This is a genomic window from Mycolicibacter arupensis, assembly GCF_002086515.1.
Taxonomy (GTDB): Bacteria; Actinomycetota; Actinomycetes; order Mycobacteriales; family Mycobacteriaceae; genus Mycobacterium; species Mycobacterium arupense.
Genome location: NZ_MVHH01000007.1, coordinates 1 through 113868, shown reverse-complemented (window position 1 = coordinate 113868; position 113868 = coordinate 1). Strand labels below are relative to the sequence as shown.

Below are 113868 nucleotides of genomic sequence, written 5' to 3'. Positions count from 1 at the left end.
CTGTGGGCGCCGGAGATCTGGGGCTACGACGCCCTGACCGGCCTGTCCTATCTGGCGGCCCGCACCACCTCTATCGGGTTGGGAACGTTCGTCGTGCAGCTGGGCTCGCGCACACCGGCCATGCTGGCCGGATCGGCCCTGAGTCTGCAGCAGCTGTCGGGCGGCCGCTTCACCTTGGGGATCGGTGTCTCGGGCCCCCGCGTCATGGAGGGCTGGCACGGCGTGAAGTTCGAGCACCCGGTGCAGCGAACGCGGGAGACCATCGACATCGTGCGGATGGTTGCCCGCGGTGAGCGACTGCAGTATTCGGGCACGCAATACCGCCTGCCGCTGCCGGACAGTCGCGGCGCCGCGCTGGTTCCGGCGCTGCTCCCGGCAGAGCTGCCCATCTACGTCGCCGCCATGGGTCCGGCCAACCTGCGCCTGACCGGCGAACTTGCCGATGGCTGGCTCGGCAATGCCTTCATCCCCGAGCTGTCCGACGTCTTCATCCAGCCACTGGCCGAGGGCGCCGCACGCGCAGGCCGCGACCTGATGGCGCTGGACCTGGTGGCACCGGTCGCACTGGAAGTCACCGAGGATCAGGCCCGCACCGACGGGCTCATTCGCGAGCACGCCGCCGGCTACGCCTTCACCATCGGCGCGATGGGCGCCGGCAAGGAGAACTTCTATAACCAGGCCTTCGGCCGCCTCGGTTTCAGCGAACAGATCGACGAGGTGGCTCGCCTATGGCAGCGCGGCGATAAGGAGGCCGCCCGCGCCGCGGTCCCACTGGAGCTGGGCGGGCTCACCAACATCATCGGCGATCGCGAGCGGATCGCCCAGCGGGTCCGCGCGTATCGCGATGCCGGCGTCGGCACCCTGCTTGCGAAGGTGTCGGGCTCCGTCGAAGAGCGCGTCGCCGCACTGGAAGTCCTGGTGGCCGCCGCACGCAGCTGAGGCCCTCAGTCCAGCCAGGGCAGACTGGGCGGTATGGGCAAGCTCATCTATGGCTTTACCGTATCGACCGACGGCTACATCGCCGACGCACAAGGCAGCATCGACTGGAGCGAACCGAGCGACGAACTGCACCAGTACTGGAACGATTTCGAGCGGCAGACCGCGCTGTCGTTCTACGGGCGGCGGCTCTACGAACTGATGTCGGCATATTGGCCGACTGCCGACGAGGACCCGGACGCTGCACCCATGATCGTGGACTTCGCCCGCATCTGGCGGGCCATGCCCAAGGTGGTGTTCTCACAGACCCTGGAGTCGGTCGGCTGGAACTCCCGACTGGAGCGCGGCGACCCCGTCGAGGTGGTGAGACGACTGAAGGCCGAAACCGAAGGGAATCTGGAGGTGGCCGGAGCGACCTTGGCTGCACCGATCGTGCGGGCCGGCCTGGTGGACGAATACCGGCTCGTGATCGCGCCCACCGTGGTGGGAGGTGGCACCCCGTTCTGGCCGACGCTTCCGTCGTGGATCTCACTGCGACTGGTGGAGAACCGCACCTTCCCCGGCGGCACGGTCTTGCTGCGTTACGCGGCCGAGCAAAACTGATCGGAGCGGCCGGCGCCCTCAGATGCAGAGAAACTGCCTGTTGAGCATGCAGTTCACCGGCGGTGAATACGTCCCGGACAGCACTCCCCGAAAGCCACCCGTGGCCGTGCCACCCGGCGCGATGATGCGGTTCCAATTCACCGGGGCGAGAACGTAGTGCGTGCCCGATCGGCCGACGCTGCTGCTCCACGCGTGCGAGATGGATTCATTTGCCGGAAGGTCGAATTCGAGCCGCCAATCGGTCATCGGCACCGCGCTCCAGTTGGTGATGGTGAAGCGGGCGATGAAGCCGGTCTGCCATGTCGAGGTCACCGACAACGTCGCGGTGGCCGCGGCAGCGTGGACCACCGCGGTGGTGGCGAATCCGAGGATGAGGACCATCGCCGCCGCCACGGCGACGTGAAGCGCTGTGCACCAGCGTTTCACGCGACGGTAGAAGGTGGCCATAGCTGCCAACCCTAAAACCCCGCGATCTCAATCGGCTCACGCTGCGGGCCCGCCTGCAGGACTTTTGTCCAACTGAAACCGTCATGTGACGTGTCGAGGGGGCAGTGGCCGGTTCACCCCGAGGTCCCCACCACGGGCCCACCAGCGCTACCGTTGCCCCAAGGCGTAGCCGCCTTTCGTGACAAGGAGCACCGACATGCTGAAGTACGAGGTCCATGGAACCGGTGAACCCTTGGTGCTGGTCCACGGCATCACCCACCGTAGGCAGGCGTGGTACCCGGTGCTGGACCACCTGACCGACCATCGCACGGTGGTCCTGTTCGACCTGCCCGGGCACGGCGAGTCCCACGACTTCGTGGTCCGTGACGGCGACGTACAGGGAACCCTGCGCGACGAGCTGGTCGGGCTCTTGGACCAGTTGGGACTGGATCGGCCGCACATTGCCGGCAACTCGCTGGGCGGTCGCATCGCGATGGAGGCCGCCGCCGACAGCTTGGTCTCCAGCGCCACGGTGCTCTCGCCCGCCGCCTACTGGCACAACGCGATCGACTTCGCCTACATCCGCATGATCTTCGGCTTGCTGACCACCGGTGCCCGCCTCATGGCACCCGCCGTGCCGAAGCTGGCCCGCTCACCCCGGGGGCGACGGCTGATGGGCGGGGTCGTGTCAGCGCACCCCGAGCGGATCCCCGCCGAGGAGTTCGTGGGCGACCTCAACGGGATGCGCCGGGCCATTCCGGCCATGAAGAAGATCTTTCCGGCCGCTGAGGTGTTCGACCGTGAGATCCCGGCCGACATCCCGGTGACCGTCGCCTGGGCTGCCCGCGACCGCATCCTGTTGCCCTACCAAGCACGGATCGCCAAGCGTCGACTCCCCCAGGCCCGCCACCTGCGGCTGCACGGGTGCGGCCACGTACCGATGGCCGACGATCCTGAGCTGGTCGCCCGCGTCCTGCTGGAGGGCAGTGCACCCCGTGAGCGCCCCGTGACCCGGCCCGCCTGAGTGCTTCAATAGGCCGTGGCCAACCGCATTCAAGCCCTGCTCGGGGTCGCCTATCCCGTTATCCAGGCCCCCATGACCTACATCGCTCGCGCCGAGCTCGCCGCTGCGGTCTCGGAGGCAGGCGGACTCGGCGTGATCGAAACGCTCACTCCGGAGGGGCGGGCCGATCTGCGGCGGGTGCGCCAACTGACCGACAAGCCGGTCGCGGCGAACCTGATGATCCAGGGGTGGAAGAAGGACCCTTCGATCGTCGACACGCTCGCCGAAGCCGGTGTGCGCCACGTCTTCACCTCCGCGGGGGATCCGGCGCTGTTCACCGCCGCGCTGCACGACGCCGGTATGACGGTGGTGCATGTCGTCGGCTCACTCAAGGGTGCTCACAAGGCCGCCGACGCCGGCGTCGACGCGCTGGTGGTCGAGGGTGTGGAAGGTGGCGGCTTCAAGTCCCTGCTCGGGGCCTCCACCATGGTGTTATTGCCCCTGGTCGCCGAGAACGTCGACCTGCCGATCATCGCGGCGGGCGGCATCTGCGACGCGCGTTCGGCCGCGGCATCCCTGGTCCTGGGTGCCGAGGGTGTGCAGATGGGCACCCGCATGTTGGCCAGTCGTGAATCCGCGGTCCACGCCAATTTCAAGGACGCGATCGTGGCCGCCGGCGACTCCGGCACGGTGCTGCTCGATGTTCCGGGCAACCCCACCATGCGGGTTCTGCGGACCGGGTTGGCCGCCCGCGTCGCGGCACACGAACCGGACTCGCGGCTGCTGGGAAAGATCACCGAGCTCTACTTCGGCGGCGACATGGAGGCCAGCGTCGCCAACACCGGCCAGGTGTCCTCCCGGATCGTGGACCTCTTGCCGGTCGCCGAGATCATTCGCAGCACGTGGGAGCAGATCGAGACCGTGCTGGACGAGGCACGCTCGCGGGCCGGAGGTTGGTGAACCTCTCCCGTCGAAGGACCCCGACAGGACATGATCATGCAATGAGCCACCAGCCCGACGCGGAGCCGGACGCGCGACGACGGCGACTGTCGCCCGTGCACGTGTTCGCCGCCCTGGGGGTGATCGCTGTGCCGGCCTTCGGCTGGTTCGGTCAGCATTGGTCCGGCGCAACGACTGTGGTGGTGTATTGGTTCGAGAACGTGGCGATGTGCCTCTACGTGATCGCCCGCATCGCCATCCACCAACGCCTGAACCCCAAGTACGGCCATTTCCGCTACCAGGGGTCCGGGGCCGGCGACGCCCGCAATGCGACGTTCTTGAGCGGTTTCGCCCTCATCAGCCTGGTGTTCTGCGCGGCCCACGGCGTCTTTCTTGCCGCCATTCTGGCGCTGCTCACCTACAACCGTGCGCCCGAACTCGCGCTGATCGACCTCAACTGGCGCAGTGTCGGCTGGGGCTGCCTGGGGGTGTTCGCCTTCCTGACGCTCGAGTTCCTCACTGATCTGAGCACCCTGCGGCAATGGTCCTTCCGGGAAATCGAAGTCACCGCAAACGTCGGGCTGGGCCGAGTCATGGTCGTGCACATGACGTTGCTGCTCGGATTCGTCGGTATCGCCGCCACCGATGCGCCCAGCGCACTGTTCACGGTGTTCGTCGTGCTCAAGACCATGGCCGCACTGAGCACCGTCATCCCGCAGTGGGAACCGGAGCGACCACCGCGCATGTTGACCAACCTGATGAACCGCATGCCCAACGTCCACCCCGGCGAGAGCTTCGAGGACTTCTGGGCCAAGGACAAGGCGAACGAGCGACAGCGGCAGCGCCGCAACGAGCAGCCCTGGCAGACCGCCTCGTCCTAGTGATTCAGGGCCGGATGAGGTGAGGCCGGGTCGGTAGTGGCCGCGTGACCGGCAGCGCCGAATACCGCGACGGCCACCGCACCGCCCACCGCCGTGCAGAATCCCAGGGCCACCAGCCAGCCCAGCCCGGGAGCGGTGCTGTCTCCCAGCAGTGCCACGCCCACGATCCCGGGCAGCACCGTCTCCCCCACAACAAGTGCGGCAACGGCGCCGTTGACCGAACCCAGCTGCAGCGCGACCGTGAATAAGTAGAAGCCACCGAACCCGGTCAGCACGATCGCCCAGGATGCCGGATCCCGCAGGAGAATCTCGACCCGAAGCGGGTCGACCCCGCCGACCACCCGGACCGCGATCGCCAGGAGACCGTAGAGAACCCCGGAGACCAAGCCGGCCGCGACAGCAGCCCGCGCCCCCAGTAGGCGAATGAGCACGATCCCGATCGCGAAGGCCGCCATCGCGGCCACCAGCAGTGCCAGGTGCAGCCCGCGGGCCGCGTCTCCCGGTCCGGCGCGCCCGGCGGTCAGCCCCAGCACACACAGGGACACGACCACCGTGGCGATGGCCGCCCAGTCGCGGCGGTGCAGCCGAATGCCGAGCACCCAGATGCCCAGCACGGCGGTGACGACCAGGTTGGCGCTGATGATGGTCTGCGACAGAAACAGCGGGATGAGCCGGGCGGAGACGACGCTTCCGGCGAAGCCGATGACATCCAGAACCATTCCGGCGATGAACGCCGTGGTCAGCATTGCGTTCGCGGTCGAGCGCAGGGTCGGTCGGCCGTCAGCGTTGGCCGGCTGCGGGCCGACCTGGTCGGCGGCGGCAGAACTGCGCGCGCCGTAGGCCTGCAGGACCGAGGCCACCCCATAGCCGAAGCAGGCCAACAGCGCTGCAGCCACCCCGATCAGCACGGCACCGACCTCACTGCGCCGCGACGACGTGCTGCCGGCCCGAAATCCTCCGGGCGACCTCGCCGTATTTCACGAATCGCTCGGGGTCGCCCAGCGCGTTGTAGAGAACCAGGCGCGTCGCCACTCCCTGGTACTTGTCCATCAGCTTGTCCGCCAACTCGTCCCACGTCGATTCGGTGGCGAAGTGGGCGAGATGCTCATCGGTGATCTGCGCGGCCATCCCGGCCATATCGCCGGCCTTCTGCCGCTCCCGGATGCGGGCGGTGGTGCCCTCGAAACCCGCCTCGTCCCAGATGAAGGCGTAGTTCGGCGTACTGCCGTAGAAGCTCAAGCTGGCCCGGACGAACTCCCGCTCCTTGTGTCGCTCCGCGTCGCTGTCCCCGACGATCGTCATCGCGGGCACGATCACGGCGATCTCCGAGGCTGCACGCCCGGCCTTCTCGGCTCCTTCGGCCACCTTCGGAACCACGTGGCGGGAGAGGTAGCCGGGCTCACCGAGCGGATGCACATGCACGCCGTCGGCCACTTCTCCGGCCATCCGCAGCATCCACGGATTCACCGCCGCGACATCGACTTTGGGATCAGGGGCGTCGATCGGTCCGGCGCTCCACTGCGGGGTGATGAAATCCAGCGTGTAGAAGTCCCCGTGGTAGTCCAGCTTTCCGGTCCGGAAAGCGGTGAAGCAGGTCTTCACCGCAAGCACGTAGTCGCGCAACCGTGGGCCGGGGTGATCGAATTCGGCCCCGTAGCGGCGCACCACATGAGTGCGAACCTGGGTGCCGAGTCCGAGCCGGAATCTGCCACCGGTGGCCTCTTGCAGTTCCCATGCCGTGGCCGCGGTGACGAACGGGCTCCGCGGAAAGGCAACCGCGACCCCGGTCGACAGGTCCAGACCGGGCGCCGCCTGAGATGCAATGGCGGCGTTGAGATACGCGGTGCGCCCGGCCTCGGTGAAGAGCAGTCCGGAAAAGCCCGCCGCCGCAGTGCTGCGAGCCAGTTCCCCGACCCTTCCCAGCTGCTGCGGAATGGTCATCACGTCAACCTGCACCGGGCGAGCCTACGCGGTTCGCGCGCCGCTGACCGGGCTATCCAGGCCTTGTCGTGGGCGGCAACACCGCGGCCGGTGACCTGTAACGTGACGGGCGTGAAGCCCACCCGGTTGAGTTCTTTCGTCGTCCTTGCGGCCAGTGCCGCGGCCCTCGCCCTGCCCCTTGCCGGAGCAGGACCGGCCGCAGCCGCCGACTCCTGCCCCACCGCCGCCGCGGTCGGCGGCACGCCGGAGTGGACGCTGACCGGAGAGACCGGCAGCGTGGCGGTCACCGGATCCACCGAGACGGCCGCGCCCCGGGTGGAGGTCTCGGCCCCGTTCACGTTGACGTCGACTCAGGTGCACACCCTGCAGGCCGGCAGCGGCCCCGTGGTTCCGGCGACGGCCAAGGTCTCCGTCTGCTACCTGGGTGTCAACGGACGTGACGGGTCGGTGTTCGACAGCAGCTATCGCACCGGCGCCCCGGTGGACTTCCCGCTTGACGGGGTCATACCGGGATTCCAGAAGGCGATCGCCGGCCAGACCGTCGGATCCACCGTCGCCGTGGCGATGACGTCCGCGGACGGCTATCCCGACGGCCAGCCCAGTGCGGGAATTCGGCAGGGCGACACCCTGATCTTCGCGATCAAGATCCTGGGCGCCTCAGGCTGATCCCCGGTGCCAGCCTCATCCGGTACCGTGCGCACATGACCGATCGCAACCGTAGCTTCCTGCTCCGCGAACGTCCCGCCGGCCGCATTGGCCCGGACACCTTCGAGCTCAGCGAGCAGGCGGTCCCGCAGATCGGCGACGGCGAAGCCTTGGTGCGCGTGGACTGGATCTCGCTGGACCCGACCAACCGGATGTGGATCAACGAGACCCCGTCCTACCTGCCGCCCGTGGGCATCGGCGAGGTGATGCGAGCGGCGGGCCTCGGCGTGGTCGTCGAGTCGAATAACCCGAACTATCCGGTCGGCCAGACCGTGCAGGGCCTGACCGGCTGGCAGGAGTATGTCGTCGTCTCCGACTCGATGCCGCTGTTCCCGGTCGATGTCGCCGACGGCGTCTCACCGAGTGCCTATCTGGGCGCCCTGGGCATGACCGGGCTCACCGCCTGGGTCGGGATCCGCGACATCGGCAAGCCCCAGCCGGGCGAGACGGTGGTCGTCTCGGCCGCCGCCGGCGCGGTCGGCTCGGTCGCCGGCCAGCTCGCCAAGGCCAGCGGCGCACGGGTCGTCGGGATCGCGGGCGGTCCACAGAAGTGCGCGCTGTTGACCGATCGGCTCGGATTCGACGCCGCGGTGGACTACCGCGCCGAAGACTGGGCCCGCCAACTGGCCGCTGCCACCCCCAACGGCATCGACGTGGACTTCGAGAACGTCGGCGGCGACATCATGGATGCGATCTTTGCGCGCGTGAACGTCGGTGCACGTATTGCGCTGTGCGGCCTGATCTCGGGCTACAACGAGACCAACCCGCCGCCGGGCCCGCGCGCGTTCGGAAACCTGCTGATTCAGCGCGCCACCCTGAAGGGCTTCATCGTGCTCGACCACTTCCTTCAGGCCGCCGAAGCCAATAGGGAGATCTCCGAGCTGATCTCCGCCGGCAAGCTCACCCCGCTGGAGACGGTCGTGGAGGGCTTCGAGCAGCTCCCGACCGCCATCAACATGCTGTTTGACGGCAAGAACGTCGGCAAGCTCGTGGTCAAGGTCGCCGGCTAGCGCCGCCGGAGCCACCGCGCGGCGGCGGGCTGTAGCGTGACCCTGGTGAATTCGCGTATTCCTCGGTTCGTCGCTCTCACCGCAGGTGTCGCCGCGTTGGCCGCGCCCCTGGCCGGCTGTGGCGGTTCGGACAGCACCGCGTCATCGAAGACGTCGTCGGTCACCGACCTGTTCCTGCCACCGGCCGGCGATTCGGTCACCGCCTGCCCCACCGCACCACCGGCGGACGGTGTTTCGGCCGAATGGACGCTCAAGGGTGCCACCGGCAGTGTCGCGGTGACCGGCTCCACCAGCTCCGCCGCACCGAGCGTCGTCGTCACCGAGCCGTTCACGGTGACCAAGACCGAAGTGCACACCCTGCACGCCGGAGACGGCCGCGTCGTCGGAGACCACGCAACGGTCTCGGTCTGCTACATGGGTGTCAACGGGCGCGACGGCTCGGTGTTCGACAGCAGCTACGAGCGCGGCCAGCCCGTCGACTTCGGGCTGGACCGGGTGGTTCCGGGATTCCAGAAGGCCATCGCGGGCCAGAAGATCGGCTCCACGGTGGCGGTGGCGATGATCCCCGCAGACGGCTATCCCCAAGGCCAGCCGGCCGCCGGCATTCTGCCGGGCGACACGCTCGTCTTCGCGATCAAGATCCTCAACGCCTCGCGCTGATCTGGGGCCGTCGTGGAATCGACCCGGGTGGATCGGTGGCTGTGGGCGGTGCGGATCACCAAGACCCGGCCGGATGCCGCAGCCGCGTGTCGCGGCGGCCATGTGCGGGTCAACAATCGTCCGGCCAAGCCGGCGACCACCGTCGCACCCGGTGACCTGGTCAGTGCCCTGGTCGGCGATCGCACCCGAGTGGTCGAGGTGCTGCGAGTCATTCAGAAGCGGGTGGGTGCTGCCGACGCCATCACCTGCTATCTGGACCGAACCCCGCCGGCCCCACCGCAGGCGGCCGCCCCGATCGCGACCCGGGATCGCGGCGCCGGCCGGCCCACCAAACGGGATCGACGGGCGCTGGAGAAATGGCGGGCCCAACGGGGCTAGGTGTCATTGCGGGTGCGCGGCCAGATACTCCGCCACCGGAATCCGGGACGACGACACATACCCGATCGGCAGCAGCAGGTCACCGGCGGTGGTGCGGTAGTAGGTGTCCCAGCGGTAGTAGCTCGGGAACCCCGCCGGGTCGCCGCCCATGACCGCGGCGTAGTCGTTGACCGCCCGCACGTAGTAGTCCGAATGGTTGTAACCCCAGATCGCCTTGTCGCGATTGGTCGCAAACCCGTTGGCGGCCAAGAGCCGCCCGGCCGCCATGATCGCATCGCGCGGCGAGTGGATGTCGCCTCCGTTGCCGTAGGCCGCGAATGTCGACGGCAGGAACTGCATAGGGCCTTGGGCGGCGTCATCGCTGACCCCGTTGATGCGGCCGAAGCCGGTCTCCACGAAGTTGATCGCCGCCAGATAGTTCCAGGGAACTCCGGAGGCGGCCTCGGCCGCGAGGTAACTGGCCATCAACTCGTTGCCTGGAACCGGGGGCACCACCCGCCAGGGCGGCAGGGTGTCTTTCGGATCGGTGAGTGCCATCAGTGCGCGGCGCGCGTCGATGTTGCGGTCATAGACCGCGAGCAGCGCCGCTGGGATCCGCGGGCGCACGATGGCGTCCCACTCGGGGTGGGCGCCCAGCGTCCGGTAGGCGACCTGCTGGCGGCGCGCCGCGGCGGCCAGCACCTGCTCGGGCGACGAGGTGTTCCGTAACGCCTGGTCGGCAGCCACCAGATCGGCAGCAAGTGCCGCTGGATCCATGCCGGGCGCCGCGCCCGCCGGTGGCGCCGGCATCAGCGCCAGCGTGCAGGCGAACACCACAACGAGGGAGGCCAGCACGCCCCACAGTCGAACAGCCATGCCGTTCATCTTCGCCCCTGTTCCGCCCCGAATGGCGCAGGGCCGGCAACCGGTGCGTCCAGATGGGCTAGAACGTGTTCCGCTTTGCGGCCTTATGCGGTCAATCTGCCCTGGTCACTTCTGTAATGGGAAGACTAGTGGCTGTTAGATTGATGGCCGTTCAATTCGCCTCGCCTAAGGAGTGTCCATGACCACCACCAGCGTGACGACCGACGTCGTCGTGGTCGGGTACGGCGCGGCCGGTACCTGCGCAGCCATCACCGCACGCGAACTGGGCGCGGAGGTCATCGCCGTCGATCGCGCCAATGGTGGCGGCGCCACGGCGATCTCCGGGGGCATCATCTACGCCGGCGGCGGCACATCGGTCCAGAAGGATGCCGGCGTCCACGACACCCCCGAGCAGATGCTGGACTACCTGCGCCTGGAGGTCGGCGACGCCGTCGCGCCCGACACACTGCAACGCTTCGTCGACGGCAGCCCCGAGATGATCGACTGGCTCGCCGCCCGCGGGGTGCCGTTCAACTCGGGCCTGTGCCCCTACAAGACGTCGTTTCCCAACAACCGCTACTACCTGTATCACTCGGGAAGTGAGAACGCCGGGGCATTCCGCGCGCACACCCCGCCGGTGCAGCGTGGCCATCGCGCGTACGGCAAGGGCACATCCGGCAAGAAGATCTACGCGCCACTGGCCGAGTCGGCCCGCAGGCTCGGTGTGGACTTCCGTCCGCACACCACCGTTACCGAGTTGCTGCAGGACCCGTCCGGGCGGGTGATCGGCGTGCGGGCCACCACCATGGGCCAGGCACCGGCCCGCGTCCAGCGTCGTTACGCCCTACTGTCGGCCCTCTCGTCGAAACCGGGTGTCTACTACCCGCCGCTGCGCGCCGCGATGGACCGGCGCCTGGCAAGACTTCAGCGCCGTCACGGCCGGGTCATCGACATCGTCGCGCGACGCGGCGTGATCATCTGCGCGGGCGGCTTCATCGCCAACACGCAATGGCGCCAGCGCTACGCCCCGGAGTTCAACGGTGGGCTGCCGCTGGGCACGAGCGGCGACGACGGCAGCGGCATCGCGCTGGCGCAGAGTGTCGGGGCGGTGGCTGACCGGATGGACAACGTGTCGGTGTGGAAGTTCATCACGCCGCCGAGTGCGTTCATCTCCGCGATCATCGTCGATGCCGCGGGACAGCGAGTGATCGATGAGTCGCGCTACGGTGCCGCCGTCGGTCATGCCATGGTGAAGAACCACGGTGGGCAGGGCTGGATTGTGGCCGACGCCCGGTTGATGTCCGAGGCTCGCGGTCAGCTGCTGACTCAGACCCTCTGGTTCCAGCGCGCACAGGGCGCTGCGCTGATGTTCGGCGGCGCCGTGCGGCGTGCCACGCTGACCGAGGCGGCCCGGGCCGCCGGCATCGACCCCGAGGGCCTGGCGGCCACCGTCGCCGCGCACAACGAGGCGATCGACTCGGGTGCGCCGGATCCGGCGGGTAAACCCGCGGACTTCTGCCGGCGGATCGATCAAGGACCGTTCACCCTGATGGATATCTCGGTGCGGCCCAACGTCTTACGGCCCACCCCGATGCTCACTCTGGGGGGTGTTCGGGTGGCCGAGGACACCGGCGCGGTGCTCGACGCCGACGGCGAACCGATTCCCGGTCTCTACAGCGCGGGACGCACCGCCATCGGTGTCGCCTCGAGCTCCTACGTCAGCGGACTGTCGATCGCCGACTGCGTGTTCGCGGGACGCCGCGCCGGGGCCAATGCGGCGGCGGCCACACCCTAGGGGCCCTAGGGGCCCTAGGGGTCCTAGGGGTCGCCCGAAGATTCCAGCAGGCGCCGAAAGCGTGCCGCCGGGAACGTCGCCGCGCCGGCGGCGGTGACCCGCTGCGCCAGCGCTACATCCGATGTCACCACCGTGATGTCCGGCGGCCGGCCGTGTGCGCCCACCAGCCGGACGATCTCGTCATCGGCGGAGTTGGCACCACCGCGAGGAGCCCACGCGATGGTCACGACGTCCGATGCAATGGGCGGCGACGGCGACTTCTCGAACACGACGGTGACCTCGCCGGACTGCGTCGCCGCCCAGTTTTCGAGACATCGGGTCAGCCGGACCATCGCGGCGTGGCGATCCTTCCACCAGCCATCCGGGCGCACACCGATCACGTTCATCGCGTCGACGATCCACCGCACGACTCCGACGGTACGGTGCAGCCATGAGCCCGCGCTATGACGATGCGGAGCGCGGCGATGAGAAGGAGTGGCGCCATGCCCCTGGTCACCTATGAGTGTCACGAGCACGTCGCGACCATCACCCTGAACCGTCCCGAGGCCCGCAACGCCATCAACGGGGCGATGCGCGGCGACCTCAACGCCGCCTGGGACCGCTTCCGCGCCGAGGAGGACGCCTGGGTCGGGATTCTCACCGCCACCGGGGATGTGTTCTGCGCCGGAGCCGATCTCAAGGACTCCGCGGGCGCGGTCGGCACGTTTCCGGGAACCTTCTGGGAGAAGCCGACCATCAACTCCTTCGAGTCGGGCATGGAGCTGTTCAAGCCGACCATCGCCGCCGTACACGGCCCATGTGTGGGCTACGGCCTGACCGGATTGTTGTTCTGCGACTTCGTGATCGCCAGCACCGATGCGGTGTTCCGCTTCCCGGAGGTATCGCTGGGAGTGCCCACCATCGTCGGCGCGATCCGGCTGCCCCAGCGGGTGGGCTGGGCCAACGCGATGGAACTGCTGCTGACCGGCGAAGCGATCAGCGCGCAGCGCGCCAAGGAGATCGGCCTGGTGTGGCAGCTGGTGGAGCCCGACGAACTGCAGGAAACAGCGCTGGCCTGGGCGCACCGGCTCACCAAAGCCGCTCCCCTGGCTCAGCGGGCCACCAAAGAGGTGGCCTGGCGCGGGGCCGACATCAGCTGGATCGACGCCGTCCGGTTCGGTGAAACCATGCGCAAGGTGGCCGCGGCCACCGAGGATGTCACCGAGGGGCTGCAGGCGTGGCGGGAGCAGCGGCCACCGCGTTGGCGGGGCCGCTGACCTCCCGAATCACCCGCTGATAGCTCAGGCGCCGGTCAGCGCCGCCAAGGCCGCGTCGTAGTCCGGCTCCTGGCCGATCTCGGGCACCAGCTCGGTGTAGGCGACGTTGCCGTCGGCACCGATCACCACGACGGCCCGTCCCAGCAACCCGGCCAGCGGACCATCGGTCATGGTGATCCCGTAGTCGCCGCCGAAGCTGTCCCGGAACGCCGAGGCGCTGGTGACGTTCTCGATGCCCTCGGCGCCGCAGAAGCGCTTCAGGGCGAACGGCAGGTCGTTGGAGACGCACAGCACCGCACCCGCGGCGGCAGCGCGCTCGTTGAAGGTGCGCACGCTGGTCGCACAGACCGGAGTGTCGACCGACGGGAAGATGTTCAGCAGGACCGGCTTACCGGCAAAGCTGCCACTGTCGACCACGCTCAGGTCGGTTCCGGTCAGGGTGAAAGCCGGGGCCGCCGAGCCGACGGCCGGCAACTCACCGGAGGTGTTGATCTGGTTTCCACGTAACGTGATCTGCGCCATGGCAACAGTGTGCCAAGCGCCTCCGTCGGCGTCGACGCCGGGCCGTGTTCGTCGAGAGTTCAGCGCCCGGCGAGCGCCGGTTCGGCGGCGTCGGCCTGTGGCGCCAGGATCGGCGGCACGGTGGCTGCCGCGGCCACACAGAAGTAGGCGACCGTGAAGCACAGCGTCACGTACCACAGCGATCCGACCGGGTCACCGTCGGCGGTCACTCCATCCTGGGCATCGAGGTAGGCCGGCAACGCGATCAACCACAGCACCGTCATCACCGACAGGTAGGCCGCGGCGTACCGAACCATCAGGGGGTTGTCGTAACGGCCTGCGGTGAACAGATTCAGGCGCAACCGCCGCCACTGGGCGATCAGAACCGGAATGGCCACGGCGGTGATGGCGAAAAGCTCTACGGCGTAGGCGATTCCCAGAAGCCTGCCATCGGTGGCGGCGCCCAGGAGCGTGGCCGGCAGCGGCAGGATGAATGTTCCGAGCGCGGCCAGGATCCCGATGACGAGGGTGCGCCAGGTCAGCTGCAGACCGCCGAAACGTCGGCCCGCGTCGACCTGCCGGCCGACGAACAGTTGCACACACAGCGCCAGCGAGGCCGGCCACAGCGCGGCGAACACCACCACGCTGCCCACGGGCACCGAGGTGAACATGGGCTGGTTCAGCGGATTGTCCACCGACCATTCCCACCAGCGCAGCTGCGGGCCGAGGTGGTCGAAGATCTCATAGAAGGCGTGGTGGACGAAGCCGACGCAGACGGCTCCCACGATCGCGCCGTAGCGGCGAAAGACCCCCAGGATGCGAACGATCTCAAAGGAGATCGTGGCCATCATCGGGTAGATGGCCACGATGTACAGCGGCAGCCGGCCCCACAGGAACTCCACGCTGAACAGGTTGTGGGCGAACATCGTGTCGACGTGGTCGGCGATGCCGAACGCTCCGGGGAAGTACAGGGGCGGTTCGATGATCAGCAGGTAGGCGATCGCGCCGAACCACAGCGCCAGATTGGTGGCGTCACCGCGGCGGTAGCGCCTGATCGCGTAGACCAGCGCCAACACCGCCCCGATCACCACGGTGATCTCCAGGACAGGAAGCGTCCAGTTCTCCAGCTGCAGCGGGCTGCGGAATTCCAGCAGGCCACCGGTGTCTCCGCAGGTGAATCCCAGTGACGCGGCCAGCCGCTCGAACGTCGGGGTGCACAGGTCGGGCATCAGGCGCTCTTCTCTTCCGCGGTGTACCACTTGGTGACGTCGTAGCCGTCGTCATAGCGGGCGAACCACTGGTTGGCCAGGGCCGGGATCTTCTCGTGAGCCGGCTTGTGGTTGGGCAGCTGACTGCGGACGATACCGCTTACCGCGGTGAGCATTTCACGCTTTGGCAGATGACTGAACGCGTCGGCCACCGGTCCCTGATCAGCGGGCCAGCCGAACGGGACGCGGCGCCGCCACGCCTGCTTGGCCCGATAGGTGCTGAACAGCGACAGCGCGTCGACCTTGCGGTCTTCCAACGGGACGTGCCGGTTGAACCCTTCGCACGCCACCTTCATCACACTCATCACGTGCTTGAAGATCGACGGCGCCATCCGCATCCGGTACCACGGGTCGTTGATGACGTGGTCGTAGATGAACAGCGCGGAGCTGCGGTGCTCGACTTCCTCGACGAAGTGCCACAGGAAAAGAGAGGCCACCCGATCATCGCCGGGCGCGAACAGGGTGTCGTCGTGGTCGAGCATCAGCTTGAAGACCGGGGTGAAGGTCGCCTCAAGATCGGCGGTGTAGGCCAACCGGTAATCCAGTGATTTCTCGGCAGACATCGTGTCGAACATGGCATTGCATGCATCGACGGTCTCTTTGAGCCCCGGATAGGCCCGGATCAGCGCCTTCGCGTGGCCCCTGTGGGCCATCGAGTGCTGGCCCTCCTGGCGCACGAAGGCGTCGGCCTCTTCGGCGACCGCCGGGTCGGTGATCAATGGCATCGCCTCGGCGATCATGCCGCCGATCATCTTCTCGAAGCCGATCGCCAGCAGCGAGACCGCATTGGCCATCGACGAGAACGCCGGATTGGCTTCGTTCCAGAGGAACGGCACGGGGTACTCGGCGAACGCGAACCGCAGTTTGCGCACGATCAGGTCAGTCATCACTACCTCGACTTCAAACATACAATTGGACGCCTTCGCGTATGATTGTTCTATGCATCACCGTTGTCAAGCAGGCCATTGATGGCCCGACGGCGCGGCTGGGGCGGCAATCCGCCGCACACCGACGAGGAGGCGAGCCGCCGGATCATCGACGTCGCCGTCGAATTGGTGGCGGAGACGGGATCGGCCGTGTCGCTGGCCGACGTCGCCGGCTCCCTGGGAGTGATCCGGCAGACCGTGTACCGCTACTTCCCCACCGCCGACGCTCTGATGAGGGCCGTGGCCATCGCCTCGGTAGACGACTTCCTCGACCGCCTGACCGAGCATGTGCGCGGCATCCACGATCCCGCCGATGCGCTCGCCGAAGGGGCGGTCTACACCCTGGACGCGGTTGCCCGCTCTCCGCACCTGGGCGTCATGCTCTCGACATCCTCCACGCATAACCGCGAGATGGCCTCCGAACAGGCCCAAGCCTTCGGAATGCGAATGATCGAACGCTTCGACGTCGACTGGCGTGAGCACGGCTACGACGAGGCGGCGCTGCGCGAACTCGTGGAGTTCGCCCTGCGGGTCATGCTGTCGTTCATCGTGGCACCCGACGATCCCGCCCGCTCCCCCGACGAGCTGCGCCGATACCTCCGGCGCTGGCTCGGCGAAGCGGTGGCCGCCCAGGTGCGGCACCCTATCGGCTGACCCGATCCCCGCCACCCGCCGTGCCGAGTCGGGAATATCTGGATACCCTACGGGGTATAGTATTCACGAAGTGATCCAAGTGGGACGATATCGGGAGGTGATCGGCGTGCGCGCGTGGGTGAACCGAGCATGGGTGCCTGTCGTGGTGACAGTGGCGGCACTCATGGGCACGCTGGCGGTGGTCAACCTGCGCGGAGCCTTCGGCGCCGACGAGATCTTTCGCTGGGACGGCAGCGGGTCACGCGTGATCGAATCGATCAACGAAAAGCAGCTCCGCTACGAGGTTTTCGGGCCGGCGTCCGCCAGCGGAGCCGTGAGCTATCTCAACCGCGAGGCCCAGCCCGAGCAGGCGAGCTTCGCCGGCCTGCCCTGGACCCTGGAGATGAGCACCACGAGCCCGTCCGTCATCGGCAACGTCGTCGCGCAGGGCGACGGCGACCAGATCGGCTGCCGCATCACCGTCAACGGCGCCATCAAGGATGAGCAGTTCGCCACCGGGCACCACGCCCAGGTCTTCTGTCTGGTCAAGGGCGCATGAGCGGCCAGGGCACCCTGCGCCCCGGGTACATGAGGGCGATTCGCCGGCTGGCCTGGCCGCTGGTGATCTTCTGGCTGCTGCTGACCGTCGGACTCAACGTGCTGGTTCCGCCGATCGAATCGGTGGCACGCGAGAACGCCGTGACGATGTCTCCACAGGACGCCCCGTCGATGATCGCGGCCAAGCACATCGGCGCCACCTTCTCCGAATTCGACTCCGACGCAATGGTGATGCTGGTGCTGGAAGGCCAGCACGAGCTGGGCCCGGAAGCGCACCGCTACTACGACACCGTGATCGCCAAACTGGCTGCCGATCACGAACACGTCCAGCACATCGCGGACCTGTGGGGCGACCCGATCACCGCTGCCGGGGTGCAGAGCACCGATGGCCGTGCCGCGTACGCGCAGATCAACACCGCCGGCGATCAGGGCAGCACCTTGGGCAACGAGTCCGTCGACGCGGTTCGCCAGATCGTCGCCTCGGTGCCCCCGCCGGCCGGGGTCAAGGCCTACGTCACCGGTCAGGCAGCGCTGACCACCGACATGAACGAGGCCGCCGACAAGAGCATGCTCAAGATGATGGGTGTGACCGGTCTGGTCATCATCATCATGCTCGCGATCGTCTACCGCTCTGCCGCCACCGTCGCGCTCGCCCTGGTGATGGTGGGGTTCGAGATGGGCACCGCCCGCGGCCTGGTCGCCCTGCTGGGCCACTATGGCCTACTGGGCTTTTCGACGTTCGTGGTCGCCATGCTGTCGTCTCTGGCGATCGCCGCCGGCACCGACTACGCCATCTTTCTGATCGGCCGCTACCACGAAGCCCGCAACGCCGGAGAGGACCCCGAGACCGCGTGGTACTCCATGTTCCGCGGAACCTGGCACGTCATCTTGGGTTCCGGGCTGACCATCGCGGGTGCCTCCCTGTGTCTGCACTTCGCCCGGTTGTCCTACTTCAAAGCGCTCGGCATTCCGTCCGCGTTGGGCCTGCTGGTGGTGATCGCCGGTGCGCTCACCGTGGCCCCGGCCATCGTCGCGATCGCGACCCGGCACGGCCTGCTGGACCCGAAACGCGCCGAAGGACGCGGCTGGCGGCGCATCGGCACCGCCAATGTTCGCTGGCCCGGTGCGGTCTTCGTGGCGGCGCTGCTGGTGACGCTGGTCGGGATGCTGGCCGTGCCCAGCATGAAGATCAGCTTCAACGACCGCCACTACATCCCGGCCGACCTGCCGGCGAACGTGGGGTACGACGCGGCCGAACGCCACTTCAGCGCCGCCCGGATGAACCCCGACGTCCTGATGATCGAGACGGATCACGACCTGCGCAACCCGGCCGACATGATCATCTTGGACCGCGTCGCCAAGAACATGTTCCGCACTCGTGGAGTGGAGCGCGTGCAGAGCATCACGCGACCCCTCGGGAGCCCGATCGACCACACCTCGATTCCCTTCCAGATCAGCATGCAGGCCGTCCCGATTCAGGAGAACCTGCAGTTCATGACCGATCGCCTGGCCGACATGGTCACGATGAGCGACGATCTGGGCGCCACGGTGGACTCCATGGTGCGGTTGCGCGACCTTGTCACCCGGATGAACGGCACCACCGAGAAGATGGGCGCCGACATGGCCACGGTGACCGCGACCGTCGACGAGATCCGCGATCACATAGCGGATTTCGATGACGTGGTGCGGCCTATCCGCAACTACTTCTACTGGGAGCAGCACTGTCTGAACATCCCGGCGTGCGACGCGATCCGGTCGGTCTTCGATGCCTACGACGGCATGGACAGGTTCAGCGAGAGTATGCGGCCCCTGCTGGCCGACATGGCCGAGATGAACACCGTGATCCCCCAGATGGTCGACCAGTTCGACCCGATGATCGCGGTCGCGAAATCCATGCAGTCCAGCCTGCTCTCGATGCATTCGAGCTTCTCCGGGCTGGTGACGCAGATGGCAAGGATGACCGACACCGCCAGCGCGATGGGACAGGCTTTCGACGCCTCCAAGTCCGACGACTACTTCTATCTGCCTCCAGAGGCGTTCGACAATCCGGACTTCCAGAAGGGACTCAAGCTGTTCTTGTCCCCCGACGGCAAGGCGGCGCGCTTCATCGTCACCTACGACGCCGACCCGGCCACGCCGGAGGGCATCGCGTTCGTCGAGCCGATGCTGGCCGCCGCCCATGACGCGGTCAAGGGGACGCCGTTGACCGACGCGAAGTTCTACCTCACCGGAACCGCCGCGGTTTACAAGGACATTCAGGTGGGATCCACCTACGACATCCTGATCGTCGGGGTGGCCGCGGTGACACTGATCTTCATCGTGATGCTGCTGATCACCCGGGCGCTGGTCGCCTCCGCGGTGATCGTCGGCACGGTGCTGCTGTCGCTGGGCGCGGCGTTCGGGCTGACCGTGCTGGTCTGGCAACACATCCTGGGGCTCCAATTGAACTGGATCGCACCGGTGTTCGGCGTGATCATCCTCTTGGCGGTCGGTTCTGACTACAACCTGCTGCTGGTCTCGCGATTCCAAGAGGAGATCGGCGCCGGGTTCAAGACCGGGATCATCCGCTCGATCGGCGGCACCGGCTCGGTGGTGACCGCCGCGGGCCTGGTGTTCGCCTTCACGATGATGTCGATGGCGGCCAGCGACCTGTATTCGATCGGCCAGGCCGGCAGCACCATCGGGCTCGGCCTGCTGTTCGACACGTTGATCGTGCGCTCGTTCCTGACCCCGTCGATCGCCGCGCTGTTGGGCCGGTGGTTCTGGTGGCCCCAAAACATCCGGCGCGTGCGGCCGGCGCCGGTGGCACTGCGACAGTCGCAGCCCGATCAGTGCGCGCCGAGCGCACCCGCCAGGTAGTGCTGCCGGCATGCCGTGCGGGCGAGTTTGCCGCTGGTGGTCCGCGGAATGGCCCCGGCGCGCACAAATCGCACCTCGGCGACCGTGACCCCGTGCACCTGCTGCACCCGCGCGCAGATGGCGTCGATCGCCGGAGCCGGGTCTGTGCGTCCGGTGCCGGTCGCACGCTCGGCGACGATCACCAGCTGGTCGACGCCGTCGGCTGACACCGCGAACGCCGCCACGTAACCGTCGCGCACCAGGGGCGAGGCGTGCGCCACCGTGGCCTCGATATCTTGCGGGTAGTGGCCACGTCCGGCGAAGACCATCAGGTCAGCGATGCGGCCGGCCACATAGAGTTCACCGTCCAGGTAGAAGCCCAGGTCACCCGTGCGCAGCCAGGCACCGTCGGCGAGGGCAGACCCGACGTGACTGCCCCGCTGCAGCGGCGAGCGCAGGCGGGCGTCGAACGCACGCAGGGTCTCTTCGGGCTGACCCCAGTAGCCCGCCGTGACGTTGTCGCCCTGCAACCAGATCTCGCCGACGGCCCCGTCGGGCAATTCCGCTCCCACCTCGGCGTCGACGATCACCGCCGACAGGCTGCGAGCCACCTGGCCGCACGAGACGTGCGCCACCGCACCGGGGGCGTCGGCGGGCACCGGGCACGCCCGGCCGGCGCCGAGCTGTTCACGATCCAGGTACCGCACGCTCGCCGTGGCGTCGGGGGCGATGGTGGCTACGAACAGGGTGGCCTCGGCGATCCCGTAGGACGGCTTGATGGCGGTGGGCGGTAGGCCGTACGGCGAGAATGCCTGGTTGAAGGCGGTGATCGCCGCCATGCTCACCGGCTCCGACCCGATGATCATCACGACATTCGCAAGGTCGATGTCGGCGTCCGGCGCCGGCAGGCCCCGCGCCGCGGTCAGCTCGTAGGCGAAATTCGGTGCCGCGGTCACCACCCGGCCGCGTCGAGAGGCGTCCGAGAGCGCGTTGATCCAGCGTTGCGGCCTGCGAATGAACGCCGTCGGCGACATAAGAGTGGAGTGCCCGCCGTAGACGGCGGGAAAGCCGATCATCGACAGGCCCATGTCGTGATAGAGCGGCAACCAACTGAGCCCGTGGGTGTTTCGGTCCAGCATGTCGATCGACAGGATCATCTGCAGCAGGTTGGTGGCGACCGACCGGTGCGTCACCTGCACACCGACGGGTGGGCGCGTGGTTCCCGAGGTGTATTGCAGGTGTGACACGTCATCGACATCGATGGCGACCGGGACAAAGGCCTCGCCGGCCGAGTCGGGTATCTCGTCGATGACGAGCACGTGGGGCTTCCGCTCAAGTGACGCCTTGTCCAGAAATTCGTCGACGACGCGCCGTGCCGCAACGGTCGTCAAGACCACGGCGGGAGCCGAGTCGCGCAGCGCGGTGTCGAGGCGTTGGGCGTGGCCGGGTAGCTCGGGAGCAAAGAGCGGTACGGCGACGGTGGCACATTTGACGGCGGCGTAGAACCCGGTGATGTAGTCCAGACCCTGCGGCGCGAGGATCGCCACCCGGTCACCGGGAACCGCCAGGGCCTGCAGCCGGGCCCCGATCGCGCGCAGGCGCCGCCCGAGCTGCGCCCAAGTCAGCTCGATCGCTTGGCCCTCTTCGGGGCCGGCATAGTCGAGGTAGCGAAAGGCCACGGCGTCACCGACGGCCGCGATATTGCGGTCGATCAGCGAGATCAACGTGTCATCGGGTGGCAGAACGATCTCGCCGTTCTCGTCCAGGCACTCCTCGATCTGGACCAGCCCGGTGGCGGGGGCGGTGCCCTGCGACTGCGTCATGTCCCGCAGTCTAAGTCCCAAAGCGCTCTGGCGACGCCTACAGGCGTGTCAAAGGAGCTCTACCGCAAGGGAGTTGGTCTCACGAACATCACATCGCCGGGTCGCGCAGTGCCAGGCTGATGAACAGATACCCCATGCAGATCAGCAGGTTGAGCGCCGCGAGCATCAGACCCGCCACCACAAGCGCGTTGATCAGACGCCGCCGATTGCGCCGCGCCCTGGCCAGGCGTTGCTGCTGCTGGATCTGCGTGGCGGCTACCGCAAACGCGTAGTCGACCGACTCCGTCGACGCCGGGGGCGCCCCGACCGCCAGCTGGCGCAGCCGCGCGGGCGGGATGTGGACGCCCACCCCGGCGAATCGCCGACTCATCCGAACCGCCGCCCAGCGGCCGACCACCCCGGGCTGCTGCGGCGGCTCCCAGTGCTCTTTCCTCCGGTCGGACCGGGACGTCATAACGCCTGAGCTTAGCCATCTGTGGCGGCGAATCCGAGAGCTTCGCGGCTGTTCGACGCCTTGAGTTGCCGCGCGCTCCAAGATGTGCGGCAAAACCGAACAATCGGTTCGTGTGCGACGGCACAATACGAGCAGGAAGCACGCGGAACCGCATGAACCCGGTGAAAGGGAGCGAATTTCCATGACGACCATCGAGACGAACCCGACGGCGAGCACACCGGTCGAACGCGATATCGACGCGGACGTCGCGGCCACGCAGCGCTACTTCGACAGCCCCAGGTTCGAAGGCATCACCCGGCTCTACAGTGCGCGCCAGGTCGTGGAGCAGCGCGGCACCATCGCTTCGGACTACATCGTGGCGCGCGAGGCCGCGAGTGCGTTCTATCTGCGACTGCGTGAACTGTTCGCGGCAAAGAAGAGCATCACCACGTTCGGTCCGTACTCGCCGGGCCAGGCGGTGGTGATGAAGCGCGTCGGCATCGAAGGCATCTATCTGGGCGGCTGGGCCACCTCGGCGAAGGGCTCCATCACCGAGGACCCCGGCCCTGACCTGGCAAGCTACCCGCTGAGCCAGGTGCCCGATGAGGCGGCCGGGCTGGTGCGCGCCCTGCTGACCGCCGACCGCAACCAGCAGTACCTGCGCCTGCAGATGACCGAGGCGCAGCGCGCCGCCACCCCCGCCGTCGACTACCGGCCGTTCATCATCGCCGACGCCGACACCGGCCACGGCGGTGATCCGCACGTGCGCAATCTGATCCGCCGATTCGTGGAGGCCGGTGTCCCCGGTTACCACATCGAGGACCAGCGCCCCGGCACCAAAAAGTGTGGTCACCAGGGCGGCAAGGTGCTGGTGCCCTCCGACGAACAGATCAAGCGCCTCAACACCGCCCGATTCCAGTTGGACCTGATGGGTGTTCCCGGCATCATCGTCGCGCGCACCGACGCCGAGGCCGCCAACCTGGTGGAGAGCCGCGGCGACGAACGTGACCAGCCGTTCATCCTGGGCACCACCAACCTGAAGATCCCCTCCTACAAGGCGTGTTTCCTGGCGATGACGCGCCTGTTCCACCGCTCGGGCATCACCGAGATCAATGGTCATCTGCTCTATGCCCTCCCCGAGGGCGAGTACGCCGAGGCCGAGGCCTGGCTGGAACGCAACGGCATCACGGCGTTGATCACCAAGGCGGCGCAGGACTGGAGCGCCGACGGTCGGCGGTCCGTGGATCGCATCTTCGACGAGATCGAGTCGACGTTCGTCGAGACCTGGCAGAACGACGCGAGGCTGATGACCTTCGCCGACGCCGTCGCCAAGATGCTCGAGTTCGCCGAACGGGAGGGCGAGCCGAAGGACATGAGCTCAGAGCAGTGGCGCGAATTCGCCGCCCGGGCACCGCTCTACACCGCCCGGGCCAAGGCCGCGGAGCTCAACGCCGATCCCGGCTGGGACTGCGAACGGGCCAAGACCCCCGAAGGCTACTTCCAAGTGCGCGGAGGCATTCCGTACGCGATCGCCAAGTCCTTGGCGGCCGCACCGTTCGCCGACATCTTGTGGATGGAGACCAAGACCGCCGACCTGGCTGAGGCACGCGAGTTCGCCGAGGCGATCCACGCCCAGTACCCCGACCAGATGCTGGCCTACAACCTGTCCCCCTCGTTCAACTGGGACACCACCGGCATGACCGATGAGCAGATGCGGACCTTCCCCGCCGAACTCGGCAAGATGGGCTTCGTCTTCAACTTCATCACCTACGGCGGCCACCAAGTCGACGGGGTGGCCTCTGAGGAGTTCGCCGCCACCCTGCTGCAGGACGGCATGCTGGCGCTGGCCCGCCTGCAGCGCAAGATGCGCTTGGTCGAATCGCCCTACCGCACGCCGCAGACGCTGGTCGGCGGGCCGCGCAGCGACGCCGCGCTGGCCGCGTCGTCCGGGCGCACCGCCACCACCAAGGCCATGGGTGCAGGCTCCACCCAGCATCAGCATCTGGTTCAGACCGAAGTGCCCAAGAAGCTGCTGGAGGATTGGCTGGCGTTGTGGGCCGCGCACTACGACTTGGGCGAGACGCTGCGTGCGCAACTACGGCCCACCCGGCCCGGATCCGACGTGCTGGAACTGGGCATCTACGGCAATAACGACGAGAAGCTCGCCAATGTGATCGTCGACCCGATCAAGGACCGGCACGGCCGCAGTATCTTGACGGTCCGCGACCAGAACACCTTTGCCGAGAAGCTGCGGCAGAAGCGCCTGATCACGCTGTGCCATGTGTGGTTGATCCACCGGTTCAAGGCCGCCGCGGTGCACTACGTGACGCCCACGCAGGACAACCTGTACCTGACCGAGAAGATGAAGGAGAACGGCATCTTCTCCAACGTCAACCAGGAGGTCGGCGAGATCATCGTCGCGGATGTCAATCAGCCGCGTATCGACGAACTGCTGGCCTCCGATGGAGTGGCGCTGGGCAAGCTGATCGACAAGCGGGACTGACGGCCGCGGACGGCCGTCAGTTTCGGAGGGTGGTGCGGAACCGGTCCCGGTAGGCCTTCGGCGACACGCCTAGATGTTCGGTGAATACCCGACGCAGTGTTTCGGGGCTGCCGAAACCTGCTCGGTGCGCGGACTCGGTGACGCTGTGGCCGGCGTCGAGCGCGGCACGGGCGGCATCGATGCGCACCATTTCGACATAGCGGGCCGGGGTGGTCCCGAGCTCGGACTGAAACAGCCGTGTCAGTTGCCGGCTGCTCAAGGCTGCTCGTCTTGCGAGGGCGTTCACACTGTGGTCGTCGGCCGGGTCGGCCGCGATCGCATCGGTGACCTTGCGCAGCGCAGACTGCGGGGGCGGGTCCGCCTCGACCAGCGTGGAGAACTGTGACTGTCCGCCTGCGCGTTTCAGATAGACCACCAACCAGCGGGCAACCTCACGCACCACGGTGCCGCCATAGTCCATCTCGACCAGGGCCAGCGCAAGGTCGATACCGGCGGAGACACCTGCCGAGGTGTAAACGTCACCATCGCGGACGAAGATCGCGTCCGGTTCCACGGTGACGTCAGGAAACGCCCGGGCGAACAAGCGGGCCTCATGCCAGTGGGTGGTGGCACGCCGGCCGCCGAGAACGCCGGCCTGCGCAAGGATGAATGACCCCGTGCAGATGGACGCCAGTCGCCGGGTACGGCTCGCCGCCGACCTGACCGCCTCGACGAGTGCCGGGTCCACTGGCCGACGGGGCAGGTTGTCACTGCCGGCGACCACGATCGTGTCAGCCGAACCGATATCGGCCAGACTCGCGGTGACACCCAAGCGCGCACCGATCGAGGTGGTCACGTCGCGACCGTCCACCGAGGCGATCGTGATGGCGTAGTCGGCGCCGAAGCGGTTCGCCTCGATGAACACTTCGGCGGCACCTGCGACATCGAGCAAGGTGACGTCGTCAAAGACGACGATCACCACCAGCCGTGCCCGGGCACCGGCGTCAGTCACGCAGCCATTATGTCGCTTTCCGTGGGATAGACGGCGCGAACGCCTACGGTCGGACCGCCTGGTCGCGCACAGAATTGCAGCACCACCACGCAAGGAGATGTGCTCATGACCCAGTCGATCGAGACGATCGCCGACATCACCATCCCGGACTCCGCGCTGGCCCGAGAGATCACCGAGTTCATCCGCGAGGCCGAAGACGACCTGCTCTTCGACCACTCCCGCCGGGTGTTCCTCTTCGGCGCGCTGCAGGGGCGCCGCCGTGGGCTGCGGCCCGACCTGGAATTGCTCTATGCGGCGGCAATGTTCCACGATCTGGGCCTCACCGAGGGCTACCGGTCCTCCGCACTTCGCTTCGAGGTGGACGGCGCCAATGCTGCGCGGGAGTTCCTGGTGCAACGCGGCGTCGGTGAGGCCGCGGCGACCAAAGTCTGGCTCGCCATCGCCCTGCACACCACACCGGGCGTGCCCGAGTTCCTCGATCCGGAAGTCGCTTTGGTCACCGCCGGGGTCGAGACCGATGTGGTCGGAATAGGCCTCGATGACCTTGCCGCCGAGGATGTTGCGGCCGTCACCGGCGCGCACCGACGTCCGGACTTCAAACGGCGGATCATGTCGGCCTTCAATGACGGGATGAAGCATCGGCCGCAGAGCACGTTCGGCACGATGAACGCCGACATCCTCGCGCACTTCGACCCCGACTTCGTGCCCGCCAACTTCGCCGAGCTCATCCTCGACAATCCCTGGCCGGAGTAGGTCCCGGAGAAAGCGGGACTAGCCCCGGATCCCCGCAATGGTGTCGGCCAGCGTCTCCCGGGGGGTGCGGAACACGATCCCGAGGTCTTTCTCCGCGGGTGTGTCGTCGGACTCGGGCATCTGGGTGTAGTACTGCATGCCCGCCTCGGTGAACGGAGTCGAGATCGGCAGCGCCCGCTCGACCTGATCCAAGAGGCGGCCCGCCCAGCGCAGGGCAATGTCGGGCACCGGCAGCGCAACCATGGGAGAACCCGACAGTTCCTGCAGCAGGCTGGCCAACTCTGCCGGCGGTACCCGCTGTCCGCCGGCCATGTAGCGGCGGGGGCCGCGGCCCGGCTCCAGCAGAGCCAGATGCATGGCCGCAAGGTCGCGGACGTCGATGACCAGCCAGCCACTGTCCTGTCCGGGGATGACGTGCATCTGCAAGGCCGCCCGCACTCCCTCGCCGGCCTCCCCCAGCCGGTCTCCAACGGGAGGTCCCAGCACCATTCCCGGATAGGTGATGTTGACGGGGGCACCGGCGTCTTGCAGGCCTCGCGCGTAGAGATCCTCACGGGCCTTCGACCGGCCATAGCCGTCAGCGCCTCCGGCCACCGGCAGGTCGGCCCGCAATGTCGTCAGCCCCGGGGCGAACAGCGCGGTGAAGCTGGAGACGTGAATGATCGGATCCAGCCCGAGTTCAACAGCTCCGCCGAGCACGTTGTGTGCGCCGGCCGAGTTCGTGGCCAGCATCTGTGCCGTCTGGCGTGGATCGGTGGCCACCACCGCGGCAGCGTGCACCACCGCATCGCAGCCGCGCAGAGCCTCGCGCACCGAGTCCGCGTCGGTGATGTCACCGACGACATAGTCGGACACGTCGACGCCCAGTCGCTCCACGCTGCTGTGCAGGCCCGCCGGGTTGCGCACCAGGAAGCGTGGCCGGTGCCCGGCGTCGGCGATCGCTTTGGCGGTCCAGCCGCCGACGAATCCGGTGCCACCGGTGATCAGTACGCGCATCGTGTCCATGGGCCAATACTGCTGGGGTCAGTCCGATTTCGTCCGGCTTTGCTCAGGTCCGTTTCGGAAGCTGTCCCGCGATCAGGGGCGCGATCTTGTCGGCCATGTAGGCGTGACCGGCGTCGGTGGGATGCACGCCATCCGGACCGATCAGCTGCGGCAGGCCGACGAACCACTGCTCGGCCAGCGGATCGACGAATTCCGCACCCACCGCCCGCGCCTCGGCACTGAGCAGATCGCGGATCCGCCAGATGTTGCCCGGCACTTCGGCGGTGGGCCACGGAGGCCCGATGACCAGCATCCGCGCCCCCGGTGCGGTCCGGTGGGCCAGGCTCAGCGTGTCGGCGATCAGGCGGCCCAACTGACCCGGCTCGACGTCCTGATCGTTACGTGACCCGAAGAACACCACCAGAGCGTCGTCGGGTTGCACCGCGCGATAGGTCAGATCCCCGAAAAGGCCGCCATGGTTGCCGCGCACGCCGTAACCGGCGCCACCTTCGGCCGCCACGTCGGCACTGACGTAGACCCCGCGGCCGGCCAGGTTCTGCCACGCCCGCTCGGTCCAGTTCGCCGCACCACGGCCGGTGTCCTCATACCCGGAGGTGTAGGAGTCGCCGATCACCGCGATCCGATTCGGCGAGGAGCTCAGCGGCACCGTCTCGTAATGACGTGTCGGCTCGTGTTCGCGTGACAGATAGGCGGTACCGGCGACCACCGCGACGACCCCGGCCATCATCGCGACGGCGAATGTCATCACCCGACTCACGACACACCCTCCCCCAATCAGCTTCAGCGCAGAGTAGCCGGAGCCGCGACCGCCGGCTCGTCGAGGCGGGCCTCACCTGTGTCCGGCGAGTTCTCCACCGGTTCAACGGCTAACGGGTCTTCGTCCGGTGTGACGTCTGCGGATTCGGGCCGGGCGCCGATCATCCTGCGCATCCAGTGCCGACCCGGTTCTTCAACGCTGTGGAACAGCAGGGCCGACAGCAACGTCGCCGCGACCAACACGCCGCACACCATCCATTTGGCTCCGGTCGCCCCGTCGGCGAGCACGATCTCGAATTGCTGCGCGGCCCAATTCCAGGACGTGTGCACCAGTTCGTGGACCATGTACAGGCAGAACGAGATCTGCCCGCCGTAGACCATGACCCGCGTGGACAGCAGTGCGGGCAGGCTGCCGATGCCGATCGCCAAGGCCATCACCAACGGGACGAACAGCACATCGACCAGGCCACCACTGTCGTACAGGCCCGAGATCGGGTGAGCATCGAAGTAGTACAGGACACCCACCATCACGGCGATGAGCAATGCAGAGCAGTAGCCCGCGGCGCGGCGAGCCGATTCCCCCGGGTTCACCTTGCGCACCGCCGCGCAGGCCAGCGCACCGGCGGTGAACTGCATGACGATGCGCGGCAGCCAACTCCACGGGGTGTAGAACTGGCCGGTCGCCAGCAGCAACAGCAACGGCGGCAGCGAGGCGATGATCGCCAGAGCGGCCAGCCCGCGCGCCGAGGTCACCCGCATCATCCGGTACACCGCCAGTACCAGAACGCCGAACAGCAGATAGGCCAGCCACTCGGCGCTGATAGACCAGGCCGGCCCGTCCCAGCTCGACCCGTCAAAGAACGGCTCGAACCACAGCTGCACCAGCAGGACCTGCCGCACATAACTGATCGCGGTGATACTGCTCAGGTCCTCGGTCGGGACGTGCCCCACATGCAGGGTGAAGATCACCCACAGCAATGCCAGGTGCATGGTGACCAGATAGATCGGCCAGACCCGGGCAAGCCGGAGCCACAGGAAGTGCACGGTGGCCCGGGCGGAGAACGCCTCGCCCATGCGTTCCAGATAGTTCCAGGTCAGCACGAAACCGCTGAGAATGAAGAACAGGTCCACACCCTGGGCTCCTCGGTCCAGCACCGGGGCGAGGGCGTCACTGAGCGTCGGCGACGCCAGGTGCAGTAGGGGCCGGAAGTGGAACAGCACCACCCAGACCGCGGCGATGATGCGAAGCCCGGTCAGGGCCTTGATCTCTCCGCTGCGCACAACACTCTTTCGCCGGTGGGCTCCGCATGTCCTGGCTGCCTCGGGTGCGGGCCCGCCGAGACGGCCTGGCGTCGGCCAGCCGCAACCCGGTGGCCGACAGCCATCGCAGACTAACAGCGGGACCATCCGGGGTGAAGTAATCGGCCGGGCACGTCGGCGACGATGTGGGCGGGGCCGTTGTGAATACTGTAGCGATGCCAGACGAGTATCAGGTGGGACGCGGAATCGCCGACATCACCGGTGAGCCGGCCGAATGCGGAATGCTGGGCTACGGCGTGGCCTCCCAGCAAACCGATGGCGTACACAATCGGTTGCGGGCGCGGGCGTTCGTCTTCGTCCATGACGGACCGGCCACCGCCGCCTCCCGGCTGTTGCTGGTGGTCGCCGAGGTGCCACTGCTGGTGGAGAGCGTGCACCACGAAGTCCTCGGCCGCCTCGCCGCGTCCTACGGCGACCTGTACACGTTCCGCAACGTGATGCTCACGGCGACACACACCCACAGCGGCCCCGGGGGCTACTGCGACCACCGGCTTTACAACTCCAACACCAACGGGTTCCGGCAGCAGACCTTCGACGCCATCGTCGACGGGATCTGCGAAGCCGTCGCGGCGGCGCATGCCGACCTGGCGCCCGCCAGCTTGAGCCTGGCCGTGGGCCGGCTGCATGACGCCAGCTGCAACCGTTCGCCGTCGTCGTTCGCCCGCAACCCCGAGGCCGACCGCGCACACTTCCCCGACAAGATCGATCCGCAGACCACGTTGCTGCGTATCGAACGCGACGGCAACCTGGTCGGGGCGGTGAACTGGTTCGCCACGCACGGCACCTCCATGACCAACCGCAACACGTTGATCAGCGGCGACAACAAGGGCTTCGCGGCCTATCAATTCGAGCGCCTCGACCACGGTGTCGACTATCTGGCCTCCACGCCACAGGAGTTCATCGCGGCCTTCGCGCAGACCAACTCCGGGGATATGTCGCCCAATACCGGCCAGCGGCCGGGCAGCGGACCCACCGACGACGAGTTCGAGAACACCCGGATCATCGGTGGCCGTCAGGCCGCTGCCGCCACCGAACTGACCCTGGGCCACGGCACCGACGTCAGCGGGGGCCTGGACGCCCGCACCACCTACGTCGACCTGACCGATTTCGAGGTCCGGCCGGAATTCACCGGTGATGGCCGGACTCATCGCACCGGCCCCGCGATCGCCGGTGCTTCCTGCGTGGCCGGCACCGACGAAGGGGCGGGGCCGTTGTACCCCCTGCTCAAGCAAGGCCGTAATCGCATCTTCGACGGCCTGGTCGCCAACACGGTCTACCGCCTCTCCCCACGCCTGCGTGACGCGCACGCCCCCAAGGGTGCGGTGGGTCCGGGTACCCGGCTGAACAAGGCACTGTCGATGCTCATGCCCGAGGGCGGCCCGGTTCAGCTGCTGCGTATCGGGCAGCTGTATCTGATCGGCATTCCCGCCGAGGTGACGATCGTGGCGGGACTGCGATTGCGTCGCACGGTGGCCGACATCGTGGGCGCGGAGCTGCGTGACGTGCTGGTTGCGGGCTACAGCAACGGCTATCTGCACTACGTCACCACGCCGGAGGAGTACGACGAGCAGCGCTATGAGGGTGGCAGCACCCTGTTCGGCCGCTGGGAACTGCCCGCCCTGCAACAGGTGGTGTCCGAGTTGGCCACCGCGATGCGGGACCAACGTCCGGTATCGGAGGGGCAGCGTCCCGCCGAGCCGACTCGCCGGCGGCGGTCGCGGCGCCGGGCGAAGCCGGATGCGCTGAGCGCCGGCCGGCGGTTCGGCGACGTCCTGCAGGCCCCGCTGCCCGAGTACCGCGCGGGATCCACGGTGTCGGCGGAGTTCGTCGGCGCCTACCCGAACAACGATCTGCACCGCGGCGGCACCTACGTGCGGGTGGAGCGGGAGACCGGTGAGGGCTGGCAGACCGTGGCCGACGACAGCGACTGGTCCACGATGTTCCGGTGGCGGCGCGCCGGCCGGCGTGGGTCCACCGTGGCGGTCAGCTGGACCGTTCCCGACGACACCGCAGCGGGCCGATACCGGCTTCGCTATGACGGCGACGCCCGCGACCGCGAGGGGCGGATCAGTGCATTCACCGGGGCGACGGAGCCCTTCGATATCTCACCAAAGCGTTAATCGGTCGCCCAAGACGCCTTAACTTCGCCGCATAACGTCGGTAAACATCGAGGTCGGCTCATCTGCCGACCACGATCGACAGGGAAGGCGGGGGCTGACATGGCAATCGACATCACCACTCGGGGCACAGCTCGGATCAATCCCATCGTGGAGTTCGGCGGCGCGCAGGTCAGGGCGCAGTACCGTCAGCTCGCGACGGTGATCACCGTTCGGGGACGGATCGACGCCACGAATGTGGACCAGATCAGTGAGCACGCCCGGCGCTTCGTCCTGGCGAAGGAACCGCTGGTGCTCGACCTGAGCGGGGTCACCACGTTCGCGGCCGCCGGGATGTGGCTGCTGTGTGTGCTCGACGGTGACTGCCGTGCCGCGGGGGTGGAGTGGACGCTGATCGAAAGCACATCCGTCCACGAGCTGCTCGGCGACTTCGACGAGGACGCCATGTTCCCCACCTCGCTCTCGGTGGACCAGGCACTGCACGCTCTTGCCGACGGACACGACCAGCGCCGCCAGATGCTGTTGCCGCTGATCAAGAAGTCGGCCTGAGATAGATCGAAGCCTCGCCACCGCGCTGCGCTGGTGGCCGCCGGCCGGCGTGCTGGCGACATTGGCACTGGGCTGGGCGGTGGGCCGCGGCTCGACACCCATCGACACGTGGTTCAGTAACGCCACCTTCACCCTCGTCGGCGAGCAGCCCCGGTGGCTGTTGGCTTTTACCAGCGGCTGGCTGGTGTTGGGGGTGACGGTGGCGTGCCTGGTGGCGGCGTTGGCGCGGCGTCGATGGTTGTTGGCGGCAGCGGTGCTGGCCTGCCCCTTCGCGGTCACGATCATCACGATGGCGCTCAAGCACCTTTTCGACCGGCGCAACGGCCCGTACCTCGAATACCCGAGCGGCCACACCGCGCTGCTGGTCGCGGTGCTGGGCATGATGGTGGTGGTGGCAGCCCGGCTCTGGGCGCTGGCGGCCGCTGCGGTGGTGAGCCTGCTCGGCATGCTCGGACTGGTGGCCTGCGGTTACCACTTCTTCACCGACACCATCGGTGCGGCGATGCTCGCCACCGCAGTGGTGTGCGGAACGGCTCGGTTAACGTCTGCGCTGTGATCGTTTTGCTGCCCCCGTCGGAAACCAAACGCCCCGGCGGCGACGGCCCGCCACTGCGCCTGGAGGCGCTGACATCTCCACAGCTCACCGGCCTGCGTGCCGCGCTGGTGGACGAGTTGGTCTCCTTGGCCGCCGATCGAGAGGCCAGCCGTGCCGCGCTGGGCCTGTCGGCAGCTCAGGACAGCGAGATCGACCGCAACGCGGAGCTGCGCACCGCGCCCACCGCGCCGGCGATCCAGCGTTACACGGGCGTGCTGTATGAGGCACTCGACGTCGAATCGCTGCGTGGCGCTTCGGCGGCGCGCGCGGGCGCCCGCCTTGCGGTGGGTTCGGCCCTGTTCGGGCTGCTGCGGGCCACCGATCCGGTGCCCGCCTACCGTCTCTCGGCGTCCTCCAAACTTCCCGGGCAACCGGGCTTGGCGCGGCGCTGGCGGCCGGTACTGGAACCGGTGCTGGCCGAGATCGCCGAAGCCGAACTGGTGGTGGACCTGAGGTCGGGGTCCTATGCCGCCCTGGCTCCCATCCCCTGCGCTGTCAGCGTCGACGTGGTCGCCGAGCACCCCGACGGCCGGCGAGTGTCGGTGAGCCACTTCAACAAGGCGCACAAGGGACGGCTGGCTCGGGTATTGGCCAGCACCCGAGCCGAACCCGCCGACGCCGCGGCGGTGGCCGCCATTGCGCGGCGGTCCGGCATGCGGGTCGAGCGCGACGACCGGCGGCTGACGATCGTGGTCGCCGCCTGACACGCCACAATGGGCAGATGCGGAGTCTGCGAGTGGTGACGGTGGTGACGGTGGTGGCGGCGCTGCTCGTGGGCGCTTCGGGTGCTGCGGCTGCCGCACCGGGCTTCGAGGTACCGGCCGTTTCGGAGGCGGCTCGCGCGGCGGGATTCGTCGATGTGCGCAGCGTGGTGCCGGATGCGTTCATCGACTTGCGCTATGCCACCGCGAACAACTTTGTGGGCCAACAGCTCTACCCCGCCAATGCCCGCTGTCTGGTGCATGAGTCGCTGGCCCCGGGGCTGGCCGGCGCGGCGGCCGCGCTACGCAGCCGCGGCCGGCTCCTGGTGTTCTGGGACTGCTACCGGCCGCATGCCGTGCAGGTCCGGATGTTCGAGGTGGTACCGAATCCGACGTGGGTAGCGCGGCCCGGCTCCTTGGCCCGCAGTCATGAGACCGGCCGATCGGTCGACGTGACCACCGCCGACGCGCAGGGGCGCCTCTCGGAGATGGGCACCGGTTTCGATGACTTCACGCCCAGTGCAGCGGCATTCGCCGAAGGCATCAGCGCCCGCGCGGCGGCCGAACGTGCCGCGCTCCGCGAGGCGATGAACGCCGCGGGGCTGGCCACCTACTCCGGGGAGTGGTGGCACTTCAACGGTCCCGGCGCCGACGTGGGACGGCCCATTCTTGAGGTCCCGGTCAACTAGGCGGCTGCGGAGCGGCCAGGTGCCGCTCCACCGATTCGACCTTGGCGGTCATCGCGTCGGTGGCGCCCTCGCGCCAGTCGGCTTTGATGACCGTGCTGACCCGCGGTGACCGCGCCGCGACCGCTTCCACCGCCCGCTGCACCACGGCCATGGCCTCGGCCCAGGTCTCGGCCTCGATCACGGTGAACATCGCATCGGTGCGGTTGGGCAGGCCCGACTCCCGAACCACGCGAACCGCCTCGGCCACGATCTCCCCGACGCCCTCCCCCACACCCAGCGGCGTCACCGAGAACGCGACCAAGACCGACATGTGGCTCACCCCTCCCGACCGGTATCTCGGCGAGCCTACCTAGCATCGGGGGCGTGCGAGTTCTGGTTCAGCGCGTCTCGTCGGCCCACGTCAGCGTCGACGGTCAGATCGTCGGCGCGATCGAGCCGGAGGGCCAGGGCCTGCTGGCTCTGGTCGGCGTCACCCACACCGACGATTCCGCTACGGCACAACGGATGGCCGAAAAGCTTTGGCAGCTGCGCATTCTCGATGACCAACTCTCGGCGGCAGACGTCGGCGCGCCGATTCTGGTGGTCAGCCAGTTCACGCTGTACGCCGACACCGCAAAGGGACGGCGGCCGTCGTGGAATGCCGCCGCACCGGGGCCGGTGGCCGAACCGCTGGTCGACGAATTCGCCGAGGCGCTGCGACGTTTGGGCGCGACGGTGGCAACAGGTCGGTTCGGGGCCCACATGCAGGTGGAACTGGTCAACGACGGACCGGTGACGGTGCTGCTCGAGTTGTGAGCCGAAACGGCAGTGCGCCGATCGCCCTGGACGCTACCGTGACGGCATGAACACAGCAGCCAAAGTCCGTTGTGGTGTGTACGCCGCGATCGCCGTCGCTGCGTTGGTCGCCACGTGGAGCCAGAATCTGGCCTACGACGGGGCCGACTTTCTGTCGCAGTTCCTGCCGGACACCGCGGTGACACCGGCGTCGCGCTCGATCACCGTCGACATTCTGCTGCTGTTCCTAGCCGCAGCGATCCTGATGGTGACCGAGGCCCGCAAGCACAACGTGCGCTTCGTGTGGGCCTACATCGTGGGCGGTTTCCTTGTGGCGATCAGTGTGACGTTCCCGCTGTTTCTGATAGCCCGGGAACGCCGGCTGGCCGCCGAGGGTGCCGAGGGGCCGCGACTGGGCGCCCTCGACATCGTGCTGCTGGGCGTTGTCACGGTGGTGCTGGCGGGATTCACTGTGTGGGTCGACACGCGGTAGCCGCTGGGCAACGGCAACGACTTTGGCCTCCGGCTTTGACTATGCGGCAGGGGCATTGGAATGCCCGGCTGTATCAGGCATTTCAAGTCGGTATCTGGAATCGGCGGGAGTACTCGATTTTGCTGCGGTTTCGACCTAGGCGCCCGGTCAGTGCAGTTCGCATGTACTACGCCGAATCGACACCCAAGACATTCGACATCACCATCGGCACCGGTGGTGACATGGAAGATCCCCTAGGGCAAGTGGTGCGCACCATCCAAACAATGTGGAACGCCATCGGCACCCTATTCGGCAGCAACGACCTGTTCTAGTGGGGCAGGGTGTCTGGGCAGAGTTCGTGTTGGGCTCCTTCGATCATCGTGCCGTCGACAATGCTCTGCGTAAACCCATTGAAGCCGTTTAGCGGGCCACCATTCCAGTGGATGTTGTCGCAGATCATGTGCCCGAGCCCGATCGCGTGAGACGGTGCGGATATGCCAAACCGGTAGTTCCAGCCGTGGGCAAACAGGTAGTCCATGTAGGACTGCTCGTCGGCGTGTGCCGCAGCGGCTGTTCCCAGCAATAACCCCAGCGCTGCGATACCGGTACCAACAGTTTGCGCGATGCGCGCCATCACGTTCCTTCCGTCCTATCAACCAATGAGGAGGGCTTGATGCAACCGCACATCAACATCCACGGTCAGCTGAACCTTCCCGAAATTCCCGAGCCGGGCCCAAATGCACACCCGCTCGACAAAGCCGTGGGCCATTGCCGATCCCCTGGATTGCTCAGTATCGCCCGAGGGCACCATTTATGACCTGCGGTTCGTCAACATACCGGTGATCGCACGACATCTGGCGCGCGCCGGTCTCGGTCCCGTCGCTGGTCAGGCCGTCATCCGGCCGGTTGATGCTCCGGGCGGCTACCGGCAATGGATCGACATCGATGCCCCCGACCCCACGCCTGTCGACGTGGACAACACACCCCTGTCTGACCTGGACCCCGATGACCCGCGGGTCCGGGCACTGCTCGCCGAACGCTTCGGCGGAGCCGACTTCGCACCACCGCCGCCACCCGGGTCCGACCGTCCGTCGTGCTCGAGTTCATCAATGACCTCGCGGCCTCTGAGATAGCGGCCACGCTGCCGTCCGCGGCCCCAGTTATCCACAGTTGCCGACCCTGCTAACAGGTTCGGACCAGCCGCCTTTTCTGTCGGTGGATCGCACTAGTGTTCGATATATGGGTAGGGAGGCGATCACGGATCGGGACACCATTTTGGGGTGCCTAGATGCGATCGAGACCGCCTATGACCAGCTCGAAAAATGCTCACTGGATGCCCTGAGCGCCGAGGAGTTGGTGACGGTGCTGGCCCGCAGGGAGGCGCTGGCGTGGCGGGCGCCGGTGGTCGATCACCGGATCCTGGCCCGGCTGGTCACCGAGGGAGATCCCGGCGCTTTGGGAGCGTGCTCGCTGACCAAGGCGTTGGCCGAGCGGCTGCGGATCAGCACCGCGAGCGCGCGGCGTCGGTTAGCGGAGGCCGCTGAGCTGGGTCCACGCGCCGCGGTCACCGGAGAACCCTTGGAGCCGGTGTTGCCGGAACTGGCCGCCGCACAGGCTGCGGGCCAGATCGGGCCGGAACATGTGGCGATCGCCCGCAAGGCCCTCGCGAAGATCCCGACCGCGGTCAGCGCCGCCTATCGCCAGCGGGCGGCCCGTGACCTCGCGGTGCTGGCGAGCCAATTCGGGCCCGAGACCTTCCAACGCCTGGCCGAGCATCTGGTGGCCGTCCTGGATCCGGATGGGGACTTCACCGACCGGGAACGCCTGGCCCGGCGCGGGCTGCGACTCGGCCGGCAAGGCATCGATGGGATGAGTTCGCTGTCGGGGCACATCACCCCGGAGCTGCGAGCCACCCTGGAACCGATCCTGGCCAAGCTCGCCGCCCCCGGCATGTGCAATGCCGCAGACGAGCAGCCCTGTGTCAGCGGCACGCCCTCCCAGGAGCAGATTCAGCGTGATGATCGCCGGCCCGATCAGCGCACCCACGACGCCCTGCTGGCCGCTTGCCGTGCAGTGCTCGCCTGCGGGGATCTCGGCCAACTCAACGGGCTTCCGGTGACGGTCATCGTCTCGACCACCCTGGCCGAGCTGCACGCTGCGGCCGGCCACGCGCCGGTAACCGGCTCCGACACCACCGGTAAGGCCCACACCGCCGGAGGATCGCTGTTGCCGATGACCGATCTGTTGCGGATGGCCGAGCACGCCTATCACTACTTGAGTGTGTTCGACGGCCGGGGCCGAGCGCTCTGGCTCGGGCGTAGCAAGCGGCTCGCCTCAGCAGATCAGCGAATCGTGCTGCACGCCAGGGACCGCGGCTGTACCAGACCTGGCTGCACCGTATCGGGGTATTTGTCCCAGGCACATCATCTCGAACAGGACTGGGCCTGCAACGGCCAGACCGACGTTGACTCCTTGGCGTTGGCGTGTGCACCCGATAACCGGATGGCCACCGAACAAGGCTGGACCACCGCACTCGGAGACGACGGCCGGGTCGCATGGACGCCCCCACCGAAACTTGAACGCGGCCAACCCCGAACCAATCCGTTTCACTTCATCGAAGCCGTCATCGACTACCACACCCGACCCGCCGCAGTACCCGACGGCGACGACGGGCGGCCCGAGGAACAACCCCCGCCCCTGGACTGTTGGCCCGAGGCTGGTTAACCGCCCGGCGCTAACGAGGTCTCGGCGGCACAGACGGCCCGTTCGCCGCGACCGGCGGCAGGTAGACCCCCATCAGCGTGCGGTGCCACCAGGCGCGGTCGCGCCGGCGCTCGGCCCAGGTGGTGAACCGATAGTCGTAGAGCAGTATCCGCACGAACTGCGGTGGACTGTCGGGAAACGGGTTGTGGCCCAAGAGACGTAGCGTGTCCCGGTCATTGCACAGCAATCTCTGCACGAGTGCGTCACGCCACGGGAGCATGAACCGGGGCGACACTGCGGCGAACCACATCATCCAGTCCAGCCGCAAATGATAAGGCGCCCACTGACGCGGACGCCGGCCTACCGCACCGGGTTTGCCCTTGAACTCGTATTCCCGCCACAACGTTCGCTCTGTGAGCTCGGCATCCGCCGTGCCCTCGATCACCAGTTCCCGCCGGGAACGGCCCACGGTTCCGAACGCCCCATAGCTGCTGACCAGGTGAAGCGGATTGAAACTGATGTTCATGCGTTGACTGCGCGAGGCCAAGTTGCGCACCGGCCAGTAGCTCAGGATCACGACCACTGCGGCGAACGCGATCCCCAAGACGGTGAACCATGTCGGGGGTGGCGGCAACTCCGAAGGCACCAGATCCGAAATCGTTCCGGTCAGCCAGGTTTGATCCAACGCACCGGCCGCCAACACGATGGTGATCCAGTTCAGCCAGGCGAAGTTGCCCGAGGCCACCAGCCACAACTGGGTGACGATGATGACCGCGGCGGCCACCCCGGCGACGGGCTGCGGCGCGAACAACCCGAAGGGCACCACCAGCTGAGCCACGTGGTTTCCCGCCGCTTCTACCCTGTGCAGCGGCCGGGGCAGGTGATGGAAGAACCAGCTCAACGGCCCCGGCATGGGCTGGGTTTCGTGGTGGTAATACAGGCAAGTCAGGTCACGCCAGCAGGAATCGCCGCGCAGCTTGATCAGCCCGGCACCGAACTCGATCCGGAACAGCAGCCAGCGCGACAGCCACATGACCAGCACCGGCGGGGCAACGTGGCCATTGCCCAAGAACACGGCCAGCAGACCGGCTTCCAGCAGGATCGATTCCCAGCCGAACCCGTACCAGATCTGACCGATATTGACGATCGACAGGTAGAGCACCCACAACAGCAGCCAGGTCACCATCACCGCCCACAGCGGCACCAGCTCGCCGGCGCCCGCCACCAGCGCCGCGGCCAGCCCTGCCCCCAGCCAGCACACGAACGCGAAGAATCGATCCGAATAGTGCAGATGAAAGACGCTGGGTGTCAAGCGAAATGGGCGCCGCCTTACATACGACGGCGCCGGCAACATGCCCTGCTCGCCGATCAGTGCGCGGAACTGCCGCGCCGAGGCGACGAACGCGATGAGGTAGCTGGCCGCGATGCCACGCTCGAGCATCAGGCGGCCCAGCCAGTACCCCGAACCGCTGAACCACGCCCACTGTGTGTTCACACCTGCAACTCCTCGGTGTGATGTTCATACCACCGGCAGCCGCAGGAATCAGCCGGTTGACAGCGCCCGATACAGCAGATGCATCGCCACCGTCGTCGAGCGTTCCCGCACATCCGCGCGCTCGCCCGGCAGGCGCGTGGTCCGGGTGACCATCGGCCCGTCAGCCAGCGCCACGCAGAAACACACCGTGCCCACCGGCTTCTCCGGGGTTCCACCGCCGGGTCCGGCAATACCGGTGATGGCGACCGCGGTGTCGGCCCCGAAACGGCTCAGTGCCCCTCGCGCCATCGCTTCGGCGACCGGTTCGGACACCGCGCCGTGTTCGGCGATCAAGCCCGCATCGACCCCGAGCAACTCCACCTTTGCCTCGTTGGAGTAGGACACCACCCCGCCGGCAAGGTAGCGCGAGGCGCCCGGTGGGTCGGCCAAACGCCCCGCCAGCAGGCCCGCTGTGCACGATTCGGCGGTCGCGATCTGCCGGCCGGTCAGCAAGTCAGCCAACAGATCGTCGATTCGGGAACCGTCCTCGGAGAAGATCGCCCGTGCATGCCGCTCCCGTAGCACAGCCAGCAACTGGTCGTAGGCGGCCGCGGCGTCGGGTTCGTACCGCGTGACGATCTCCAGCTCGCCGCGCCGCAGGCAGGTGGTGATCTCCAGCCGGTGGAAGTCATCGATCGCCGCCTGCGCCTGGCGCAACGTGTCGGCCAGACCCGATTCGGGCAGCCCGAACATGCGGACCATCTGCTGTTGGTAATGCGTGCGGCCTGCCAACGCCTCCTGCACCGCGGTGGTCTTGATCGCCTTATGCCACATCGGTTGCAGCTCACGCGGTGGTCCAGGCAGCACGACGACGGTGGGTGTGCCCGGGACCACCACGCCGGGTGCGGTGCCCACCGGGTCCAGAATCGTCGCGCCGGCCGGAACCATCGCCTGCTTACGATTGGCCGCCAACACCGTCTCGAGATCCGGAGCGTCGGGACCGGCGTAGCGCGACAACATCGGCTTGATGATGTCGGCGATCCGGGCTTCCAGCTCGGTGTCGAGAACGATCTCGCGGCCGCAGAACCGGGCTACGGTGTCGACCGTCAGATCGTCGGCTGTGGGCCCCAGGCCGCCGCTGGTGATGATCAGATCCACACCCTCGGCGGCCAGGAACCGCAGCTGGCTCTCGATATCTCCCGGTCGGTCACCGCAGATCGTGATGTGCGCCAACTCAACTCCCAATTCCAGGAGCCGGTCGGCCAACCACGGTCCATTACGGTCGGCCACACGTCCGGTGAGTACCTCGGTACCGGTGACGACGATTCCTGCGCGTGCGCTCACCGGTCCGAGATTACGCAGTCAGCGTCAGGGCAAGCCCGGAATCAGCATGACCTCCATCGGCGAGACCGGTGCGACCGGAACCGACGGCAGGTAGCTCGGCGCAAACGCCGTCGTGGCCGCGGGAACCGGTGCCGGTCCACCGAAGTTCGGCATCGGGAACGGCAGCACCGAGCTCAGGCTCGCCGGAAGGTTCCCCAGTCCGGGCAGACCGGTTGCGGCGGCCTGCTGCTGAGGCAGCGCAGCCGGTGACGGCGGAACGTTGAAGGTGGCGGTGGCCAGCGGCGCCTGTCCGGGTGCCGCGGGCGGGGCGAACGAGGTGCCGCCGAGCGCCGAGGTGGTGGTCTGCAGCAGCTGCTGCGGGAGGTTCGCCGTCGAGGCCACCATCTGCTCGACCACTCCGGACAGGCCCGGGTTGATCGGCACGGTGTCGGCGTTGGCGGTTGCGCTGGACGCCAGCGCTCCCAGGAACAGTCCGGCGGCGGCACCGGCTGCGACGGTCAGGTACGTACGGATTCGTGACATGGCTTCTCCCCAATCCCGATAACAAGGTCGGGACTGAAGTTATCCGTGTGAAAACTGATGCCCGTGTGACACGAGGGGCGTTTATGCAACCGTTGCGAACCGGAGCCGCGGCAGTTACCGAGCCGGTCTCAGCGCGACAACCAGCCCTGAGTCTTCGGAAGTTCGGTGGTGTATGTCAGCAGAATCGAGTCCTCGTAGTGCGCTCCGCCATTGAGGGTGCTGCTGTCCCGCCAGATCGCGTGGATCTGGTAAATCCCGCGGCTGTAGATATCGACGCGTTCGCGCTGGGTACGCCGCCAGCCGTGCTGCTCTGCCGTCTCCGACAGGGTTTCCCGCACATCGGTCGCGGTGTTCTCACTGGTCTCAGTGCTCAATGCGCCGACCTTTCCATTCATAGTCCAACCACGCTATCAGCTGCCCACCGCGTCACCGTGTCGCGCGGCGCGTGGTCAACTGCGACACGTGCGCGCCGGCCGTACCATCGACGGCGATGGCCGCCGTACCGAGCGATCTGATCGCCGATGTCGCCAACGCCGAGCCGGGCGCCCGGGTCGGTGCCTTTTTCGACCTGGACGGCACGCTGGTGGCGGGCTTCACGGCCACCGCGCATGCCGGCGACCGGATCCGCCGGCGTCAGGCCAGAGCCGGCGAGGTGCTCGGTGTCGTCGAGGCGGCCGTGCGGTACCGACTGGGACGCATGCAGTTCGAACGGCTCCTGGTGCGAGCCGCCGGATATCTGCGTGGCGAGTCCCTCCGGGAACTCGACCAGGTGGGCGCACGTCTTTTCGCTGACCACATCACCGGGCGGATCTATCCGCACATGCACGAGATCGTGCGCGCGCATCAGCGGCGTGGGCACACCGTGGTGCTCAGTTCCTCGGCGCTGACCATCCACGCCGTTCCGGTCGCCCGGTTTCTGGGCATCGAGCAGGTGCTGTGCAACCGGTTCGACGTCGACGCGTCGGGGCTCCTGACCGGCGACATCGTCAAGCCCGTGGTGTGGGGACCGCAGAAGGCGACCACGGTGCAGCAGTTCTGCGCCGACAACGACGTCGACCTCACCGAGAGCTTCTTCTACGCCGACGGCGACGAGGATGCCGCGCTGATGTCGCTGGTGGGCCGGCCTCGACCGGTGAATCCGCGTCCCCGGTTGGCGGCCTTGGCCGCCACCCACGGGTGGCCGGTGCTGCGCATCGCCGCACCCGGCAGAACCGGCGGCCGATCGCTGCGCCGCGCCGCGGGTTTCGGGGCCGCACTGCTGCGCGCGGTCTCCACCCGCTGAGACGCCCGATGCTCCTAGACACGATTGCCGGTAGTGTTAGGTTCTACCAGCCCACCTTGGCCTGACTGGCCTCGTGACGCCGCATCTGGTACTTAATTAGAACACGTTTCACTTCAATCAACCGGCCCCGTTTAAGGAGTAGGTCATGCACACTCCCCTCTGCGACGAACTCGGCATCGAGTTCCCGATCTTCGCTTTTACCCACTGTCGCGACGTGGTCGTCGCGGTGAGTAAGGCCGGTGGATTCGGGGTGCTGGGCGCGGTGGGCTTCACGCCGGAGCAGCTCGAGATCGAGCTGAAGTGGATCGACGAGAACATCGGGGACCACCCGTACGGCGTCGACATCGTGATCCCCAACAAGTACGAGGGCATGGACTCCGGGCAGTCCGCCGAAGAGCTGGCCGACTCGCTGCGCAAGCTGGTGCCTCAGCAGCACCTCGACTTCGGCAAGAAGTTGCTGGCCGACCACGGTGTGCCCGTCGAGAACGCCGACGAGGACAGCCTGCAGCTCCTCGGCTGGACCGAGGCGACCGCCACCCCCCAGGTCGAGGTGGCGTTGCAGCACCCGAAGGTGACGATGATCGCCAACGCGCTGGGCACTCCCCCGGCGGACATGATCAAGCACATCCACGAATCCGGCCGTAAGGTTGCCGCGCTGTGCGGCTCTGCCCGTCAGGCCCAGAAGCACGCCGCGGCCGGTGTCGACATCATCATCGCCCAGGGCGGCGAGGCCGGCGGCCACTGCGGCGACGTCGGCTCGATCGTGCTGTGGCCCGAGGTCGTCAAGGCGGTGGCACCGGTTCCCGTGCTGGCCGCGGGCGGTATCGGCAGCGGTCAGCAGATCGCGGCGGCGCTGGCACTGGGCGCGCAGGGTGCGTGGACCGGTTCACAGTGGCTGATGGTCGAGGAGTCGTCGAACACCGAAGCCCAGCACGCCGCCTACATCAAGGCCGGCAGCCGCGACACCGTTCGCAGCCGCTCCTTCACCGGCAAGCCGGCGCGGATGCTGCGTAATGAGTGGACCGAGGCGTGGGAAGCGCCGGAGAACCCCAAGCCGCTGGGTATGCCGCTGCAGTACATGGTCTCCGGCATGGCCGTGCGCGCCACGAACAAGTACCCGAACGAGACCGTGGACGTCGCATTCAACCCGGTCGGCCAGGTCGTCGGGCAGTTCACCAAGGTGGAGAAGACCGCCACCGTCATGCAGCGGTGGGTTCAGGAGTACCTCGAGGCGACCAGCACCCTCGAAGCGCTCAACGAGGCCTCGGGCGTCTAGATCGACCACCGCTGGGGACCAGCGGTAACCAGAGCAGCTGCAACGGGCTCACCCTCGCGATCAATCGCGAAGGTGAGCCCGTTGGCGTCAGCAGCGCAGTGCGACTGGAGCGCTCACCCGGGCTTCTCGTCGTGCCCGCCGAACTGCTTACGCATCGCCGAGAGCACCTTCGCGCCGAACGCGAACAGCTGACGCGAGTCGAATCGCGAATACAGTGCCGTGGTGAGCACCGGCGCCGGCACGCCCTCGTCGATCGCGGCGATCACGGTCCAGCGCCCTTCCCCGGAATCGGACACCCGGCCGGCGAATTCCTCCAGATCCGGCGACTTCTGCAAGGCGCCGGCAGTCAGGTCCAGCAGCCAGGAGCCGATCACACTGCCCCGCCGCCAGACCTCGGCGACCTGAGCGACGTCGATGTCATACCGATAGAACTCGGGGTTGGCCAAGGGCGCGGTTTCCGCGTCGCCCTGCTGGTTGTGCGTGCCGATGTCGGCGTGGTGCAGGATGTTCAGGCCCTCCGCGATCGAGGCCATCATCCCGTACTCGATGCCGTTGTGAACCATCTTCACGAAGTGCCCGGCTCCCGTCGGGCCGCAATAGAGGTAACCGTTCTCGGCCTGGGAGATCTCACCCGCGCGGCCTGGCGTGCGCGGCGCCGCATCCACGCCCGGAGCCACCGTGGCGAAGATCGGCTCGGCCTGATCGAACGCAGGGCGATCCCCACCGATCATGAGACAGTACCCGCGCTCGCGCCCCCACACGCCGCCGCTTGTGCCACAGTCAAGCAAGCGAATGCCCTTGTCTGACAATATTTTTGCGTGCTTTATGTCGTCGCGGTAATAGGAGTTACCGCCGTCGATCACGATGTCTCCGGCCGCCAGCACGCCGGCGAGCTCTTCAATGACGCCGGTGGTGATATCACCGGCGGGCACCATCACCCACACCACACGGGGGCCGGACAGCTCGGCCGCGAGCTCGGTCAGGGAGGCCACCCCGGTGGTGTTGGGCTCGGCGGCAAGCGCCGCGACCGCCTCGGTGTTGTGGTCATAGACCACACATTCATGGCCGCCGTCGACAAGCCTGCGAACGAGATTGGCGCCCATCCGGCCCAGACCGATCATGCCCAGTCGCATAGCCCGCCGCTCCTCACCGTGGCCGTCGCCATCCGCTCGAAGCTAGCGCAGCTGCCTGGGCAACCGCTGATCCACCGAGAGGCCGGACGCCCTCACCACGGTTCGGTCAGCCGACCTGGGCGATTCCCGGCGGGAAGTAGGGGCCGATGCCACCGGTGTAGATACCGGGCTGCCAGCCGCGCGCTCCCAGGCACAGCAGCGGCAGTCCGTCGGTCGATTGTGCGGCCGACTGCGGGTTGGGGCACGGCGAGCCGATCTCCTGAACGCCGTACAGCGGGTAGGAGATCTGCCAGAACCCGGTGTCCTTGGCCGGAAACTGGTTGGCGATGAAGTGACAGGCCAGCGCCTGGCCGTTGGGGCCGTGCCCGTAGATGAAGCGCTCCCAGCTGAAGCAGGCATCGCCCTGCCGCTGGCCATCGACCATGCCCGGCACGTCACCTGGGTAGGCCGCGGCGTCCGGCGCGGCGCCGACAGCAACGGCACCCGCGACTCCCGCGATGAAAGCAGCTGCAGCTAGTTCACGAATCATTCTTCGCCCTCAGTCTGTCGTTCCAGGCCACCCATCGGCGACGCGTCAGAGCCTAACGGGTGGCCGCGGCGTGCTCTCGCGAATCCATCGAAACCCCCTCGTTGGCCGGGAACGCTAGAGTGCCGCGGATGAGCGCAACACAGGCGAAGCTCGACCCCTCGCACGGCCAGCTGCTGGTCAAGACCGGCGTGGCGGGCCGCGCATCGAAGATGGGCCACCGGCTCACGATCGTGATGGACCGCTGGGAGGCAGCAGTCACCTGGGACGGCACGCGACCGAAGGCCGTGGAGCTGACCGTCGAGGTGGACTCGCTGCGGGTATTGCAGGGCGAAGGCGGCATGACCCCGTTGACGGCCCCCGAGAAGACGCTGATCCGGGCCAACGCGCTCAAATGCCTCGACAGCTCCAAGCATCCGCTGATCCGATTCACCGCCACCGACATCGCGCCGACCGACGACGGGTATCGGCTGACCGGCGAGTTGGAGATCCACGGACGCACCAAACAGCACGTGATCACGGTCGCAGCCGCCGAGGACGGCGGCTCGTGGCAGGTCAGCGCCGACACCCAGGTGCGCCACAGTGATTTCGGCGTGCGGCGCTATTCGATGTTGATGGGAGCGATGCAGGTCGCCGATGAGGTCACGGTGTCCTTCACCGGAACCGCCGACACGGCGGGCAGTGCCTGACTCAGCGGACCGGCGGGCCGAAGATGTGGTCCCGGATGCGTTCCAGCTGGGAAGGAAATTCCGCCGGCACGGCAAGCGACAGTTCCGGGTCATCCGCCGGCGCATCCCACAGCGACCCGACCTCGGCGGGCGCATTTTCGGGCAGGTCAGTCGGGGGTGCCGCTGGGACAGGGGGCGGAGCCGGGGCCGGGGCGGCCGCTGACGGCGCCGCGGGCACGGCGACGCGCGCCACCGTCGCGCGCTGGGGCGGCGGATCCGGGACTTCCCTGCCCGGGCCCAGCTGGAGGCTCAGTGCAGCGGCGACCGAGGCCACCAAGGTCACCACTCCACCCGCCAGTAACAGCAGCGCCGCGACATAGGACAGCGGCCGGGCACGCAGCAGCCCGATAGCTCCCGCCGGCATACCCCCCGCAGCAGCATCAAGGGACGCTGCGGTCAGTTCGGCATGAGGTGCCAGCGTCAGTGCCGCGCCCCGAGCCAGCGCCTGTAACGCGCCGCCCTGAACAAACACCGGCATCGACAGCGTGGATTCCAGACGGCGTCCCAGGCGATCCATGCCCCGCACCGACCCGGCCACCATCAGGGCGTCCGGTCGCCGGTCTCCCGCCCGCACGGCATCACGAAGCCAGCCGGCCACATCGTCGATCCCGCTGATCGGACAGGCGGTGACGAGCGGACTGGCGCCTCCAGAGGGGTCGGGCAACACCAGGGTGGCCACGTCGGCCTCGACGATGCAGACAGCGGGCTGCGCTCCTCGTGGACCGATTCCGCAGGCCAGCGCTTCGGCGGCCTGGCCGTAGCGCACCGGGACCACGTGTTCGACACCTGCATCTGCCAGCGCCTCCAGCAACAGGGCCACGCCGACTGCGGCGTCATCGCTCCAGGTCACCGCCAGCCCATGCAGCCGCTCACCGCGGGCGGCCAGCGTGGCGCAGATCTGGGCAGCCACCGCGCCGGCCTGCTCGGCCAAGGCGGCCGCATCGGAGCCGGCATCTGCGTCGGCGACACGCACCTCTTCACCGTCACGTGTCGGGCAGCCAGGGCTCCCGAGATCGGCGATCACCCAGCCGATGGTCGACGGCGTGATCGCCAGGCCTAGTACGGTGTCCAAAATCGCGTGCCCCAATCGTCCTGGCCTGCGATTTCACCACCTCAGACCCGGTACTTGGCCGCACCCGTGAACGGGACGGCACAGCACTGGAACCGCGGAGGGGGACCGCGCAAGGACAGTGTGGTTCTGTCGGGTTACCGGTCGCGAGCCTACGCGCGTCATCATGCATGTCCTAACCGGGTCTCGGGCAAAAATCGGGTATGCTATGGGACGAGTCGGATCCGGACGGCCGCTGGAGTTATTGAACGCGGCCGTTGCTGCGTGTTAGGGCCGATGCCGAAAGTGGTGGCGCAAGTGGCGTCGCGATCGAGAGATTGAACGTTCCACAGCACGACGACAAGGGGCAGGAATGACAGACGTGACCAAGGGATTGCGCTGGGCACGCCGACTTTTGGTCGGCGCCGTGGCTGCTGCAGCGCTGCCGGGCCTGATCGGTCTGACAGGTGGCGAGGCGACCGCATCGGCGTTCTCCCGGCCGGGTCTGCCGGTCGAGTACCTGCAGGTGCCTTCGGCGGGTATGGGCCGTGACATCAAAGTCCAGTTCCAGAGCGGTGGCTCGGGTTCCCCGGGCCTGTATCTGCTCGACGGCATGCGGGCCCAGGACGACTACAACGGCTGGGACATCAACACCCCGGCCTTCGAGTGGTACTACCAGTCGGGCATTTCGGTGATCATGCCGGTCGGTGGCCAGTCCAGCTTCTACAGCGACTGGTACAAGCCGGCCTGCGGCAAGGCGGGCTGCTCCACCTACAAGTGGGAGACCTTCCTGACCAGCGAGCTGCCGGCCTACCTGGCCTCGGAGTACGGCGTGAGCCAGAGCCGCAACGCCGCGGTCGGCCTGTCGATGGCCGGCGCCTCGGCGCTGACGCTGGCAATCTACCACCCCAACCAGTTCACCTACGCCGGCTCGCTGTCCGGCTACATCAACCCGTCCGACGGCAAGAGCTGGATCGGTCTGGCGATGGGTGACGCGGGCGGCTACAAGAAGGAAGACATGTGGGGTCCCGACAGTGACCCGGCGTGGCTGCGCAACGACCCGACGGTCAACGTCGACAAGCTGGTTGCCAACAACACCCGCCTGTGGGTCTACTGCGGTAATGGTCGCCCCAACGAGCTGGGCGGCGACAACATCCCCGCAACGTTCCTTGAGGGCAACTTCATGATCGGCCAGAACAAGAAGTTCCAGGAGCTCTACACCGCGGCCGGCGGCAACAACGCGATCTTCAACTTCCCCGACTACGGCACCCACAGCTGGGAGTACTGGGGACAGCAGCTGCAGGCCATGAAGCCGGACCTGCAGAGCCACCTCGGTGCCACACCCGGGGGCAGCTGATCGCCTGATCGGCCGATTTCGTTCTCCAAACTGGGCCCTACCCGATTGCGGGTGGGGCCCAGTACTTTTCCAGCAGGGGGTTACCCTGCTGCCGCCAACGTGATTGGATTGCCGTCATGCAGGGTTCTGCGACAGTGCATATGCCGGTTCCGGCCGAGCGGATCTGGGATCTGGTGGCCGACGTCCGCAATATCGGAAAATTCTCACCGGAGACCTTTGAGGCCGAATGGCTCGACGGCGCCGACGGTCCCGCGGTGGGCGCTCGGTTTCGCGGCCATGTTCGGCGCAATGGGATCGGTCCGGTGTACTGGACGACGTGTCGGGTCACCGAGTGCGAACCGAATCGGGTGTTCGGCTTCGACGTGCTCGCCGGTGATCGTGCGGTCAATCACTGGCGCTACGAGCTCAGTCCCACCGCCGACGGCACGGACGTCACCGAGTCGTTCCGGCTGACCGAGTCCTTCCTGACCAAGGTGTATTACTGGGTGTTCGGCGGTTTTCTGCGGCAACGCAACAACATTCGCGACATGCGCCGCACCCTGGAACGAATCCGGGACGTCGCGCTGGAGACACCGCAGTAGAGACACCGCGGTAGCGGGCTGTTCGGTCAGCTCAGACTGTCGGGGTCGGCCAGCGGCACCAGCAGGAACGACGGGGTGGGCCCACCCTGGTGCACGTGATACAGGCCGCCCGCCAACGCCTCGCGCGCCGGCGCGTTTGGCACCAGGTGCGGAAAGTCGTAGGTGGTCAACGTCAGTCGCAGACGGTGCCCCGGCTCGAACAACGCCGCGGTGGGAAAGACCTCGATGTCATAGCTGGTCAGCTCGCCGGGCACCACCGGCCGTACCGCGGCTCGAGTGCTGATGTGATGCGGGCGCAGCACGGTGCCGTCCGGCAGATACCAGGTGCGGTCGGGGTCCAACTCGCGGTGCGAACCGAGCAGCGCACCCATGGTCAGCGGGCGGTTGACCCCGTCGGGCGCCACATCGTCGAGGTGTGCGACCCACAGCGTCTCGGTGGTGTCGGCCGTCGCCTGCACGCGCAGCATGATCGGGCCGGCGAGCAGGGTGGGTGAGTCGAACGGCTCGGTGGTGTAGGTCAGCGCGCCGCGTTGCGCCCGGCGGTTGTCTTGGTCATGACGGGTGCGACCGCCGGCAGCCGTCGTCGCATAGCTGTTCAGTCCCAACGACCACTGCTCCAGGCTGCGGCCCGAGACCGGGCCGCGGGAGCGGTAGGGCAACGCCGCCAAGCTCGGCCCTTCGGGCGGGTCGGCGCTGAGCAAGCCTGCCTGGGCCAGGTACAGCCGAGTCGGTGTCGCTTCGGGTATCGGGTACTCGCGGGTGTGGTACCAGCGTCGGTCGCCGATCGGCTGGAACGCAAAGGGCGGGCCCGAGATGGCTGCGGCCTCATCGTCTTTCAGCCAGTAGTCGAACCACCGTAGTTGCAGATCCTGCATCTGCAAGCCGTCGAAGTCCGACACGTGATACCAGGGGCCCATCAGCAGCTTGACCCGGTCGGTCAGGGTTTGCCCGGGTTGCATCGGTGCGCTCGGCGGCCGGCCGGTGTAGGCGTTCTGCAGCGCGGCGTAATTGAGCGGCTCGCCCCGCTGGAAGGCGTCGTGCCAGCCGCCGACCAGGAACACTGCGACGTTGTTGGCGGCGACTTGGGGCAAGATCTGGTCGGGGCACATGCTGTCCCACAGCGGACCGGCATAGGCGGCGTCACCACCGGCCTGCACCTCGGCGATCAGTGGTCCGAAGTAGTTGCGCTGGTCTTTGCCACGCTGACGAACCGCCGCGAGCCCACCGGCCCGGGGCCTCGGGTGCCGGCCGGGGGTGACGAATTCCAGCGTCGGGCTGACCACGTTGAGCAGCGCGTAGACCGCGCTGTAGCCGCGCACTGCCAGCATGTGCGGGGCGCCACCCATCGTGGCGACGTCACGATAGAAGTCGTTGGTGGCCATCACCGGGAAGATCGCCTTCAGCGGTGAATCGGGACCCACCGCGGCCGCGGTGAACAGCTGGTTGATCGCCAGGTAGGAGATTCCGAACAATCCGACGCGGCCATTGGAATTCGGCAGGGCCGACGCCCAGGTGACCAGCTCAGCCCCGTCTCGTGCCTGAACCGGGCCCATCATCTCGAAGGATCCGCCGGATGTCCCGGTACCGCGGACGTCGACCATCACCTCGATATAGCCGCGCCGGATCAGCCGAGGTGTGGGCCCCCCACCGAGCTGTGCCGCCGGCGGCGGCGCCAGCTTGCCGTAGGGCGTCATCGACAGCAGGACGGGGAACGGCCCGGCGGCCGGCTCCCCCGTCTCGGGATCCGTCGGGTAATGGATGTTGGCCCGCAGCACCACACCGTCGCTCATCTCCACTGCGACGTTGCGGTGGACCCCGACGCCGTAGCGTGCCGGCCCGGCCGTCCACTCCGGGCTCAGCGGCGACTCACTCAGCTTGCGATTTCGCGGGCCGCTGATCCGGCGCGCGGCGAATCCGGCGGCCCCGACCCCCGCAGCGGCGGCCGCGGCGGCCAGCGCCCATCCGATCCGGCGCGGCCGTCCTGTACGGCTCAAGCGCGGCTGGGCAGGGTCAGCGAGCAGGCCTGTCCGATGTCCAGGGTGCGCAGCACGCGTCCCATCCCGACCCAGAGCGCACACGACAACGCCAGGTCCGCGAGCAGCTCATCGGTGAAGTGCGGTGCGCACCGCGACCAGAAGTCCTCGTCGTCGCGCAGGCCGGTGTGATCGGTGGCGAATCGGTGGGCGAACTCGGCGGCGAGACGTTCCTGCGGGCTGTATCCGGGCCACGTCCGCCACTCCGCCGCGTGCTCGTAGAGGTCCTCGTCGACCCCGGCCGCCGGGCCGTCGGCGTCGCGGGTGTTGACGCAGACGGTGCATTCGTTGTCGAAGGCGATCACCATGCGGGCCAGCTCTCGGGTGCGCATCGGCAGGCGGCCCGCGTTGTACACCGCGGCGCTGAAGCCGCCGATACCTGCTGCCAGGTCGGGCGATTTGACCATCCAGCCCATGACATCGTCCGCGGCAAAGCTCCCGATTCGGCTCATGGTTAGGGATACTAGCGGCGATCGCCAGGCCGGCGGAGCCGGTCGACGCGGATCGCCGCCATCAGGCACCGCGGCGATCGCTAGGCCGGCGGAGCCGGTCGACGCGGATCGCCGGTCAGCGGTGGGCAGTGCTGGCGAACTCCGCGGACTCCCCCGCATCATCGGGATCGATCAGTGCCCGCCGGGCGATCCGCTCCAACGCGGCCCCGACCTCGGCGCGATCCGGGCGGCCCTCGAAGCCGGGCGATCGCGCCAGTTTGTCCACCACCCAGTCCTGCACGAGCGAGGACACGAATCCGACCTGACGCAGGCCCGCGCGGGTGAGCCCCAGATGATCACCGTCGCGCAGCGCATACCCCTGTTCCACCAGACGATCGACGGTGGGCTCGAGGATTTCGTAGGGCACCCGCAGGCGCGTACCGATGTCGCTGAGCCGTGCGGTGCGAAACACCTGCGTGTAGCGGTAGATGCGCAGGACCGTCCACAGCCCGGCCACGTCGAGCTGGCAGTCGGGCCGCATCGCGATGGAGCGCAGCCGCATTCCGGGCTCGTTGTGCAGAAGTCGGCCGACAGCCTTCTCCAACAGTTCGTCCGAGGACGCCGTGGTGGGCATGCCGAACCCATCGCCGAGGTCGACGGCGTTGTCGTGCAACTCCTTGAGCGGGACCTCGCGCAGAAACAGCGCCAGCACGAAGCCGAGCAGCGCGACCGGCGCAGCGCACAGGAAAACCTGCCCGAGCGCATCGGCATAGGCCGCCACGATCGGATGCGCCTGCTGGGGCGACAACCGGCGCACGGCCTCGGGCGAGTCGGCCGCCCCGGCGGCCAGTCCGGCGCTGCTCAGGGCCGGACCCAGCCGGTGGCCCAGGAAGTTCACGAACAGCGACCCGAACACGGCGGCGCCGAACGAGCTGCCGATGGTGCGGAAGAACGTGACCCCGGATGTGGCGACACCGAGGTCGGCGAAACTGGAGGTGTTCTGCACGACCAAGACCAGGACTTGCATCGACAGTCCGATCCCGGCGCCCAAGATCACCAGGTAGACCGACTGAATCAGCGCCGGCGTGGCCGCGTCCATCTGCGACATCAACGCGAAGGCGATCGTCATCAACGCCGTGCCGACCACCGGGAAGATCTTGTAGCGGCCGGTGCGTCCGACCAGGGCACCGCTGCCGGTGGAGGTCAGCAGCATGCCCACCACCATCGGCAGCGTTCGCAGGCCCGACGTGATGGCCGAGACTCCGTCGACGTACTGCATGAAGGTGGGCAGGAAGGTGAGCGCACCCAGCATCGCGAAACCCACGACGAAAGCCAGGACGCAGCACACGGCGAACACCGGGTCGGCGAACAACCGGGTGGGCAGGATGGGCGCCGCGGCCCGGCTCTCCACCCAGACGAACACCGCGAGTGCTGCTGCTGAGCCGACGAAGAGACCGATGATGACCGGTGACCCCCATGCGTAGCGCGTGCCACCCCAGCTGGTGGCGAGCGTCAATCCGGTGGCGCCCGTGCCGATCAATACGATCCCGGCGTAGTCGATGACAGGTTTGGCGTGCCCCGCCAGGGCGGGGATGGCCGCCCCGGCAACGATCAACACGACCACCGAAATCGGCAGATTGATCCAGAATGCCCACCGCCAGGTGAGGTAGTCGGTCACGTACCCACCCAGCAGGGGTCCGATCACCGTGGTGACGCCGAAGACCGCGCCGAGCATGCCCTGGTAGCGGCCTCGGTCGCGCAGCGGGATGACTTGGCCGATGAGTGCGGCGGCGGTGACGGTGACGGCGCCACCGCCGAGGCCCTGCAATGCCCTGGCCCCGACCAGCATTCCCATGGACGTGGCCATACCGCACAGCACCGAACCGGCGACGAAGCAGAGCACCGCGGTTTGGAAGACCCGCTTGCGGCCGAACAGATCACCGAGTTTGCCGGCCAGAATGGTGGCGATGGTCGACATCAGCAGGTAGCTGGTCACCACCCACGACTGACGGCCCGCGTTGCCCAGATCCGACACGATCGTAGGCAGGGCCGTCGCAACGATGGTCTGGTCCAGGGCGGCCATCAGCAGGCCGAACACGATGGCCAGGAAGATCAGGTTACGGCGGTGCGGACTGACCGGCGCGGGTCGCACATCGTCGGCGACCGGCGTCGATTCGGTCATACGCGCCTTTCCTTGGGCGGTCGCCGCTGCGTCAGCGGGGCGGCGCCCCTGCCTAGCCGATTAGGAGGGCGGCCGGGCCACGCACTGCGCTGAGTACAGCGCGTCGCCGAGCTTGTCCATCAGCTCCAGTTGCGTTTCCAGGTGATCGATGTGGGACTCCTCATCGACCAGGATGGTCTCCAAGATCTTGGCGGTGGTGCTGTCCTGCTTCTCCCGGCACATGACGATGCCGGGCCGGAGCCGGTTGAGCACGTCGATCTCCAGCGCCAGGTCGCTCTCGAACTGTTCGCGCAGGGTCTGCCCGATACGCAGAGAGCCGATCCGCTGGTAGTTCGGCAGGCCACCGAGCATGAGGATCCGGTCGGTGACCGCCTCGGCGTGGCGCATCTCCTCCATGGACTCTTCACGGGTGTGTCCGGCCAGCTCGGTGAAACCCCAGTTGTCCTGCATTTTCGCGTGAAGGAAGTACTGGTTGATCGCGGTGAGTTCGCTGGTGAGCTGGTCGTTGAGCAGCTTGAGAACCTCGGGGTCGCCTTGCATGATCTCTCCTCTGGTGTGAAGAACCTCGCATGCCGGCCGCGACGGACGGAGCGGTGATGATCGCCGTAACGCGCCGAATCTCAATCTAGTGCAGGCCAGCGGCCGCAGGGGGATGTTTACCCGGGTCTCGGCGCGTCGAATCGCCGCACCGCCTTCGGGCCTCCGGGCGATGTCCTGATCGCCGTCCGCTGCCGGACCCGTGGAAGGTGCGCTTTACTTAGGTTAGACTCTACTAACATGAGACTCGCTTCGCCCGGCAATCGCGTCGGCAATTCGGGCAGCGGTTTCTCGCATCGCAATGATCCGCATTCCCTGGTGCTGGCGCTGGACTACCGCGTCGACGATGTCGGCCGGACCTGGTCGCTGATCGAGCACGACCATGCCCCCCTCCTGGGCCTGGGCGCACGCCATGCCGTGCTGTACACCTCGGAGTCAGAGCCAGACCGGGTCTTGATCACGATCGGGCTGCGCCACCGGGCCTCGGTCAAGGAGTTGCTGCGCTCCCCCGCGGTTTTCGAATGGTTCGACCGCTCGGGCGTCAACGACCTGCCGGCGGTCTTCGCCGGTGAGGTTCGCGAAAAGATCAACCTGGTCCAGCCCGGCTCCGAGATGGACGGTTCGGCGGTGGTCGTCGGCGCGGTTGCCACCGTGGCCGACCCCGCGGACCTGATGTCCAAGGTGCATGCCGGGCTCGACCGGTTCGCCGCCGCCGGGGTACGCAAAGTGTGGGTCTACCAGGCAGTCGACGACGGGCATGAGGTGATGACGCTGCTGGAATTCGACAACGCCGTGAGTGCGCGGCGGTTCAGCGACAACCCGGACTCCGCCGCGGAGTGGATGGCCGCCAACGGCAACGGTGGCTACCCACGCCCGTTCGTCGGGAAGTTCGCCGCCGCAATCGATCTGATGGCGCCCGCGGGCGACGGTCGGTAGGGGCGGGCCATGTACGTATGCCTGTGTGTCGGAGCCACCAATCAGATGGTGTCCGATGCTGTTGCCGCTGGGGCCTGCACCTCGAAAGAGGTGGCCGCGATGTGCGGAGCGGGCGGCGACTGCGGCCGGTGCCGCTGCACCGTGCGCGGCATCATCGAGGCCACCCTGGCCGCCGGCGCAACGACCCGTGACCAGGCACTGGACCGCCTGGCGTTCGAGATCAGTCCCGTCGGATCACACTGACGCGTCGCCGCGGCGTCCGGTGAACTCGGCCAACGCCTCCGCGTTGGCCTGGGCGCCCAGCAGTTCGGCGAAGAAGGCGTTCTCCCGCTCAACGGCGGCCCGGGTCTCAGCCCGAGTCGGCTCAACCATTGCGCTCTTGACCGCCATCAGGCTCGAAATCGGCCGGGAAGCAAGGACTTCCGCATGGCGCCGGGCTTCGCTGTCCAGCTCCTCAGGTTCGCAGACCGCGAAGACCAAGCCCATCCGCAGCGCCTCCTGGGCGTTGATCCACTCCGAGGACATCAACAGCCAGGCGGCGTTCTGCCGTCCCATCAACTGCGGCAGCAGGTAGGACGACGCGGCCTCGGGTGCCACTCCCAGGCTGGTGAAGGGGCATTTCAGCCGGGCCGTCGAGGACATGAACGCCAGGTCCGCGTAGCCCAGGATCGTGGTGCCGATTCCCAGGCCCAGCCCATTGACCGCGCAGATCAGCGGCTTGGGGAACTGGCCCAGCGCGGTGATCAGCCCCCGGAAGCCATGCTTGCCCGGCACGAAGTCGGGGTCGGTGACCATGGCCTGCATCTCGGCGAGATCGGTGCCGGCGCTGAACGCGCGCCCCGCGCCGGTGAGCAGCACCACCGCGACCTCCGGGTCCGCCGCGGCGGCCAACAGCGCCTCGGCAAGGGCGTCGTAGAGGGCTTCGTTGAACGCGTTGAGTGCCTCGGGCCGGTTGAGCGTGCAGGTCCGGACCCGGTTCTGGTCTTCGATCGTCAAGATCACCCATGCAGCCTAAACGGCGGACATCCGCGCGCGGCCGTCACGCCGCTCACGGCAGCGTGACCTGGTGGCCGGCGGCGATCACGCCGCCGATGATCCCTGCCAGGCGGCGGTAGGAGTCCTCTCGCCCACTGGAGGTGCGAAACACCAGCCCGATCCGACGGCCGGGCTGCGGCGGAGCGAAGTGGGCCAGCGCCAGGCCGTTGCGCTCGGCCTCGACCGACACCGCGGTCTGCGGGATCAACGTCACCCCCAGCCCGCCGTTGACGCACTGGACCGCGGTGGCCAGCGATGCCGCACGCGTGGTGGCCAACTCCGCGCGCACCCCCGCGTTGCGGCAGATCTCCAGGGTCTGATCCCGCAGACAGTGCCCCTCGTCGAGCAGCAGCAGCGGCAAGTCCGCGAGCGCCGTCGGTGGCACCCGACGTTTGCCGGCCAGCGCATGGCCCGGCGGCAGGGCCAGCACGAATTCTTCTTCGTACAAGGGTATTTCGGTCATCCCAGCAGCTTCGGAGGGCAGCGCCATCACCGCAGCGTCCACGGCACCCTCACGCAGGCCGGTCAGCAGACGTTCGGTCTGGTCTTCGATGACCCGCAGGCGCAGCTCTGGCAATTGGCCAGCCAGGCCGGCCAGCACCGCAGGCAGCACGTACGGCGCCACGGTCGGGATGAACCCCAGCCGCATGGCGCCATGCAGCGGGTCGACCACCCCCGCCGCCGCGGCCGAGAACTGCGCCGTCGAATCCAGCACGGCATGCGCGTAGGGAAGCAGCTGCTGCCCCTCGGCCGTCAGGAAGACCCGCCGCGTCGAGCGCTCGATAAGTTGGACGCCCAGTCCGGCCTCCAATGACGACAAAGCCTGCGACAGTGTTGACTGACTCAGGCCCAGGCCGGCCGCGGCCAGGCTGAAGTGGTGCTTCTCGGCCACGGCGGCGAAGGCCCGCAGGCCCGCGAGCGTGGGCTGATAGCTTGAATCGGTCATGCCGATAAGTATAGTGCCAAGTATCACCTTTTATTTTTAATTGCGATAGGGCACGATAGAGCGTGCGGGCGTCGAATGCGCCCCGAAACAGATCTCACATCACAAGGAGTGTCATGGCACTGTTGACTATCGGCGACCAGTTCCCGGCCTACAAGGTGACCGCCCTGATCGGGGGCGACCTGTCGAACGTGAACGGGCCCGATGAGCTCTTCACCACCATCACCAGCGACGACTACGCCGGCAAGTGGCGCGTCGTGTTCTTCTGGCCGAAGGACTTCACCTTCATCTGCCCCACCGAGATCGCGGCGTTCGGCAAGCTGAACGACGAGTTCGCCGACCGGGACGCCCAGGTTCTCGGTGTCTCGACCGACAACGAGTTCGTGCACTACAACTGGCGCGTCACGCACGAGGACCTCAAGACCCTGCCGTTCCCGATGCTGTCGGACCTCAACCGCGACCTGGTGCGAGAGACGGGCGTGCTCAACGCCGACGGTGTTGCCGACCGGGCCACCTTCATCATCGACCCCAACAACGAGATTCAGTTCGTCTCGGTGACCGCGGGTTCGGTGGGCCGCAACGTCGACGAGGTGCTGCGGGTGCTCGACGCACTGCAGTCCGACGAGCTGTGCGCCTGCAACTGGAAGAAGGGCGAGGCGACCCTGAACGTGGGCGAGCTGCTCAAAGAGTCGCTCTAGATCGCGACAGGATGAATCGCGCTCGGGCGATACCGAGCGCCAGGATGAGGAGGAGCAGCGCCAATGAGTATTGAGAACCTCAAGAACGCGATCCCGGAGTACGCCAAGGACCTCAAGCTCAACCTGGGTTCGATCGCCCGCACCACGGTCCTCAACGACGAGCAGCTCTGGGGCAGTCTGCTGGCCAGCGCCGCCGCCACGCGCAACGCGACGGTATTGGCCGAGATCGGATCCGAGGCCGCCGACAACCTGTCTGCGGAGGCCTACCAGGCCGCCCTCGGTGCCGCGTCGATCATGGGAATGAACAACGTGTTCTACCGTGGCCGGCACTTCCTGGACGGCAGCTACGACGACCTGCGGCCCGGATTGCGGATGAACATCATCGGCAACCCGGGGGTCGACAAGGCGAACTTCGAGTTGTGGAGTTTCGCGGTGTCGGCGATCAACGGTTGTCAGGCGTGCGTCGCCTCCCACGAGCAGGTGGTGCGAGAGGCGGGCATCGGCCGCGAAGCGGTGTTGGAAGCCCTCAAGGTGGCCTCGATCGTGGCCGGTGTGGCGCAGGCGGTCTTCGCCGCCTCCGCCGACCCCACCGCGAAGTAGGCGATCCAGTCTCTATCGGCGCGCGCCGGGTGCTCCCCGGCGCGCGCCGTAGAGTCTCTCCGAAGGAGTCAGCGATGGCGGAGAACAGGCGGCGGTTTCCCAGGGTTGGCGACCTGGCGCCCTTGATCCGATTCCGCAGGCCACGACTGAACAGCACGGCGCGGCGCCTGGAGGCCGCGCTGACCGTCGAAGACTTGCGACGTCTCGCCAAGCGGCGCACCCCCAAGGCCGCCTTCGACTACACCGATGGCGCCGCCGAGGATGAGATCTCCCTGGGGCGGGCGCGACAGGCCTTCCGCGACATCGAGTTCCACCCCGCGATCCTGCGGGATGTCACCCACGTCGACACCAGCCGCGATGTTCTCGGCGCCCCGACCGCGTTGCCGTTTGCGATCGCTCCGACCGGCTTCACCCGGCTGATGCACACCGCAGGCGAGCTAGCCGGTGCCCGAGCCGCGCAGGCAGCCGGCATCCCTTTCTCGCTGTCCACCTTGGGCACCGCATCCATCGAAGACGTGGCCGCCGCGGCCCCCCGAGCGCGCCGGTGGTTTCAGCTGTACATGTGGCGTGACCGCGAACGGTCGATGGCGTTGCTGCGACGTGCCGCCGAGGCCGGATACGACACCCTGCTGGTCACCGTCGACTGTCCGGTCGCGGGAGCCCGGCGGCGCGACATCCGCAACGGCATGGCTATCCCGCCTGCGCTGACCTTGCGCACCGTCGCCGACACCGCCGTCCACCCCGCCTGGTGGTTCGACCTGCTGACCACCGAACCCTTGGCGTTCGCGTCACTGGACCGGTGGTCCGGCACGGTTGCCGAGTACATGGACACGATGTTCGACCCGAGCCTGACCTTCGACGATCTGGCCTGGGTCAAGGCCCAGTGGCCGGGCCGGTTCGTGGTCAAGGGCATCCAGACCCTCGCCGACGCCCGCGCCGTGGTCGATCTCGGTGTCGACGGCATCGTGTTGTCCAATCACGGCGGCCGCCAGCTCGACCGGGCTCCGGTGCCGTTTCAGCTGCTGCCCTCGGTGGCCCGCGAGGTCGGGGCCGACACCGAGATCCTGGTGGACACCGGGATCATGTCCGGCGCCGACATCGTCGCAGCGCTCGCGCTGGGTGCCCGATCCACGTTGATCGGCCGGGCGTATCTCTATGGACTGATGGCAGGCGGACAGGCCGGCGTGGACCGCGTCATCGACATCCTGGCCGAACAGATCCGGCGGACCATGCGACTGCTCGGCGTCAGGGAACTGGCAGAACTCTCACCCGAACATGTGACGCAGCTGCAGCGCTAGTATCGGGCAGCCAGCACACAGATCGGGTTTGCACCGCCGCAGATGCGGGTATTCCGGGCGCGTGGCGAGTGACAAGGAACTGGTACGCCGGTTGCTCCGCCGTGCGGGCACCACCTACGCCCAGGAGGCTGGTATCCGGCTGCGCAACCAGCCGATGCCGCTGTTTCAGCTGCTGATGTTGTGCCTGCTCGCCAGCAAGCCCATCGACTCCGCCATCGCGGCCCGCGCGGCACGTGAGCTGTACAAGAGCGGGCTGCGCACCCCCCACAAGATCATCGAGGCCGATCGACAGACCCTGATCGATGCGTTGGGCCGGGCGCACTACCGTCGTTATGACGAGAGTGCCTCGAGTCAGCTGATCGAGTTGGCCAAAACGGCCCAGACGAACTACGGGGGCGATCTCCGGCTGCTGGCCGAACGCAGCGGGCGCGACATCTCGGCCGCCACCGAGGCGCTGAAGGTCTTCACCGGCATCGGCGATGTGGGTGCGAGCATCTTTCTCCGCGAAGTCCAAGACGTCTGGCCGTGGGCCCGCTCCACGTTCGACGATCGCGCCCTGGATGCCGCACGCGAACTCGGTTTACCCGGCGACGCCGGCGAGCTCGGCGCCTTGTCGCAGGGCCGCAACGCCCAACTCGCGGCGGCATTGGTGCGCTACTCCGCCGACGCCGGGATTCGGGAGCGGATGGCCGAATGAGGGCGCCCGCCTAGAGCAGCGTCGCGGTGCCGTCGTCATGCACGTCGACCGCGGCTCCGGCGATGTCTTCCTGCACGGTCGATTCGGCAACTCCGGGATCCCGGATCACCGCCATGGTTCGCGCCCCGTCGGGCGTACGAACGGCCAAGAACGCCTGTTGCGGCTGGCCGTCGCGGTCGAACGGCGTCGTCCAGGACTCCACCACACCGGTTCCCGCCCACCTCCCCGACGACACCGTGGTGGGTTCGGCGTCCACCGCGGATTGGACGTCTTCCCAACGGAATCCGGCGGCCGGTGGCTCGGTGCCGTACACGCCGAAGCTGTGTTTGGTCAGGTATCCCCCATTGGCGGTGATCAGACCGCGGTGGCCCGGATTGGCCACCAGCAGCTCTGCCAGGGTGGCGATCGAATGCGTCACGTAGTTGTTCCACGGTCCCCCGGCGAAGGTGAGTCCGCCGGTCACGGTCAGCGCACGGCCGGGGTCGTCGACGGGCAACCCCAGTTCCGCGGCCGCGACCTGCACCGCGGACGGGAAACATGAGTACAGGTCGACGTGGTCGATGTCGCCGATCGCGGTCCCGGCCAGTTCCAGCGCACGGGCTCCGGCGATCCGGATCGCGGGCGATCGGTGCAGTTCGGCCCGGTTGGCGACGGCGTAGGTGTCATGGGCATCGGCGCCGGCCAGCGGGAAAACCCAGTTCTGGGAAGGGACCCGCAGATCGGTGGCGGTCTGCACCGAGGTCAGCACCAGCGCGGCCGCCTGATCGACCATGTTGTTGGAGTTCATCAGCTTGGTGTAGGGCCAGCTGATCATCCGGTTCTTCGGTCCCGGTTGCCAGATCTCTTCGGCGGGGACGGCTTGGCGGATCCAGGCGTGTGGGTTACCGACGGCCACGGCATTGAAGCGCGACCACAGCCGGCCGATGCGGCGACGATGGTCGTCCGCCTTCTCGCCCGCGGCGATACGCAGTGCCTGCTCGAACAGGGGGTAAACATATGCGGGCCGATCCAGCCCGATGCGCTCCTCGGCCGGACCGACCATCGGCACGTCCTCGCCGTCGCACTCAGCGACGGGCACCGTGTCGTCCTGTTGGGTCCAGACCAGTCTGCCGCCGGCGCGACGCAGCCTGGTTCGGGTTCGCCAGGTTTCGCCGCCGGTCACCAGCACCACTCCGGCGCGGCCGTCGCGGATGTCCAGGCAGGCCTGGTTGACCAAGGACTGCGGCACGTTGCCGCCTACCGGGCTGTAGCGGGTGGTGCGGGGCTGGGCGCCGATCCGCTGGGCCAGCAGAGCGCCCGGATCGCGATAACGCGCGGAGAGCAGGTTCACCACCCGGATGGAGTCGACCGCACGCAACACCCGGTCGTGGGCGGCATTACGCGCCGCCGTCGCCATCAGATCAACCGGTTCGACCGAGTCGGTGTCGTCGCGGTGGTTGACCTGGCCGTAGCCGATCAGTACCGGGGTACGGGGGTCGACAGACATGGGCGTAAGACTAATCGGCGCTGAAGAGCACCCCGTCGGCGATCAGGCGGTCGGTCTGGGCGTCCTCGAGTCCGAGCACCGTGCGACAGATGTCCCGGGTGTCCTGGCCCGGCAGCGGCGCGGGCCGCTGCGGTGCGACCGGAATGTTGCGGAACGGGGCCGGGCCGGTCTCTGCCGGCAGCGGGTGTTCGATCAGCGGGTGCGTCATGGCCGCGAACACGCCGCGGTGGGCCAGCTGGGGATCATCGGCGACGTCAGGGGGCCGGTTCATCGGCGCGGCTGCGACGCCACCGCCCTGCAGCAGTTCCGCAACCCGGAGGGGGGCACGGTCGATGGTGTGGCGCCCCAACTCGGCCGCCAACTCGCCTCGGTGGGCCACCCGTTCCGCGCCGGTTGCGAAGCGCGGATCCGACGCCAACCCTTCATCGCCGAAAGCCGCAGCAACCGAATGCATCTCAGTGTCGGTGCGGATCGAGATGACACACCATTCGTCCTCACCTGAGCACGCACAGACCAGATCCACGGCGGTGTCCGGTTGGACGGAAGGGCCCGCCGCGCGGCCGACGTAGCTGGTGTCGAGCTGGTTGATGGCGGTCTCGGCCTGCGACACGTGAACATGACTGCCGACGGCGGTGCGCCTGCTCGCGATCAGAGCGGCCAATGCGCCGAGCGCAGCAACGCGCGCAACCACGTGATCGGGGAAGACGGTAGTGGCGTCGTAGAACGGGTGCCGCCCGGACTCGGCGGTGTTCTCCGGAGCGGTCCACAGTGCGGTGACCCCGGTGGTGGCGCGCACCAGGGGGCCGTATCCCATGCGGTCGCTCCACGGCCCGGACTCCCCGAAGGCGCTGCTCTCGGCCAGCACGATACGCGGATTGATCTCGCGCAGGGCATCGTAGGAAAAGCCCAGGGCGGTAAGGGTTCCCGGTTTGAAGTTGGCGAGCACCGCGTCTGCCGCGCCCACCAGGCCGGCGAAGACGTCCTTGCCTGCCGGGCTGCGCAGATCCAAGCCGAAGCCGGAGTTGTTGCGGTGCGTCCAGGCAAAGGACTCGCTCATCGCCTCGCCGGGGCGGGCCTGCCGCAGCCCGTCCGGGTAGGCCGCGCTCTCCACCTTGATGATCTGGGCGCCCAGATCGCCGAAAAGCCGACTGGCCTCGCCGCCGGCCACGATGACGCCGAGATCGACAATCCGCAGTCCTTCGAACGGCCGGTCGCCGACAGCGCCCTCGCATGCCGACTCGGTCCACGCATCGGCCAGCCATCCGGTATCGGCGCCGCTGACCGTCGGAGCCGGGGTGCGGAAGCCGGCGCGCTGGTCGTCGACCACGTAGTAGCCGGTGGGAATCACCGCGGACAGGCCGGGCGCCAGCTCTGCCCGAGTGACCCCCTGCGCTGCCACAAAGTGTTCCTCGGTCAGTACCTGCGCCGGATCGCCCACCGCGGCGATCGGCACCCCGCGGGATTGCCCGGCCGCGACCAGTTCGGTCATATCCTGATCGGCGAAGAGCGCGCGGATGAGGGCACTGATCTGTGGCCAGACCGCGAACCGCTCGCCGATCACACCGAACTTGGGGTCGGCGTACTCGGCCGGCTCCCCCAGCCAACTCCACAGGGCACGCCACTGACGCGGAGACATGACACACAGCCGCACGTAGCCGTCACGGCACGCGTAGATCGGGTAGGCGTCCTGATTGCGGGGACGCCCCCGCCATCTGCTCGACGCACGTTGCGCCGCAGCCACCTGACCGTGTGCGCCGAATATCGGGTCGAGCACCGTGACCACCGCATCGAAGCGGGAAAAGTCGATGTAATCGCCGGTTCCGCAACGCAATCGGTTGTAGTACGCGACCAGCACCGCCCAGGCGGCCTGCACCGCCGCCGTCGCCGAGGCGATTCCTTCCGGCGGCAGCACCGGTGTTCCGCTGGTGGGGCCCGACCGGGACAGCGCGCCGGACAGTGCGTACAGCACCGCGTCGGTGGCCTGCCAGGTGCGGCGTGGCCCGCTGGTTCCGAAATCGGTGACCGACATCGTCACCAACGAGGAGAACCGGTCGGCCAACTCCGCGCAGGAGGTCCCGAAGTCGCCGGTCAGGCCCGGGTGACCGCTGTCCACCACGATGTCGGCGGTGCCCACCAGCTCCTCGAAGCGGTGGCGGTCTCGGGCGTCGGCAGGGTCCAGAACGATGCCGCGCTTGTTCGCGTTATGCAGCGCGAAAGCGATGCTCACGCCATCCAACAGTGGCGCAGCGCTGCGCGCCGGGTTGCCGCCGGGGGGCTCCACCTTGAGCACGTCGGCTCCCAGGTCGGCAAGCAACCGGGTGACCGCATCGGCGTCGCCGCCGGCCAGATCGAGCACACGAACCGATTTCAGCAGCACGGGAGTCAGGGTAGTGAATCGGTTGCCGCAGTCGGATCAGGGCGGGACAATCGACAAGGTGAGTTCAGCCAGCGCGACTCCGTCACCGCCCACGCTCTCCGACCAGGACCTTGCCGGCCTGGATGCCTATTGGCGGGCTGCCAACTATCTGTCGGTCGGCCAGATCTACCTGTTGGACAATCCCCTGCTGTCCGAGCCCGTGCTGGCCGAGCACGTCAAACCCCGGCTGCTCGGGCATTGGGGCACCACACCCGGGCTGAATCTGCTGTACCTGCATCTGAACCGGATCATCCGCGAGCGCGACGCCGACGTCATCTTCATCACCGGCCCCGGCCACGGTGGTCCGGCCCTGGTCGCCAACGCCTACCTCGAGGGCACCTACAGCGAGGTCTACACCGGCATCGGGGAGAACACCGATGGTCTGCGGAAACTGTTCCGGCAGTTCTCTTTTCCCGGTGGTATCCCCAGTCATGTGGCAGCCGAGACGCCGGGTTCCATCCATGAAGGCGGCGAGCTGGGCTACGCGCTGGTGCATGCCTTCGGGGCGGCCTTCGACAATCCGGAGCTGGTGGTCGCCTGTGTCATCGGCGACGGCGAAGCAGAGACGGGCCCGCTGGCGGCCGGCTGGCACTCGAACAAGTTCCTCAACCCCGCCGTGGACGGCGCGGTGCTGCCGATCCTGCATCTCAATGGCTACAAGATCGCCAATCCCACTGTGCTGGCGCGTATTCCGCACGCCGAGTTGGAGACATTGCTGCGCGGTTACGGCTACCGGCCGATCACGGTCGCCGGCGACGACCCCGCCGTTGTGCACCAGTTGCTGGCCGCGGCCCTCGATGACGCCTTCGATGACATCGCCGCAATCCGGCGCGCCGCGCGAGACGAAGGCTCCTCGACGCGTCCGGTGTGGCCGATGATCGTGCTGCGCACCCCCAAGGGATGGACCGGACCGAAGATCGTCGACGGACAACAGGTGGAGGGAACCTGGCGGGCACACCAGGTTCCGCTCGCGGCGACTCGCAGCAATCCGCAGCACCGCCGGCAGTTGGAGGAATGGCTGCGCAGCTACCGCCCCGAGGAGTTGTTCGACCCCTCGGGGCGGCTGCTGCCGGAACTGGCGGCACTGGCCCCGCGCGGGCACCGCCGGATGAGCGCCAACCCCCATGCCAACGGCGGGCTGTTGCTACGTGACCTGGACCTGCCCGATTTCCGTGACTACGCGGTGCCGGTGAGCTCACCGGGCACCGAAACCCACGAGGCCACTCGTGTGCTCGGCACCTTCCTGCGCGACGTCATCGACCGCAACCGTGACCGGTTCCGATTGATGGGCCCCGACGAGACGGCGTCCAACCGGCTCTCGGCGGTGTTCGAGAAGACCGACCGGGTCTGGCTGGCGCAGACCGAGCCCGCCGATGACCATCTGGCTTCCGACGGCCGGGTTCTGGAAGTGCTGTCCGAGCACCTGTGTCAGGGGTGGCTGGAGGGCTATCTGCTGACGGGGCGGCATGGCCTGTTCAACTGCTACGAAGCCTTCGTGCACATCGTCGACTCGATGTTCAATCAGCACGCCAAGTGGCTGGCCGTCAGCCGCGAACTGCCGTGGCGGGCACCGATCGCGTCGCTGAACTACCTGCTGACCTCGCATGTATGGCGCCAAGACCACAACGGGGCCTCCCACCAGGATCCGGGTTTCATCGATCTGGTGGCCAACAAACGGCCCGAGGTGGTGCGGGTCTACCTCCCGCCGGACGGCAACACGCTGCTGTCGGTGGCCGATCACTGCCTGCGCAGCCGCGACTACGTCAATGTGATCGTGGCAGGAAAACAGCCCGCCTTGGCCTACCTGAGCATGGCGGACGCGGTCGCGCACTGCGCCCGCGGTCTGGGGATCTGGGAGTGGGCGGGCACCACCGCCGGTGAGCCGGACGTGGTCCTTGCCTGCGCCGGGGATGTCCCGACGCTGGAAACCCTGGCCGCAGCCGACATCCTGCGCCACGAACTGCCCGAGTTGGCGGTGCGCGTGGTCAACGTTGTGGACATCATGCGTCTGCAACCGGCGACCGAGCATCCGCATGGGTTGTCCGACACCGAGTTCGATGCCCTGTTCACGCGCGACAAGCCGGTGATCTTCGCCTATCACGGCTACCCCTGGCTCATCCACCGACTCACCTACGCCCGGACCAACCACCATCAGATGCATGTCCGGGGTTACCGCGAACGCGGCACCACCACAACACCTTTCGACATGGTGATGCTGAATGACCTGGACCGCTTCCACCTGGTGATGGACGTGATCGACCGGGTGCCGGCATTGGGTGATCGCCAGGGGGCGCTGCGCCAGAAGATGGTCGATGCCCGATGGGGCGCACGGGCGTACACCCGCGAGCACGGAGAGGACGATCCCCGCATCACCGACTGGACCTGGCGATCAGGCGCCGAGCCCACAGGCGGCGAGATAAGGTGACGGCCATGACTGCTGACCCGTCACCGATCCGGATGCCCCGCAAGGCGATGTCGTTGCTGCTCGGCGCCCTCATCGCGTCGGCCACCCTGGCCGGTGCCGGGTCCGCCGGCGCCGAGCCGGACCGGACCAAGGTGCCGGTCCGCTACGACCTCACCGGTACCGGCGTCGCCAGCTACATCACATATCAGACCCAGAACGGCCAGGCCCACGCCACCAACACCACCCTGCCGTGGTCCATTCAACTCACCGGTTCGATGACCAACGCGGCCAGCCCCGCCTCCTACTCACTGAGTGCCCAAAGCGCCGGTCCGGGCACTTTGACCTGCACCGTCAGCGTCAACGGCAAGGTGGTCAGCCAGAACACCGCGACCGGCGCCCCGGCGCGGGTGCTGTGCGAAACCCACGGCCCGAAGTAATCCGGCGGTAGCCGCCGCACCTTCGTCACCGGCGCCTGGGCGCCCGCGCGCGTAGAATTCGGCGCAATGTCCTGTTCAGAATTCGCGGCGCACTGGGGGCGGCACCCGATGGTGGCGCACTTTTCGGCGCTGAGCCGGTTTGGCGCCTTCGTCGACGTCGCCGTCGTCGTGGTGGTGCTCGCGCTGGCCAATCTGATCGCGCACTTCACCACCCCGTGGGCGGCGGTCGCCACCGTTCCCGCCACGGCGGTCGGCTTGATCGCCCTGGTCCGCTACAACGGCCTCAGCTGGGCCGAGCTCGGGTTGGGACGTGCCCAGTGGAAGTCCGGTCTGGGCTACGCGGTGGCCGCGGTGCTGGCCGTGGTCGCCGTCATCGCCATCGGGGTGATGTTGCCCGTGACTCGGCCGATGTTCTTGAACAACCATTACGCCACCGTCTCTGGTGCCCTGGTGGCTTCGATGGTGGTCATCCCGCTGCAGACGGTGATTCCTGAGGAGCTCGCGTTTCGCGGGGCGCTGCACGGCGCACTGCACCGAGCCTGGGGGTTTCGCGGCGTGGCCGCCGCGGGTTCCTTGCTGTTCGGTCTCTGGCATGTCGCCACATCTTTGGGTCTGACCAGCAGCAATGTCGGATTCACCCGGGTGTTCGGGGGCGGCTTCCTCGGCATGCTCGCCGGCGTGACGCTGGCCGTACTTGCCACCGGAGCCGCCGGTTTCGTCTTCAGCTGGCTGCGGCGTCGCAGCGGCAGCCTGATCGCGCCCATCGCACTGCACTGGTCCCTCAATGGGGTCGGCGCACTGGCCGCCGCGTTGGTGTGGCAGGTGTCAGCCTGAGCTCATCGGCTCACACCACCAGAACCGCCGCCCCAGCTATGCGACCCGCGCTCAAGTCTTCCAGCGCCCGGTCGGCATCGCCCAGCGAGTACAGCGGTGCCGTCACCTCGATGTGGTGCGTCGCGGCGAAGTCGAGGAAGGCACGCGCATCCGCGCGCGTGTTGGATGTGACCGAACGGATCTGACGCTCCCGAAACAAGTGGCGCTGATAGTTCAGCGGGGGGATGTCACTGAGGTGAATCCCGGCGATCGCCAAGGTGCCGCCGGCGTCCAGCGCCTCACACGCGGGCAGCACCAGCTCGCCGACCGGCGCGAACAGGATCGCCGAGTCCAGCGGCACCGGTGGCGGGTCGGCGGCGCCCTGTGCCGAGGCAACGCCCAACGCCAGCGCCAGCTCCCGCGCCTGCTCGTCGCGGGTCATCACATGCACCTCGGCGCCGCGCGCCAGCGCGACCTGCGCGGTGATGTGCGCACTGCCGCCGAAGCCGTAGATTCCCAGCCGCCCACCGGTGGGCAGGTCAGCTCGCTGCAGCGAGCGGTAACCGATGATGCCCGCGCACAACAGTGGCGCCAACTCGCTGTCGCTGTAGCCCGCGGGGAGGTGGTGGGCGTAGGCGGCCGGAACGGTTGCGAACTCGGCATAGCCGCCGTCATCGTCCCAGCCGGTGTAGCGCGAGTGTGGACAGAGGTTCTCGTCCCCGCGGCGGCAGTACCGGCAGACGCCGCAGGTCTGCCGCAACCAGGCGATTCCCACCCGGTCCCCGACGGCGAAGTCGGTGCCGGCCTCCGCGCCGACTTCGACCACCTCGCCGACCACCTCGTGCCCGGGAATGACGCCGGGCCGGTGAACCGGAAGATCACCTTCGCTGACGTGCAGGTCGGTGCGGCACACGCCGCAGGCATGCACCGCGACCAACAGCTCCGAGGGCTGGGGGCGCGGCACCGCGGTACGGATCCGCTCCAGGGGGCGGCTTGCTAGGGGACCTGGCCGCTGGACACGCCAGCCTGACATCGACGTGCTAGCCGGTTGTGAGGCCATAGCCCTATGGTGCGCGTTTCAGGCCCGCGTTGGCTACCTACGTCGGACCAGCCCGACAAGCCAGAGCAGGACGATCGCACCGCCGAGTGAGACGAAGAAGGTGAACCACCTGCGACCGGCCTCGACGTCGACACCGAGCCAGCCGAGCAACATGCCACCGAGAAAACCGCCGATCACGCCGGTGATGATGTTGAGCAGGATGCCCGAGCCGCCGCGCTTCATGATCCGGTGGGCCAGCCAGCCGGCGATTCCGCCGATCAGGACATATGCCAGCCAGCTGACCGAGGTCGGCGTGGACAGTCCAGCGGCGAGGTAGCTTGCGGCCATAGGCATGATCCTCCGGCGGAACTAGGCAGCGGGTGCGGGCGCCGGAGCGGGTGCGGGCGCCGGAATGCCAGGTGCCGGAACGCCGGGCTCAGGGGCCGGCGCTGCCTCGGCCGGAGGCGCACCCAGAGGCCTGATGGATTCGGCCAGTGCGATGGCCGCGCCGGCATCCACCGGGTTGTTGGCCGTCCCCAGCCACACCACGAACCAGCGTTCGGTCTGCGGGCCGGTGCCGCTGGCCGGCGGCACACCGATCACGCCGCTCCAGATCTGGCCGACCGGCTTGGCCGGGTCGGTGAACTTGACCTCGTAGTAGGACGCGCTGCCGGTGAGGCCGCCGCCGTTGAGCGGCGCGTTCACCTGGTTGGCGCGGGTTCCCGGGTACGGCATGAAGAACTCGCCCATGTCGGACCCGAGGCGCGTGGCGGCCTTGGCGTTGTCGGTCTCGGCGCTGGCGTACAGCCGCTGGTCGAGCTTGCCCAGCACGATTCGGGTGTCGTTGGCCACCGGCACCGGCTGCCCGGGCAGCATCGGCTCGCCGGTCTTCTTGCTCAGCAGCGACGACCCGTATTCGAGGTGGCTGGTGTCGGACTGCACCCAGCCGGCCGGCAGGACGAAGCTGAATCCGCCCGCGGCGTCGTCGACACGTCCCACCTCGGGTGCAGCGGGCTCGCCTGCGGGAGCGGGTGCGGCCGGGTCGGCCGGAGGCGCATCCGCGGTGGCCGGCGGGACGGGGGGCGGCGGCACCGGGTCTGCGTGCACCGGTGCGGCGACCGCGAATGCCAGCGCGCCGGCCACCGCGGACGCGGCCATCGCTCGAATACCCCTTGAGGTCAGGTCCACCTGCTTCATGGCAGAAAAACCTACCGCGTTGCCATCGCTACGCAAGTTACGCCGTGCCGAGGTGTGTCGCGCGCAACGTCACTTCCTGGGCCTTGACCCCGAACCACACCACCTGACCAGGAGCCAGGCCCATTTCCGCCGCCGATTCCGTGGTGATATCGGCCGCCAAACCCGGTGCCCCGTCCGGTTGCTGCACGGCGCGCACCTGCACCGTGCTGCCCCGGACCTCGATCTGGGCAACGGTCACTTCCCTGAGATTGCGCGGACTGCCCAACCTCGGCCGCTCCCGGTAGACCGCCACCGCATGCGGCGCGGTGACGGCGACCGCGGGCATGCCGGGCACCGCTGCGGTGTCGGCAACGCCGTGCCACCGGTCCCCCGAACTGGTGCGCAATACGCCTTCGGTCTCCAGGACGCCGGCGACCAGGTTAAAGCCCGCAATCTGGGCGCCGAATCGGCTCCGTGGCTGGGCCAGCACCTCGGCCGTGCGGCCGATCTCGGCGATCCGCCCGGACTCCAGAACCACCACGCGGTGTGCCAGGGCGAAGACGTCGAGCAGATCGTGGGTGACCAAGACCGCGGTGCGGCCCGGCGCGCCGAGCAGCCCGCGCAGCACCGTGCGCACCGCAGTGGCCGCGCCGACATCCAGACCCGCCAACGGCTCATCCAGCAGCAGCACCTCCGGTTCGGCGGCCAGCGCCCGCGCGATCGCAATGCGCTGTGCTTGGCCCCCGGAAAGCTGGCGCGGCCGGCGCTCCGCGAGCTCCTCGGCGTCGACGGCGCGCAGCCAGGGGGCGGCGATCGCTCGGGTGTGCTTGCGGCGCAGCAGCACGCGGCCGGGCGACCCGAACGCCACATTGGCCGCCACACTCAGGTGCGGGAACAGCAGTGGATCCTGCAGCAGCAGGCCGACCCTGCGATCACAGGTCGCCACCTGCACGCCTGCCTGCGTGTCGGTCAACACCCGATCTCCCGAGCGCACCTCACCGTCATCGGGTCGCAGCAGTCCGGCGATCACGTGCAGCAAGGTCGATTTTCCGGCGCCGTTGGGACCCAGCACGGCCAGCACCTCGCCCGGCGCGATGCTCAGCTGCAGGTCCAGCCCACGCTCGGCGACCGCCGCCCGCACCGTCAGCCCCGCGGTGTCGGCGCTCACCCGCTGCTGCCCAACCGTCGGGCACCTAACGCGACGACGACCACCGCGGCCACCGCCACCAGAACAAGCGACATCGCCGCGGCGGCGTCGGGGTCAGAAACCCGCTGCAGGTAGATCGCCAACGGCAGCGTTCGGGTGACGCCCTCGAGGGATCCCGCGAAGGTCAGGGTCGCGCCGAACTCCCCCAGCGAGCGAGCGAAAGCCAGAACCGCACCGGAGACCAGGCCCGGAACCAGCAGCGGCAGTGTCACGCGCCACCAGACCGCAGTGGGCCGAGCCCCCAATGTGGCCGCTACCACCTCGTAGTCGGAGCCTGCGGTGCGGGCTGCACCCTCGAGCGCGATCACCAGAAACGGCAGGGATACGAACGTCTGCGCGAGCACCACTGCGGTGGTGGTGAAAGCGATATGGAGTCCAGCGGCGTCCAGGTAGCGCCCCAGCAGCCCGATTCGGCCGAAGGCGTACAGCAGCGCGATACCGCCCACCACCGGCGGCAGCACCAGCGGCAGCAGCACCAGGGGCCGCAGCAGCCGCACCACGCGCGCGCGACTGCGCGCCAGGACCAGGGCCATCGGCACCCCCAGCAGCACACACAGCGCGGTGCTGGCCGCCGCGGTCCGGATGCTCAACAGCAGTGCGGTGGTGGCCGACGGACTGCTGATCAACGTCCAGAAGTGCGGCCAGTTGACCTTGACCGCGATCCCGACCAGCGGCAGGACCAGGAAAGCCGCGCCGATCGCGGCGGGCACATACACCCAGCGCGGCAGGTCATCAGGCCGGCCGACCACCGCCGATCAGGGCTTACCGAAGCCGGCGGCGTGCAGAATCTTCTGTCCTGGCTCACCGGTGACCAGGTCGATGAATGCCCGGCCCGCGCCCTGCTGGGCAGAATCCCGAAGCAACGCTATGGGATAGGTGTTGACCGCCTTCGCGGCCTCGGGGATCTCGACGGTGTCCACCCGGTTGGCCGCGTGCAGGGCGTCGGTGCGGTAGACGACGCCGGCGTCGGCTTGGCCCGTGACGACCTTGTTGAGAACGTCGGTGACATCGGGTTCTTCGCTGACGGGTTTGATCGCGATACCGGTTGCCTGTGCGACCTTGGCTGTCGCCGCTCCACAGGGCACCGGCGCCTGGCACACCACCACGTCGAGCCCGGGCGACGCCAGGTCGGCGAACGACCGCACCCGGTGGGGGTTGCCGGGCGCCGTGACGATCACCAGCGTGTTGGTGGCGAAGGGCACCGCGGCCCCCTCCACCAGGCCGGCCTGCTCCACCTTGTCCATCTGGGCGGTGTTGGCCGAAGCGAAGACGTCGGCGCGAGCCCCCAGCGCCAGTTGAGTGGCCAGGTCCGACGAGCCGGCGAAGTTAAAGGACACCGTAACGCCGGGATTGTCCACCGTGAACTGCTCGGCGATCTCGGTGAACACCGCCTCCAGCGAGGCCGCGGCGAACACCGTGATCGAGGGGGTCGCGGGGCCGGAGCCGCAGCCTGTCAGCACCGCAGCCAGCATGATTGCCACCGCACCGAAGACCGCCCGGGTACGCGCCATGCCAGGCAGCCTAGCGGCGAGCGCGAGCGGCGCGAAGCAACGCGAAGCGGATCGACGCCACAGCACCCCGCGGCGAGCGCGAGCGGCGCGAAGCAACGCAGGACTGTGGCCGGATCGTGCCTGTGTCGAGTTGCGCCCCACCCCCAAAAATGGGCTACCGTCCAGTAACATAGCCCGCAACACGAGGGAGGCCTACCGATGGATGTGCTGGTCACCGGCGGTGACACCGAATTGGGTCGCGCCATTGCCGAGGGTTTCAGCGAAGCCGGCCACAAGGTGACGCTCGCCGGGCTGCGGGGCCCGGAGCTTGAGGTCGCCGCCAAAGAGCTCGACGCCGAGGCCGTGGTCTGCGATACCGCCGATCCGGCCAGCATGGCGCAGGCCCGCGGGCTGTTCCCCCACCATCTCGACACCATCGTCAATGTCCCGGCACCGCGCTGGCAGGGCGGCGATCCTCGCGCGTTTTCGCTGGCGGATCAGGCCGACGCCTGGCGCAGTGCGCTGGACGCCACGATGCTCGCCGCGGTGCTGACCGTCGGGACCGTCGGCGACCACCTGCGCTCGGGCGGCTCGATCATCTCGGTGGTGCCGGAGAACCCCCGCGACGGCAGTGCCGACGCGGCGATCAAGGCGGCGCTGGCGAACTGGACCGCCGGGCAGGCCACGGTGTTCGGCACTCGCGGGATCACCGTCAACGTGGTCGCCGCCGGCGATGCCGCCCGTCCCGGGTACGACGGACTGACCCGGGTACCTCCGACCGGGGCCGCCGAAATCGCCCGCCTCGCAGTGTTTTTGACCTCACCGGCATCCCGGCACATTACGGGCCAGACCCTGCACGTCGGCCACGGAGCGCTGGCCTGCTTCAGCTGACTGTGACGGGAGTGGCTAATCCCACAACCAGCAGATGCAGTGGCCGGGTTTTGGGTCGACTAGCGTATTAGGGGAACGCAGTCACCGTCGAGGAGCAACCGGATTCCCATGAGCGCCCAGCCTGAAGTCACTGCGCCGCAGACCCGACGCCACCAGGTGGTCATCATCGGGTCGGGATTCGGTGGGCTGACTGCCGCCAAGAAGCTCAAGCGGGCCGATGTCGATGTGAAATTGATTGCCCGCACCACCCACCACCTGTTCCAGCCCCTGCTGTACCAGGTGGCGACCGGGATCCTCTCCGAAGGTGAGATCGCACCCTCCACTCGTGTCGTGCTCCGTAACCAGCGCAACGCGCAGGTGCTGCTCGGTGACGTCACCCACATCAACCTGGCCGAGAAGTTCGTCACCTCCGAGGTGCTCGGTCACACCTACAACACCCCCTTCGACACCCTGATCGTCGCCGCGGGCGCCGGACAGTCCTACTTCGGCAATGACCAGTTCGCCGAGTTTGCGCCGGGCATGAAGACCATCGATGACGCGCTGGAGTTGCGCGGGCGCATCCTGAGTGCGTTCGAGCAGGCCGAGCGGTCCAGCGACCCCGAGCGGGTCGCCAAACTGCTGACCTTCACCGTTGTGGGAGCCGGTCCCACCGGGGTGGAGATGGCGGGCCAGATCGCCGAACTCGCCCACCACACCCTCAAGGGCTCTTTCCGGCACATCGACTCCACCAAGGCACGGGTGATCCTGCTCGACGCCGCACCGGCCGTGCTGCCGCCGATGGGCGAGAAGCTGGGCCGTAAGGCCGCCGAACGCCTGGAGAAGATGGGCGTGGAGATCCAGCTGGACGCGATGGTGACCGACGTCGACCGCAACGGCCTGACCGTCAAGGATCCCGACGGCACCATCCGGCGCATCGAATCTCAGTGCAAGGTGTGGTCTGCCGGAGTGTCAGCCAGCCCGCTGGGCCGCGACCTCGCCGAGCAGTCCGACGTGGAACTCGACCGCGCCGGACGGGTCAAGGTACTGCCGGACCTGTCGGTGCCGGGCCACCCGAACGTGTTCGTCATCGGCGATATGGCCGCCGTCGACGGCGTCCCCGGCATGGCGCAGGGTGCCATCCAAGGCGCCAAGCACGTCGCGAGCACCATCAAGGCCGAGCTCGGCGGCGCCAATCCGGTCGATCGCGAGCCTTTCCAGTACCTCGACAAGGGCTCCATGGCCACCGTGTCCCGGTTCTCCGCTGTCTCCAAGATCGGGCCGCTGGAGTTCAGTGGGTTCCTGGCCTGGCTGGCCTGGTTGGTGCTGCACCTGGTCTATCTGGTCGGGTTCAAGAACAAGGTCAGCACCCTGCTGTCGTGGAACGTGACGTTCCTGAGCACCCGGCGGGGGCAGCTGACCATCACCGAGCAGCAGGCGTTCGCTCGCACCCGTCTCGAACAGCTGGAAATGCTGGCCGCCGAGGCGCAACGCGGCGCGGAGCGCGCGGTCAGCTGACCGTTTCACTCGGCAGGTTCTGCAACCGGACCTGGCCGCGGGCAACCACCCGATCGTCGGAGTCGGTGATCGTCACCAACCACAGTTGCTGGCGCCTGCCCCGATGTATCGGGGTGGCTGCCGCATAGACGGTCCCCGAGGAGACCGCCCGCAGGAAGTCGGTGTTGTTGTTCACCCCGACCACCGTGCCGGCGCCGCCGTCGCGGAGGAGCCAGGAGTGCGCTGAGACGCTGGCCACGCTTTCGACGATCGTGCAATACACGCCGCCGTGCACGATGCCCGCCGGCTGACGGAGTTTGGGCGTCAGTTCCAGCGTGGCCCGCGCCCCATCCGGTCCGACCTCGGTGTAAACCAACCCGATTTCGCTGTCGAAGGGCGCGGAGAAACCAGACGGAATATCGGTGGCAGCCATGTGTTGGTTCTACACGACAGCCCAACGGCGACAGCCCCACGGCTCAATCCGTGGCCGTCATAGCCGGGTCGTAGCAGACCCTCAGGATTCTGATACGACACACCGTAGTAAATAAGGGTAGGCTTGCTCCGTTGCCCGGGGAGTTGATGACACACATGGCGAAGCAGACCCACTTAGGGGACTTGGAACGAGCGGTGATGGACCACCTGTGGTCCGCGCCGGAGTCTCAAACGGTGCGCGAAGTCCACGAGGCATTGTCGGCGCAGCGCGATCTGGCCTACACGACCGTGATGACGGTCCTGCAGCGCCTGGCCAAGAAGAACCTCGTGTCACAGATCCGCGATGACCGTGCGCACCGCTACACACCGGTGCGAGGCCGCGACGAGCTGGTGGCCGGGCTGATGGTGGAGGCACTCGATCAGGCAGCCGACTCCGGCGATCGCCGGGCCGCGCTGGTGCATTTCGTCGAACGCGTCGGCATCGATGAGGCGGACGCACTGCGCCGTGCCCTCGACGAACTGGAGGCCAAGCACCGCATTCGCCTCCCCGGTAGCGGCCGACCGGCCTCCTAAGGGAGACTGGCAGCGTGTCCGCGCTGGCCTTTTCCCTCCTCGCGCTGCTGCTCGTAGGGCCGGTACCCGCCCTGCTGGCGCGCGCGAAGTGGCCGCTACGCGCCCCTCGGGCAGCGGTGGTGCTCTGGCAGGCCATCGCAATCGCCGCGGTGCTCTCGGCGTTCAGCGCGGGCCTGGCCACCGCCAGTCGCCTGCTGATGCCAGGCCCGGATGGCCGGCCCACCTCGACCATTCTCGGCTCGCTGGACCGTTTGGGCTGGCCCCTGTGGACCTTCTATGTCGCGGTGTTCGCGTTGACCCTGATGGTCGGGCTGCGGCTCATGACCACAGGACTGCGGGTCGCCATCCGCACCCGGCAGCGCCGGTCACACCACCGGATGCTGGTCGACCTGCTCGGTGTCACCGACCGCGCGCCGGCCGTACGCACCAGCGGTCTGCGCATTCTGCAAGTGATGCAGCCCCTGGCCTATTGCCTGCCCGGCGTACGCAGCCGAGTGGTGCTCAGTTCGGGCACCCTGGATGCCCTCGGCGATACCGAGTTGGCCGCGCTGCTGTGCCACGAACGTGCTCATTTGCGGGCCCGCCACGACCTGGTCTTGGAGGCTTTCACCGCCGTGCACACCGCGTTCCCCTGGTTCGTGCGGAGCGCCAGCGCCCTCGACGCCGTGCGGCTGCTCATCGAACTGCTTGCCGACGACGCCGCAGTGCGAGTCGCCGGCGCCCCTCCCCTGGCCCGCGCCCTGGTGACGTGCGCCTCCAGCAAGGTTCCCGCCGGTGCACTGGCGGCCGGTGGCACCAACACCGTGCTTCGGGTGCGCCGACTGTCGGGGCGGGGCAACAGCCCGGTGCTGGCGGCGGCCGCCTATTGCGCCGCAGCCGGGGTGCTGACGGTGCCCACCGTGGCGCTGGCGGTACCGTGGCTCACCGAACTCCACCGACTGATCGCGGGCTAACGCCCGCCGCCCGGACTGTCGGGCACCGCACTGACCTACCACCGAAAGGCGAATACATGAGCGCGTCGGAAGTTGTTGGCACCGCCCAGATCGGCGTGACCGGACTGGCAGTGATGGGATCCAACATCGCGCGCAACTTCGCCAGCCACGGCTACACCGTGGCCTTGCACAACCGGTCGGTCGCCAAGACCGACGCCCTGCTGGCTGCCCACGGTTCCGAAGGGAATTTCGTTCGCAGCGAGTCGATCCCGGAGTTTCTTGCCGCGTTGGAGCGGCCTCGCCGGGTGCTGATCATGGTCAAGGCCGGTGACCCCACCGACGCCGTGATCAACGAGCTGGCCGACGCGATGGAGCCCGGCGACATCATCATCGATGGCGGCAACGCCCTCTACACCGACACCATCCGCCGGGAGAAGGCGATGGCCGCCCGCGGCCTGCACTTCGTCGGAGCCGGAATCTCCGGTGGCGAGGAAGGCGCCCTGAACGGCCCCTCGATCATGCCCGGCGGCCCCAAGAAGTCCTATGAGTCGCTGGGGCCGCTGCTGGAGGAGATCTCCGCCCACGTCGATGGTGTGCCGTGCTGCACCCACATCGGGCCGGACGGCGCGGGGCACTTCGTGAAGATGGTGCACAACGGCATCGAGTACTCCGACATGCAGCTGATCGGCGAGGCCTACCAGTTGCTGCGCGACGGGCTAGGGCTCGCCGCGCCGCAGATCGCCGAGGTGTTCACCGAGTGGAATGCCGGCGACCTCGACAGCTATCTGGTGGAGATCACCGCCGAGGTGCTCCGGCAGGTGGATGCCAAGACCGGTAAACCGTTGGTCGACGTGATCGTCGACGAGGCCGAGCAGAAGGGCACCGGCCGCTGGACCGTGAAGTCCGCCCTCGACCTGGGAGTTCCCGTCACCGGTATCGCTGAGGCGGTGTTCGCGCGCGCACTGTCGGGTTCGGTCCCCCAGCGTCGCGCAGCGGCCGGTCTGGCGGCCGGGGCGCTCGGCGAGCGCCCCTCGGACGCGGCCCAGTTCACCGAAGACGTCCGCCAGGCGCTGTACGCCTCAAAGATCGTGGCGTATGCGCAGGGCTTCAACCAGATCCAGGCCGGCAGCGCCGAATACGGCTGGAATGTCACACCGGGGGACTTGGCGACGATCTGGCGTGGCGGCTGCATCATCCGCGCGAAATTCCTCAACCGGATCAAGGACGCCTTCGACACCGACCCCGAGCTGGTGAGCCTGCTCGCCGCACCGTACTTCCGCAGCGCCGTGGAGGCTGCCATCGACTCCTGGCGTCGAGTGGTGACCACCGCGGTCAGCCTCGGTATCCCGGTTCCTGGGTTCTCCTCTGCCCTGGCCTACTACGACGGTCTGCGGACCGAGCGGCTGCCGGCGGCCCTGACCCAGGCCCAACGTGATTTCTTCGGTGCGCACAGTTACGGCCGGGTGGACGCCGAGGGCCAGTACCACACCCTGTGGAGCGCCGACCGTAGCGAAGTCTCGGTCTAGCGGCTCAGACCAGCAGGCTCAGTACGCCGTCGGTGAAGGCCTGCGGGTCTTCGATCTGCGGATAGTGGCCCAGCCCGGGAAGCTCGACGACGCCGGCGGCTGGACGCAGCTCCCGCAGGCCCGCCAGAACATTGGTGGTAGCGACCGGATCGCCCAGGCCCCACACAAATCCCAGCGGCTTGGGCCAGTCACGCACCGCGCCGTGCCAACGCTGGGCGTACTGCACCCGTTCGTCGAGGTAGGCCGAGATTCGGTGGGCATTCCGGTTCCCACCGTTGTGGGTCAGCAGTGCCCACTGCGCGTCGGCCTCCTCGGGCGTCAGCGGATGCTGCGGGCTGAACAACCGGCCAAACCCGCGCACGAAACTGCGCCGGTTGGTCAGCCGGCTGGCGATCGCACCGAACGGGCCGCGCAGCACCTTTTGAATGGGCCGCAGGCTGGCCCGCTCCAGGATCACACTGCCGTTGGTCAGCACCGCGCGCTGCAGGTCGAATTTCAGCGTGCCCTCGAGGTCACGGGCCAGCAGTTCGGTGGCCACCGACGTGCCCATGTCGTGGGCGGCCAGCACCACCGGACCGGTGACGCTCGCCGCCACGACCTGTTCTACCAGGTCGGCCTGCTCGAACAGGCTGTAGCGGTGCCGGTGCGGCTTGTCGGACAGGCCAAAGCCCAGGAAGTCCATGGTCAGCCAGGACCGGCCGTCCAACCGCGCCACCACGTCCCGAAAGTCATAGGAGCAGGACGGAAAGCCGTGCAACAGCAGCACCGTGGGCCCCTCGCCCGACGCTGATCTCACAAACACCCGGCCGACGCCGCTGGCGAACCACCGGCCACCGTCCTGCCACTCACGCACACTGTTGGGCCATGCCGTTTTCGTCATCGCGGTCATTGTCGCTGCGCCTCGACGTCGCCGTGGCGCGAACCGCGATTTCCGGCGGTCGGTGCCGGCCGTTCCTCCGGCCGACACCCCGTGAGGCTCCCTCCTGTGGTGTCCGCCGTCGCAGGGGCGGTACCGTGGCTGACCGGGCCGGAAACGGTGCCCCCGGCGGGGCGGCGTCCGGACTCACGACGCGTGGAGGGGAACAGATGGGCTCGTCGGATCCCGACAGTACGAGGGTGGGCACCCGGTGAGATTCGCCAGCGGGTACGACCCCACCCATGATCTGACCTACAACGACGTCTTCATCGTGCCCAACCGCTCGGCCGTGGACTCCCGACTCGATGTGGACCTGTCCACCCGCGACGGGTCGGGCACCACGATCCCGGTGGTGGTGGCCAACATGACCGCGGTGGCGGGCCGGCGGATGGCCGAGACCGTGGCCCGGCGCGGCGGGCTGGTGGTACTGCCCCAGGACCTGCCGATCGACGTGGCGGGCCAGACGGTGGCCTTCGTCAAGAGCCGCGATCTGGTCGCCGACACCCCGGTGGTGCTGTCTCCTGACGACTCGGTGTCCGACGCCATGGCCTTGATCACCAAGCGTGCCCACGGCATCGCGGTGGTGGTCACCGAGGGCCGACCCACCGGCCTGGTGACCAGGGCGTGCTGCGAAGGTGTGGACCGCTTCACCCGGGTGCGCGACGTCGTGGGCGGCGAACTGATCAGCGCGCCGGTCGGCAGCGACGCGCGCACCGTCTTCGAACTGCTCGAACATGCACCTCTGGACGTAGCGGTGCTGACACATCCCGATGGAACGCTGGCCGGCGTTCTGACCCGCACCGGCGCCATCCGGTCTGGGATCTACACCCCAGCCACCGACGCGAACGGGCGATTGCGGGTTGCCGCGGCCGTGGGCATCACCGGCGACGTCACCAGCCGGGCCGCGGCCCTGTTGTCGGCCGGGGTCGACGTGCTGGTCATCGACACCGCCCATGGGCATCAGGAGAAGGCCGTGCAGGCCATCCGCGCCGTCGCCGCCCTGGATCCGGGGGTACCCCTGGTGGCCGGCAACGTGGTCTCGGCCGAGGGAACCCGCGACCTGATCGCCGCCGGAGCCGACATCGTCAAGGTGGGAGTAGGCCCCGGGGCCATGTGCACCACCCGGATGATGACCGGTGTGGGCCGCCCCCAGTTCTCGGCGGTCGTCGAATGCGCGGCGGTGGCCCGCGAGCTCGGCGCCCACGTGTGGGCAGACGGTGGCGTGCGTCATCCCCGCGATGTCGCCTTGGCGGTGGCTGCCGGAGCATCCAACGTGATGATCGGTTCCTGGTTCGCCGGCACCTACGAATCCCCCGGCGACCTGATGTTCGACCGCGACGGCAAGCCGTACAAGGAAAGCTACGGAATGGCCTCCAAACGTGCGGTGGCCGCCCGCACGGCCGCCGACAGTGCGTTCGACCGCGCCCGCAAGGCACTGTTTGAAGAGGGCATCTCGACCTCGCGGATGGAGCTGGACCCCGAGCGCGGTGGCGTCGAGGATCTGCTGGACCACATCACCTCCGGGTTGCGCAGCACCTGCACCTATGTGGGCGCGTCCGATCTGGCCGAGCTGCATGATCGGGTCGTGTTGGGGGTCCAGTCGGCTGCGGGATTCGCCGAGGGCCATCCACTACCGTTCGGCTGGTGAGAGCCATGGACGCGAGCAGACATCGCGGAGTGTCGCCATGACCCTCGCGGTCACCGTGGGCAGCCTGTTGGCGTTCGCGATTCTGACGTTGGGCACGGCGGTCTTCGTGGCGGCCGAGTTCTCCCTGACCACGCTCGAACGCAGTGTCGTAGAGGCCAACGCCCGCCGCGGTGGTCGCCGCGACGCCTACATCCAACAGGCGCATCGGACGTTGTCGTTTCAGCTGTCCGGTGCTCAGCTGGGCATCTCGATCACGACGCTGGCCACCGGCTATCTGGCCGAGCCTGTGCTGGCCCGCTGGCTGCGCCTGCCGCTGGCGGCCGTCGGCATGTCCGATGGGATGGCTTCGAGCGTCGCGCTGCTTCTCGCCCTGGTGCTCGCGACGTCGGTGTCCATGGTCTTCGGTGAGTTGGTGCCCAAGAATCTGGCGGTGGCGCTGCCGCTGCAGACCGCCCGAGCGGTGGCCGCTCCTCAGCTGTTGTTCTCCCGCGTGTTCGCACTCGCGATCAAGGCGACCAACGGCACGGCCAACCGCATCCTGCGGCGAGTCGGTATCGAGCCCGCCGACCGGCTGGCTTCGGCCCGCTCCGCGCGGGAGCTGGCGTCCCTGGTGCGCAATTCGGCGCGGAGCGGGGCCCTCGACCCCGTTACCGCCGCCGTGGTCGAGGGGTCGCTGAGGTTCGGCGCGCTCACCGCCGCGGAGCTGATGACCCCGCGCTCCAAGATCGTGAGCCTGCAGGCCGACGACACCGTGGCCGACCTGGCGGCGGCCGCCATCGAGACCGGCTTCTCCCGGTTCCCGGTAGTCGACGGCGACCTCGACGCCACGATCGGCATCGTCCACGTCAAGCGTGTTTTCGCCGTCGCCGTCGCCGACCGGGCGGATACGCCGGTCACCAGGGTGGCCCAGCCGGTCGCGGTGGTGCCGTCCACCCTCGACGGCGACGCGGTGATGGAGCAGATCCGCGCCAACGGTCAACAGGCCGCCATGGTCGTCGATGAGTACGGCGGCACCGCCGGCATGGTGACCGTCGAGGATCTCATCGAGGAGATCGTGGGCGACGTGCGCGACGAGCACGACGATGCCACCCCGGACGTCGTCGCCTCCGGCGGCGGCTGGCAGGTCTCGGGGCTACTGCGCATCGACGAGGTGGCCGTCGCCACCGGCTACCGGGCGCCCGAGGGCGACTACGAAACCATCGGCGGTCTGGTGCTCCAGGAGCTCGGCCACATCCCGGCCGTCGGCGAGACCGTCGAGCTGTCCGCATTCGAACCCGACGAATTCTCCTCGCACCCTCCGCGCTGGCTGGCCAGGGTGGTCCGCATGGACGGCCGGCGCATCGACCTGCTGGCCCTCACCCGGATCGAGGCCGGCCGTGGGTGACGTGGTGAGCGTGGTGCTCACCGTCGTACTGATCGTCGGAAATGGATTCTTCGTCGCCGCCGAGTTCTCGCTGATCTCGGCGCGCCGCGACCGCTTGGAGGCCCTGGCCGAACAGGGCCGGCGCAGCGCGGTCACGGTGATCCGGGCTGGTGAGCAGCTGTCACGAATGCTGGCCGGGGCGCAGTTGGGGGTGACGGTGTGCTCGATTCTGCTCGGCCGCATCGGTGAGCCCGCTGTCGCCGATCTGCTCGAGCCCGCGTTCGGGCTGGCGGGAATCCCCGAACCGCTGCTGCATACGGTGGCGTTCATCGTCGCGTTGGCGATCGTGGTTGCGCTGCATCTGCTGCTCGGCGAAATGGTTCCCAAAAACATCGCCCTGGCAGGCCCGGAAACGGCCGCCATGCTGCTGATCCCGCCGTACCTGGTGTACATGGCGGCGGCCCGGCCGTTCATCGTCTTCTACAACTGGTGTGCCAACGTCACCCTGCGCGCACTGCGGGTGCAGCCCAAGGATGAGCTGGAGATCACGGTGTCCACCGTCGAGTTGAGCGAGATGATCGCGGAATCGGTGTCAGCCGGGCTGCTGGACCTGGAGGAATACACCCGCCTGACCCGTGCCCTGCAGATCCGCACCCGGGTGGTCGCCGATGTGGCGCTACCGATCGGCGATATCCGCGCTGTGCCCGTTTCAGCACCGGGACGCGGCCCCACCGTGGCCGCCGTCGAGCAGGCCCTCGCACAGACCGGCTATTCCCGGTTCCCGGTCGTCGATCAGGGCGAATTCGTCGGTTACCTGCACATCAAGGACGTGTTGGCGCTCAGCGAGTCCGCCACCGGCCCCGGCGACCCCGTCGTCGACATCGCCGCCGTCCGGCCACTGCCGCGCATCCCTGCCTCGCTGCCGTTGGCCGATGGCTTGTCGCGGCTGCGCCGGCGAAACAGTCATCTGGCGCTGGCGGTCGCCGACGATGGCAGGGCCGTGGCGATGGTGACCCTCGAGGACATGGTCGAAGATGTCGTCGGCACCGTCCGCGACGGGACCCACCGTGTTTGACCTGGCCGAATCCGCCCTGGCCTGCGAGCAGTGGCAGTCCCGGGCAACGGCCTACCAGCAGCGTCTGGACGACTTCCTGGCCCCGCAGCTGCGCCGGATCGCGGCCGGCGACCCGGTGCCCAAGTTCCTGTTCAGCTACTACAGCCTGCGGCCGGCACAGTTACGCCAGTGGAATCCCGGCTTTGGGGTGCGGCTTGCCGGGTGGACGGCGCTGCGCACGTACCGTCAGCGACGGGGCTACGTGGTGCACGGCGAGCAGGTCGGGGTGGCCCAGGAGTACCTGCGTGAGCGAGCCGACACCGTGACCTTCATCGCAGGGCTGTTGCGTGCCACGGCGGCACGCACCGCACAACTGAACTGCTTCGGCCTGCACGAGTGGGCGATGGTGTATCGCCGGCCCGCGCACGAAGATGTTCGGCACGGCCATGTCCCGCTCCGCCTCAGCCCCGATGCCATAGACGAGGTGGTCGAGGCAACACCGTTGCGCTGCACCCACTTCGACGCGTTTCGGTTCTTCACCCCGGCGGCAGCACCGCGCAATGTCGGGACGCCGAGCAGGGCAACCCAGCTGACGTGGGAGCAACCGGGGTGCCTGCACGCCAACATGGACTTGTACAAGTGGTGCTACAAGCTGGGGCCTCTGATCGACTCCGACCTGCTGCTGGACTGCTTGAGGCTGGCCGCAGCGGCGCGCGAGATCGATATGCGGGCCAGCCCATATGACTTGAGCGACTACGGTTATGCGCCGATCACCATCGAAACCGCGGCAGGCCGTGCCGAATACGTCCGTCGCCAAAGCGAGATCGCCCAGCATGCCGCGCCGCTGCGGGCGACATTGCTGGAGCGCTGCGACCTGCTGATGGGATTCGCCGAATGCGAATAGCCTCGCTACCAGCCGGTAAGGTGGTAGGTCGGCTATGAGGGAGGAAATCATGACGGATCGGGTGTCGGTGGGCGAGTTGCAGGTCGCTCGCGTGCTCTACGACTTCATCACTGACGAAGCCCTGCCGGGCACCGGTGTGGACCCCGACAGCTTCTGGGCCGGCGTGGACAAGGTCGTCACCGATCTGACGCCCAAGAACCAGGAGCTCCTGGCGCGTCGTGACGAACTGCAGGCACAGATCGACAAGTGGCATCGCCACCGGGTGATCGAGCCGCTGGATACCGAGGCCTACCACGCCTTCCTCACCGAGATCGGCTATCTGCTGCCCGAGCCCGAGGACTTCACCGTCACCACCGCCGGTGTGGACGACGAGATCGCGGTGCAGGCCGGCCCGCAGCTGGTGGTTCCCGTCCTCAACGCCCGCTTCGCTCTCAACGCCGCCAACGCCCGGTGGGGTTCGCTGTATGACGCCCTCTACGGGACCGACGTGATCAGCGAGGACGGCGGGGCCGAGAAGGGAACCGGATACAACCCCGTGCGCGGCGACAAGGTGATCGCCTACGCGCGGCGGTTCCTCGACGATGCCGTGCCGCTGGCCAACGGTGCCTGGACCGAGGTCAAGAGCTTCGCGGTGACCGACGGCGCGTTGGTGGTCACACTGGGCGACGGCCTGCAGACCGCCGTGGCCGGGCCCGCCGAGTTCGTCGGCTACACCGGCGAGGCCGAATCGCCGTCGTCGGTGCTGCTGACGCACCACGGCCTGCATGTCGAGATCCTCATCGACCCGACCTCGCCGATCGGGTCCACCGACGCCGCGGGCATCAAGGACGTGGTGCTCGAATCCGCCGTCACCACGATCATGGACTTCGAGGACTCGGTGGCGGCGGTCGACGCCGACGACAAGGTGCTGGGTTACCGCAACTGGTTGGGGCTCAATCGTGGCGACCTGTCCGAGCAGGTCAGCAAGGGCGACAAGTCCTTCACCCGCACCCTGGCCGGCGACCGTGAGTTCACCGCACCCGACGGACAGACGCTGACCCTGCCGGGCCGCAGTCTGATGTTCGTGCGCAACGTGGGTCATCTGATGACCAATGACGCGATCGTGTTCAGCTCCGGCGCCGAGGTGCCCGAGGGCATTCAGGACGCGCTGTTCACCGGGCTGATCGGCATGCACGGCCTGACCGCCTCCGAGGGCAACGGGCCGCTGCTCAACAGCCGGACCGGGTCGATCTACATCGTCAAACCCAAGATGCACGGCCCGGAGGAAGTCGCTTTCACCGCTGAGCTGTTCAGCCGGGTCGAAGACGTGCTGGGCCTGCCGCAGGGCACCCTCAAGGTCGGCATCATGGACGAGGAGCGCCGCACCACGGTGAACCTGCGGGCGTGCATCAAGGCCGTCGCCGACCGCGTGGTGTTCATCAACACCGGCTTCCTGGACCGCACCGGCGACGAGATCCACACCTCGATGGAGGCCGGTCCCATGGTGCGCAAGGCCAGCATGAAGTCCCAGCCGTGGATCCTGGCCTATGAGGACAACAACGTCGACGCCGGACTGGCCACCGGCCTGACCGGTCACGCCCAGATCGGCAAGGGCATGTGGGCGATGACCGACCTGATGGCGGACATGGTCGTCCAGAAGATCGGCCACCCCCGCTCGGGTGCCAGCACCGCATGGGTTCCCTCCCCCACCGCAGCGACCCTGCACGCGATGCACTACCACCAGGTGGATGTCTTCGCGGTGCAGAAGGAACTGGCCGGAAAGCGGCGCGCCACAATCGAACAGCTGTTGACCATTCCCCTTTCGGAAGGTCTGGCCTGGGCCCCCGACGAGATCCGTGAAGAGGTCGACAACAACTGTCAGTCGATCCTGGGCTATGTGGTCCGCTGGATCGACCAGGGTGTGGGCTGCTCGAAGGTGCCCGACATCCACGACGTCGCCCTGATGGAAGACCGTGCCACATTGCGGATCTCATCGCAGCTCCTGGCGAACTGGTTGCGCCACGGGGTGATCACCGCCGACGACGTGCAATCCAGCCTGGAGCGAATGGCCCCGGCGGTGGACCGCCAGAACGCCGGTGATGCCAGTTACCGGCCGATGGCCCCCGAGTTCGAATCCAGCATCGCGTTCGCGGCTGCACGGGAATTGATCCTGTCGGGGACCACTCAGCCCAACGGCTACACCGAGCCGATCCTGCACCGGCGCCGGCGCGAGTTCAAGGCTCAGGCCGGTCTCTGACCCAACGCAGAACCGAATGGACAACACCGTGGCCGGGCAACTGACCAGGCGGAGAGGACGCACCCACCGTGGGTAGGCACAGCTTCCCCGGCCCGGACGACTCCGACGACGAGCCGGTCCGGGGCGGGGAGCCCGAAGAAGACCAGTTCGACAGCGGGCCAGAATTTTTCGGTTTCGGCGATCCGGACGACGACGACTATGTCGACGACTATCAGGACGCGTTCTACGACGAGTCGACGTACGACCCGGGCAACGTCGGATATCGCGACACCGGCTACGACGACTCCGGCTACAACGATGCCGACCCGGCGCAGTACATGCGTCGCGGCGGTGAGCCCGATGAGGAGTCGCGCTATCGCACCGGTCCCTTCGGTGCGATCGGCGACGCGCCCGTGCCCGATCGCGACGAGCCACGCGGTGGCCATCGCGACCTCGACCGGTGGCGCCGGCATCGCAACGACTCGAGTCCGCGCGGGGTCAGCGTTGGCGTGGTCGCCGCGCTGGTGACGGTGATCGTCGTGGTGGGCGCGGTGATCCTCTGGCGCTTCTTCGGCAATTCGCTGTCGCACAGATCCGCGGTCGCCGCGGGCAACTGCGCAGCCGGCGATCTGACCGTGGCCGTGGTCGCCGATCCGTCGATCGCCGACCATGTGCAGGGATTCGCCGACAAGTTCAACAAGTCCGCCAAGCCGGTCGGCGATCGCTGCGTGTCGGTACAGGTCAAACCGGTTGATTCTGATGCCGTCGTCAGCGGCTTCATCGGCGAGTGGCCCGCTCAACTCGGGCAGCGTCCGGCGTTGTGGATTCCGGGCAGTTCGGTCTCCACCGCCCGGCTGCAGGCCTCAGCGGGCGCCGAGACCGTCAGCGACAGTCGATCTCTGGTCACATCACCGGTGCTGCTGGCGATCCGCCCCGAGCTCAAGAGCGCCCTGCAGAAGCAGACCTGGGCGAGTCTGCCGGACCTTCAGACCAATCCCGACGGGCTGGGCCCGCTCGGGCTGGCCGGTTGGGGCTCGTTGCGCCTGGCACTGCCGATCGGCGGCAACGGCGATGCCGCTTACCTGGCCGGCGAGGCGGTGGCCGCCGCCGCCGCGCCCAAGGACGCTCCCGCCACCGACGGTGTCGGGGCGGTGCACCGGCTTGCCGGCGACCAGCCCAAGCTCGTCGATGCCTCCCTGGCCGAGGCGATGAACGTGCTGCTGCGGCCGGGAAACCTGGCCGACGCACCGGTGCACGCGGTGGTGACCACCGAGCAGCAACTGTTCACCCGCGGGCAGTCGCTCTCTGACCCGGCGACCACACTGAGCTCGTGGCGGCCTCCGGGTCCGGTGCCGGTCGCCGACTATCCCACGGTGTTGCTGGCGGGCTCCTGGTTGTCGCAGGAACAGGTCAGTGCCGCCAGTGAGTTCGCCCGGTTCGCGCGCAAGCCCGACCAGCTGGCCGAGCTGGCCAAATCGGGATTCCGCGTTGAAGGTGTCGCGCCGCCGAACAGTGAGGTCACGGGTTTCCCCGCGGTCTCGGACACCCTCACGGTGGGTGATGAGGCGACCCGCGCCGCCCTGTCCAACGCGCTGACCACCTTGCCCGGCAGCGCGGCGGTCACGGTGATGCTGGACCAGTCGATGACCACCGACGAAGGCGGGAAGAGCCGGCTGGCCCATGTGATCGCCGCCCTGGATCAACGGCTCACGGCGCTGGCCCCCAATTCCTCGGTGGGTTTGTGGACCTTCGACGGCACCGAGGGCCGCAACCTGGTGGCACCCGGTCCCCTGGACGAGCCGCTCACCGGCGGTACCCGGGCGCAGAACCTGACCAGCGAACTCAACGACCTGAGTTCGATTTCCGGCGGCGCGGTGTCGTTCACGACGCTACGCCTGGTCTACACCCAGGCATTGGCTAATTTCGTTGCCGGACAAAGCAATTCGGTTCTAGTTATCACGGCGGGTCCGCACACCGACCGGACTTTGGATGGTCCCGGACTCCAGGAGTTCATCCGGACCAACGCCGACCCGCAGCGACCGGTGGCCGTGAACGTCATCGACATCGGAGCCGATCCCGACCAGGCGACCTGGCAGGCCGTGGCCCAATTGTCCGGCGGCACGTACCAGAATCTGCGCGGGGCCAACACGCCCGAGCTGGCCGGCGCCCTGAACGCGCTGCTGAACTGAGAGACGGGCCAACGCGGCATCCCGCGCGGGCGCTGCCGTCCTAGGAGGCCAGCATGGCCAGAAGCTGTTGCGGCATGCTCACGAACAGCTCGGTGAATGTTCCGCCGAAGGAGCCGACGCTGGCACCGGCCAGCTCCACATTGCCCTGGGCGAAACCCTCCAGCAGATCGGCCAGGTAGGGGTTGACCCAGTCGCCGAACAGATCGCCGAGGTTGAGGGAGAAGTCGTCGAGGCCCAGCAGGCCGACCACGTCGCCCACATCCGTGCCGTTCAACAGCCAGGTGAGGTCCAACCCGAGGGGGCCCTCGACCAAGACACCGCCCAGTACGCCGCCCAATCCGTCGAGCACGCCGCGCAGGGTGAGATCGCCGAGGGAGTCGGCGAAGCCGAGCGCATCCAGTACACCGCCGATGGTCAGACTTCCCGCCGACAGCAGCGTGGAGCCTACGGTGCCCAGCAGAGAGCTGAGGGTGTCGTCGATCTGCACGTCACCCAGGACGTCACCGAGCGTGTAGGTGTTGAGCAGTGCTTCCAGGTCGTCGGGGGCCAGCAGGCCGGTGACGAAACTCGTCAGCAGGGTGCCGACCAGGGGAATGGGATCGAAGAGATCGGCCGCGCTCGAGCTGAGCCAGCTGATGGCCTGGGTGAGCAGGCCCGCGTCCGAGAGCAGACTGCCCAGCGGCAGCCCGCCTAGGTCTCCCTGGCCGAGACCGACGAGCACCTGACCCAGTCCCATGGGAATGCCGGCGTTGATCCCGAACGCTCCCAGCACGTCGACCAGCCTGTAGTCGTCGAGTTCGAGGTCAAGGTCGAGGTTGCGGTAGAAGTCGGTGTCGGGTCCCAGCTCGCTCAACAGGGCGGGCAGGCTGTAGCGGCTCAACCCCAGGTCTCCCAGGCCCAGGAAGTTGAGCAACTCCCCCAGGGTGCCGACGTCGGTGGCCTGCTTCAGCAGATCTCCGAGGCCCTCATCACTCAATCCCAGGCCGGTGAGCAGGCTACCCAGGGTCAGGGTGCCCTGACGCACCTGGTCGATGACGTCGTCGAGTCCGAGGCCGGCCAGATCCGGGGTTCCCAGCCCCACCATCTCCAGCAGCCGCGACAGACTGAGGTCGATCTCAAGGTTCTGCTCGGGCGCCAGCACGCCGTTGAACATCGGGATGGTGACGATCCCGTCCAGCAGAGACAGGTTCTGTTGGCCGTTGAGGTAGGCATCCGCGAGGGTGGCCGGAGCGTTGAACAACGCGGTGAAGGCGGTCTGGGGGTCGCCCAGGTCGTTGACCACACCGACGAGCGCGTTCAGGGTCGCCACGTGTGAGGCCAGGCCGGCAATCAACAGCTCCAGGCCCGGCGACAACTGCACCGAGACCGTCGCGGGCAGCGACGTGACGTCGGTGTCGACCGTCAGCGCGAAGTTGCTGGCCGCGTCGATCACCCCGGCGGGGTTGGCCAGCGTCGCGGTGAGCACCTGCCACATCGCCGACCAGTCCGCGCCGGCACTGATGCGTTCGATGTTGCCGATCGTGTTGGCGAACAGCTCTCCGTAGGAGGTGGTCAGCGTCACGGCCGGCGATACCTCGGCCGCCCGGGGCGAGACCGCCACGGGAGCGACCGTGACGATCCCGGCGCTGATGAGGGCGATCCCGGCCGTGGCACAGGAGCGAGAGAGGGGCTCGGGCACGAGTCCTCCTAGATGCAAGCCGCAACCCTGGATTGGGTAAGGGCGATCCTAGACGCTTTTGGGGTTCGACTGAGACTTTGCTGTCTCTTTGCCGAAGACGCCGGCCCGCTCAGGCGAAATCTTCCACCGGAGGACACGAGCAGACCAGATTGCGGTCGCCGAAGGCCCCGTCGATGCGGCGCACCGGAGGCCACACCTTCGGCCGGAAGTCACGCCCCAGCGGATAAGCGGCCTGCTCGCGGGTGTAGGAGTGTTCCCACTTGTCCACCACAAGGCATTCGGCGGTGTGCGGTGCCCCGCGCAGCGGATTGTCCTCGACCGGCCATTCGCCGGCGCCGACCCGCTCGATCTCGCCGCGAATGGCGATCATCGCCTCGCAGAATGCGTCGAGCTCGGCCAGGCTCTCGCTCTCGGTGGGCTCCACCATCAGGGTTCCCGCCACCGGGAAGCTCATGGTCGGTGCGTGGAAACCGTAGTCGGCCAACCGCTTAGCCACGTCGTCAACGGTGACGCCGGTGCTCTTGGTGATCTCCCGCAGATCAAGGATGCACTCGTGGGCGACCATGCCGTTCTCACCGGTGTACAGCACCGGGTAGTGCTCGTTCAGGCGACGGGCAATGTAGTTCGCCGACGCGATCGCGGTCAGCGACGCCGCACGCAGGCCGTCGGCGCCCATCATCCGGATGTAGGCCCAGGTGATCGGCAGGATCGACGCCGACCCGTAGGGCGCCGCCGACACCGGCGGCCCGGCGGGCAACTCAGCGGCCAGCGGGTGCCCGGGCAGGAACTCGGCCAGGTGCGCGCGCACCGCCACCGGGCCGACGCCGGGTCCGCCTCCGCCGTGCGGGATGCAGAACGTCTTGTGCAGGTTCAGATGGCTGACATCGCCACCGAATCGGCCGGGCCGGGCCAGTCCGACCAGCGCGTTGAGGTTGGCTCCATCGACGTAGACCTGTCCGCCCGCATCGTGGACGGCCGCGCAGATCTCGGCGATGTCGTGTTCGTAGACGCCGTGCGTGGAGGGGTAGGTGATCATCAATGCGGCCAACGCCGGCGCGTGCGCGGCGACCTTGGCGCGTAGGTCGTCCAGGTCGACGTCGCCGTTGTCACGGCAGGCCACCACCACCACCCGCATGCCGGCCAGCGCAGCCGAGGCGGCGTTGGTGCCGTGTGCGCTGGAGGGAATCAGGCAGATGTCGCGGTGGGACTCGCCGCGGCTGGCGTGATAGGCGTGGATGGCCAGCAAGCCCGCGTACTCCCCCTGCGACCCGGCGTTGGGTTGCAGCGACACCGCGTCGTAGCCGGTGATCGACGCCAACCAGCCTTCCAGCTGCGCGATGAGCTTCCGCAGACCCGCGGCGTCAGCGGCCGGGGCGAACGGGTGCTGACGCGCGAATTCCGGCCAGGTGATCGACTCCATCTCGGCGGCGGCGTTGAGCTTCATCGTGCACGATCCGAGCGGGATCATGCTGCGGTCCAAGGCGATGTCCTTGTCCGACAGGGACCGCAGGTAGCGCATCATCGCGGTTTCGGTGCGGTAGCGCACGAACGCCGGGTGGGTGAGGAACTCCGAGGTGCGGGTGGCGATGGCGGCGGCGGTGGGTTCGACCGCGGCCAGGCCGAAGGCGTCCAGGACCGCGGCCACGTGCACATCGGTGGTGGTCTCGTCGCAGGCCACCGAGACGTGGTCGGCATCGACGCGCCACAGGTTGATGCCGGCCACCTTGGCCGCGGCGATGATCTCGTCGGCACGACCGGGCACCCGGGCCAGCACGGTGTCGAAATATCGGTCATGGACCAGCGCGTCCCCGAGTGCTGCACCGATCTTCGCGGCCTGGGCATGCACGCGCCGCGCGATCGCGGTCAGGCCTTCGGCGCCGTGGTAGCTGGCATACATGGCAGCCATCACGGCCAGCAGCACCTGCGCCGTGCAGATGTTGGATGTCGCCTTGTCGCGCCGGATGTGCTGCTCGCGGGTCTGCAGCGCCAGCCGGTAGGCGTCGGCGCCGTCGCTGTCCCGCGACACTCCGACCAGCCGGCCGGGCAATTGACGGGCATGACCGGCGTGCACCGCCAAGAATCCGGCGTGCGGGCCGCCGAAGCCCATCGGGACCCCGAAGCGCTGGGCGCTGCCGAACGCCACGTCGGCGCCGATCTCCCCGGGCGGCGTGAGCAACGTGCAAGCCAGCAGGTCCGTGCCGACCGCCACCAGCGCGCCTCGCCCGTGGGCGGCCTCGATCAGGCTCGTCCAGTCCGTGATCCGGCCCGAGCGCCCCGGCTCCTGCACGATCACTCCGAAGAAGTCGCCGTCGGGCATGCCCTCCCGCAGGTCTGCGGTGACGATCTCGATGTGCAGTGGCTCGGCCCGAGTCGCCAGCACCGCGGCGGTCTGGGTGAACACGTCGCTGTCCACCAGCAGTCGGTGGGAGGTGCCCCGGGTGGCGCGATGCATCAGCGTCATCGCCTCGGCGGCGGCGGTGCCCTCGTCGAGCATCGAGGCGTTGGCGATCTCCAAGCCGGTCAGCTCGGCGATCATGGTCTGGAAATTCAGCAGCGCCTCGAGTCGGCCCTGGCTGATCTCCGGCTGGTAGGGCGTGTAGGCGGTGTACCACGCCGGGTTCTGCATGATGTTGCGCAACAACACCTGCGGGGTCAGCGTGTCGTAGTAACCCTGGCCGATCATGGACACCGCGACGGTGCTGGCGTCGGCCAGATCACGCAGTTCACGCAGCGTCTGGGCCTCGGTGGCGGGGGCCGGCAGAACATCGAGTCCCGGCGCAACGCCGTCGCCGCTCAGGGCGTCCAGAATGCCTGCGGGCACGGCCTTGGCGGCGAGGTCCTCGAGGGACGCGATCCCGATGGTGGCGAGCATCGTGCTGATCGACGCGCTGTCCGGGCCGATGTGCCGGTCAACAAAGCGGGATTCGGTGGGCACAGACACGGGGGCTCCTGGACGCTAGACGACGGCGAGACGTATTCGTGTCCTCCCCCTCTGTCGTCTGCCCGGCCCGGGCGCCTGAGAGATTCGGCACCGCGATCACCTGCGGCGCCTTTCCCCATGGGCGGGTGCGACCCAGCTGGGCGGGCACCGCTTTCCAGAGGCATCAATGCCGGCGCGGTCCGGGGGCCTGAGAGGTTGACGGAGAGGTATTGCTCCTTCGGCGTCCGCGGCTGGCTGCCGCGGAACTCTCCCGCGCGGGGCTGATGCGGAGCCAATACTACCCGCCGTCCGACGCGCGGCCGCAGCCCCGACCGGAACAGGCCTGGCTCACCCTTCCCCGTGGTGGTATATCTAGTACACAATTTGTCACATTCATACCAAAGGGTGGAGATGGGCACGCTACGGCAACGCATCATCGAGGAGTTTCACGCCACCGCGGGCCGCCACGACGACCCCGGCATCTACGGCGGTCCGCCCGGAGACCCAGGTCTGGTCGGTCCGGGCAGCGTCTCCTGGGAGGTGAACGCCGACCTGGCCGCGGTGTCACAGGCCGGCCTGTCGGCCATCGTGCTGGAGATTCTGCATCCGTCGGTCGTCGCCGGGGTGCAGGACCTCTCGTCGTACCGGCAGGACCCGTTCCGGCGCGCCCGCACCACCCTGGGATACGTGTTGACCACGACCTTCGGCAACACCGAGGCCGCCACACAGCTGATCGAGCAGGTCAAGTCCATCCATGCCCACGTTTCGGGCACCAGGCCCGATGGCGTGGCATACCGGGCGCTCGATCCCGAGCTGCTGGCCTGGGTGCACACCTGCATCCCGTGGATGATCATGCGGGTGTTCGAGCGCACGAACCGACCGCTGACGCCGCACGAACGTGATCGCTACCTGACCGAACAGGCCACGATCGGCCGGATGGCCGGCGCCGATGAGGTGCCCTCGACCATGGCCGAACTCGATGACTTCGTCTCCCGCATGCGCCCGAAGCTCAGCGTCAACGCACAGACCCGCGAATTCATTGAGTTCCTGCTCACCGCCCCCTTCCTGCCCCGGCTGCCCGACCCGCTGGACCGCAGCATGCACCGGTTCGCGGTGCATGCCGGCATGAGTTATGCCCCCCGGTGGGCGCGTGAACTCACCGGATTCGATCACCCCTCGCTGCTGGCGCGGCGTCTGATCAGCCCGGCGCTGCAGGTCGACGCCCGCCGGACCCGGTGGGCATTCGGCGTACCCCCCTACGCCCGATTGGCGCGTGACCGTGCCGCCGGTGTCGCCGCCACCGCAGCCGGGGCGCCATGATCGACCCTCATCTCGTCAGCGTGATCGGCCAGGCCGTCACCGGACCGCCGCCCGAGCACGCCACCGACCCCACCGCCCAGCGCATCCTCGACGCCGCCGTCCAGGAAGCCGCGACGGCGGGCCTGCGCCGCATCACCATCGAGGACGTGGTCCGGCGCGCAGGGGTCTCCCGCATGACCGCCTACCGGCGCTATCCCCGGCGCGAAGACCTGATCCAGGCGCTGATCCGCCGAGAGACCCAGCGCTTCCTGGCCGCGGTGGCCGACGCCATCGACAACACCCCTGACCGCAATCACGGCGTCGCCGAGGCTTTCGTGGCCGCCATCAGCTTCGCCCGGACACATCCGATGCTCAGTCGCGCGGGCCAGTTCGAGCCGCTGCCGGCCGCCGATTCGGCGGATCTGCTCGCAATGGGCGCAGCGTTCATCGCCAACTACCTTCACGGCGAAGCCCCCGGCAGTCCTGGGCAGCCGCAGCGCTGGGTGGCCGACGTCTTTGCCCGGCTCTTTCTGACTTACGTCTCGATGCCGTCCACCGATCCGGATTTCCGCGATGACGCGGCGCTGCGCCGCTTCGCGCAGGAAGTCCTCACACCGATGGCCGAACGCGTTGTCGGGACGTAAAACCGCCGACCCCAAGGGTTTTCGACGGCGCTGCACGCTGTCGGTGTCGGCTTTGGGCGCTACCCGGTCTTGCGGTCGCGGAACTTGCGGCGGCTGGCCAGCTCGTCTTCCGGTGCGGCGATCGACTCGCCGCCGTCGGCCCGCTCACCGGGGAACTCGGAGATGACGCCAGTCAACTCGCGCATCGCGCCGGAGACTGCGATCCCGAACACGCCCTGGCCACCTTGCAGCAGGTCAACGACCTCTTCAGCCGAGGTGCACTCGTAGACCGTGGTGCCGTCGGAGAACAGCGTGATGTTGGCCAGGTCCTGCACCCCGCGCTCGCGCAGGTGGTCCACGGCGATACGGATGTTGTGCAGCGAGATTCCGGTGTCCAGGAGTCGCTTCACGATCTTGAGCACGAGAATGTCTTTGAACGAGTAGAGCCGCTGACTGCCGGAGCCTGCCGCGCCGCGGATCGAGGGCACGACCAGCGAGGTGCGGGCCCAGTAGTCGAGCTGGCGGTAGGTGATGCCGGCGACCTGGCAGGCGCTGGGGCCGCGGTAACCGACGAGCTCATCGGGAACGGAGTCGTCGGGGAACAGCCCGCCCTGTACCGGCCGAGCGGTGGCGGACGGAGTCGCAGGGACCGCGCGGTCACCCGTGTCGGGTTGACCCGTGAAGTCCAGCTGTTCCTGCCCAGGTTGATCGCCCACGCTGCTTCCTCTCGCCGATCGCGCTCGTTGCCACTGGCTGGCCAGCGGCCGCGTTTGCTCTTGCCCGAGTTGGTCGTGAGCATACGCCGTCCGACGAGCTGCTGTGCAGTTGTTCCCGCCGTGGTTCAAGTATGCGGGCCGCGTTTTGCGGGCAATGCTTTCCGCCGGGCGTGTCGCGCTGACCGCGGAGAGATGAGACCCGTCTGTGACGAGGCTGAGTCCGCCGCGCCGAGTCAGGTTGCTTTGAAATCGTCCGGCGACACGCTATCGAGGAATTCCTTGAACTTCTCCACCTCGTCTTCGCGTACCGCGCCGGCGCTCTCGTCGTCGTTCTCGTCGGGAATCAGCAGACCGGCCTCGGCCAGCACCGACTCCTCGACGTAGATCGGCACTCCCACCCGCAGGGCGATGGCCACCGAGTCCGACGGACGCGCCGACACCGTGATGTCGCGGTCGAAGATCAGATCGGCGTAGAACGTGCCCTCTTGCAGATCGACGATGCGGACCTCTTTGAGCGAGTGCCCCAGTGCGCCGATGAGGTCCCTGATCAAGTCGTGGGTCAAGGGCCGGGCCGGCTCCACGCCCTGCTGCTCCAGGGCGATCGCGGCGGCCTCGGCCTGCCCGATCCAGATCGGGAGGTATCGGTCACCATCGGCCTCGCGCAGCAGCAGTACCGGCTGGTTCTGCGGCTGCTCGACGCGGATGCCGACCACGCGTACTTCACCCATCTCCAGTCAGCCCTCCGCGTTCGCCCGTGTACCAGGTTCGTATGTGTCCCAGTATGACTCGCCGTGACACCGGCGGTCGGACAACCGCAGGCCGTGCGACGAGCCGTCGAAGCGAAGTCTAGTCCTCAGCCGTGCAGTACGTCGTGGACCGAGGACTTGAGCAGCGCGGTGTGCAGCGCGATCGCCAGCGCCGCGACCTCCCGGGCCACGTCGTCGGCACGGTCCCGCCCGCCCGCCTTGCCGCCCTTGACCAGCGGACCCGCGATCTGGGCGATCAGGTCGGACTGCCGGTCGGCCGCCGAACGGAATGCCCGCAGGTGCCGCGCTTCGACGCCGAAATCGGCCAGCCCCCGCGCGCACTGGACTATGACGACCGCGTGTTCGTCGAACAGTCCGCCGGGCCCGGCGTTGATCACACCCGATCGGACCAGTGCCGTCAGCAAGGCGTCATCGCCACCCGAGCGAGCCAGGACATCCTCCCGACTCAGCCGCACCTGGCGCGGCGGGGCCGGGAGGTCCGTCCCAGGGTGGCTGGGCTCCCTTCCCGCCGACACCAGCCGCGGGGTGGGATACGGCGACTCGGCCGACGGCAGCGCGCCATCCGGTTCGGCGTCCAGCCGTGCCTTGATCACTTTCAGCGGCAGATAGTGATCGCGTTGCGCGGTCAGCACGTAACGCAAACGAGCGCAGTCGTACGCGCTGAACCGCCGATAGCCTGACGCCGCACGCTGCGGCATGACCAGCCCCTCGGTCTCCAGAAAACGAATCTTGGAGACCGTAACGTCGGGAAAATCCGGGCGGAGCAGATCCAGTACCGCTCCGATCGACATCCCGGCAAGTTCAGGGCTGTCAGGCGCGCTCACTAGCTGCCCGGCCCGGCCTCGGTCTCAGCCGTCTTCGGGCCGGTCAGGAATACCAGGCGGAACTTGCCGACCTGGACCTCGTCACCATTGACCAGGACCGCCGAGTCGACCGGCTCACGGTTGACGTAGGTCCCGTTGAGGCTGCCGACGTCGACGACCTGAAACTCGTTGCCCTCCAGCCGGAACTCGGCATGACGGCGACTCACGGTGACGTCATCGAGGAAGATGTCGCTGTCGGGGTGCCGGCCCGCTGCGGTCACCGGCTGGTCCAGCAGGAATCGCGATCCGGCGTTCGGCCCGCGCTTGACGACCAGCAGCGCGGAACCCGCAGGCAGCCCCTCCACACCCGAGGTCAGGCTATCGCCACCCGCCTGGGCGGGGGCGTCGAGTTCGCTCAGGAAATCGGCGCGGAAAACCGATGTGGTTTCCGCGGTGACCTCATCGCCTGCCTGGTCTTGCCCCGTTGCCGGGTCCTTCTCCGTCACGCACTACTCCTCACTGGCCGCTGATCTGCTACCTGGTCGCACCTGCCGGACATCTGTTGCGCCCAACCCCGAATCGTTGAGTCGACCGTACCGCGCAGCGGTACGTCATGTCCCCCGCACCGCGGGATCGTGTCGCCGGATGCCAGGCGCGTCCCGGCAGGCAGGCTAGCAACCGTCATTCCGACAACGTCGCCCGGTAGGCCTCGGTGCTCAGCAGCCCTGCCAGGCTCTGGTCCAGGCCCGCCGAATCCGCGTTTGCCACCTGGAGTTCCAGCAGCCACCCGGCGCCGTAGGGGTCGGAGTTCACCAGCTGTGGGTTCGCGTCCAACTCGGCGTTGACGGCGATCACCGAGGCGGTGATCGGCGCGTAGAGGTCGGAGACGGACTTGGTCGACTCCACCTCGCCGAACGCCTCGCCGGCGGTCACCTCGGTGCCCACGGCAGGTAGCTGAACGAAGACCACATCGCCCAGCGCCGCCTGCGCAAAATCGGTGATACCCACCCGGACGGCGTCGGGGCCGGTGCGGCGAACCCACTCGTGCTCGGCGGTGTAATACAGGTCGGACGGAACTGAACTTTCCGAACTCACGGTGATCGTGCTCCTTGCGCTGTCGGGCTCACTTGACTGGCTGAGCGTATTGGCGTGGTTTCGGTTGCCGCAACACGGTCACCTCAACGCGGTCCGCCTGTTGCACCGTCATCGCCCCGCCGAGCCGCCTGACACTGTCGACGGCCCCGCCGGGAATGTTCATCGCAGCCGCCAAAGTCGGCGGATCACCAATCGCCAGAACCGAATACGGAGGCGTCAGCGCGGTGCCGTCGAATTCCACCGCGCCGGGGGCTCCTGCCACCCATGAGTCCACGCCGATGCGCACCGCCCTGGTGCCGTCGCGAACCTCCATCGCCTCGGCACCGGCCGCCCGAAGCTCGTTGATCACGTCGAGCATCGTCTCGGGTGCTACCCCGCGGGCGGCGTCGTCGATGGTGATCACGACGCCGGGCCCGACCGCTCCCACGGTGCCGATCATGATGGCCAGTGCGGCGAGTCGCGCCTGGGCGTTCTCGATCGCGGCCTGATCGCTGCTCCCGGACTTCTGCAGGGCGTCGAGCGTTTGCTGCAGCTCGGCGACTTCGGTGCCCAGCGTGGCTTCACGTTGACGCAGCGAATCCAGCAACACCAACAGGTCGGCGGGCCGCGCCGTCTCCAGGGCGTCCTCGGAATCGTGCTGGCGGACCTGAGTGACGATCGCCACCCCCAGCAGCAGGCACAGCAGCAGGCCCAGCACGCTGAACAACGGTCCGGACCGCCCGTTCGGCGGCGCACTCTCCTGCCGGGGCGAGTGCGACAGCTCGTGTCTGCCGTGCGGCTCCGGATCGGTGCTACTCATGGGAGATCAGGCCCCGAACAGCCGTCGCCGCAACGCCGCCGCGTTGCCGAAGATCCGGATTCCCAGCACCACGATGATCGCGGTCGACAACTGCGTGCCGACACCCAACTGATCACCGAGATAGACCAGCAGCGCGGCCACCAGGACGTTGAACACGAACGACACGACGAATACCTTCGCGTCGAAGATCCGCTCCAGGTATGCGCGCAGCCCGCCGAACACCGCATCCAGTGCCGCCACCACCGCGATCGGCAGATAGGGCTGAACGACTTCCGGCACGCTGGGGTGAAAGACCAGTCCGAGCACGATGCCGGCGATCAGCGCCGCGATACCGATCATTGTGCAATCACTCCAGCCTCCCGAACCGCACCCCAGCCGACCGCGCCATCTGAAGCACCGCAACCCGCAGCGCAAGCTTGCGTCACGATGCCCCGATCTGTTTGGCAAATCGGACATCTCGTACCGATCCCGCCGGCAGGGTCAGGTCGACCGAGCCGCGCCCGTCGACCCGCACCACCACCCCGTAGGAGGCCTCGAGCAGACGGAGCCGGTACAGACCGGGGCTGCGGTCGAAGGTGTCGCGCAACTCACGTGGCGGACCGATGGCCTGCACTGCGTAGGGGCTATTGATCGGCTTGTTGTCGACCAGGATGGCGCCGCCGGCTTGGCGGATCGTGACGTTGGGGCCGATGCGGACATCGCCGATGGCGATCGCCTCGGCTCCGCTGGCCCACAGTGAGTTGACCACCAGCTGCAGGTCGCGGTCCAAGATGATCTGCTGACTGCCCGACACGCGCTGTTTGGAGGCATCGGAGAGGTTCCGTCCGGCGCCGGGGTCGGTCACGGTGACGACCACCCCGGGACCGGTGACGCGGGTGCCGGCGGATTCCAGGCTGAGCGCGTCCAGGCCGGCCAGCACCCGCTGGCCCTGGGCATCGTCGGCCAGCCGGTGCCGTTGTAGATCGTCGACCTGGTTGGCGTAGGCGTCGCGTTTGTCGGCGAGCTTGCCGGTGGCCGCTTCGGCCGCTCGCACGTTCGCGGCCAGAACCTGTTGAGCGTCACGCACCCCGGGAGCCACCGAGCGGGCCTGGGCCACTCCGACGGCGAACACGCTCGCCACCACCAGCGCCGCCAACGCCTTCCACACCCATCCCGCCGCGCGGGTTCTGGCGGGCAGCGGTGTACCACGGCGCCGGCGTCGAGCGGCCGCCGCTGCATAGCCGGGGTCGAGGTGTTCGGACAGCAGCGAACGCAGCAGCGAAGGCACCGCGAACGTGCGCGGGCGCCCGGCCTCATGGGCACCGGCGAAGCCCTGGGAGTCGTAGCCGCTCAGAGCGAAGAACGGTTCAGCCACCACTGACCTTCGGCATCCTGCGCACCACCAGCGTCACCTGGATCAGATACAGCACGAACGCCCACAGATACATGCCCAACCCCCAGATGAGGAAGCCCCATCCGGCCGACAACACGACCCGGCTGGCCAGGTTGTCCCACTGCCCCAGCAGGATCAGCGGAAACGCCGACATCAGCGCGAAGGTGCCCGCCTTGCCCACGTAGGTCACCGGCAGCGCCGTCAGGCCCCGACTGCGCAATGCCGGCAGGGTGGTGGCGAGCAGCAGATCCCGGGCCAACAAGACGCCGATGATCCACCAGGGCACCAGCCCCCGCACCCCGAACGCCACCGGAATCGCCAGCATGTAGAGCCGGTCTATCGCCGGATCGAGCAGGGCACCCAGCGTCGAGTACTGATTGAACAGGCGAGCCACTTTGCCGTCAGCCCAGTCGGAGGCACCGCTGAGCATCAGGGTCGCCACTGCCGGCCCGTCGGCCCGGGCGATCAGCAGCAGATAGAGGAAAAGGCCGATCAGGCCGAGCCGAGCCACGCTGATGACGTTGGGCACGGTGAGTACCCGGTCCTGAACGCGATCGGAGCTGGACCCGACAGTCATACCGACCCCCTAGCGGAAGATCCCGGGCAGGCTCAGCGCGTCCATGCTGTCGTCGCTCAGCGGGTTGTCCCGGACCATGTAGGTCCATGTCGAGGTGGGTCGCGCCAGCTTGGACAGGTCGACACCGGGCTCGGACTCGATCGCGTCCGAGGTCTCCAGGGTCTGCTGCGACGCCTCAATGGCGTCGGCGGCCAGCGAGGCGAAGGCGTCCAGCGCCATCCGGTGGAATTCGTCGAGCGGATTCTGCCGGCCCAACGCACGCAGGTGGATGCTCTCCCGAATGTCTGCCAGGAAGGCCAGGTGGTCGGCCCACCCTCGATCCAGGTGATAGAGCATGATCAGGCGGCAGATCTTCTCCAGCTTGGCCTCGCCGTCCTCACCCAGCTGCTTCTTGAGCTCCGCGTAGCGTTTGGGAGTGAGCTCGGCGAGCTCCTCGCGCGCGGCCGGAGTGGACAACAGGGTGTTGCGGCGCTCCACGATGATGGCGCGCTGCTGGGCTATCAACTGGTTGTAGCGCCAGGTGTTGGCGTGGATGTCGAGCAGTTTGCCCTCGGCGATGCGCTGCGCGTGGTCGAGCAGACCGGAGGCCTTCGGGCTCAGAATGCGGCCATCATCGTCGGTCTCGGTGGGCAGCTTGTTGTCTTCCAGGTTGGTCGCGGCGACATCGTCCTCCCAGCTGGAGAAGAACACCGACGACCCCGGGTCGCCCTGGCGGCCGGCCCGACCCCGCAACTGGTTGTCCAGACGCTGGGTGTGCTGCCGGCCGGTTCCGATGACATGCAGCCCGCCCAGCTCGACGATCTGGTCGTGGTCAGCCTCATCGGAACCGCCCAGCCGGATGTCGGTGCCACGCCCGGCCATCTGGGTGGAGACGGTGACCACCCCGAGCTTGCCCGCCTCGGCGATCACGGTGGCCTCTTCGGCGTCATTCTTGGCGTTGAGGACCACCGCCGGAACGCCGCGCTTACGCAGCCGCTCGTAGAGCTCTTCGGACTCCGCGACGTCGTGGGTGCCCACCAGCACCGGCTGTCCGGTGGCGTGCACCTCGACGATATGGGCCACGATCGCATCGTTTTTGGCCGCGGCGGTGATGTAGACCCGGTCCGCCTCGTCTTCGCGGATGTTGGGCATGTTGGGCGGGATCGGTGAGACTCCCAGCTGGTAGAACTGCCGCAGCTGCTCACCGGCAGCCAGGGCCGTCCCGGTCATGCCACACACGGTGGGGTAACGGTTGACCAGGGCCTGCACCGTGATGGTGTCGAGCACCTCGCCGGTCTCGGTGGTCTCGATGCCCTCCTTGGCCTCCACCGCGGCCTGCAGGCCGTCCGGCCAGCGCTGCAGGGCGGCGATGCGACCGCGCGAGGCGTTGATCAACTGCACCTTGCCGTCGCGCACGATGTAGTGCACGTCGCGCTGCAGCAGCACGTGGGCATGCAGCGCCACGTTGATCTCGGTGAGCGTGGAGACCACATGCTCCTCGGAGTACAGGTCGATTCCGCCGAGCGCCTTCTCCACCTTGCGGGCACCCACCTCGGTGAGGTGGATGTTGCGGCGGTCCTCGTCGGAGTCGTAGTCCACGCCGGGCTTGAGCCGGCCCACCAGGTGGACGATCTCCATCCGCGGGGTCTCCCGGTGGGTGGTGCCGGCCAGCACCAGCGGCACCAGTGCCTCGTCGACCAGCACCGAGTCGGCCTCGTCGATCAGCGCGACATCGGGGTTGGGCGATACCAGGTCCTCGACATCGGTGACCAGCTGATCACGCAGCACGTCGAAGCCGATCTCGTTGACCGATGCGTAGGTGACGTCGCATTGGTAGGCCGCACGTCGCTCGGCCGGCGTGGACTCCTCGGTGATCCACCCGACGGTGACGCCGAGTGCCTCCAACAGCGGGCCCATCCATTCGGCGTCGCGGCGGGCCAGGTAGTCGTTGATGGTCACCACATGCACGTGCCGGCCGCCGATGGCGTAGCCGGCGGCCGCGATGGCGCCCGACAGGGTCTTGCCTTCGCCGGTGGCCATCTCGACGACATCGCCGGCCAGCATTCGCAGCGCGCCCTGCAGCTGGACGTCGAACGGGCGTTGTCCGATGCTGCGTTCGGCGGCCTCGCGGGCGATCGCCAGGAACTGCGGGATGTCCGAGGCGTCGGCCAGGTCCTTCAGCTTGAGCAGTTGCGCAGCCTGACGCAGCTTTTCGTCGTCGAGCCCAGCGGCCTTCTCGGCGTACTCGGCGGCGGCCGTGACCTCGGCCATCGAACGACTCTGGTTCTTTTCGGTGCTGGCGCCCAGCAGTTTCCAGAATCTCCCGCTGAGGCGACCCGACTTGGTTCGCGTTCCGGAGTCAGTCTTGGAGGTGTTAGCCACAGCACAACGGTACGCGGTAGCCACCGCCCGCGAGCCGGGGGCACCACCGCGTCGGCGGGTCACTGCGGCAATCCTCACCCGGCGCGACGCGCCCGCCCTGCGGTAGGTTTCGCACGGGGTTCTCGATTCGTTGATCGGCCGCGACGCGGTTCCGGCGATGGAGACGGCAAGGAGACATCGACAGTGGACTCGAAGCTGTTCAATCCATCTATCGACTGGGCGCATGCGTTACCCGATTCCCTGGTGTGGATCGCGATGGCCTGGAGCATCAGTGCCGTCGGGGTGCTGGCCGTGGCGGCGCTGCTGCGGGTCAGCACCCGCTGGGGACGCCAGTTCTGGGAGATCAGCGGGCCCTACTTCACCGGACGAGAGAGCGTCCGGGTCTGGGTGATGCTGGGCGTGCTGCTGCTGTCGGTGATCACCGCGGTGCGGCTCAATGTGCTGTTCAGCTTCCAGGGCAACGACCTGTATTCGTCGCTGCAGACCGCGTTCCAGGGCGCTGCAGGCAACGATGAGGCCGTCAGGGAGTCTGGCGTGCACGGCTTCTGGATGTCGATCGCGATCTTCAGCGTGATGGCGGTGCTGCATGTGGCCCGGGTGATGCTCGACATCTACCTGACCCAGCACTTCATGGTGAACTGGCGGATCTGGCTGACCGAACGCCTTACCGGTGACTGGTTGGACGGCCGGGCCTACTATCGGGCCCGCTTCGTCACCACGCCGCTGGACCCGGCCGTGGGCGAGGCCATCGAAGGCGCTATCGACAACCCCGACCAGCGCATTCAGCAGGACATCGACATCTTCACCGCGGGCAATGGCGCCAGCGTCAACGCACCGGCCAACAGCACCGGCAGCACGCTGCTGTTCGGTGCCGTGCAGTCCATGGTCACCGTGGTGTCATTCGCCGCGATCTTGTGGAACCTCTCTGGCACCCTGACCGTCTTCGGGTTCGACATCCCGCGCGCGATGTTCCTGATCGTGCTGGTCTACGTGACGGTCGCGACCATCGTCGCGTTCTGGATCGGCCGGCCGCTGATCCGACTGAGTTTCCGCAACGAGCTCACCAACGCCGCCTTCCGCTACGCGCTGGTGCGCGTGCGCGACGCGGCCGAATCGGTCGCGTTCTACCGGGGCGAGCTGGCCGAGCGAATCCAGTTGCGGACCAGGTTCCGCGCCATCGTCTCGAACTACCTGGCGTTCGTGAACCGAACCATCGGGTTCGCCGGCTGGAACCTGTCGGTGAGCCAGGCGATCGTGCCGCTGCCCTGGGTGATCCAGGCGCCGCGACTGTTCGACGGACAGATCATGTTCGGCGGGGTCGCGCAGACCGCGTCGGCGTTCGGCAGCATCTCGGACTCACTGTCGTTCTTCCGCAACGCCTATGACAACTTCGCCGGCTACCGCGCCTCGATCATCCGGCTGCACGGGTTGCTGGAGGCCAATCGCGAGGCCAGGGAGCTGCCCGAGCTGCTGGTCAAACCCAGCCCGGACGACAGCGTGGCCCTGGAGGGCGTCGAGGTGCGCAGCCCCGAGGGTGTCCCGCTGATCGAGGCACTCGACGTGCAGCTGGGCACCGGTGACGCACTGATGATCGCCGGCCCGTCGGGCAGCGGCAAGACCACGTTGCTGCGCAGCCTGGCGCAGCTGTGGCCGTACGCCTCGGGCACCCTGCGCCGACCGGATGCCACCAACGCCACCATGTTCATCTCGCAGTTGCCCTACATCCCGCTGGGTGACCTGCGCACGGTCGTGTCCTATCCACTGGAGGTCGGCGAGGTCACCGACGCGGCCATCGTGGAGGCGCTGAACAAGGTGTCCCTGCCGAATCTGGTCGACCGGCTCGACGACGTCGAGGACTGGGCCAAGGTGCTCTCGCCGGGCGAGCAGCAGCGGGTGGCGTTCGCCCGAATCCTGTTGACCCGGCCCAAAGCCGCGTTCCTGGATGAGTCGACGTCAGCGCTGGACGAGGGGTTGGAGCTGGCGCTGTACCGACTGCTGCGCAGCGAACTGCCCGACACCATCCTGGTCAGCGTGAGCCATCGGCACACCGTCCGCCAGCACCATCACCACGTGCTCGAACTGCGCGGCCAGGGCCGCTGGGAGCTCAGCCCGGTCTAGCGCGCGGCCGCGTGCGCTCCGGCGCGCCGGCCGAAGAACGAGCCCTCCCCCAGCTGGGTCCCGCTGGCGTACCCCTTGCCGTCCTGGGCGATGTTGGCGGCGCAGGCGCCGGCGGCGTACAGGCCCGGTATCGGGCTGCCGTCGGCGTGCAGCACTTCGCCGTCTACCGATGTCGCCAGCCCACCCATGGTGAAACCGGCGTACATCGCCTTGCCCAGGGTCAGATCGAACGCACCCCACGGCCCGGTGTCCTGCGGAGCCAAGAACGGCGGCTGCTTGTGGAAGTCCGGGTCCTGCCCCTGAGCCGCGTACGTGTTGTAGCGGTCCAGGGTGGCCACCAGGTTTCCTTCCGGAATGCCCAGTGCGGCTTCCATTTCCGGCACCGTCTCCCATCCGTCGATGAGCGGCACCAACGGCACCTGCGGCTTGCGCATGTGCGCCTCGTCGACGATCAGGTACGCCGCGCTGTCCGGTTGGTCCATCACAAAACCCGACGTCCGTGAGTGATAGGAGTCCTCGGCGACGAAGCGCTTGCCGTCGGAGTTGACGATGATCCCGGTGAGCAGGATCGACGGCGGATAGACGGGCGCGGTGATGAATATCTGATCCATGTGCTTGGTCGCGCCGCCGGCCGAGATGCCCATCCGGATGCCCAGGCCGTCGTCGTAGGTGTTGCCCAAGACGAAGGGCTTCTCCGCAAGCTTGGGCGTGTGCTGCGCCACCATCTCCGGGTTCATCACGAAGCCACCGGCGGCGATCACCACCGACTTCGCCTTGATGACACCACTTTCGGTGAAGTGCTTCCATGCCACGCCCACCACGGCACCGGAGGCGTCGGTGACCAGACCGGTAGCACCGGTCTCGTAACGGATTGCCACGCCGAGACTGTCGGCCCGCTTGAGCAGTAGGTCGATCGCCATCTTGGCGCCCTGGGTGTCGCCGGGCACCGGGACCTTGTGTCCGCGCGGGGCCGGAATGGCCTCGTTCAGGAACGGCCACACCTTCTCGTTGCCGGTGTACATCAGCCCTTCGGTGTTGGGCTGGATGACCGCCTTCTCCGGGTAGAAGCTGCGCTCGAAAGCGATGCCCAGGTCTTCGAGCCAGTTGAAGTGTTCGACGCTGCCGTCACAGTAGGCCCGGATCTTGTCGTGCTCGGGCTCGCGCGACACCGCGACGAGGTACTTGTACATCTCTTCCGGCGAGTCGGAATGTCCGGTGGCCTGCTGGACGGCGGTGCCGCCGCCGAGGTAGAAGTGGCCGCCGGCCATGGAGGTGGTACCGCCGGCTTCGGCGGCGCGCTCCAGCACCAGGACCCGGGCTCCGGCTGCCGCCGCCGTGACCGCCGCGCAGCCACCGGCGATGCCGAAGCCGATCACCACGACATCCACCTCGTCGGACCACTCCGAAACTGCTTCGGCGCTGGTGGTTTCGGGGATCTGGGTGCTCACCGTTGCTCCTGTTTGATGTACTCGAACACGGACCGGATCTCAGCGGGGATGTAAGCGATCTCCAGGTAGGGGATGCCGGCGTCCGGAGCTGAGACGTACGCGAATTGCATACCGCCGGGCATGACACCCTGGGCAACCACCGGGGCGCCCCGATCGGCGGCGTCGTTCAGCATAGCTGCGAAGTCGTTCGGGTCCTCGGCCTCGATGCAGACATGGTGCAGGCCTGGCCCGCCGGCATGCAGGAAGTCGGTGTAGAGGCTGCGCCCGCGAACCGGTGCGATCAGCTCCAACTGCATGTCGCCGACATAGCTCAGTGCGATATCGGCCACGAAATCCGCCGGTTCGCCGAGGTAGGTGCAGGTGTCTGGAGCGAAGTGCACCCCGGGCATCCGGATCCACTTGCGGACGCCCAGCAACGCGGTCAGGGTCGATTCGGTGGCGTCCAGGTCGTTGGCCACCCAGGCGATCTGGATCGGCGGACGGGGCGTCGTGGTCACGGCGGTGGAGCCTGTACGCCGACGTCCTCGCGGACCTGCTGGGAGATCGCCGACCACGACACGGCCGCGGGGTACTCGCCCCACACGCTGTTGAACAGGCCGACGATGCGGGCCGGGCCGCCGTCTGGGATGGCATACACCGGCCCGCCGGAGTCACCCTGCTGACTGCGGATGCTGCGACTCATGGTGAACCAGCCGTTGTTGATCCGTTCGATGGCGCCGCAGGTCTCTCCGGTGACGATGCCGAAGTGGCAGACCGGTTCGCCCGGATTCATCTCGCGGTCCGGACCGGCCTGCAGCTGCAGGCCACCCGGCAGCACATCGTTGACCTCAACGTCGTCGGCCAAGACGATCGAAGCGTAGTCGGCGATCACCTGGTCGGTGTTGACGGTGGAGCCGTTGGGTGTGTTGTCACGGAACGTCGCCAAGCGGCCGATGAACCGCCCGCCCCGGTCGGTGACCGCACCACTGCCCCGGCAATGGCCGGCGGTGAAGGCCACCCGCAGCACCGGGTCAACGTAGCCCAGGGTGCACACGTGGGTGTCTTGGCGGATCTCCATGCCGGGAAACACCAGCACCCCATCGGCTCGGGCCATGACCACCGTGGGGCCGGCGGTTGCGGCACCGATCCCCATCACCATCGCCAGCACCCGCGCAACGAGCCTGCGCAACCGTCGACTCCTATCGTTGTGGGCCGGTTTCGGTCCGGCCGGACCAAGCCAGGCGTGGCGCAGCGCGGCGGCCCGGCCCCTGGGGATCCGGGCCGCCGCGTCAGCGTCGCGCGGCGATCAGGGGATCGTCAGCTCCTGACCGGGGTGGATGAGGTCGGGGTTGGCGATACCGCTGGCCTCCGCGATCTGCGGGTACTTGTTGCCGTCACCGTAGAACCGCTCGGCGATGGCGAACAAGGTGTCACCGGAGACCACGGTGTAGGTGCGGGCCGCGGGTGCGGCCTCCTCGACGGGAGCTTCTTCAGCGGGAGCCTCTTCGGCCTTCGGCTCCTCGGGCGGCGGCGCGTCGGTCTCGGTCTTGGTGGACCAGGCCGCGCCGTCGGCGGCGTACAGCACCAGGTTGCGGTCGTCCTGCAGAACCAGCTTGACGTCCTTCTTGCCCTTGGTGTCGGTGTGCCAGATCGGCTTGTCGGCGGTGTAGATCACGAAGTTGCCGTCCGACTGCACCTCGGCGCGCACCACGTCGTTGCCGTTGGTGCCCGACGCCCAGACAGCCTTGCCCCGCGCTGCCAGCACCAGGTTGCCGTCGTCCTGCAACATCAGGGTGTATGCCCCGTTATTGGAGGTCAGCGACTCACCCTTGACCAGCTTCTTACCTGCGGTGAGCGTGTCTCCCAAGCTCTGTGCCACGTTGTCCCCTTCTTCTCGGAACGCCGCGATCTGAATCGGCGGGCGTTGTCGCTCGGATGCGACGTTCGCCAGCCTAGGCGAACACCCGGCGGTGCGCCGCTCATTACGTCAGGGTGATTTCGGTGCCCCCGCACGGGCCGGCTCGCGGACGCCGGGCTGCCAGCCGGGCGGCCCGAAGATATAGCCCAGCCGGTCGCGCCAGCGAGTCGCGCTGCGCACGTCGGCGATGATCGAGGCGTACTCGTGGAACTGCAGAGTGATGATGTTGTAGGTGTCGACCGGCTTGGTCAGCCCGTAGTGCGGACGAAACCGCTCCGGGGTGAAGCTGCCGAAGATCCGGTCCCAGATGATGAGGATGCCGCCATAGTTGCGGTCCAGGTACTCCGGATCCATACCGTGGTGTACCCGGTGATGCGACGGAGTGTTGAAGATGAACTCCACTGCGCGCGGCAACTTGTCGATCCGTTCGGTATGCACCCAGAACTGGTAGACCAGGCTCACAGTGAAACTGGCGAACACCATCCACGGCGGAATACCCAACAACGGCAAGGGAATCCACATCAGGATCTCACCGCTGTTGTTCCACTTCTGGCGCAGCGCGGTGGCGAAATTGAAGTAGCGGCTGGAGTGGTGGGCCTGATGGGTGGCCCAGATCAGCCGGATCCGATGCGCGATCCGGTGGTAGGTGTAATAGAGCAGGTCCACACCGACGAGCGCTATGACCCACGTGTACCAGCGCTGCGGCGACAGATGCCACGGCGCCACATAGGTGTAGATGGCCGCGTAGCCCAGCAGCGCGACGAATTTCCAGCCGGCGGTGGTGGCCATGGACACCAAGCCCATCGAGATGCTGGCCCACGCATCCTGAGTCCGATACCCGCCGACGGGCACCACCTCGGCCTCGGACTGCTCCAGTTTGCGTGCGGCCAACCACTCCAACGTCAGCAGCAGCAGGAAAAAGGGCACGGCGAAGATAACCGGGTCGCGCATCGGCCCGGGCAGCACCGATAACACACCTGCGAACGCTTCCACCGTCGCTACCTCCGGAACATCAGCCTAGCCGTCGATCCGATCACTCCGGCGACAGCGACGACTGGTCCTCGGCATGCCACTGCACCGCGTAGACACCTGGCTGCAGGGACAGTTCGGCGACCAGGCGCTCGAGCCGGTCCGGCGCCCGACTGTCCGACAACATGGTGGCGGTGAGGGCGATGTTGTCGTCGCCCACACGACCGGTGTGGATCCCCCGCAGAATCAGATCATTGCTTGCGGTGTGTTGGACGATCTGGGCGCGCAGGTACTTCTCGGACTTCGGCCGGCAGACCACCTGCACCTCGTACGGCGACTGCGGTTCGTCCTCCTCCACATGCTGGTCTCGGTCGATCAACCGGCCGAGCGGGCGCAGCAACAGGTGAGTACCGATGACTGCTCCGGTACCGATCAATGCGAACGCCAGATCCCCGGCCGCCGCCAGCACGCCCACCGCGGCCGAACACCACAGCGTGGCCGCGGTGTTGAGGCCACGGACGTTGAACCCCTCACGCAGGATCACCCCGCCGCCGAGGAACCCCACGCCCGAGACCACATAGGACGCGACGCGGGTGGAGCTGGCGTCCCCCGCGGCCACGGCGTACAGCACGAACAGCGTCGCACCGGCGGCGACGAGAGCGTTGGTACGCAATCCCGCCATCCGGGCACGCCACTGTCTTTCCAGCCCGATCAGTGCACCGCAGCCCAGCCCGACAGCCAGTCGCAAACTGAACTCGGCGACGCTCAGCGTCTGCATGACCTCAACGATGTCACATGCCTAGCCGGCGACAACCGGCCGAGCCATCACTGTGGGCTTGAAGCCGTACCGGGGTGCGGCGAAGCCGTAGTTGCGCTGGCCCGCACCGGCCAGCGGCACACCGGGCATGCCGGCGGCGCCGGCCTGCGGCGGGTGGGCGGAGACCGTCCAGCCGGTGGCCGCGACCGAGGTGCCCGGGGCGTTGCTCGTGGGCACCGAAGCCGCCCAGGTGTGCGGCACCGACAGCCCCCCGACCGCAGCGGACTGCCCCATGCTCGCCGAGGCCGCGTTGAGCCCGGCGCCAAGCCCTTGTCCTCCCGTGGCCATACCCAACGCGCCGAGCGTCGGCGTGAACGGGTCGATCGCACCCAGGCCCAGCGGGTCACCGGCCGCAATGGCTGCACCACGCACCACCGCCATGTCGGCGGCGAAACTGGAGACCGCAGCCGCGCCCATCGGGCTGAACGAGCTGCTCATCAGGTTGGTGATGCCGTTGGTCAGGTCGCCCGTGCTGATCCCTTCTCCCTCGAGCGGCGTCGCGAGTGCCTGCAGCGCCTGCGGTGTGTTGGCGATCGCCTGGGACAGCGTGTCTTGAGCGCTGGTCGTTGCCGCCGTCCCGGCCGCCTGGTTAACCGCGCCCTGCTGGGCCCCCTGAGCCGAAGGGTCGGCGATCTCCCGCGGCGAGCTGAACGGTGTGACCGTGGTGGCCGCCGCCGACGCCGCTGCGTAGCCGTACATCGCCGCGGCGTCTTGGGCCCACATCTGCCCGTACTGCGCCTCGGTGGCTGCGATCGCCGCGGCGTTCAGGCCGAGGAAGTTGCTGGCCACCAGCGCAGCGAGCTGGGCGCGGTTGGCGACGATCAGCGGCGGGGGCACCGTCATCGCGTACGCCGCGTCGAAGGCCGCGGCGGCCGCCCTGGCCTGACTGGCGGCCTGCTCCAGCTGGGCGGCGGTGACGCCCATCCAGACCGCATAGGGCGCTGCCGCGGCTGCCATCGCGTTGGAGGCCGGACCCATCCAGCCTTCGCCGACGAGGCCGTTGACGATCGCCTGGTAGCCGACCTCGGCCGACATGAGTTCTGCCGCCAATTTGTCCCAGGCTCCCGCGGCCGCCATCATCGGTCCCGAGCCGGGGCCGGTGTAGATGCGAGCCGAGTTGATCTCGGGGGGAAGTGCGCCGAAGTCCATGGTATTGCTCCTTTTTGCTCACTGGTTTTGCCATGAGTGGCTGGTCTTGTGGGGTGTGCAGGCACGGTCGATGCCCGAAATGGGTTGCGGCCGTATTTCAGACGGCAGGACGGATCGGGACAGCCGGCTATGGCGACATACCGGGGCTGGGCACGCCAAACACATCGCTTGCCCGATCAAGAGTTCGACGGGTCAATCGATTTCAGGACATGCCGAAGCCTGGCGCCCTCCGCGGGGAATGGCACGCCAGGAACAGAACTCAGCGCCGGTGCGAATCACATGGTGAAAGCGGTACCGAGATCGAGGGAAACGAACATCGATCTCGGATAGGAACTATCACTCGGACTCAATGTCGCTCTCACCTCCTCTCGGCCTGGGCACGCGCGGGTGCCTGCACATAAACACGACGAGGAGGAGTCGCCCGGAAATACCGGACTACTTCGCACCCCTCTCGTCAGAGCTTCGGCACCACACGGCGTGTCCGTGCCTGCGCAAAGATCGCAGGCCGGAAGCCACTTGGGCTCAACCCTTAATCCGGGAGGAGCTGTCCTGACCCGGGGCGTCTTTCGACGTTCGGGGTCAGTGGCCTATATCCGTGTAGACGCCTCACCTAACGAGGTGCTTGTCTGATCATAGTGCATCAGCGGGGCGTAACGGTCAATCCACACCGCCGGGTCGCCGGCGACGTACTGGAATTCGACTGTGAAACAAGCGATGGCTTCCTCCCCTGGCCGGAAATGACCCACGCCCCAACGCAAAACGCGGCAGTACACCCGTGGATCGGGTGTGCTGCCGCGCTGCGAACTGCGGGACACTCAGGCCCAGCTGGAACCAACCGAGGCGTCGGTGTTGGCCATGTTGTTGCCGGCCGACTGAACCTTCTGACCGTGCGAGTTGGCCTGCTGGTAGATCACCGCGAAGTTGCGGCCCA

At 67.8% G+C, this 113868-nt stretch carries 112 protein-coding genes, 2 pseudogenes and 2 riboswitches (1 of these 116 only partly in view); of the genes and pseudogenes, 54 read left to right on the top strand and 60 right to left on the bottom strand.

Annotated features, from left to right (window positions below):
• Together BST15_RS05785 and BST15_RS05780 are read left to right on the top strand one after the other, a co-directional pair.
• A protein-coding gene (locus tag BST15_RS05785; RefSeq protein ID WP_046190238.1) for an LLM class flavin-dependent oxidoreductase crosses the window boundary here: on the top strand, positions 1 to 939 show its 3' portion. It extends 84 nt beyond the left edge of the window; only the last 939 of its 1023 coding nucleotides appear in the window; its start codon lies off the left edge, out of view; the stop codon is at positions 937 to 939.
• Positions 940 to 972: 33 nt separating this feature from the next.
• Positions 973 to 1539: a dihydrofolate reductase family protein gene (locus BST15_RS05780; RefSeq protein ID WP_046190237.1), complete on the top strand. Its 567-nt coding sequence runs from the start codon at positions 973 to 975 to the stop codon at positions 1537 to 1539.
• Positions 1540 to 1557: 18 nt separating this feature from the next.
• On the opposite strand, the gene BST15_RS05775 is transcribed toward BST15_RS05780, so the two are convergent.
• On the bottom strand, positions 1558 to 1986 hold the full coding sequence (locus BST15_RS05775) for a cellulose-binding domain-containing protein (RefSeq protein WP_046190236.1): 429 nt from the start codon (positions 1984 to 1986) through the stop codon (positions 1558 to 1560).
• Between the two features lie 196 nt (positions 1987 to 2182).
• Here BST15_RS05775 and BST15_RS05770 point away from each other — a divergent pair, with 196 nt between their 5' ends.
• From BST15_RS05770 to BST15_RS05760, 3 genes are read left to right on the top strand one after another with little or no spacing between them, the layout of a single operon-like run.
• The gene (locus BST15_RS05770; protein WP_046190235.1) at positions 2183 to 2989 is read left to right on the top strand and encodes an alpha/beta fold hydrolase; all 807 of its coding nucleotides are present in this window, start codon (positions 2183 to 2185) and stop codon (positions 2987 to 2989) included.
• 15 nt (positions 2990 to 3004) lie between these two features.
• Positions 3005 to 3928, top strand: a complete 924-nt coding sequence (locus BST15_RS05765) for an NAD(P)H-dependent flavin oxidoreductase (RefSeq protein ID WP_046190234.1) — start codon at positions 3005 to 3007, stop codon at positions 3926 to 3928.
• 41 nt (positions 3929 to 3969) lie between these two features.
• On the top strand, positions 3970 to 4788 hold the full coding sequence (locus tag BST15_RS05760) for a DUF6498-containing protein (protein ID WP_046190233.1): 819 nt from the start codon (positions 3970 to 3972) through the stop codon (positions 4786 to 4788).
• Here the strand turns inward: BST15_RS05760 and BST15_RS05755 are convergent.
• Positions 4785 to 5696 carry a hypothetical protein gene (locus tag BST15_RS05755; RefSeq protein ID WP_046190232.1) on the bottom strand — a complete coding sequence of 304 codons (912 nt, stop codon included), beginning with the start codon at positions 5694 to 5696 and terminating at the stop codon, positions 4785 to 4787. The two genes, BST15_RS05760 and BST15_RS05755, sit on opposite strands and share 4 nt — an antisense overlap.
• Positions 5697 to 5706: 10 nt before the next feature.
• Positions 5707 to 6744 (bottom strand): TIGR03617 family F420-dependent LLM class oxidoreductase, encoded by a 1038-nt coding sequence (locus tag BST15_RS05750; RefSeq protein ID WP_046190231.1) that lies wholly within the window; start codon positions 6742 to 6744, stop codon positions 5707 to 5709.
• A 96-nt stretch (positions 6745 to 6840) separates the two neighbouring features.
• On the opposite strand from BST15_RS05750, the gene BST15_RS05745 reads away from it, so the two are divergent.
• Genes BST15_RS05745 through BST15_RS05730 form a run of 4 tightly spaced genes read left to right on the top strand, consistent with a single transcriptional unit; the run spans position 6841 to position 9482 of the window.
• The gene (locus tag BST15_RS05745; RefSeq protein WP_109370753.1) at positions 6841 to 7395 is read left to right on the top strand and encodes an FKBP-type peptidyl-prolyl cis-trans isomerase; all 555 of its coding nucleotides are present in this window, start codon (positions 6841 to 6843) and stop codon (positions 7393 to 7395) included.
• A 35-nt stretch (positions 7396 to 7430) separates the two neighbouring features.
• Positions 7431 to 8444, top strand: a complete 1014-nt coding sequence (locus BST15_RS05740; RefSeq protein WP_046190229.1) for an NADP-dependent oxidoreductase — start codon at positions 7431 to 7433, stop codon at positions 8442 to 8444.
• Positions 8445 to 8480: 36 nt separating this feature from the next.
• Positions 8481 to 9104 carry an FKBP-type peptidyl-prolyl cis-trans isomerase gene (locus BST15_RS05735; RefSeq protein ID WP_046190228.1) on the top strand — a complete coding sequence of 208 codons (624 nt, stop codon included), beginning with the start codon at positions 8481 to 8483 and terminating at the stop codon, positions 9102 to 9104.
• Positions 9105 to 9116: 12 nt separating this feature from the next.
• Complete coding sequence (locus BST15_RS05730) at positions 9117 to 9482, top strand: RNA-binding S4 domain-containing protein (RefSeq protein ID WP_046190227.1); 366 nt, start codon at positions 9117 to 9119, stop codon at positions 9480 to 9482.
• Between the two features lie 3 nt (positions 9483 to 9485).
• Here the strand turns inward: BST15_RS05730 and BST15_RS05725 are convergent, their stop codons facing one another.
• Positions 9486 to 10337, bottom strand: coding sequence for a lytic transglycosylase domain-containing protein (locus BST15_RS05725; RefSeq protein WP_046190249.1), 852 nt, complete (start codon positions 10335 to 10337; stop codon positions 9486 to 9488).
• A 187-nt stretch (positions 10338 to 10524) separates the two neighbouring features.
• Between BST15_RS05725 and BST15_RS05720 the strand changes: the two genes are divergently transcribed.
• On the top strand, positions 10525 to 12120 hold the full coding sequence (locus BST15_RS05720; RefSeq protein ID WP_046190226.1) for an FAD-binding protein: 1596 nt from the start codon (positions 10525 to 10527) through the stop codon (positions 12118 to 12120).
• A 23-nt stretch (positions 12121 to 12143) separates the two neighbouring features.
• Here the strand turns inward: BST15_RS05720 and BST15_RS05715 are convergent, their stop codons facing one another.
• Entirely contained in the window at positions 12144 to 12527 is a 384-nt protein-coding gene (locus tag BST15_RS05715; protein WP_046190510.1) for an NYN domain-containing protein, read from the bottom strand.
• A 75-nt stretch (positions 12528 to 12602) separates the two neighbouring features.
• Here BST15_RS05715 and BST15_RS05710 point away from each other — a divergent pair, with 75 nt between their 5' ends.
• Entirely contained in the window at positions 12603 to 13376 is a 774-nt protein-coding gene (locus tag BST15_RS05710; protein WP_046190511.1) for an enoyl-CoA hydratase/isomerase family protein, read from the top strand.
• Between the two features lie 24 nt (positions 13377 to 13400).
• Here the strand turns inward: BST15_RS05710 and tpx are convergent, their stop codons facing one another.
• Genes tpx through BST15_RS05695 form a run of 3 tightly spaced genes read right to left on the bottom strand, consistent with a single transcriptional unit; the run spans position 13401 to position 16032 of the window.
• Positions 13401 to 13898 carry a thiol peroxidase gene (tpx, locus tag BST15_RS05705; RefSeq protein ID WP_046190512.1) on the bottom strand — a complete coding sequence of 166 codons (498 nt, stop codon included), beginning with the start codon at positions 13896 to 13898 and terminating at the stop codon, positions 13401 to 13403.
• A 59-nt stretch (positions 13899 to 13957) separates the two neighbouring features.
• Positions 13958 to 15106: a hypothetical protein gene (locus tag BST15_RS05700; RefSeq protein WP_046190513.1), complete on the bottom strand. Its 1149-nt coding sequence runs from the start codon at positions 15104 to 15106 to the stop codon at positions 13958 to 13960.
• A complete protein-coding gene (locus BST15_RS05695) occupies positions 15106 to 16032 on the bottom strand; it encodes a metal-dependent hydrolase (protein WP_046190523.1) in 927 nt (308 codons plus the stop codon). Before BST15_RS05695 ends, BST15_RS05700 begins: the two co-directional genes overlap by 1 nt.
• A gap of 81 nt (positions 16033 to 16113) precedes the next feature.
• Here BST15_RS05695 and BST15_RS05690 point away from each other — a divergent pair, with 81 nt between their 5' ends.
• The 3 genes from BST15_RS05690 to BST15_RS05680 all read left to right on the top strand — a co-directional run bounded on the left by BST15_RS05690 (position 16114) and on the right by BST15_RS05680 (position 20121).
• Positions 16114 to 16725, top strand: a complete 612-nt coding sequence (locus tag BST15_RS05690) for a TetR/AcrR family transcriptional regulator (protein WP_046190514.1) — start codon at positions 16114 to 16116, stop codon at positions 16723 to 16725.
• A gap of 106 nt (positions 16726 to 16831) precedes the next feature.
• A complete protein-coding gene (locus BST15_RS05685) occupies positions 16832 to 17263 on the top strand; it encodes an MmpS family transport accessory protein (protein WP_083070851.1) in 432 nt (143 codons plus the stop codon).
• Positions 17260 to 20121 (top strand): MMPL/RND family transporter, encoded by a 2862-nt coding sequence (locus BST15_RS05680; RefSeq protein WP_046190515.1) that lies wholly within the window; start codon positions 17260 to 17262, stop codon positions 20119 to 20121. The genes BST15_RS05685 and BST15_RS05680 overlap by 4 nt, the downstream gene beginning before the upstream one ends.
• Here the strand turns inward: BST15_RS05680 and BST15_RS05675 are convergent.
• Both BST15_RS05675 and BST15_RS05670 read right to left on the bottom strand, forming a co-directional pair.
• On the bottom strand, positions 20091 to 21923 hold the full coding sequence (locus tag BST15_RS05675) for a fatty acyl-AMP ligase (RefSeq protein WP_046190516.1): 1833 nt from the start codon (positions 21921 to 21923) through the stop codon (positions 20091 to 20093). The two genes, BST15_RS05680 and BST15_RS05675, sit on opposite strands and share 31 nt — an antisense overlap.
• Before the next feature lie 88 nt (positions 21924 to 22011).
• Positions 22012 to 22377, bottom strand: coding sequence for a hypothetical protein (locus BST15_RS05670; RefSeq protein WP_046190517.1), 366 nt, complete (start codon positions 22375 to 22377; stop codon positions 22012 to 22014).
• A 181-nt stretch (positions 22378 to 22558) separates the two neighbouring features.
• Here BST15_RS05670 and aceA point away from each other — a divergent pair, with 181 nt between their 5' ends.
• Positions 22559 to 24859 (top strand): isocitrate lyase ICL2, encoded by a 2301-nt coding sequence (gene aceA / locus BST15_RS05665; RefSeq protein ID WP_046190518.1) that lies wholly within the window; start codon positions 22559 to 22561, stop codon positions 24857 to 24859.
• A 16-nt stretch (positions 24860 to 24875) separates the two neighbouring features.
• Here aceA and BST15_RS05660 read toward each other — a convergent pair whose 3' ends face one another.
• A complete protein-coding gene (locus BST15_RS05660) occupies positions 24876 to 25850 on the bottom strand; it encodes a GlxA family transcriptional regulator (RefSeq protein ID WP_234708244.1) in 975 nt (324 codons plus the stop codon).
• Between the two features lie 99 nt (positions 25851 to 25949).
• Between BST15_RS05660 and BST15_RS05655 the strand changes: the two genes are divergently transcribed.
• Positions 25950 to 26603 carry an HD domain-containing protein gene (locus BST15_RS05655; RefSeq protein ID WP_109370755.1) on the top strand — a complete coding sequence of 218 codons (654 nt, stop codon included), beginning with the start codon at positions 25950 to 25952 and terminating at the stop codon, positions 26601 to 26603.
• A gap of 18 nt (positions 26604 to 26621) precedes the next feature.
• Here BST15_RS05655 and BST15_RS05650 read toward each other — a convergent pair whose 3' ends face one another.
• Genes BST15_RS05650 through BST15_RS05640 form a run of 3 tightly spaced genes read right to left on the bottom strand, consistent with a single transcriptional unit; the run spans position 26622 to position 29645 of the window.
• Positions 26622 to 27599, bottom strand: coding sequence for an NAD-dependent epimerase/dehydratase family protein (locus BST15_RS05650; RefSeq protein ID WP_046190526.1), 978 nt, complete (start codon positions 27597 to 27599; stop codon positions 26622 to 26624).
• A 52-nt stretch (positions 27600 to 27651) separates the two neighbouring features.
• Positions 27652 to 28365, bottom strand: coding sequence for an Rv0518 family GDSL lipase (locus tag BST15_RS05645; protein ID WP_046190520.1), 714 nt, complete (start codon positions 28363 to 28365; stop codon positions 27652 to 27654).
• 23 nt (positions 28366 to 28388) lie between these two features.
• Positions 28389 to 29645 carry an acyltransferase family protein gene (locus BST15_RS05640; RefSeq protein ID WP_046190521.1) on the bottom strand — a complete coding sequence of 419 codons (1257 nt, stop codon included), beginning with the start codon at positions 29643 to 29645 and terminating at the stop codon, positions 28389 to 28391.
• Between the two features lie 194 nt (positions 29646 to 29839).
• Here BST15_RS05640 and BST15_RS05635 point away from each other — a divergent pair, with 194 nt between their 5' ends.
• From BST15_RS05635 to BST15_RS05615, 5 genes are all read left to right on the top strand, one after another.
• Positions 29840 to 31804, top strand: coding sequence for a neutral/alkaline non-lysosomal ceramidase N-terminal domain-containing protein (locus BST15_RS05635; protein WP_046686386.1), 1965 nt, complete (start codon positions 29840 to 29842; stop codon positions 31802 to 31804).
• A 99-nt stretch (positions 31805 to 31903) separates the two neighbouring features.
• Positions 31904 to 32350: an STAS domain-containing protein gene (locus BST15_RS05630; RefSeq protein WP_046190774.1), complete on the top strand. Its 447-nt coding sequence runs from the start codon at positions 31904 to 31906 to the stop codon at positions 32348 to 32350.
• A gap of 49 nt (positions 32351 to 32399) precedes the next feature.
• On the top strand, positions 32400 to 32906 hold the full coding sequence (locus BST15_RS05625; protein ID WP_083070846.1) for a phosphatase PAP2 family protein: 507 nt from the start codon (positions 32400 to 32402) through the stop codon (positions 32904 to 32906).
• The gene (gene yaaA, locus BST15_RS05620; RefSeq protein ID WP_046190776.1) at positions 32903 to 33649 is read left to right on the top strand and encodes a peroxide stress protein YaaA; all 747 of its coding nucleotides are present in this window, start codon (positions 32903 to 32905) and stop codon (positions 33647 to 33649) included. Before BST15_RS05625 ends, yaaA begins: the two co-directional genes overlap by 4 nt.
• Before the next feature lie 17 nt (positions 33650 to 33666).
• Complete coding sequence (locus tag BST15_RS05615; protein ID WP_046190777.1) at positions 33667 to 34335, top strand: M15 family metallopeptidase; 669 nt, start codon at positions 33667 to 33669, stop codon at positions 34333 to 34335.
• On the opposite strand, the gene BST15_RS05610 is transcribed toward BST15_RS05615, so the two are convergent.
• A complete protein-coding gene (locus BST15_RS05610; protein WP_046190778.1) occupies positions 34328 to 34645 on the bottom strand; it encodes an MTH1187 family thiamine-binding protein in 318 nt (105 codons plus the stop codon). The two genes, BST15_RS05615 and BST15_RS05610, sit on opposite strands and share 8 nt — an antisense overlap.
• A 53-nt stretch (positions 34646 to 34698) precedes the next feature.
• On the opposite strand from BST15_RS05610, the gene dtd reads away from it, so the two are divergent.
• From dtd to BST15_RS22025, 3 genes are all read left to right on the top strand, one after another.
• Entirely contained in the window at positions 34699 to 35130 is a 432-nt protein-coding gene (dtd, locus tag BST15_RS05605; protein ID WP_046190779.1) for a D-aminoacyl-tRNA deacylase, read from the top strand.
• A gap of 46 nt (positions 35131 to 35176) precedes the next feature.
• Entirely contained in the window at positions 35177 to 35602 is a 426-nt protein-coding gene (locus tag BST15_RS05600; protein WP_046190780.1) for a DUF2834 domain-containing protein, read from the top strand.
• 161 nt (positions 35603 to 35763) lie between these two features.
• Complete coding sequence (locus BST15_RS22025; protein WP_157861723.1) at positions 35764 to 35913, top strand: hypothetical protein; 150 nt, start codon at positions 35764 to 35766, stop codon at positions 35911 to 35913.
• Here BST15_RS22025 and BST15_RS05595 read toward each other — a convergent pair.
• A complete protein-coding gene (locus BST15_RS05595; RefSeq protein ID WP_083070845.1) occupies positions 35910 to 36215 on the bottom strand; it encodes a DUF732 domain-containing protein in 306 nt (101 codons plus the stop codon). The two genes, BST15_RS22025 and BST15_RS05595, sit on opposite strands and share 4 nt — an antisense overlap.
• A 103-nt stretch (positions 36216 to 36318) precedes the next feature.
• Here BST15_RS05595 and BST15_RS05590 point away from each other — a divergent pair, with 103 nt between their 5' ends.
• Both BST15_RS05590 and BST15_RS05585 read left to right on the top strand, forming a co-directional pair.
• Entirely contained in the window at positions 36319 to 36714 is a 396-nt protein-coding gene (locus BST15_RS05590; protein ID WP_052751409.1) for a phage gene 29 protein family protein, read from the top strand.
• A gap of 106 nt (positions 36715 to 36820) precedes the next feature.
• Positions 36821 to 38305: an HNH endonuclease signature motif containing protein gene (locus BST15_RS05585; RefSeq protein ID WP_046190781.1), complete on the top strand. Its 1485-nt coding sequence runs from the start codon at positions 36821 to 36823 to the stop codon at positions 38303 to 38305.
• Between the two features lie 10 nt (positions 38306 to 38315).
• Here the strand turns inward: BST15_RS05585 and BST15_RS05580 are convergent, their stop codons facing one another.
• From BST15_RS05580 to BST15_RS05565, 4 genes are all read right to left on the bottom strand, one after another.
• The gene (locus tag BST15_RS05580; protein WP_046190791.1) at positions 38316 to 39725 is read right to left on the bottom strand and encodes a lipase maturation factor family protein; all 1410 of its coding nucleotides are present in this window, start codon (positions 39723 to 39725) and stop codon (positions 38316 to 38318) included.
• Between the two features lie 102 nt (positions 39726 to 39827).
• Positions 39828 to 41102 carry a competence/damage-inducible protein A gene (locus tag BST15_RS05575; RefSeq protein ID WP_046190782.1) on the bottom strand — a complete coding sequence of 425 codons (1275 nt, stop codon included), beginning with the start codon at positions 41100 to 41102 and terminating at the stop codon, positions 39828 to 39830.
• A gap of 24 nt (positions 41103 to 41126) precedes the next feature.
• On the bottom strand, positions 41127 to 41624 hold the full coding sequence (locus BST15_RS05570) for a hypothetical protein (RefSeq protein WP_046190783.1): 498 nt from the start codon (positions 41622 to 41624) through the stop codon (positions 41127 to 41129).
• Positions 41625 to 41752: 128 nt separating this feature from the next.
• On the bottom strand, positions 41753 to 42019 hold the full coding sequence (locus BST15_RS05565; RefSeq protein WP_046190784.1) for a hypothetical protein: 267 nt from the start codon (positions 42017 to 42019) through the stop codon (positions 41753 to 41755).
• A gap of 95 nt (positions 42020 to 42114) precedes the next feature.
• Between BST15_RS05565 and BST15_RS05560 the strand changes: the two genes are divergently transcribed.
• A complete protein-coding gene (locus BST15_RS05560) occupies positions 42115 to 42906 on the top strand; it encodes an HAD family hydrolase (protein ID WP_046190785.1) in 792 nt (263 codons plus the stop codon).
• Positions 42907 to 43051: 145 nt separating this feature from the next.
• Positions 43052 to 44182, top strand: coding sequence for a nitronate monooxygenase (locus BST15_RS05555; protein ID WP_046190786.1), 1131 nt, complete (start codon positions 43052 to 43054; stop codon positions 44180 to 44182).
• Positions 44183 to 44295: 113 nt separating this feature from the next.
• On the opposite strand, the gene gnd is transcribed toward BST15_RS05555, so the two are convergent.
• Positions 44296 to 45315: a phosphogluconate dehydrogenase (NAD(+)-dependent, decarboxylating) gene (gene gnd, locus BST15_RS05550; RefSeq protein WP_046190787.1), complete on the bottom strand. Its 1020-nt coding sequence runs from the start codon at positions 45313 to 45315 to the stop codon at positions 44296 to 44298.
• A 106-nt stretch (positions 45316 to 45421) separates the two neighbouring features.
• Entirely contained in the window at positions 45422 to 45844 is a 423-nt protein-coding gene (locus tag BST15_RS05545) for a hypothetical protein (protein ID WP_046190788.1), read from the bottom strand.
• A 128-nt stretch (positions 45845 to 45972) separates the two neighbouring features.
• Here BST15_RS05545 and BST15_RS05540 point away from each other — a divergent pair, with 128 nt between their 5' ends.
• Positions 45973 to 46530: a YceI family protein gene (locus BST15_RS05540; RefSeq protein ID WP_046190789.1), complete on the top strand. Its 558-nt coding sequence runs from the start codon at positions 45973 to 45975 to the stop codon at positions 46528 to 46530.
• A 1-nt stretch (position 46531) separates the two neighbouring features.
• Here the strand turns inward: BST15_RS05540 and BST15_RS05535 are convergent, their stop codons facing one another.
• On the bottom strand, positions 46532 to 47641 hold the full coding sequence (locus BST15_RS05535; protein ID WP_083070844.1) for a DUF7159 family protein: 1110 nt from the start codon (positions 47639 to 47641) through the stop codon (positions 46532 to 46534).
• Positions 47642 to 47990: 349 nt separating this feature from the next.
• Here BST15_RS05535 and BST15_RS05530 point away from each other — a divergent pair, with 349 nt between their 5' ends.
• Positions 47991 to 48974, top strand: coding sequence for an esterase family protein (locus tag BST15_RS05530; protein WP_046190989.1), 984 nt, complete (start codon positions 47991 to 47993; stop codon positions 48972 to 48974).
• A 116-nt stretch (positions 48975 to 49090) separates the two neighbouring features.
• Positions 49091 to 49555 (top strand): SRPBCC family protein, encoded by a 465-nt coding sequence (locus tag BST15_RS05525; RefSeq protein ID WP_083070843.1) that lies wholly within the window; start codon positions 49091 to 49093, stop codon positions 49553 to 49555.
• Positions 49556 to 49581: 26 nt separating this feature from the next.
• Here BST15_RS05525 and BST15_RS05520 read toward each other — a convergent pair whose 3' ends face one another.
• The 4 genes from BST15_RS05520 to bfr all read right to left on the bottom strand — a co-directional run bounded on the left by BST15_RS05520 (position 49582) and on the right by bfr (position 54741).
• Positions 49582 to 51345, bottom strand: coding sequence for a CocE/NonD family hydrolase (locus tag BST15_RS05520; RefSeq protein WP_046191000.1), 1764 nt, complete (start codon positions 51343 to 51345; stop codon positions 49582 to 49584).
• A 200-nt stretch (positions 51346 to 51545) separates the two neighbouring features.
• The gene (locus tag BST15_RS05515; RefSeq protein ID WP_046190991.1) at positions 51546 to 52040 is read right to left on the bottom strand and encodes a carboxymuconolactone decarboxylase family protein; all 495 of its coding nucleotides are present in this window, start codon (positions 52038 to 52040) and stop codon (positions 51546 to 51548) included.
• A gap of 115 nt (positions 52041 to 52155) precedes the next feature.
• The gene (locus BST15_RS05510) at positions 52156 to 54201 is read right to left on the bottom strand and encodes an MDR family MFS transporter (protein ID WP_046190992.1); all 2046 of its coding nucleotides are present in this window, start codon (positions 54199 to 54201) and stop codon (positions 52156 to 52158) included.
• A gap of 60 nt (positions 54202 to 54261) precedes the next feature.
• On the bottom strand, positions 54262 to 54741 hold the full coding sequence (bfr, locus tag BST15_RS05505; protein WP_046190993.1) for a bacterioferritin: 480 nt from the start codon (positions 54739 to 54741) through the stop codon (positions 54262 to 54264).
• Positions 54742 to 54978: 237 nt separating this feature from the next.
• On the opposite strand from bfr, the gene BST15_RS05500 reads away from it, so the two are divergent.
• Together BST15_RS05500 and BST15_RS05495 are read left to right on the top strand one after the other, a co-directional pair.
• Entirely contained in the window at positions 54979 to 55674 is a 696-nt protein-coding gene (locus BST15_RS05500) for a fatty-acid--CoA ligase (RefSeq protein ID WP_109370728.1), read from the top strand.
• 9 nt (positions 55675 to 55683) lie between these two features.
• On the top strand, positions 55684 to 55917 hold the full coding sequence (locus tag BST15_RS05495) for a (2Fe-2S)-binding protein (RefSeq protein WP_046190994.1): 234 nt from the start codon (positions 55684 to 55686) through the stop codon (positions 55915 to 55917).
• On the opposite strand, the gene BST15_RS05490 is transcribed toward BST15_RS05495, so the two are convergent.
• Both BST15_RS05490 and BST15_RS05485 read right to left on the bottom strand, forming a co-directional pair.
• Positions 55909 to 56676, bottom strand: coding sequence for an enoyl-CoA hydratase/isomerase family protein (locus BST15_RS05490; protein ID WP_046190995.1), 768 nt, complete (start codon positions 56674 to 56676; stop codon positions 55909 to 55911). The two genes, BST15_RS05495 and BST15_RS05490, sit on opposite strands and share 9 nt — an antisense overlap.
• A gap of 46 nt (positions 56677 to 56722) precedes the next feature.
• The gene (locus tag BST15_RS05485; RefSeq protein WP_046190996.1) at positions 56723 to 57655 is read right to left on the bottom strand and encodes a hydrogen peroxide-inducible genes activator; all 933 of its coding nucleotides are present in this window, start codon (positions 57653 to 57655) and stop codon (positions 56723 to 56725) included.
• A gap of 113 nt (positions 57656 to 57768) precedes the next feature.
• Between BST15_RS05485 and BST15_RS05480 the strand changes: the two genes are divergently transcribed.
• The 4 genes from BST15_RS05480 to BST15_RS05465 all read left to right on the top strand — a co-directional run bounded on the left by BST15_RS05480 (position 57769) and on the right by BST15_RS05465 (position 60945).
• On the top strand, positions 57769 to 58350 hold the full coding sequence (locus BST15_RS05480; protein WP_046190997.1) for a peroxiredoxin: 582 nt from the start codon (positions 57769 to 57771) through the stop codon (positions 58348 to 58350).
• Positions 58351 to 58413: 63 nt separating this feature from the next.
• The gene (ahpD, locus tag BST15_RS05475; protein ID WP_046190998.1) at positions 58414 to 58950 is read left to right on the top strand and encodes an alkylhydroperoxidase, AhpD family; all 537 of its coding nucleotides are present in this window, start codon (positions 58414 to 58416) and stop codon (positions 58948 to 58950) included.
• A 74-nt stretch (positions 58951 to 59024) separates the two neighbouring features.
• Positions 59025 to 60248 carry an alpha-hydroxy acid oxidase gene (locus BST15_RS05470; protein ID WP_046190974.1) on the top strand — a complete coding sequence of 408 codons (1224 nt, stop codon included), beginning with the start codon at positions 59025 to 59027 and terminating at the stop codon, positions 60246 to 60248.
• 61 nt (positions 60249 to 60309) lie between these two features.
• A complete protein-coding gene (locus tag BST15_RS05465) occupies positions 60310 to 60945 on the top strand; it encodes a hypothetical protein (RefSeq protein ID WP_046190973.1) in 636 nt (211 codons plus the stop codon).
• 10 nt (positions 60946 to 60955) lie between these two features.
• On the opposite strand, the gene BST15_RS05460 is transcribed toward BST15_RS05465, so the two are convergent.
• Both BST15_RS05460 and BST15_RS05455 read right to left on the bottom strand, forming a co-directional pair.
• A complete protein-coding gene (locus BST15_RS05460) occupies positions 60956 to 62431 on the bottom strand; it encodes an acetyl-CoA acetyltransferase (protein ID WP_046190972.1) in 1476 nt (491 codons plus the stop codon).
• A gap of 10 nt (positions 62432 to 62441) precedes the next feature.
• A complete protein-coding gene (locus BST15_RS05455; RefSeq protein ID WP_109370727.1) occupies positions 62442 to 64817 on the bottom strand; it encodes a CoA transferase in 2376 nt (791 codons plus the stop codon).
• Between the two features lie 49 nt (positions 64818 to 64866).
• Here BST15_RS05455 and BST15_RS05450 point away from each other — a divergent pair, with 49 nt between their 5' ends.
• The 3 genes from BST15_RS05450 (at position 64867) to BST15_RS05440 (ending at position 68522) form a co-directional block, all read left to right on the top strand.
• The gene (locus tag BST15_RS05450) at positions 64867 to 67272 is read left to right on the top strand and encodes a phosphoketolase family protein (protein ID WP_046190976.1); all 2406 of its coding nucleotides are present in this window, start codon (positions 64867 to 64869) and stop codon (positions 67270 to 67272) included.
• 5 nt (positions 67273 to 67277) lie between these two features.
• Entirely contained in the window at positions 67278 to 67688 is a 411-nt protein-coding gene (locus BST15_RS05445) for an MmpS family transport accessory protein (RefSeq protein ID WP_046190975.1), read from the top strand.
• 108 nt (positions 67689 to 67796) lie between these two features.
• Positions 67797 to 68522 (top strand): CPBP family intramembrane glutamic endopeptidase, encoded by a 726-nt coding sequence (locus BST15_RS05440; RefSeq protein WP_188108781.1) that lies wholly within the window; start codon positions 67797 to 67799, stop codon positions 68520 to 68522.
• Between the two features lie 10 nt (positions 68523 to 68532).
• Here the strand turns inward: BST15_RS05440 and BST15_RS05435 are convergent, their stop codons facing one another.
• The 7 genes and pseudogenes from BST15_RS05435 to modA all read right to left on the bottom strand — a co-directional run bounded on the left by BST15_RS05435 (position 68533) and on the right by modA (position 73434).
• The gene (locus BST15_RS05435) at positions 68533 to 69561 is read right to left on the bottom strand and encodes a zinc-binding alcohol dehydrogenase family protein (protein ID WP_046190969.1); all 1029 of its coding nucleotides are present in this window, start codon (positions 69559 to 69561) and stop codon (positions 68533 to 68535) included.
• A 33-nt stretch (positions 69562 to 69594) separates the two neighbouring features.
• The gene (locus BST15_RS05430; RefSeq protein WP_046190968.1) at positions 69595 to 69888 is read right to left on the bottom strand and encodes a GlsB/YeaQ/YmgE family stress response membrane protein; all 294 of its coding nucleotides are present in this window, start codon (positions 69886 to 69888) and stop codon (positions 69595 to 69597) included.
• Positions 69889 to 69909: 21 nt separating this feature from the next.
• The gene (locus BST15_RS05425) at positions 69910 to 70737 is read right to left on the bottom strand and encodes an alanine and proline-rich secreted protein Apa (RefSeq protein WP_046190967.1); all 828 of its coding nucleotides are present in this window, start codon (positions 70735 to 70737) and stop codon (positions 69910 to 69912) included.
• A 37-nt stretch (positions 70738 to 70774) separates the two neighbouring features.
• A complete protein-coding gene (locus BST15_RS23305; protein ID WP_439116840.1) occupies positions 70775 to 71062 on the bottom strand; it encodes a TOBE domain-containing protein in 288 nt (95 codons plus the stop codon).
• Positions 71063 to 71392: 330 nt separating this feature from the next.
• A pseudogene (locus BST15_RS23300) lies at positions 71393 to 71875 on the bottom strand (ATP-binding cassette domain-containing protein); the annotation flags it as partial.
• Between the two features lie 5 nt (positions 71876 to 71880).
• Complete coding sequence (locus tag BST15_RS05415) at positions 71881 to 72672, bottom strand: ABC transporter permease (protein ID WP_046189053.1); 792 nt, start codon at positions 72670 to 72672, stop codon at positions 71881 to 71883.
• A 6-nt stretch (positions 72673 to 72678) separates the two neighbouring features.
• Positions 72679 to 73434 carry a molybdate ABC transporter substrate-binding protein gene (gene modA / locus BST15_RS05410; RefSeq protein WP_046189054.1) on the bottom strand — a complete coding sequence of 252 codons (756 nt, stop codon included), beginning with the start codon at positions 73432 to 73434 and terminating at the stop codon, positions 72679 to 72681.
• A gap of 198 nt (positions 73435 to 73632) precedes the next feature.
• Here modA and BST15_RS05405 point away from each other — a divergent pair, with 198 nt between their 5' ends.
• Both BST15_RS05405 and BST15_RS05400 read left to right on the top strand, forming a co-directional pair.
• Positions 73633 to 74304: an SDR family oxidoreductase gene (locus BST15_RS05405; RefSeq protein ID WP_046189055.1), complete on the top strand. Its 672-nt coding sequence runs from the start codon at positions 73633 to 73635 to the stop codon at positions 74302 to 74304.
• Positions 74305 to 74412: 108 nt separating this feature from the next.
• The gene (locus BST15_RS05400) at positions 74413 to 75798 is read left to right on the top strand and encodes an NAD(P)/FAD-dependent oxidoreductase (RefSeq protein WP_046189056.1); all 1386 of its coding nucleotides are present in this window, start codon (positions 74413 to 74415) and stop codon (positions 75796 to 75798) included.
• Here BST15_RS05400 and BST15_RS05395 read toward each other — a convergent pair.
• Positions 75791 to 76210 carry a PaaI family thioesterase gene (locus BST15_RS05395; protein ID WP_046189057.1) on the bottom strand — a complete coding sequence of 140 codons (420 nt, stop codon included), beginning with the start codon at positions 76208 to 76210 and terminating at the stop codon, positions 75791 to 75793. The two genes, BST15_RS05400 and BST15_RS05395, sit on opposite strands and share 8 nt — an antisense overlap.
• A 155-nt stretch (positions 76211 to 76365) precedes the next feature.
• On the opposite strand from BST15_RS05395, the gene BST15_RS05390 reads away from it, so the two are divergent.
• The 3 genes from BST15_RS05390 to gndA are packed head-to-tail and all read left to right on the top strand — an operon-like array spanning position 76366 to position 79240.
• Positions 76366 to 76782 carry a BlaI/MecI/CopY family transcriptional regulator gene (locus BST15_RS05390; protein WP_046189058.1) on the top strand — a complete coding sequence of 139 codons (417 nt, stop codon included), beginning with the start codon at positions 76366 to 76368 and terminating at the stop codon, positions 76780 to 76782.
• Positions 76783 to 76796: 14 nt separating this feature from the next.
• The gene (locus tag BST15_RS05385; protein WP_046189059.1) at positions 76797 to 77735 is read left to right on the top strand and encodes a M56 family metallopeptidase; all 939 of its coding nucleotides are present in this window, start codon (positions 76797 to 76799) and stop codon (positions 77733 to 77735) included.
• 56 nt (positions 77736 to 77791) lie between these two features.
• A complete protein-coding gene (gene gndA / locus BST15_RS05380) occupies positions 77792 to 79240 on the top strand; it encodes an NADP-dependent phosphogluconate dehydrogenase (protein ID WP_046189060.1) in 1449 nt (482 codons plus the stop codon).
• Between the two features lie 4 nt (positions 79241 to 79244).
• Here the strand turns inward: gndA and BST15_RS05375 are convergent, their stop codons facing one another.
• Positions 79245 to 80129, bottom strand: a complete 885-nt coding sequence (locus BST15_RS05375) for an alpha/beta fold hydrolase (RefSeq protein ID WP_109370726.1) — start codon at positions 80127 to 80129, stop codon at positions 79245 to 79247.
• Positions 80130 to 80367: 238 nt separating this feature from the next.
• Here BST15_RS05375 and BST15_RS05370 point away from each other — a divergent pair, with 238 nt between their 5' ends.
• The 6 genes from BST15_RS05370 to BST15_RS05345 all read left to right on the top strand — a co-directional run bounded on the left by BST15_RS05370 (position 80368) and on the right by BST15_RS05345 (position 89529).
• Positions 80368 to 81804: a GuaB1 family IMP dehydrogenase-related protein gene (locus BST15_RS05370; protein WP_046189061.1), complete on the top strand. Its 1437-nt coding sequence runs from the start codon at positions 80368 to 80370 to the stop codon at positions 81802 to 81804.
• A gap of 37 nt (positions 81805 to 81841) precedes the next feature.
• Positions 81842 to 83188 (top strand): hemolysin family protein, encoded by a 1347-nt coding sequence (locus BST15_RS05365; protein ID WP_046189062.1) that lies wholly within the window; start codon positions 81842 to 81844, stop codon positions 83186 to 83188.
• Positions 83181 to 84242 carry a hemolysin family protein gene (locus tag BST15_RS05360; protein ID WP_046189063.1) on the top strand — a complete coding sequence of 354 codons (1062 nt, stop codon included), beginning with the start codon at positions 83181 to 83183 and terminating at the stop codon, positions 84240 to 84242. The genes BST15_RS05365 and BST15_RS05360 overlap by 8 nt, the downstream gene beginning before the upstream one ends.
• On the top strand, positions 84202 to 85125 hold the full coding sequence (locus BST15_RS05355; protein ID WP_046189064.1) for a hypothetical protein: 924 nt from the start codon (positions 84202 to 84204) through the stop codon (positions 85123 to 85125). The genes BST15_RS05360 and BST15_RS05355 overlap by 41 nt, the downstream gene beginning before the upstream one ends.
• 49 nt (positions 85126 to 85174) lie before the next feature.
• Positions 85175 to 87361: a malate synthase G gene (locus BST15_RS05350; protein ID WP_046189065.1), complete on the top strand. Its 2187-nt coding sequence runs from the start codon at positions 85175 to 85177 to the stop codon at positions 87359 to 87361.
• Between the two features lie 68 nt (positions 87362 to 87429).
• Entirely contained in the window at positions 87430 to 89529 is a 2100-nt protein-coding gene (locus tag BST15_RS05345) for a substrate-binding domain-containing protein (protein WP_046189066.1), read from the top strand.
• 40 nt (positions 89530 to 89569) lie between these two features.
• Here BST15_RS05345 and BST15_RS05340 read toward each other — a convergent pair whose 3' ends face one another.
• Complete coding sequence (locus BST15_RS05340; RefSeq protein WP_131701179.1) at positions 89570 to 91207, bottom strand: hypothetical protein; 1638 nt, start codon at positions 91205 to 91207, stop codon at positions 89570 to 89572.
• 109 nt (positions 91208 to 91316) lie between these two features.
• On the bottom strand, positions 91317 to 94142 hold the full coding sequence (gcvP, locus tag BST15_RS05335; protein ID WP_046189068.1) for an aminomethyl-transferring glycine dehydrogenase: 2826 nt from the start codon (positions 94140 to 94142) through the stop codon (positions 91317 to 91319).
• A gap of 171 nt (positions 94143 to 94313) precedes the next feature.
• Positions 94314 to 94411: riboswitch (glycine riboswitch) on the bottom strand.
• Between the two features lie 127 nt (positions 94412 to 94538).
• On the opposite strand from gcvP, the gene BST15_RS05330 reads away from it, so the two are divergent.
• Positions 94539 to 95447 (top strand): oxygenase MpaB family protein, encoded by a 909-nt coding sequence (locus BST15_RS05330; protein WP_046189069.1) that lies wholly within the window; start codon positions 94539 to 94541, stop codon positions 95445 to 95447.
• The gene (locus BST15_RS05325) at positions 95444 to 96070 is read left to right on the top strand and encodes a TetR/AcrR family transcriptional regulator (protein WP_046189070.1); all 627 of its coding nucleotides are present in this window, start codon (positions 95444 to 95446) and stop codon (positions 96068 to 96070) included. Before BST15_RS05330 ends, BST15_RS05325 begins: the two co-directional genes overlap by 4 nt.
• A gap of 59 nt (positions 96071 to 96129) precedes the next feature.
• Here BST15_RS05325 and BST15_RS05320 read toward each other — a convergent pair whose 3' ends face one another.
• The 10 genes from BST15_RS05320 to secA2 all read right to left on the bottom strand — a co-directional run bounded on the left by BST15_RS05320 (position 96130) and on the right by secA2 (position 104539).
• Positions 96130 to 96765: a MerR family transcriptional regulator gene (locus BST15_RS05320; RefSeq protein WP_046189071.1), complete on the bottom strand. Its 636-nt coding sequence runs from the start codon at positions 96763 to 96765 to the stop codon at positions 96130 to 96132.
• 233 nt (positions 96766 to 96998) lie between these two features.
• Positions 96999 to 97493: a bifunctional nuclease family protein gene (locus BST15_RS05315; protein WP_046189072.1), complete on the bottom strand. Its 495-nt coding sequence runs from the start codon at positions 97491 to 97493 to the stop codon at positions 96999 to 97001.
• A 125-nt stretch (positions 97494 to 97618) separates the two neighbouring features.
• Positions 97619 to 98356, bottom strand: coding sequence for a transcriptional regulator FtsR (gene ftsR / locus BST15_RS05310; protein WP_046189073.1), 738 nt, complete (start codon positions 98354 to 98356; stop codon positions 97619 to 97621).
• The gene (garA, locus tag BST15_RS05305; protein WP_046189074.1) at positions 98356 to 98841 is read right to left on the bottom strand and encodes a glycogen accumulation regulator GarA; all 486 of its coding nucleotides are present in this window, start codon (positions 98839 to 98841) and stop codon (positions 98356 to 98358) included. Before garA ends, ftsR begins: the two co-directional genes overlap by 1 nt.
• Before the next feature lie 175 nt (positions 98842 to 99016).
• On the bottom strand, positions 99017 to 99430 hold the full coding sequence (gene gcvH, locus BST15_RS05300; protein ID WP_046189075.1) for a glycine cleavage system protein GcvH: 414 nt from the start codon (positions 99428 to 99430) through the stop codon (positions 99017 to 99019).
• 28 nt (positions 99431 to 99458) lie between these two features.
• The gene (locus BST15_RS05295) at positions 99459 to 100229 is read right to left on the bottom strand and encodes a DUF881 domain-containing protein (RefSeq protein ID WP_046189076.1); all 771 of its coding nucleotides are present in this window, start codon (positions 100227 to 100229) and stop codon (positions 99459 to 99461) included.
• A gap of 6 nt (positions 100230 to 100235) precedes the next feature.
• Positions 100236 to 100568, bottom strand: a complete 333-nt coding sequence (locus BST15_RS05290; RefSeq protein WP_046189077.1) for a small basic family protein — start codon at positions 100566 to 100568, stop codon at positions 100236 to 100238.
• An 82-nt stretch (positions 100569 to 100650) separates the two neighbouring features.
• Complete coding sequence (locus tag BST15_RS05285; protein WP_046189088.1) at positions 100651 to 101583, bottom strand: DUF881 domain-containing protein; 933 nt, start codon at positions 101581 to 101583, stop codon at positions 100651 to 100653.
• On the bottom strand, positions 101576 to 102178 hold the full coding sequence (locus tag BST15_RS05280; protein ID WP_046189078.1) for a CDP-alcohol phosphatidyltransferase family protein: 603 nt from the start codon (positions 102176 to 102178) through the stop codon (positions 101576 to 101578). The genes BST15_RS05285 and BST15_RS05280 overlap by 8 nt, the downstream gene beginning before the upstream one ends.
• A 9-nt stretch (positions 102179 to 102187) precedes the next feature.
• A complete protein-coding gene (gene secA2, locus BST15_RS05275) occupies positions 102188 to 104539 on the bottom strand; it encodes an accessory Sec system translocase SecA2 (RefSeq protein WP_046189079.1) in 2352 nt (783 codons plus the stop codon).
• 183 nt (positions 104540 to 104722) lie between these two features.
• On the opposite strand from secA2, the gene BST15_RS05270 reads away from it, so the two are divergent.
• A complete protein-coding gene (locus tag BST15_RS05270) occupies positions 104723 to 106657 on the top strand; it encodes an ABC transporter ATP-binding protein/permease (protein ID WP_046189080.1) in 1935 nt (644 codons plus the stop codon).
• On the opposite strand, the gene BST15_RS05265 is transcribed toward BST15_RS05270, so the two are convergent.
• The 8 genes and pseudogenes from BST15_RS05265 to BST15_RS05230 form a co-directional block, all read right to left on the bottom strand.
• Positions 106654 to 108105 carry an FAD-binding protein gene (locus tag BST15_RS05265; protein ID WP_046189081.1) on the bottom strand — a complete coding sequence of 484 codons (1452 nt, stop codon included), beginning with the start codon at positions 108103 to 108105 and terminating at the stop codon, positions 106654 to 106656. The two genes, BST15_RS05270 and BST15_RS05265, sit on opposite strands and share 4 nt — an antisense overlap.
• The gene (locus BST15_RS05260; RefSeq protein WP_046189082.1) at positions 108102 to 108602 is read right to left on the bottom strand and encodes a VOC family protein; all 501 of its coding nucleotides are present in this window, start codon (positions 108600 to 108602) and stop codon (positions 108102 to 108104) included. The genes BST15_RS05265 and BST15_RS05260 overlap by 4 nt, the downstream gene beginning before the upstream one ends.
• Positions 108599 to 109273: an Rv1815 family serine proteinase gene (locus BST15_RS05255; RefSeq protein ID WP_052751387.1), complete on the bottom strand. Its 675-nt coding sequence runs from the start codon at positions 109271 to 109273 to the stop codon at positions 108599 to 108601. The genes BST15_RS05260 and BST15_RS05255 overlap by 4 nt, the downstream gene beginning before the upstream one ends.
• A 117-nt stretch (positions 109274 to 109390) precedes the next feature.
• Entirely contained in the window at positions 109391 to 109951 is a 561-nt protein-coding gene (locus tag BST15_RS05250; protein WP_109370730.1) for a LysM peptidoglycan-binding domain-containing protein, read from the bottom strand.
• A 120-nt stretch (positions 109952 to 110071) separates the two neighbouring features.
• The gene (locus tag BST15_RS05245; protein WP_109370729.1) at positions 110072 to 110953 is read right to left on the bottom strand and encodes a sterol desaturase family protein; all 882 of its coding nucleotides are present in this window, start codon (positions 110951 to 110953) and stop codon (positions 110072 to 110074) included.
• 82 nt (positions 110954 to 111035) lie between these two features.
• Positions 111036 to 111749 carry an MgtC/SapB family protein gene (locus tag BST15_RS05240; RefSeq protein WP_046189085.1) on the bottom strand — a complete coding sequence of 238 codons (714 nt, stop codon included), beginning with the start codon at positions 111747 to 111749 and terminating at the stop codon, positions 111036 to 111038.
• 21 nt (positions 111750 to 111770) lie between these two features.
• On the bottom strand, positions 111771 to 112937 hold the full coding sequence (locus BST15_RS05235; protein WP_046189086.1) for a PPE family protein: 1167 nt from the start codon (positions 112935 to 112937) through the stop codon (positions 111771 to 111773).
• Between the two features lie 439 nt (positions 112938 to 113376).
• Positions 113377 to 113562: riboswitch (M-box (ykoK) riboswitch) on the bottom strand.
• A gap of 190 nt (positions 113563 to 113752) precedes the next feature.
• A pseudogene (locus BST15_RS05230) lies at positions 113753 to 113868 on the bottom strand (type VII secretion protein EsxI); the annotation flags it as partial.

Bases quoted from the DNA above. Each gene is read 5' to 3' on its own strand.
- BST15_RS05780 (WP_046190237.1), top strand. From the start codon at position 973: ATGGGCAAGCTCATCTATGGCTTTACCGTATCGACCGACGGCTACATC.
- BST15_RS05775 (WP_046190236.1), bottom strand. From the start codon at position 1,986: ATGGCCACCTTCTACCGTCGCGTGAAACGCTGGTGCACAGCGCTTCAC.
- BST15_RS05770 (WP_046190235.1), top strand. From the start codon at position 2,183: ATGCTGAAGTACGAGGTCCATGGAACCGGTGAACCCTTGGTGCTGGTC.
- BST15_RS05760 (WP_046190233.1), top strand. From the start codon at position 3,970: ATGAGCCACCAGCCCGACGCGGAGCCGGACGCGCGACGACGGCGACTG.
- BST15_RS05740 (WP_046190229.1), top strand. From the start codon at position 7,431: ATGACCGATCGCAACCGTAGCTTCCTGCTCCGCGAACGTCCCGCCGGC.
- BST15_RS05725 (WP_046190249.1), bottom strand. From the start codon at position 10,337: ATGGCTGTTCGACTGTGGGGCGTGCTGGCCTCCCTCGTTGTGGTGTTC.
- BST15_RS05720 (WP_046190226.1), top strand. From the start codon at position 10,525: ATGACCACCACCAGCGTGACGACCGACGTCGTCGTGGTCGGGTACGGC.
- BST15_RS05710 (WP_046190511.1), top strand. From the start codon at position 12,603: ATGCCCCTGGTCACCTATGAGTGTCACGAGCACGTCGCGACCATCACC.
- tpx (WP_046190512.1), bottom strand. From the start codon at position 13,898: ATGGCGCAGATCACGTTACGTGGAAACCAGATCAACACCTCCGGTGAG.
- BST15_RS05700 (WP_046190513.1), bottom strand. From the start codon at position 15,106: ATGCCCGACCTGTGCACCCCGACGTTCGAGCGGCTGGCCGCGTCACTG.
- BST15_RS05695 (WP_046190523.1), bottom strand. From the start codon at position 16,032: ATGACTGACCTGATCGTGCGCAAACTGCGGTTCGCGTTCGCCGAGTAC.
- BST15_RS05690 (WP_046190514.1), top strand. From the start codon at position 16,114: ATGGCCCGACGGCGCGGCTGGGGCGGCAATCCGCCGCACACCGACGAG.
- BST15_RS05680 (WP_046190515.1), top strand. From the start codon at position 17,260: ATGAGCGGCCAGGGCACCCTGCGCCCCGGGTACATGAGGGCGATTCGC.
- BST15_RS05675 (WP_046190516.1), bottom strand. From the start codon at position 21,923: ATGACGCAGTCGCAGGGCACCGCCCCCGCCACCGGGCTGGTCCAGATC.
- BST15_RS05670 (WP_046190517.1), bottom strand. From the start codon at position 22,377: ATGACGTCCCGGTCCGACCGGAGGAAAGAGCACTGGGAGCCGCCGCAG.
- aceA (WP_046190518.1), top strand. From the start codon at position 22,559: ATGACGACCATCGAGACGAACCCGACGGCGAGCACACCGGTCGAACGC.
- BST15_RS05650 (WP_046190526.1), bottom strand. From the start codon at position 27,599: ATGCGCGTACTGATCACCGGTGGCACCGGATTCGTCGGCGGCTGGACC.
- BST15_RS05635 (WP_046686386.1), top strand. From the start codon at position 29,840: ATGCCAGACGAGTATCAGGTGGGACGCGGAATCGCCGACATCACCGGT.
- BST15_RS05630 (WP_046190774.1), top strand. From the start codon at position 31,904: ATGGCAATCGACATCACCACTCGGGGCACAGCTCGGATCAATCCCATC.
- BST15_RS05615 (WP_046190777.1), top strand. From the start codon at position 33,667: ATGCGGAGTCTGCGAGTGGTGACGGTGGTGACGGTGGTGGCGGCGCTG.
- BST15_RS05610 (WP_046190778.1), bottom strand. From the start codon at position 34,645: ATGTCGGTCTTGGTCGCGTTCTCGGTGACGCCGCTGGGTGTGGGGGAG.
- BST15_RS05600 (WP_046190780.1), top strand. From the start codon at position 35,177: ATGAACACAGCAGCCAAAGTCCGTTGTGGTGTGTACGCCGCGATCGCC.
- BST15_RS22025 (WP_157861723.1), top strand. From the start codon at position 35,764: ATGTACTACGCCGAATCGACACCCAAGACATTCGACATCACCATCGGC.
- BST15_RS05595 (WP_083070845.1), bottom strand. From the start codon at position 36,215: ATGGCGCGCATCGCGCAAACTGTTGGTACCGGTATCGCAGCGCTGGGG.
- BST15_RS05590 (WP_052751409.1), top strand. From the start codon at position 36,319: ATGCACACCCGCTCGACAAAGCCGTGGGCCATTGCCGATCCCCTGGAT.
- BST15_RS05585 (WP_046190781.1), top strand. From the start codon at position 36,821: ATGGGTAGGGAGGCGATCACGGATCGGGACACCATTTTGGGGTGCCTA.
- BST15_RS05580 (WP_046190791.1), bottom strand. From the start codon at position 39,725: ATGCTCGAGCGTGGCATCGCGGCCAGCTACCTCATCGCGTTCGTCGCC.
- BST15_RS05570 (WP_046190783.1), bottom strand. From the start codon at position 41,624: ATGTCACGAATCCGTACGTACCTGACCGTCGCAGCCGGTGCCGCCGCC.
- BST15_RS05565 (WP_046190784.1), bottom strand. From the start codon at position 42,019: ATGAATGGAAAGGTCGGCGCATTGAGCACTGAGACCAGTGAGAACACC.
- BST15_RS05560 (WP_046190785.1), top strand. From the start codon at position 42,115: ATGGCCGCCGTACCGAGCGATCTGATCGCCGATGTCGCCAACGCCGAG.
- BST15_RS05555 (WP_046190786.1), top strand. From the start codon at position 43,052: ATGCACACTCCCCTCTGCGACGAACTCGGCATCGAGTTCCCGATCTTC.
- gnd (WP_046190787.1), bottom strand. From the start codon at position 45,315: ATGCGACTGGGCATGATCGGTCTGGGCCGGATGGGCGCCAATCTCGTT.
- BST15_RS05545 (WP_046190788.1), bottom strand. From the start codon at position 45,844: ATGATTCGTGAACTAGCTGCAGCTGCTTTCATCGCGGGAGTCGCGGGT.
- BST15_RS05540 (WP_046190789.1), top strand. From the start codon at position 45,973: ATGAGCGCAACACAGGCGAAGCTCGACCCCTCGCACGGCCAGCTGCTG.
- BST15_RS05530 (WP_046190989.1), top strand. From the start codon at position 47,991: ATGACAGACGTGACCAAGGGATTGCGCTGGGCACGCCGACTTTTGGTC.
- BST15_RS05525 (WP_083070843.1), top strand. From the start codon at position 49,091: ATGCAGGGTTCTGCGACAGTGCATATGCCGGTTCCGGCCGAGCGGATC.
- BST15_RS05520 (WP_046191000.1), bottom strand. From the start codon at position 51,345: ATGAGCGACGGTGTGGTGCTGCGGGCCAACATCCATTACCCGACGGAT.
- BST15_RS05515 (WP_046190991.1), bottom strand. From the start codon at position 52,040: ATGAGCCGAATCGGGAGCTTTGCCGCGGACGATGTCATGGGCTGGATG.
- BST15_RS05510 (WP_046190992.1), bottom strand. From the start codon at position 54,201: ATGACCGAATCGACGCCGGTCGCCGACGATGTGCGACCCGCGCCGGTC.
- bfr (WP_046190993.1), bottom strand. From the start codon at position 54,741: ATGCAAGGCGACCCCGAGGTTCTCAAGCTGCTCAACGACCAGCTCACC.
- BST15_RS05500 (WP_109370728.1), top strand. From the start codon at position 54,979: ATGAGACTCGCTTCGCCCGGCAATCGCGTCGGCAATTCGGGCAGCGGT.
- BST15_RS05495 (WP_046190994.1), top strand. From the start codon at position 55,684: ATGTACGTATGCCTGTGTGTCGGAGCCACCAATCAGATGGTGTCCGAT.
- BST15_RS05485 (WP_046190996.1), bottom strand. From the start codon at position 57,655: ATGACCGATTCAAGCTATCAGCCCACGCTCGCGGGCCTGCGGGCCTTC.
- BST15_RS05480 (WP_046190997.1), top strand. From the start codon at position 57,769: ATGGCACTGTTGACTATCGGCGACCAGTTCCCGGCCTACAAGGTGACC.
- ahpD (WP_046190998.1), top strand. From the start codon at position 58,414: ATGAGTATTGAGAACCTCAAGAACGCGATCCCGGAGTACGCCAAGGAC.
- BST15_RS05470 (WP_046190974.1), top strand. From the start codon at position 59,025: ATGGCGGAGAACAGGCGGCGGTTTCCCAGGGTTGGCGACCTGGCGCCC.
- BST15_RS05460 (WP_046190972.1), bottom strand. From the start codon at position 62,431: ATGTCTGTCGACCCCCGTACCCCGGTACTGATCGGCTACGGCCAGGTC.
- BST15_RS05445 (WP_046190975.1), top strand. From the start codon at position 67,278: ATGACTGCTGACCCGTCACCGATCCGGATGCCCCGCAAGGCGATGTCG.
- BST15_RS05440 (WP_188108781.1), top strand. From the start codon at position 67,797: ATGGTGGCGCACTTTTCGGCGCTGAGCCGGTTTGGCGCCTTCGTCGAC.
- BST15_RS05435 (WP_046190969.1), bottom strand. From the start codon at position 69,561: ATGGCCTCACAACCGGCTAGCACGTCGATGTCAGGCTGGCGTGTCCAG.
- BST15_RS05430 (WP_046190968.1), bottom strand. From the start codon at position 69,888: ATGGCCGCAAGCTACCTCGCCGCTGGACTGTCCACGCCGACCTCGGTC.
- BST15_RS05425 (WP_046190967.1), bottom strand. From the start codon at position 70,737: ATGAAGCAGGTGGACCTGACCTCAAGGGGTATTCGAGCGATGGCCGCG.
- BST15_RS23305 (WP_439116840.1), bottom strand. From the start codon at position 71,062: ATGCCCGCGGTCGCCGTCACCGCGCCGCATGCGGTGGCGGTCTACCGG.
- modA (WP_046189054.1), bottom strand. From the start codon at position 73,434: ATGGCGCGTACCCGGGCGGTCTTCGGTGCGGTGGCAATCATGCTGGCT.
- BST15_RS05405 (WP_046189055.1), top strand. From the start codon at position 73,633: ATGGATGTGCTGGTCACCGGCGGTGACACCGAATTGGGTCGCGCCATT.
- BST15_RS05400 (WP_046189056.1), top strand. From the start codon at position 74,413: ATGAGCGCCCAGCCTGAAGTCACTGCGCCGCAGACCCGACGCCACCAG.
- BST15_RS05395 (WP_046189057.1), bottom strand. From the start codon at position 76,210: ATGGCTGCCACCGATATTCCGTCTGGTTTCTCCGCGCCCTTCGACAGC.
- BST15_RS05390 (WP_046189058.1), top strand. From the start codon at position 76,366: ATGGCGAAGCAGACCCACTTAGGGGACTTGGAACGAGCGGTGATGGAC.
- gndA (WP_046189060.1), top strand. From the start codon at position 77,792: ATGAGCGCGTCGGAAGTTGTTGGCACCGCCCAGATCGGCGTGACCGGA.
- BST15_RS05375 (WP_109370726.1), bottom strand. From the start codon at position 80,129: ATGACCGCGATGACGAAAACGGCATGGCCCAACAGTGTGCGTGAGTGG.
- BST15_RS05365 (WP_046189062.1), top strand. From the start codon at position 81,842: ATGACCCTCGCGGTCACCGTGGGCAGCCTGTTGGCGTTCGCGATTCTG.
- BST15_RS05355 (WP_046189064.1), top strand. From the start codon at position 84,202: ATGTCGTCGGCACCGTCCGCGACGGGACCCACCGTGTTTGACCTGGCC.
- BST15_RS05350 (WP_046189065.1), top strand. From the start codon at position 85,175: ATGACGGATCGGGTGTCGGTGGGCGAGTTGCAGGTCGCTCGCGTGCTC.
- BST15_RS05330 (WP_046189069.1), top strand. From the start codon at position 94,539: ATGGGCACGCTACGGCAACGCATCATCGAGGAGTTTCACGCCACCGCG.
- BST15_RS05325 (WP_046189070.1), top strand. From the start codon at position 95,444: ATGATCGACCCTCATCTCGTCAGCGTGATCGGCCAGGCCGTCACCGGA.
- BST15_RS05315 (WP_046189072.1), bottom strand. From the start codon at position 97,493: ATGGGTGAAGTACGCGTGGTCGGCATCCGCGTCGAGCAGCCGCAGAAC.
- BST15_RS05295 (WP_046189076.1), bottom strand. From the start codon at position 100,229: ATGAGTAGCACCGATCCGGAGCCGCACGGCAGACACGAGCTGTCGCAC.
- BST15_RS05290 (WP_046189077.1), bottom strand. From the start codon at position 100,568: ATGATCGGTATCGCGGCGCTGATCGCCGGCATCGTGCTCGGACTGGTC.
- BST15_RS05280 (WP_046189078.1), bottom strand. From the start codon at position 102,178: ATGACTGTCGGGTCCAGCTCCGATCGCGTTCAGGACCGGGTACTCACC.
- BST15_RS05245 (WP_109370729.1), bottom strand. From the start codon at position 110,953: ATGCGCGACCCGGTTATCTTCGCCGTGCCCTTTTTCCTGCTGCTGCTG.
- BST15_RS05240 (WP_046189085.1), bottom strand. From the start codon at position 111,749: ATGCAGACGCTGAGCGTCGCCGAGTTCAGTTTGCGACTGGCTGTCGGG.
- BST15_RS05235 (WP_046189086.1), bottom strand. From the start codon at position 112,937: ATGGACTTCGGCGCACTTCCCCCCGAGATCAACTCGGCTCGCATCTAC.